The following is a 115,343-nucleotide window of genomic DNA, read 5'->3' on the forward strand; positions in this document are numbered from 1 at the left end:
CATGGCGAGCAATCGCGAAGCGCTGCTGAGCAGACTTAACGACAAGGCGCGGCACATCCGACGCAGCAGCTGGCGGGCGCTGCACGCCGCCGGCTCGGGACATGTAGGCGGCGCCCTATCGGCGGCCGAGCTGCTGGCGGGGCTCTACTTCCATCACCTGCGCCTGCGCCCGAACGAGCCGGATTGGCCGGATCGGGATAGATTTGTGCTTTCCAAGGGCCACGGAAATGCAGCGTTGGCAGCGGTTCTGGCCGAGATAGGGTTTATCGACGAGGCCTTGCTCGACCGCTTCTATGGTTTCGAATCGCCGCTTGGAATGCACCCCGACATCAAGGTCGCGGGGATCGAGATGAGCACTGGGGGGCTCGGCCACGGGCTCTCCATCGGACTCGGCATGGCGCTCGGCGCGCGCCTCCAAGGCAAGAACTTCCGCACCGTCGTGATGCTTGGCGACGGCGAACTGCAGGAAGGCTCAAACTGGGAGGCGGCGATGGCCGCGGCGCACCATGACGTCAGCTCGCTGACTGCCATCCTCGATTACAACAAGCTGCAGCAGAGCGGGCATGTGGATGCCATGTTGTCGCTGGAGCCCATGGCCGAGCGCTGGCGCACCTTCGGTTGGACGGTGAAGGAGATCGACGGGCATGACATCGCGGCAGTGATCGATGCGCTCGACGCCCTGCCCTATTCGCCAGACGCCCCGTCCGTACTAATCGCACACACAATCAAGGGCAAGGGCGCAAGCTTCGCCGAGGACAGCCATTTGTGGCATAACAATGTGGTCGACGATGAGGTCTATGCAAAGGCCCTAGCCGAGCTGGAGAAGGCCGAATGAACGCGCTTCCCGATTGGTCCGCCATGGCCAACCAGTCGCGCCTCGCCTTCGGGCAGGCCGTCACGGCGATGGCACAGGAAGACGAAAGCGTCGTTGCTGTTTCTGCCGACACTCTCGACCTGGTCGGCTTGCGCACCATGATGGCGGCTTCGCCCGAGCGAGTCATCGAGGCCGGCATCGCCGAGCAGAATGCCATGGGGATCGCCTCGGGCCTCGCGACTACTGGCATGCGGCCGTTCCTTTGTGGATACGCGCCTTTCATCACCGCACGCTCCATGGAGCAACTGCGCAACGACGTCGCCTACGCCAATCAACGGGTGGTGATCGGCGCCGCGGCGAGCGGCGTCTCGCTGGGAGTCGCCGGCGGCACCCACCACGCGCTCGAAGACCTGGCACTGCTACGCTGTCTACCCAACACGACCGTGGTTGTGCCGGCGGACGCTCACCAGGCATGGCACGCGACGCTGGCCAGCGAGAACATCGATGGCCCGCTCTATGTCCGCCTCGGTGGCCGCGTGGAGGAACCGCCGGTGACAGCCAAGGACGCATCTTTCGCACTTGGAAAGGCCGATGTGCTGTGGAGCGGTAACGACATCGCCGTCATTACCTGCGGCGCGCTAGTCGGCCCGGCCCTGGAAGCAGCCGAGACTTTGGCCGGGAGCGGTGTCTCCGCCCGCGTCATCAACATGCACACTATCAAGCCCCTCGACGAGGCGGCGGTGTTGGTGGCGGCGGAATGCGGTACGGTGGTCACGGCTGAGGAACACCACCTGACGGGCGGCCTCGGCGGCGCCGTTGCCGAGTTGCTGGCGCGAGAGCGCCCAACGCCCATGCGCATGATCGGCATGCCCGACACATATGCCGTCGTCGGTCCCACCGACAAGGTCCGCGCCAAATACGGCATGAGCGCGGCGGCTATCGTGGAGGCGTGTCAGGGCCTATTGGGCTAAAATCGTAGATCAACCCGCTGGTTCTCCAGGGCCAACTACATCTTGCTATGACATGAGCTTGAACCAGGACGCACACACTTTGTAGCGGCGCGGGAACTTCCCTTGCCCTTCAAGCCGGCCAGCGTGTCGTCTTTCGCCCTGCGGCTGTAATGCCCTACCTAACCGTGGCATACTATCCCTATCATCAATCCAGAGGAGAATGCGGGATGATCGGCTCACAGGCGATATTAAGAGGTGCCTGCCCCGCGCCGCTTGCTTTCCTGCTTTTTGTGGGCACGTTCAGTTTCTCGTCGCTGGTGTGTGCTCAGGAAGCCTCCCCCGGCGGAAGAGTATCGACCAGAACGAGTTGGGCGCCGGGCCGCCGCCGCCGCCGGCGCACGAGGGTGTTGGTCGAGGGCGGACGTCCCCACCTTGTGAAACTGTCGATAAGTGGCTTTCTATCGAGGGTACCGGTGAGGGTCGGTGACCCGGGCAAAGTCTCGTCATTCACCCGGCCTTCATCACCTACTCCCCCAGCTCAGTGCCGAGGAGCAGGAGGTCACCAGCGTGACTGACGGCTATGTGCGGCTGTCGATCGGTATCAAGCATATCGACGATATCATTGCCGATCTCGACCAAGCTTTCGGCGCGATTTGAAAACGGATGCCAGCTTCCACTAGCAAGACCCGCGACCGTCATCGCCACCCCGGCGGTGGCGACCGTGGCCGTTATCAGCCCAAAGGGCGGCAGGTCGAGGACTCGGCGCGGCGCGAGGTTGCCGCCCTGTTGTCTGGCGTCGAGCTACGTCGCGACATGCTTATCGAGTATCTGCACCGTATCCAGGATCACTGCGGTCAGCTTTCCGCGGCCCATCTGGCGGCGCTGGCCGAGGCTATGCGCCTGTCCCAAGCAGAGGTATATGAGGTCGCCAGCTTCTACGCCCATTTCGACGTGGTTCGGGAAGAAGAGGCGCCGCCAGCACCGCGCACCGTCCGCGTGTGCGACGGCATCGCCTGCGAGATGGCAGGGGCTAAGGCTTTGCAGACTATGCTGGCGGACGCCCTGGATCCTACCAATGTGCGCGTGGTCACCGCGCCCTGTATGGGCGGCTGCGATTGCGCTCCGGTGGCTGCGGTCGAGCACAATCAAATCCTGTCCGCCACAGTGGAAGCGGTGGATGATGCCCTAAAAGGCGTGGCAGCAGTATTGCCAGACATGCAAGGCTATGCTGCCTATCGCGAAGCTGGCGGCTATGCGCTGCTCGAAGCCTGCCGAGCAGGTAAGCATACGCCCGAAACTATCATCGAAGCACTCGGCGCCGGAAATCTCCGCGGCTTGGGCGGTGCCGGCTTCCCGGCCGGGCGCAAATGGGAGTTTGTACGTGCCGAGCCTGCACCGCGGCTGCTGGCTGTTAATGCGGACGAGGGCGAGCCCGGCACCTTCAAGGACCGCTGGCTGCTCGGGCGCGAGCCCCATCGCGTGCTAGAGGGAATGCTAATCGCCGCCTGGGCCGTGGGAGCGAGTGATATTTATTTTTATATTAGAGATGAATATACCGCCATAAGGATAAGATTAGAAAAGGAATTCCGTGAATTAATGATGGCCGGTCTGTGTGATGGCACTGGCCTTTATCTCCGGCGCGGCGCCGGCGCCTATATTTGCGGTGAGGAGTCGGCGATGCTGGAGAGCATCGAGGGCAAGCGCGGCCTGCCGCGGCACAAACCGCCGTTTCCCGCCCGGCGCGGCCTGTTCGGTCGGCCGACCCTGATCCACAATGTCGAGACGCTGTACTGGATCCGCGAGACCGTTGAAACCGGCGGGCGGGGCTTACGCGCGTATTCGGTTTCGGGTCGCGTTTGCAAGCCCGGCGTCAAGTTTGCGCCCTCTGGAATCACCGTGCGCAAGTTGATCGACGAGCATTGCGGCGGCATGGCTGAGGGCCATGTCTTCAAGGCCTATCTGCCGGGTGGTGCTTCGGGCGGCATTTTGCCTGCTTCGAAAGCAGACCTACCGCTCGATTTTGGCATGCTTGATGACCAAGGCTGCTTTGTCGGCTCGGCTGCCATCGTGGTGCTGAGCGAGAGCGACTCGATCGCCGCTGCGGTGCGCAACCTGATGCGCTTTTTCGCCGAGGAGAGCTGTGGCCAATGCACGCCCTGCCGCATCGGCACGGAAAAGGCCGTGGCGCTGATCGAGCAACCCGACTGGGACGGCGCCTTGTTGGAAGAGCTTTGTGAGGTGATGGCGGAGGCCTCTATCTGCGGTCTCGGTAAGGCTGCACCCAATCCCCTGCGCTGTGCACTGAAATTCTTTCCTGACGAGGTGCTGCCGTGACCGGCTTCACTGTTGACGGACAGACAATCACGGCCGAGCCCGACGAGAGCATTTGGCAGGCCGCGCGCCGCGCCGGCATCGCCATCCCCCATCTTTGCGCGACGCCGCAGCCTGGCTATCGCGCCGACGGCAATTGCCGCGTCTGCATAGTCGAGATCGAGGGCGAGCGCGATCTCGTCGCCTCCTGTCTGCGCGAGCCCGCGGACGGCATGGTGGTGACCAGCAGCGCGCGCGCAACCAAGGCCCGCGAAATGATCATGGAACTGTTGCTCACCGACCAGCCATCCGAAGCGGCTTGCGAGCTAACCAGATGGGCCGACATCATGGGTGTCATGGAAAGCCGCTTTCCGGTCCGCGACGCAGCGGCGGCCGACAACAGCCACCCGGCCATAGCAGTCAATCTCGACGCCTGTATTCACTGCACCCGCTGTGTGCGCGCCTGCCGCGAGGTTCAAGTCAACGACGTCATCGGCATGGCGGGACGCGGTGCCGGCGCCCGCATCGTCTTCGACATGGCCGATGCCATGGGGGACTCGACTTGCGTCGCCTGTGGCGAATGCGTTCAAGCCTGTCCGACAGGCGCGCTGTTGCCGGCGCAGGCGGCGAGTGAGGGAAAAAAGGTTCACAGCATCTGCCCCTATTGCGGTATTGGCTGCCAGGTGACCTACACCGTCGCAGGTGGGCGCATCAGCCGCGTCGAGGGCCGTGATGGTCCCGCCAACAAAGGCCGGCTTTGCGTCAAAGGCCGCTTCGGCCTCGACTATATCAACCACTCCAACCGTCTCACGGTTCCACTAATCCGCAAGGACGGCGTCGCCAAGACCCTCGACGGCGTCGATCCTGCTGACCCGTCTAGCCACTTCCGCGACGCCACCTGGGAGGAAGCGCTGGACGTCGCGGCGTCCGGCCTCAAGCGCATCCGCAATCGAGACGGTGGCGCGGCACTGGCGGGATTCGGCTCGGCCAAGGGCTCCAATGAGGAAGCCTATCTAGTGCAGAAGCTGGTGCGCACCGGCTTTGGCACCAACAATGTTGACCATTGCACGCGGCTCTGCCACGCGAGTTCGGTGGCAGCGCTGATGGAGACCATCGGCTCTGGCGCCGTCACCGCGCCGTTCGCGGAAGCCGCTAACGCTGAGACCATCATCGTCATCGGCGCCAACCCAACCGAGAACCACCCCGTCGCCGCCACTTTCATCAAGAATGCGGCCCAGCGGGGCGCCACGTTGATCGTTATGGACCCGCGCGGCCAGGCGCTCAAACGCCATGCCGACATCTTCGTGCAGCAACGCCCCAGCTCCGACGTCGCCATGCTCAATGCGGTGATGCATGTCATCGTCGACGAAGAGCTCTACGACAAGCAATATATCGAGGCTCATACTGAGGGCTTCGACGCACTTGTCGAGCATCTGAAGGCGTTCTCGCCCGAGGCTATGGCCGAACATTGCGGCGTGCCAGCCGAGACCCTGCGGGCCGTCGCGCGCGCCTATGGAGAGGCAAAGCGGGCACTGATTTTCTGGGGCATGGGCGTCGCCCAACACGTCCACGGCACCGACAATGCGCGCTGCCTAATATCACTGGCACTGATGTGCGGCCAAGTCGGGCGCGCCGGCAGCGGCCTGCATCCTCTGCGCGGCCAGAACAATGTTCAGGGCGCCTCTGATGTCGGGCTGATCCCGATGTTCTATCCGAACTATCGCCCCGTGGGCAGCGAAGACGCGCGCAAGCTGTTCGAAGACTTATGGGGCACGCCGCTCGATCCCGAACCCGGCCTTACTGTGGTCGAGATCGCCGAGGCGGCCTATCAGGGGGACATCAAGGGTATCTACGTCATGGGCGAGAACCTGGCCATGTCCGATCCCAACGCCGGGCATGTGCGCGAAGCGCTGTGCCGCCTCGAGCATCTCGTGGTGCAGGACATCTTCCTTACCGAGACCGCCGCCTTTGCCGACGTGATTTTACCGGCGACCGCACACCCCGAGAAGACTGGCACCTTCACCAACACCGACCGCCGCGTGCAAATGGGCCGCCAGGCCGTCGAACCTCCCGGAGACGCCCGCCAGGATTGGTGGATCGTGCAAGAAATCGCACGCCGCATTGACCTTGACTGGAATTACACCGGCCCGGCCGATGTCTATACCGAGATGCGCGGCTGCATGCCCTCAATCAAAGGCATAACCTGGCAGCGGCTGGAGCGTGAGGACGCGGTCACCTATCCCTGCAACGCCGAGGACAAGCCCGGCCACGAGGTACTCTTTGGCGATAGCTTTCCCACCGCGGACGGCCGCGGGCTTTTCGTGCCTGCCGGCCTGGTGCCGCCCGATGAGACCCCAGACGAGGCCTATCCCTTCGTGCTGACGACGGGACGTCAGCTGGAGCACTGGCACACCGGCCAGATGACCCGCCGCGCGACGGTACTCAACGCGCTGGAGCCCGAGGCCGTCTGCGAGTTGGCACCCACAGACGCCACCGACCTCGGCATCGCTGCCGGCGAGAAGGTACGGCTAACCACACGCCGTGGCGCCATCACCCTCGCCGCGCGGTTCGCGGATCGTATTCCCAAAGGCACCGTCTTTGTGCCCTTTTGCTATGCTGAGGCAGCGGCGAATTTACTCACCAACCCTGCGCTAGATCCCTTCGGCAAGATCCCCGAGCTGAAATACTGTGCCGTGCGCGTAGAGAAGATATGAACCGACCGGTCGCCAGACTAAGACGCACAAAGGAAGGCTACCATGACAGTAGCCTCCAGGTGATCACTAGGGCTACCTCGCAAGAGGCGGCCCTTTCTTTTTCGGTAACGGGTATACTTCGACGCTGAGATCACTGACACGGCGGCAGAGCATGGCCAAAGAAAAACACATAAACGGGCATAAGCCCGAAGCGTTGATGCAGACCCTGGACCCGGCGGGTGGGGTCGGAGTGCCGGAGCTTCCGGAGCGCGCAGAAGCGGCGGTCATGGCAGTCACCGGCTTTCGGACCGAGGTTCCGGACGAGGCGCAGACCGCGGCGATCCTGGGCACCGAACGCGAGGGCAATGCGGTCATCATCGATGACAGCGGTCTGGTGCTGACCATCGGCTATCTGATGCTTGAATGCAGTGCTATCGAAATCGCCGATATCGAGGGCCGCTGGGTGGAGGCGGATTTCGTCGGCTACGATTTTGAGACCGGATTTGGCCTGGCCCGCGCCGGTGCTCCGCTCGGTATCGCACAAGCGCCGCTAGGCACCACGGCGGCGCTCAGACAGGGCAAGCAAGCATTGGTGGCCGGGCGCGGCGGTCGCGAACAGGCGATGCCAGTCACCGTCGCCTCGCGCAGACCCTTCTCGGGTTATTGGGAGTACTACCTCGACGACGCCATTTTCACCACGCCCGCCTATCCCAACTGGAGCGGCTCAGCCCTGATCGGCAGTGATGGCAAGGTCGGCGGTCTAGGCTCTCTGCTGGTGGAGGATGCGGGCGAACAGCAGCCGAGTCAGGGCAACATGTTCATACCGACAGAGCTGTTGCTGCCCATCCTCGATCAATTGCTTGCCGACGGACGTGTGCAACGGCCGTCACGGCCTTGGCTCGGTATCTTCACCATGGACACACAAGGCACCCTGCTGGTGACCCATGTCGCCGACAACAGCCCGGCTGCCCGCGGCGGCGTAGTAGCCGGCGATGTGGTGCTCCGGGTGGCCAAACATCCGGTCGCGGATCTCGCCGACTTCTACGAGCGGCTTTGGAGCCTTGGGGAGGCCGGGGCGACCGTGCCGCTGACCATAGTCCGCGAGGGCGCAGCGGTGGAATTTCTGCTGCGCTCCGAAGATCGCTACAAGGTCTTCAAGACGCCATATGCTTAATCGTCCCAGTGGACGTCGTCTTCGCTAACCAGATCGCCGCGCATCGACGGGCCGTCAGTATGCACACGGTCGCGGCCGCCGCAGATCAGATGGTGCCAGTCTGGCAGGTCATAGCCTTGCGCGACTAGGCGATAGGCGCAGGTCTGGGGCAGCCAGTTTAGCTTCATCACGTTCTCGGGCCTGACCTTGACGCAGTCGGCGACACGGGCGCGACGGTTAGCATAATCGCTGCAATTGTGAGTCTCCAGATCGAGTAGCTGGCAAGCTGCATCGGACAGCGCGATCTCGCCCGTACCTTCATCCTCGATGCGCAACTGACAGCATAACCCGCAGCCATCACAGAGCATCTCCCACTCCGCGGGTGTCATCTCCGTCATCACCTTTTCGCGCCAGAACGCCATGACGCCCTGATATAAACCACAACATGGCCGACGACGCGCTCATTCTTGCCATCGACCAGGGCACCACCAGCAGCCGCGCCATCGTCTTCAACACCGCGGGCGAAGTGGTGGCCCTGTCGCAGGAAGAGTTCCCGCAGAAATTTCCTCATCCCGGCTGGGTCGAGCACGCTCCCGAGGATATTTGGCGCTCGACGCTGCAGGTCTCGCGCAGCGCCCTGGCGTCGGCGGAGAGAAGCGGGCGGCGAGTCGTCGCCATCGGCCTGACCAACCAGCGCGAGACGGCGCTGCTTTGGGACCGGCGCACGGGCGAAGCGATCCATAACGCTATCGTCTGGCAAGACAGGCGTACGGCCGAGACGTGTGCCAACTTGCGCGCCGACGGGTTGGAGGAGGTCGTAACGGCACGCACAGGCCTGCTGCTCGACCCGTACTTCTCGGCTACCAAGATTGCCTGGATGCTCGACCATGTGGCGGCTGCTCGCGACCGAGCCGAGAGCGGCGAGATCGCTTTCGGTACGGTGGATTCGTTCCTGCTCTGGCGCTTGACCGGAGGTCAGGCGCATTTGACCGAAGCGACCAATGCCAGCCGCACCAGCCTGTTCGACATTCACACGCAGGCCTGGGATGACGAACTGCTGTCAGCCTTTCGCGTACCGCGCACGTGCCTGCCTGAGGTGCGCGACAGCGCCGCTGCCTTCGGTGAAAGCGAACCCTCGCTGTTCGGCCGGCCCATCCCCATCCTCGGCATGGCCGGCGACCAGCAAGCCGCCGCCATCGGCCAAGGTTGCTTTTCACCCGGCGCGGTGAAAAGCACTTACGGCACAGGCGCCTTCCTTCTGCTCAATACCGGCGCACAGGCCATCACCTCGCAACACCGCCTACTGACCACGGTCGCCTACCGCCTGGCCGGCAAGCCGACCTACGCCATCGAAGGTTCAATCTTCGTCGCCGGCGCTGCCGTGCAGTGGCTACGCGACGGCCTCGGCATCATCGCCAACGCGCCCGAGACCGAAGTTCTGGCGCGCGGCATCGCCGACAGCGGCGGTGTCATGCTGGTGCCAGCCTTCACCGGCCTCGGCGCACCCCATTGGGACGCAGATGCGCGCGGCGCACTCTACGGCATCACGCGCGCCACGGGCAGGGCGGAGCTAGCCCGCGCGGCGCTCGAATCCGTCTGTCTCCAGACCCACGATCTGCTCGCCGCCATGGCCGCCGACGGCGCCGCACCATCAGCGCTGCGTATCGACGGTGGAATGGTGGCTAATGACTGGCTTGCTCAATGCCTTGCTGACATCCTCGACCTACCGGTGGACCGCCCGGCCGTGATGGAAACTACAGCCCTTGGCGCCGCCTATCTTGCCGGCCTGCAAGCCGGCCTCTTTACATCCCTGGATGACATCGCAAACCGCTGGCACCGCGAGCGTCGCTTTGAGCCGAATATGGACGCGGAATACCGCGCAAATCTACTGGCATCTTGGCGAACAGCAGTTACCAGAACTAAGGGTATCTAATTTATTGCTAGGCTATCCTGTTCAAAGTATAATCATATACCATAAATATACTTTGTTATCCACCACCAGGTCGTCGGCGATGCGATCGCCCGCAATGGCACGTGCCTGCACGAGGGCTTTGTCAACCCAAACAATTTCGGGCCCGAGTGGATGGCAAACTTTTCGCCGACCGGGCACTCGGAACAAAAGCGATCGAATGTTGCCATCGCCTTAACCGGCGGCAGGCCAGGACCATCGCCATCGACGTTGATGGCAAAAAGACGATTAATTCACTTTCGCCATTTCGAGCCACGCCTGCTTGATAGCCTCGGCATCGGCGCCCGGCGCCTGCGCCGCCTTTAGTACCACCGCTTCGCGCCGCCTCATCAGATCAGCCGCCTTTAGCACCTCTGCCGCCTTACCACGCGGCAAAACTGTTGCACCATGCTTGTCGGCATGCACCAGGTCGCCCGAATTCACCGTCATGCCGGAGATTGCAACGGTGTCGCCGAAACCGACTACATGGACAAAACCGTGGCTGGGAGTGATGCTGCCAGCCAAAGCTTGAAAGCCTGGCGCCAAGTCGTCGAGATCGCGGATGCTGCCGTTGGTCACTAGGCTCGGACAGCCGAGCGCCATGTGGATGGCGCTATTGACCTCGCCGAAGAAGCAACCGAAACCCGCGTCGCCGTCATCGAGATCCTGGGCGACGCAGATTGCCGGCAGGACCGCGGATTCGACATAGTCCAGATAGCCGAAACGCGTTGTCCGTATGGTATCCGCGTTCATCGTCGATGGCCGACTGGCGCGCACCATCACCGTGCGAGCAACGCCCACCATAACACCGAGTTCGGGCCGGATGGGCTGCAGCATCTTAGTGGTGAAGCCAAAAGCGCGACGCCCTTCCTCGACCAATTCTATGGCGTTACAGACAGTAGGCGTGTCGAGCTTGGCCAGCGCGTCAAGCTGCGCTTGCGTCGCGGTATCGTCGATCATCGTGTCTCCCTTTCCAGTGGAAATCTCAGGCGGAGTGTTCGTCACTCCAGGTGTTTTCGAGAACAGTGCCAACGGCGTCAAGACTGAACCAGCGCAGGCTCTCCGCCACGACATCTACGGCAATTTTCGCGGCCTCATCGAGCACCGCATGATCCAAGCCGAGCTCCCGCAGCCTCTCAGGCGCACCAATACGGCTGAAAAACCGTAGAGACAGCCACCGACCGCCACAGCCGCCCTACGATTGGTGGATAGAATCATCCATGGCTTCCCTCCGAGGATCGATCATACTGTGTCCAAACGTGAGGCAAAGAGGCAGTTGCATGAACGAAAAACACGAACATTCCGTCCGCCGCGTGATGGTCGTGGGATACGGCACCATGGGCCGAGGCATCGCGCTGTCCTTTGCGCGTGCCGGCTTCGAGACGATCGTGCTTAGCCGAAATCCGGCCCGCCATGGCACCCTGCCCCATTGTATGACGGCTGTGTCTGAACCACCGACCGAGGCGCCGGACCTTATCATCGAATCGGTGCCAGAGGAGATCTCCCTTAAGCACGCTCTGTTTGCTCAGCTCGAAGCCTGCTACGGCACTGGCGCGCAAGACATCATCCTCGGCACCAACACCTCTGGCCTGCCGATCGAGAAAATTGCCGCACCCCTATCCCAAGGTAACCGGAAGCACTTTCTCGCCACCCATTACATGCAGCCGGCGGACACCCTGCCCATGGTCGAATGCGCCATGCTGGAGGAGACCCTTCCCGAGGTGGCAGACCGTGCGCGGACGGCGCTGGAGCAAAGCGGCAAACAGGTCATCATGCTTCGCAAACCGGTTATCGGCTTTCTCATCAATCGGCTGCAGCATGCGGTGCTGCATGAGGCCTATCATCTGATCGAGGAAGGTGTCGTGACGGTCGAAGACGTCGATGCCTTCGCCCGCACCCTGTTCGGACCACGCATGTGCATCACGGGGCTGATCGAGCAAAAGGATCTCAGTGGACTCGGCGTCCACGCGCTTGCCCAGCAAAGCATCGTGCCGGCGCTGCATCATTCGGCCGAGCCCAATCCAATGGTCCAGGCCATGATTGCCGGCGGCGATACTGGTGCCGCATCGGGCAAGGGCTTCTACGATTGGCAGAACCGGGATGCCATCGCCCGCGCTGACGAAGCCAAGGCACAAATGGCACAACTGATAGATTTTCTTGCGCGGCTAAAAAAGGATAACGATGGCCAAGCCGCCCCAGGCTCCGCCGGTTAGCGACAAGCTGGCGCTCAGGGGCGGTGCGGAAATCGATAGCCATCATGGCGATGCCCCTGTTTGCTAAGACCAATTTGGCAAGCGTTTCTCGCGATATGCGATCATTGCCTCCGAAAAATCGTCTGAGCTTGTGGCACGGAGCTGACGTTCTTTATAGAGTGAAAAAAATGTTTCGAAATCAAGGTCATAGCAGCTATTTAACATTTGCTTGGAGAGCCGGCAGCCTTTTGAATTGACCGCGCTGACGCGGGCGATGATTTCCTCGAATTCCGCTTCGGCTCTGTCCTCAGAGACGAGATAATCGACCATGCCGATACGTTCGCCCTCGGTGCCATCGATCATTTCGCCGGTGATAATCAGGCGCTTAGCCCTGCCAAGGCCGATATAGCGCGCCAGGCGAAGCGTGCCGAGACCCGGTATTAGGCCTTCCTTGATGGCCGGCAGGCCGAGCTTGGCAGACGGCGTGCAAACGCGGATGTCCGAAGCTAGAGCGAGCTGCAAGCCACCTCCAAGCGCATAGCCATGGATAAGGCAGAGCACCAACTTGTCCATGGTCTCGAAGCGCCTGAGTGCGCGGTCCCAAAGATCAAAATAACTATTATCTATCAACCCGGCGGCGAGATCCTTGAGATCGATTCCGGTAGAAAATGCCCGCCCAGTGCCGTTGATGCTAACGATACGAATCTCTTCATCTTCGGCAATTCGAGCTGCCAACGCATCAACCTCGTACGCACCGGTCATGGCGACGGCGTTGAGGATATCTGGCCGATTAAATGTGATGCGAGCGCGCGCGCCCTGTTTTTGGTACCTTAATGTCTCATAGTTATCTGCCATAGCCTGCACTCCTAAATTTATTGTTATTGCTGCTGAAGCGAGATTCTAAAACACCATCCTTGACCTGAGCCCCGGAACCTCCCTCTCCTGATAGGAGAGTCCTGGTTCTGCATAACGCATTGTCGAAGGGTTGGCACGCGCGCCGCAGGCCCGTAACGACACATGGTATGAACGTATCGCCGTGCATCGAACAATTCCGGAGACATCCCCAAACTAGAGCTCTGCGGTTGCCGACCTCTTGTCCGGTATGGCGCCCTACGACCGCCTAATCGGCGACGTCGGCGCCGAGCTGACGCCTGTTTGGGTGACGGGCCCTCCAAGCCTTGATATTCCCCGCGCCTTCATCGCCGAAGGCCGGGACGACGACATAGGCTTCAACTCTTTGATCGAAGGTGACGACGACGGCACCCTGGCGATCGCCGACAAATATGCTACCTTGCCAAGGAATAATAATGTGCCGCAAGCTGCGGTCGCCTGCTGGGGAGGTACAGAGCGAATCATGACAGATACCGTGAAATACACACTGCCTGAGGATCGGATTCCGAAGGCCTGGTACAACATTAACGCTGACTTGCCGGAGCCCTTGGCGCCAGTGCTGCATCCCGGCACCGGACAGCCCATTGGTCCCGACGATCTGGCACCGCTTTTCCCGATGGCGCTGATCGGCCAGGAAGTCTCGGCCGAGCGCGAGATCGAGATCCCCGAGCCAGTGCGTGAAATCTATCGTCAATGGCGCCCGAGCCCTCTCCATCGCGCCCGCCAATTGGAGCGTGCGCTCGATACTCCAGCCAAGATCTACTACAAGTACGAAGGTGTCAGTCCAACCGGCAGCCACAAACCCAACACGGCCGTGGCCCAGGCCTTCTACAACAAGGAAGCCGGAACCAAGAAGATCACCACTGAGACAGGCGCCGGCCAGTGGGGCTCCTCGCTGGCTTTTGCCGGCAACCTGTTCGGCCTCGAGATCGATGTCTACATGGTGAAGGTCAGCTTCGAGCAGAAGCCCTATCGCAAGGCTTTGATGGAAACCTTCGGCGCCCGCTGCGTCGCCAGCCCCTCGGAAGAGACTCAGTCGGGCCGCGCCGTTCTCGCCGAGCATCCGGATTCTACGGGCAGCCTCGGTATCGCCATTTCGGAGGCGGTTGAGATGGCGGCCCAGAACGACGACACAAAATATGCCCTCGGCAGCGTGCTCAACCACGTGCTATTGCACCAGACTGTGGTCGGCCAAGAAGCCATCGAGCAGATGAACATGGCCGGTAACTATCCTGACATCATCGTTGGCTGCACTGGCGGCGGTAGCAACTTTGCCGGCCTCGTCAATCCGTTTCTCGGCGAGCAGCTGCGCGGCGGGCCTCATGTCCGCGTGATTGCCGTGGAGCCCGCGGCCTGCCCCTCGTTGACCCGCGGCAAATTTGCGTACGACTTCGGCGATACGGGTCATCTGACACCGCTGGTCAAAATGCATACCCTGGGCTCGACCTTCGTGCCGCCTGGCTTCCACGCTGGTGGCTTGCGCTATCACGGCATGGGCCCGTTAGTCAGCCACCTGCATGAGCTCGGCCTGATTGAGGCGCGCGCCTATCAGCAACTCGAATGCTTTGAAGCCGGCGTTCAGTTCGCCCGCGCCGAAGGTATCGTGCCGGCGCCGGAGGCAACGCATGCGGTCAAGGGCGCCATTGATGAGGCGCTCAAGTGCAAGGAGGCGGGCACGGGTCGGACAATCCTGTTCAACCTCTGCGGCCACGGCCACTTCGACATGCAGGCCTACACCGACTACTTCGCCGGCGATCTGACCGACCAGTCCTATGACGAGTCGGAGCTTGCGATGGCGCTGGCTGGCCTACCCTCGGTCGCGACGGCAGCGGAATAAACGGCTGTGAGGGCGGCCGCATGACAGCGATGGCCGCCCTCAATTGCACACTGGAATCGACCCCGAGGCTCTGCTATAGGGGCGCCACTGTTCCCCGGTAGCTCAGTTGGTAGAGCGGGTGGCTGTTAACCACCATGTCGCTGGTTCGAGTCCGGCCCGGGGAGCCAATTCACAGAAAGGCCGTTGGAGACCGCTCCAGCGGCCTTTTTCTGTGCGTCGATAATCGCTGTTTCGGACCCGTGTCCGCTAGGCGATCCGGAACCAAAGTCGCCCATTATGCGCCTCCGTTATTATCGAAATCATCTGAGGAATCTGGCGTGTAAGGGTTGAGCAGGAGGTCACGCCCGGAAGCCAGTCCATTTATGGACACTCAACAAGGCTCTAAACGACCACGGGGCACTCCAGGCCGCTTGAACGCAGCACGAATTCGGCGACTGCATTGACGCCCTTCTCGTCCTTGATGCAGGTGAAGACGAAGGGACGCTCGCCGCGCATGCGCCGGCTGTCGCAGTCCATAACGTCCAGGCTGGCACCGACGAAGGGCGCCAGGTCTGTCTTGTTGATCACTAGCAGGTCCGATCGCGTGATGCCGGGTCCGCCCTTGCGTGGAATCTTATCGCCGGCCGAGACGTCGATGACGTAGATGGTAATATCGGCGAGCTCGGGGCTGAAGGTCGCCGCTAGGTTATCGCCGCCAGACTCGATGAGCAGCAGGTCCAGGGTAGGAAAGCGTGTCACGAGACCATCGATTGCGGCAAGATTGATCGAGGCGTCCTCGCGGATCGCCGTGTGCGGGCACCCTCCCGTCTCGACCCCAACGATGCGTTCTGGCTCCAACGCACCGGAGCGGGTAAGGAACTCGGCATCTTCCTTGGTATAGATATCATTAGTCACCACTGCAATATCGAAACGGTTACGCAGTAATTTACAAAGCACATTGGTCAGCGCCGTCTTGCCAGAGCCGACGGGGCCGCCGATGCCAATGCGGGCGGGGCCGTGCGGGGAGCGGATCATGAGCGAAACAACCTCACATATTGGGTTTCGTGGGTAATCGACAGCCAGTCGACCATGGGCGTTGCGCTGCCGATCTCGTCGAGCGCAACGCCGGGTGCGCGGGCAGCGGTTTGGCTCACCGTAACGGCAAGGTCGGCGATGGCGGCTTGGCCATCGCTTTGGCCGAGCGGAACGAGCCGCATGCCGGCAGAGGCTAGATTGGCAATGAAAGCATGTAGATAGGCGATGAGACTAACCTGCCGTGGCAAGTCGTGCGCCGCACAGGTCACAGCGACAGCGACAGAGTACGGGGCTGGATGGAGCAGCCTGTCGAGCCAAGCATGAGGCCAAGCGTGTGCCGTGGCCGAAAGAAACGCCTCACCCTGGGCCTCGGATTCGAGCGCTATCTCAGGTGTCGATCGTTGTGCCTGAGCCCGGACGGTAATGTCCGTAAGCCCAGACCAATCCTCGGCCGACGCAGCATCGTAGGCATGACAGAAGAAGCACGCATCAATCCAACCGTCGCCCCGCGCAACGAGCATATCGAGCCAATCGCACAAGCTCTCGCGATCGTGCACTAGGCCCGCCTCAACGGCCGCCTCTAGGGCGTGGCTATAGCTGTAAGCGCCGACTGGGTAGCCGGGCGACAGCCAGGCCATAAGCTGGTAGAGTGATCGCTCATCCATGGCTGTGGCCTTTGTGGGTGTAAGCGCCGGGCTCAGGTTGGAAAGGCGCCTCGAGCGCGACTGGCCTGGCGCCAAGGCCCTTGACCATGTCGACGATCACCGGGTCATAGCGAAAGCGGATGGTGCCGGCGTAAACCTCTGTGGGGACGTGACGGTTACCGAGATGCCAGGCGAGGCGCACAAGGCCTTCCGGATCCGCGCATGGCACCTCGATCAATGGCTCGGGCGCAGCGCGAACGCCAATCCAGCGGCCATCGTCTAGCTTCAGGCCATCGCCGTCGCGAAGCCGCACCACGGCGGGCAAGTCGAGCAGAAAGACGAAACCGGACTCGCAGCGTAGACGGATACGTCGCCGTGCCCGGTCCTCGTAATCGAGCGCGGCCGTCTCGGCTGCCGCATCAGCCGGCCAGGTACCGGCCGCCGCGCTATGCACAGCCCTTTGCATCAGAACAAGAAGTAACGTTGAGCCATGGACAGCTCTGCCGCCGGCTCGCAGGTCAACAACTCGCCGTCGGCACGCACCTCGTAGGTCTCGGGATCTACCTCGATGGCGGGCATCGCAGCATTGTGGATCATGCTCTGCTTGCCGATGACGCTGCGCGTGTCGCCGACCGCAACAAGCTCGCGCGACAGTCCATCGAAACCAGCATCGAGAGAGGCCGCGCTGACAAAGCTTATGGCGCTTTCGACGCAAGAGCTCCCATAGCTTGCGAACATCGGCCGGTAGTGCACCGGCTGTGGTGTCGGAATCGAGGCGTTGGGGTCCCCCATCGGTGCCGTGGCAATGCTGCCGCCCTTGATCACGATAGCCGGCTTAACGCCGAAGAAGGCCGGGTGCCAGAGCACGAGATCGGCCAACTTGCCTTGCTCGACCGAGCCCACATGCTCAGCAATACCATGGGTAATAGCGGGATTAATGGTGTATTTAGCAACATAGCGCTTGGCGCGAAAATTGTCGTTGTCACCACCTTCCTCGGCTAGGCGCCCACGTTGCTTGCGCATTTTGTCAGCTGTCTGCCAAGTGCGGATGATAACCTCGCCGACGCGGCCCATCGCCTGGCTGTCTGAAGCGATGATCGAGAAGGCACCGAGGTCGTGCAGAATATCCTCGGCGGCAATGGTCTCGCGGCGAATACGGCTCTCGGCAAAGGCAATATCCTCGGCTATCTTCGGGTCGAGGTGATGGCATACCATTAGCATATCAAGATGCTCGTCTATGGTATTTTTTGTGAAGGGGCGCGTCGGGTTTGTCGAGGATGGCAACACGTTCGCTTCGCCGCAGAGCTTGATAATGTCCGGCGCATGTCCACCGCCTGCGCCTTCGGTGTGAAAAGCATGGATAGTGCGCCCGGCGAAGGCCTTAATGGTGTTCTCTACGAAGCCCGACTCGTTCAGCGTGTCGGTGTGGATGAGTACCTGGATATCGTAGTCGTCGGCGACGCTCAGGCAACAATCGATAGCGCCTGGCGTGGTGCCCCAGTCCTCATGCAGCTTGAGACCGCAGGCACCGGCGAGGACCTGTTCGCGTAAAGCCTTGGGCGTGCTGGCATTGCCCTTACCGAAAAAACCAAGGTTCATGGGGAAGACTTCTGCCGCCTGCAGCATGCGCCGAATGTGCCAGGGACCTGGCGTACAGGTGGTGGCATTAGTGCCGGCGGCCGGTCCGGTGCCGCCGCCGAGCATTGTCGTCACGCCGCTGATCAGCGCCTCCTCAATCAGTTGCGGACAGATGAAATGGATGTGCGAGTCGATGCCGCCCGCCGTGCAGATCAGGCCTTCGCCGGCGATCGCCTCGGTGCCGGGTCCGACGATGATATCGACACCGGGCTGGGTGTCTGGGTTGCCCGCCTTGCCAATGCCGGCGATACAGCCGTTAGAGAGGCCGATATCGGCCTTGACGATACCCCAGTGGTCGAGGATCAGGGCGTTGGTAATGACAGTATCGACGGCACCGTCAGCATGCGAGACCTGGGACTGGCCCATACCGTCTCTGATCACCTTACCGCCGCCGAACTTGACCTCCTCGCCATAGGTCGTGTGGTCGCGCTCGACCTCGATAACGAGATCGGTGTCGGCCAGGCGCACCTTATCGCCGGTCGTGGGACCAAACATGTCCGCATAGGCGCGCCGACTCAGCGTACTCGCCATGACTCAACCCTCCCCGCCATCGAGGCGGCCCATGACCGCCTGGTTGAAGCCGAAGACGCGACGCAGGCCCGCAAAGGGAATCAGCGTTACATCTCGCGTCTGGCCTGGCTCGAAGCGGACCGCCGTGCCCGCAGCAATATCGAGCCGGTGGCCACGTGCCGTCTCACGGTCAAAGGAGAGCTCGCTATTAGTCTCGGAGAAATGGTAGTGACTGCCAACCTGAACGGGCCTGTCACCAGTATTAACTACGCTAATGGTTACCGTATCCCGTCCACCATTTAGTGTGATATCGCCTTCCAGAGTGATGATTTCACCAGGGATCATCGTACCCTCCTTAGCGGATTGGATCGTGCACGGTGACCAGCTTTGTCCCGTCGGGAAAGGTCGCCTCGACCTGCACGTCGTGGACCATCTCGGCAATGCCCTCCATAACCTGGCCGCGGGCGATAACGCTCGCGCCGGACTGCATGAGCTCGGCGACTGTCTTGCCGTCGCGTGCGCCTTCGACCACGTGGTCGGTGATTAGGGCAATCGCTTCTGGATGATTGAGCTTCACGCCGCGCGTCAGGCGCTGACGCGCCACCATCGCTGCCATCGAGATCAGCAGCTTATCCTTTTCCCTCGGTGTCAGGTTCACGAATTCCTCCCCCTCAGTGATGCCAGAGAACCGGCAGATTGGGCTTGCGACCCAGGGTTGCAGCGCGAAACTGGCACCAGAAGTGGCCTACGGCCTCACGTAAAAAATGCGGCTCCTTGCCCAGCCAGCGACAGATCAGCACGTTGCCGACAACCGTTGCGCCAACCCTGAGATCCGTCGTCGATTCGCCTAGCATGGCGCGAGCTTCATCGAGCCGTGCCGCTGCATCATCGGCGACATAGAGCACCGTCGCCAACGTGCGGGCGCCGTTAAGCCCGGCGGCGACCGCACCCAGGTGTGCTATATCGCCATCGAGATGCAGGGCATCGAGCCAGGCGAGCCTGCCGCAGTCCTCGATGCGCCAGCGATCGAATAGGGCGCCGGTCTGTACGGTCTCCGCCATGCCGATGCGCCCGAGCACAAGAATCTCGCCGGCCAGGATGCGCGCACTCTTGGCACGGCGAAGCGTCGTCTGGCGGGTCAAGCGCGCAGCATCAAATAGAATGGTGCCCTGGGGCAACCACTCAAGGCGAGCGCCGTTATTCGCCGTGAGCTGGACCTCGATCGTCGCTGTTGGCCCGCTCGTGCGATAGACCTTCTCCGCCGCCTGCCCGACTAGCAGCGCATCGCCCTTGGCCACGCAGTCGATCTCGATGCGATGCCGATCCCCACCGACGATACCACCGGCGGTGTTGACGAGAATGCCGGTCTGGGGCTCGCCGGCATCGACGCGCGGGCGCAGCAGCCTGAGAGGTTGGCGCTGGTAGATGTCGCCGAAGGGGCCACCCGCGCCGACGCTCGCGCGCACCTCGCCGTCGGCGGCCGGCAGCTCAGACAGTGAGGTGACTGCGGACATCATCATCGACCAGGCTCTCAGCCGTTCCTTGGGCAACAATCTCGCCCCGGTTCAGCACCACATAGCGGTCAGCCAAGCGCTGGGCGAACTCGAAATACTGCTCGACCAGCAGGATCGTCATTTCGCCTTCCTCTCGGAGGATACGGATAACCGCTTCGATATCTTTGATGATCGAGGGCTGGATGCCCTCGGTCGGTTCGTCGAGCACGAGCAGGCGTGGGCGCATGACCAGCGCACGGGCGATGGCGAGCTGCTGTTGCTGTCCACCAGAAAGGTCGCCGCCGCGCCGCCGCAGCATGGACTTCAGCACTGGGAAAAGCTCGAACACGCGTTCAGGCACCGAGCGCAGCGCGCGCGGCACGGCAGCAAAGCCCGTGCGCAGGTTCTCCTCGACCGTGAGCAGGGGAAAGATCTCCCGCCCTTGCGGCACATAGGCGATGCCGGCCGCGGCGCGGCGGTGCGCCGGCTGGCTCGTGATGTCCGTTTCCTCCCAACGAATATGACCACCACTGACCTTATGCTGGCCGACTATGGCGCGCAGCAGACTGGTCTTGCCCACACCGTTGCGCCCCAACACGCAGGTCACTTCGCCCACTGGCGCCTCGAGCGAGACCCCGCGCAGGGCCTGGCTGGCGCCATAGTACAGATCGATGGCTTGGACTTGCAACATCGGTCAGCGTCCCAGATATATCTCGATTACGCGCTCATCGTTCTGAACAGTGTCGAGTGAGCCCTGAGCAATGACGGAGCCTTCGTGGAGGACACTCACGCGGGTGTCGAGCGCCCGCACGAAATCCATGTCATGCTCTACCACCATAACCGAATGGGTCTCCGCGATGCGGCGCAATAGCTGGGCTGTGTCCTCAGTCTCCGCATCCGTCATGCCAGCCACGGGCTCATCGACCATGAGCAGCTCCGGGTCTTGCATGAGCAGCATGCCGATTTCGAGCCACTGCTTCTGGCCGTGTGACAGGTCGCCGGCACGGCGGTGTGTGTGTGCCACGAGCGAGATGATGCCGAGCACCTCGTCGATCCGCACGCGCTCATCCGCCGAGAGCCGCTTGAAGACAGCGTGAAAGACCCCGCGATGCCCCTTCAGGGCGAGCTCCAGATTGTCGAACACGGTGTGATTCTCGAATACGGTGGGCTTCTGGAATTTGCGCCCGATGCCGAGATTAGCGATCGCCGCCTCGTCGAGCTTGGCCAGGTCCACGTCGCCACGGAAAATCAGCCGCCCCTGATCGGGCTTGGTCTTACCGCTGATAACATCCATCATCGTCGTTTTGCCAGCGCCGTTAGGCCCGATCATCGCTTCCATCTGCCGAGCCGAAGCGTAGAAGTTGAGATCGTTGAGCGCCTTGAAGCCGTCGAAGCTGACGCTCACCCCCTCGACGTAGAGCAGGGCATCGCCGGGCTCGGGCGCGCTCGCCGCGACTTCCTCTGGCGCCAGCAACTTGTGGGAAATTTCACTCACTGGCCATCATCTCCATGGATTTCCGCGCAGCGTGCTGGCGCGTCACAATCATACGCAGGCTTGAGACAGCACCGACGATGCCTTTGGGCAGGAAGATCGTTACGCTGATAAATAGTCCGCCAAGCACGAAGAGCCAAAGTTCTGGCAGGGCGCCAGTGAAATAGCTCTTAGCGTAGTTCACAAGGATGGCGCCGAGCACAGCACCAAACAGAGTTCCGCGACCGCCGATAGCAACCCATATGACGATCTCAATGGAATTGGCTGGCGAAAACTCGCCGGGATTGATGATGCCTACCTGTGGCACGTAGAGAGCGCCGGCGATACCGGCGAGGATAGCCGAAAGCACGAAGACGAAGAGCTTGTAGTACTCGACGCGATAGCCGAGGAAGCGTGTGCGGCTCTCCGCATCACGCACGGCGACGAGCACGCGACCGAAGCGAGAAGTAACGAGGTAGCGCGACAGGAGAAAGCCGAGCGCCAGAGCGATTGCTGATGCGACGTAGAGCGCTAGGCGCGTACCGTCCGCCTGTAGATCGAAGCCGAGTAAATCCTTGAAGTCGGTCAGCCCGTTATTGCCGCCAAAGCCCATGTCATTGCGGAAGAAAGCGAGCAGCAGCGCAAACGTCATCGCCTGGGTCATGATGGACAAGTAGACACCGGTGACGCGTGAGCGGAAAGCGAGCCAGCCGAAGAGGAAGGCGAGCGTGCCAGGCACCAGCAAAACCATGAGCGCGGCAAAGGCGAAGCTGTCGAAGCCGTGCCAGTACCAGGGCAACTCCGCCCAATCTAGGAAGACCATAAAGTCTGGCAATTCCGGATTTCCATAGACGCCACGGTCGCCAATCTGGCGCATCAGGTGCATGCCCATGGCATAGCCGCCCAGCGCAAAAAAAGCGCCATGGCCGAGGCTCAAAATGCCGCAATAACCCCAAATCAAATCAACACTTAGGGCCAGCAGAGCGAAGCAAAGATACTTGCCGAACAAGCTGACCATGTAAGTTGGCACATGAAAAGGCGATGTTGCCGGCAGCACCTGGTTGAACAGTGGCACCAGGACGGCTGCGAGCACCAGAAGCACCAGGAAGATGCTACCGCCGAGACCCAGGCGTCCGAGGAGGGCAGATACCACAGTTCAGCTCTCCACAGCGCGGCCTTTGAGTGCGAACATGCCGCGCGGACGCTTCTGGATAAACAGAATGATGGCGACGAGCACCAGGATCTTGCCGAGCACGGCGCCGGCAAAGGGCTCGAGGAACTTGTTCACAACGCCGAGCGTTGCCGCGCCGACCAGCGTACCCCAAAGATTTCCAACGCCGCCGAAGACGACGACCATGAAGGAATCAACAATGTAACCGCGGCCCAGATTGGGCCCGACATTATCGACCTGGCTCAGCGCCACGCCGGCAATGCCTGCGACGCCGCAGCCGAGCCCGAAGGTCAGTGCATCGACGGCGCCGGTGCGGATACCCATAGCGCTTGCCATGGCACGGTTCTGTGTGACCGCCCGCATGCGCAGACCCAGAGAAGTGCGCCCCAGAAGAGCAATCAGGCCAGCGAAGACGATGAGGCTGAAGAGGATGATCCAAAGCCGGTTATAGGTTAGCGAGACGCCGCCGGCGAGATCGATAGCGCCTGTCATCCAACTCGGATTTCCCACCTCGCGGTTGGTCGGCCCGAAGATGGTACGTACCGATTGCTGCAGAATCAAACTCAATCCCCAGGTCGCGAGCAGTGTCTCGAGCGGCCGACCGTAGAGGAAACGGATGATGCCTCGCTCGATGGCGATGCCAAGCGCGCCGACCACGATGAAAGCGGCCGGTATAGCAACAGCGATTGAATAGTCGAACGATTCGGGGAAGTGATTACGGAATATTTCCTGCACCACAAAGGTGGTATAGGCGCCAAGCATGACCATCTCGCCATGGGCCATGTTGATAACACCCATGACGCCGAAAGTGATGGCAAGACCGATTGCCGCCAGCAGCAGCACCGAGCCGAGGCTGAGGCCCTGAAACAGGTTTCCAACCAGAGTCCAGCGTGCGATGCTGGCTTCAATCTTCTCCAGCGCAACACTGGCCGCGGCCCGCACGGCGGCATCCACCTCGACAAAGCCGTCGTCTGTTTCGATGAGCAATCCGCCGACCAGAGCGCGAACATCGGAATCCGTGAAAGTTCCGAGCCGCTGCACTGCCGCTTGCCGTATGTCTGAATTCTGCGAGATGGCAATTTGTGCTGCGGCAAGGGCGCGCTCCAGACGACTGCGCACGTCGTCGTCTGCTTCGCTCTCTACGGCCTGCTCCAGTACGGAAACCATCGCCGCGCTGGGTGTCTTGAAAATGGCATCCGCCGCGGCTTTGCGCACATTGGCATCCGGGTTGAGAAGGGACATGCCGCCGATCACGCCACGCAGCTTGCCGCGCAATTTGTTGTTTGCTTTGACCTTTTTGACCTCGCGCTTGCCAACCTCGCCGAGAACCTCACCCGTCAACGCATCGATAATGGAAAAGCCGCCCTCAATCTTGTCAGCAAAGACGGTACGGTCGTCGACCTTCACACGATAGAGGCGCCCATCCAACATCGCCTGCAGGATGTCGCGAGCGCGCTCATCGCCGCTTCCGGAAAGCGCCTCGACGGCGATTATCTTATCTGCCAAACTTTTCGCGGCGAGGCCGTGGATGCTCTCTTCTATCGTGGCTCCATAGGCTGTACCCATGAGAAAGAGAGCCAGAAAACCCGTTAGGATACGTCTAACGAATAGCATTACATTCATATGTCAGAAAGAACGCGGCGGAGCCAGATAAGCCCCGCCGGTCCAATGCCACTCTACTCTGCAACCGCGTAACTCGGGTGCTCGCAATTTCCACACACCCAGGGGTAGGTCCAATCCGCCACCAGCTTGGCGCTTTCGGGGATGTAGTCGCTCCATGCATCGCCCACGACCACACCGTCGGTCCGCCAGACGATGTCGAACTGGCCGTCGTCCTGGATTTCACCGATCATGACCGGCTTGGAGAGATGGTGGTTGACGTTCATGGTGACGTCATAGCCGCTCAGAGAATACACGACTTGACCGTACATGGCCTGCCGCACGGCATCCACATCAGTGCTGCCGGCCTGACGCACTGCCTGGGCCCACATCTGAAAGCCGATGTAGTGAGCCTCCATGGGATCGTTGACAACACGCTCGTCGCTGCCAATGTAATCCTGCCAAGCGTCAATGAAGGCGTCGTTGCCCCCGTTGTCGACGCTCATGAAGTAGTTCCACGCGGCTAGGTGACCGACCAATGGCTTAGTGTCGAGGCCGGAAAGTTCCTCCTCGCCGACCGAGAAGGCCACGACCGGGATGTCCTCGGCACTGATGCCCTGGTTGCCCAGTTCCTTGTAAAAGGGAACATTGGCATCGCCATTAATGGTCGAGACCACGGCGGTCGGCTTGCCGGTAGAGGCGAAGGTCTTCACCTCGGTAACGATGGTCTGCCAGTCGGAATGACCGAACGGCGTATAGGACTCTAGGATGTCCTCGTCGGTGACCCCCTTCGAATGCAGGAAGGCACGCAGGATCTTGTTGGTCGTGCGCGGATAGACGTAGTCTGTGCCAAGCAGCACCCAGCGCTGGGCACCACCGCCGTCCTCGCTCATGAGATATTCGACGGCCGGGATCGCCTGTTGGTTCGGCGCGGCACCAGTATAGAAGACGTTGCGCGAGCTTTCCTCGCCTTCGTACTGCACCGGGTAAAAGAGGAGACCGTTGAGTTCCTCGAAGACCGGCAGGACAGACTTGCGCGAGACCGAGGTCCAGCAGCCGAAGGTCGCCGCGACTTGCTCCTTCTCGATCAACTCGCGTGCCTTCTCTGCGAATAGCGGCCAGTCTGACGCCGGGTCGACGACGACCGCCTCGACCTGCTTGCCAAGTAGGCCGCCGTCTGCATTGAGGTCATCGACCATCATCAGAACGGTATCCTTCAGCGTGGTCTCGCTGATCGCCATCGTGCCTGACAGCGAATGCAGCACGCCGACCTTGATGGTATCAGCCGCTTGCACCGACATCGCCGACATGAGGCCGGCTGTCAGGCCAAGGGCAGCTAGGGAACGGCTCCTCAGTTTCATAGAATGTCTCCCAAATAAGATTGTCTTACACCGCTCCCTCCGTAGCAAACATCGTGCCATTCCCTTACTGTTTCTCATTGTTGCAGGTCCCATGAGGGATTCTGCAGGTTTGAAGAGGGATGGCACGGTGGCAAACGATATCAAAAGCGCAGGACGCGCTGGATAGGGATGCATAAAATTTAATAAAGCATATAAATTTTGTGCAAAAAAAATCTAAATGCCATAAAAATAGGCAAAATCTGATCCTCTAATACGCTAGTTGGAAGTACTCGTGGGTCAGCGTCTGGCACGATTCTCCGCTCTGATTTTCCGGCTAGATACGCCATCGTCTTCGGGCTTATCCGGCCCTGGGTAAGGAAATTTGTAGCATGACCAGCAAGACGCTCGACATCTACATCGACTTCAAGAGTCCTTACGCCTACCTCGCTATCGAGCCGGCCCAGACCTTTGAGCGCGACTTCAACGTGGCGCTCAACTGGCTACCCTTCACGCTCGACATCGCCAGCTATCGGGGCTCGGCGGAGGTCGACGATGCACGCCAGGTCCTGCACCAAGAGCGCACCGCCTACCAATGGCGCCGCGTCCGCTACACCTATATGGACGTGCGCCGCCATGCCAACCTGCGCGGTCTGACCATTCTCGGTACGCAGAAGATCTGGGATTCTGCTCTCGCCGGCATCGGTATGCTCTATGCGAAGCAACAGCATGTCTTCCGCGCCTATACAGATATCGTCTTCGAGCGGTTCTGGCGCCGGGCGCTGGACATCGAGGATCGCACCGTGATCCAAGCCGTACTTGGCGAAGCCGGCGCCGACCCCTCGGCGTTTGCCGCTTACGCCGCCGATGAGGGCCACGCCGCGCTTGAGGCAATACACGCTGACGCCGATACGGCTGGTGTCTTCGGCGTGCCCACCATCGTGCTCGACGGTGAAGTCTTCTGGGGCCGCGAGCAGTTTCCCATGGTACGCCTGCGCCTCAACAAGCTAGGCTTGGCCCGCGGCAATCGCGAAGCTCCCGTCGATATAGCCTATCCCTGGCGTTCTGGGGGCGCTGGCGTGAAAGGGTGAGCATAGGACAAGGAGACACCCAGCGAGTCAGACCCGAAATTTGATGACTTTCGTCTTGTTAACAAGCAGCCACTAAAGTCCGTATGATCCAAGAAAATTAGATTTGTAAATTTTCGCTATCAATCGCCTACTATTTACTTTTCCCCTACCCCTCCATCACCCCCGCGACGGTGAAACCGCCGTCGGCAGCGTAGGTGTGACCGGTGGTAAAGGTACAGTCGTCGGAGGCAAGGAAGGCGGCAACGGCGGCGATCTCGCTGGGATGGCCAAAGCGCTTGAGAGGCATGCGCTGGGCGGCGCTGGCCATCAGCTCGCCTTGCAGCTCGGGGTGCGTTTTCGTCGGACCCGGCGCCACAGCATTGACCAATATATCGTGCTCGGCGAGTTCGATGGCCATGCATTGTGTGAGGTTGATCAACCCGGCCTTGCTGGTGCCGTAGGCTGCGCGCCCACGGCCGCCGAAGATGCCAGAGTTCGAGGCTACGTTGACGATGCGACCGCCCGCCCCTTGTGCCACCATCCGGCGTGCCGCCACCTGGCCGCAAAGAAAGGCGCCGTAGAGGTTGATGCCGAGCACTGTGCGCCAGTGCTCGTCCGTAGTCTCGAGGAAGGGCATGCGGTCCATCACCCCGGCATTGGCGACCAGCACGTCAAGGCCGTCCCACAGCGCCACCGCTTTCGCCACAGCACCCTCAACAGCGCAACGCTCACGCACGTCGATAACATGCGCCGCAACATCGTGGCCGATGCTGTCGGCCGCCGCCTCAGCCCGCGCCTCGTGGCGGTCGCAGATCAGGACCTGCGCGCCCTCCTCCGCCAGGCGCTGGGCGATGGCAAGGCCGATGCCGTGACCGGCGCCGGTGACCATGGCACGCTTGCCCACAAACCTCATGTTTCCTCTCCTTCTGACGGCAAGGCGTCATGCAGAAAACTACCGAAGACGATCATCTCCGGACTGGTAACGCGGTAGATGTGGATGCTGCCGACGGGGAGCCATCAAAGCTGCGCCAGCAGCGGCGCAATAACCTTGCCTTTAAGATCGATACCGATGCCGCATTTGCAACCGGGGCAGTCGACGCAAGCGTCAAGCCCGAGCTCTCGCGCGGTCTCGAGCGCACCCACGCGATCGCTTTCGCTGGCCAGCGGATCGAGGCGCAGGCGTTGCAACTTCAGCAGTGAGAACGGATTGCCCCAGCGATAGGCGTCACCGTCATCGCGCTGCTCTTCACCATCTCTGAAGTTGCGCGCGTGCATAGGACAGTCATGCAGACAGGCATAACAGTCGATACAGGCGGTCAGGGCGTGAAAGTCGTCGCCCGCCGCCACATTGAGATCGTTCGCGAGTATGGCGTTGGGCAGATGGCCGCGCAATTGCCGGGCGATGCCGTCGCGGCGGCCGATCATGTCGCGCAACACCGGCAGGGTGCCTTGGGCGCTGATGCTATCGCCTTCCTTTACCCGCGCCCGGCAAGACAAGCGTGGGCGGCCGTTGACGTCGACGGTGCATAGGCCGCAAGCGCGGTTGCGGCAGCCATAGCGATAGGAGAGATCGAGAATCTCGCTGGTCTGTGCCTGCAAAAGCAAGTCCAGCACCATCGGGCGCTCGCCCTCTTCGCGTGGCTGATATTCGTAGGTCACCGGACGGTCTTCGCCATCGCGGTGCAGAACGATCTCTACCTTCATGCTTCCGCGACCTGAGCTTCGGCGACCTTCTCATCACCACTCTTGAGAGGGCCCATGGTGGCGCGATAGCGCCCCTCTATGACAGCATCTCGCCAGCGCAGCGGCAGCGACCGTAACAACCTGAGAGCCACCTTGCGCTTGCGATCTCGGTACAGGTAGGCCAGCAGTTGCAAGAACGGCGTGCCCTTGCGCGGTGCCTTCACCACCCCCCAGCCATCCGCCGCATCACGACGAACAACCGCCGACCACGGCCGCGACCACAGCAGCGAGGTCTGGCCACCATCGAGGCGGACATGCGCACCCAGACTGTCCTCGCGCGTCAATGCCGCTCGTGCCACAGCTTCCGCCGTGTCCAGCATGCTAGCAAGTTCGACGCGGTCTATGAAAGACTGGTTCCACACACCCTCGCAACTCACAGTGGCCTCGCTGCAGCGGCGGCGCAGCTCGGCAATCTTCGTCAACATGGTCTCGAGCCCCGACCTGGTACGGGCCGGGCCGATATGTTCCCAACAGGCTTCCTGCAGCTCCCTTACGAGACACGCCGGCGCGTCGGCACTGCCCTGTCCGAACAGGCCGCGATAGCCATCAAGCAGCGGTGTAAAAACGGCATCGTCAGCGGGTTTGCTCGCCTTGGCGACGGCAGCCGCGCCATGGCCGGCACGAATGCCGAAGACCGCGTTTTCCGACAGCGCCGTCGAGCCCAATCGGTTGGCACCGAACACACCGCCCATCGCCTGGCCGGCGGAAAATAATCCACGCACGGCTGCACGATCCTCATCGGTCTTGGCCGCGGCATCAGGTCCGACACGCACTCCGCCCATGCAATAGTGCGCACTCGGGCGCACCTCCCACCATTCCTGGCACTTTGTCGCCTTGCGCCCCATGGCCTGGCGCACCGTGCCCATGACCTTGGATAAAGTAGTGTTCAGAAAAACCTCGAAATAGGGTCCGGAGCGCGGTGCCGCAACATTAGCGGTGAGATCGAGATAGCAGCCGCCCCGCTCAGTGCCGCGTCCTTCATTAACCGCGCGTACCATGGCGGCAGCACACTCAGCGCGAGTGCGCAGCATCAGCCCATCGAGCAAGAGCTTGCCCTCGGCATCACGCAGCACCCCGAGATAACCCGCCACACCGGGCTCTGAAGCGATCAGCCCCTCGTAGGACGGCGGATAGGTGATACAGAAGGGCAGGAACTGCACCTGCTCCATATCTACCAGATCGGCGCCCGCGCGCAGAGCAAGCGCATAAGAATCGCCGGTATTGCCGCGCATGGTGTCAGTCTTGGGAAAATACATCGTGCCTAGCCCGCCGGAAGCGATCACCACCGATGGTGCACGGATCGCCAGCAACTCGCCGCGCCCAGCGTCGTAGACCACAGCGCCCGCAACGCAGGGATCGCCATCGTCAACCGTCACCAAATCCAATACCCAGGCGTCTTCGAGATGGTCGATCCCGGCGCCCTGGACGACCGCATTCCAGTGGGCATGGCTAAACGCCACGCCGCTATTGCGATGGACGACGGAGCGCCGATGGGTGTGTCCGCCAAATGCGACCGGTACCGTTTGCGGGCCGCCGCGCTCCTCGTCGATGTCGGGGCGCAGACCTTGCCGGCGAATCCAGTCATAAGCGTCACGGCTGTCAGCCGCGAAGGCATCAGTAATTTCGGGATCGGGCAGATCAGCACCCGCCACGCGTAAATTATCGGAGAGCACCTGACGAGTATCGGCATCCTCTGCGCTGCCACGAAGCGTAATAATACCTTCGGAAATCTTGGTGTCTGAGCAGCCGATCGGATCCTTCGATACCACCAGCACCCGCGCGCCGCTCTCCGCGGCAGCGTGCGCGGCCGCGCTTCCGGCACCGCCGGAGCCAATTACTACAACGTCATAGTCGTGCCACTGCGTCTCTATCGCCATTCCGTGTCTCCCTCTTCCTCAAGTCGCGGCATTCAAGCATGAAACGGCAAGCGAGGCACCCATCCTGGGCGCGGATCAGAGCTGCAACCACAACATGAAAAGATCAAGGACCGGGATTGGCGCCATACGACAACATCACCCGGCGTTTGCCATCTAGCGTCTCCGCTATGTCGAATACGCTGAGAAAGCTCTCCCGCATATCGGGGTCTTGAAACCGCATCTGCAGGTATTCGGCGAAGCGCGCCCGCAAGGTTGCAATCTCGCCGTTCCTATCGGCTAGCACCGACTCATCCAACGGCACCACGCCCTTCGCAGGTTGGCCGAGGCAGGCATGAAGAACAGGCGCACAATAGCCCCGGCAAATCCGCTTCAGGCCGTCGACACGGTTGCAACTGCAATCGCATGGCAACTCGATGGTAAAGCCGCCGCTACTACCAAAAGTGGCCTGCTCACGGGTCATAGCAGCGGCTACCATCTCTTGCAGGGACTCGCCGCTGAGCGCCGGAAACATCTCTATGGCATCCTGGAAGACATCGTCGGCGATATCGTCCGAAGACAGCATCGCGGCTCGTCGATCGCCTTCCCAAGGCGCCGCGATGGCGAAGCGCCCCGCGACGCTCGCGTGGTGCGACAACACTGGATTTTTGATTGTCCAATCGATCAGCCGAAAGTCGATTAGGTCGGCCGAAAAGCTGCCGCGCATGACGAACGGCGTGTATTCCTCGATCGTCACCTGGCCGGTCAGCGGATATCGCCGCACCTGCGCAGAATAGATGCCGACAGCCCGGTATGCCCCGCCGTCCTCGGCCGAGACCGACATCTGCGCATTGGCGAAACTGCCGCTGAAGCCGTAGTCAATAAGTGGGATTGTGATCTGTACCGAAGAGCCTTCGGTGGCGTCCAACACCGCGGCCATACGAGCCATCTCCTCGTCCAGATCCAACACGCCCGCTTCGCCAGAACCAGCAGCCATGTTCACGACCTGACCGCTAAAAGCACCGGTCCCCGTGGTGTGGCTATTGCTGCCGAGCAGACCCGGATTCAATTCCAGCAAAATCGTGGTAACGGGCCCGCAGGCCATGTACCTGAACGCCTCATAACAGGGGGTCTCTGTCTCCTGGCGCCCCATTTGCGCACTCGTCCCCTCATAGGTGCTCAAAATTGACGCACCGCCGTCGAGTTCCTCGGCAGTGTGCGCAACAGCGGAATCGCCTCCCAAAGCTGCCGGCTGTGGTTGGCTTCCAGGTGGACTTGCCTCCGGCTGCCCCTGCGTCCGCGACCCAACCATCGAACTTTCCCAGCCACTGATGGAAAAATGCAGCAACGGATGCTGAGCTAAGGTCGTCGCTGGATTGCGCGCGACATTGGCGATAATGAGGTATTGGGGAGTATCGGTTGCGAGGTGAAACCGCCAATGCGCAATGTGCTCCTCGGACTTGGCGGGGTTCTGAACGATAGTCGGGCGGCCCACTTGCTTGGCGCCGCTCACACCGACGACAAGTGAGCGTAGCCGGGCTATGTCCTCACCACTGGTTTGCACGGAGATATCGACCCCATCTGGCACACCGATAACGAGCTTGACACAGCGGGTCGCGACCTTCGACAAATTCAACGTTACTTTTGCTTGAGGTCTATCATTAGACAGAAAGAGCGGTGGACAGCCGCCGAAAACAGCCCTGTGCCAGCGGCGCCGGACCCCCTCCTCCGATTGGGTGACCTGCGCCCGTCTTGGCACATAGTCGGAAAACGTAACAACAAAATTAGCATAAAGCCGAGCCAGCCCCAGTCCCGTCTCGCGACGCAGGCCGGTATCGAGCCATGTCATCTCATCCGGCAAACCGGGGGAGCCGTCCAGCGGGGTGCTGAAGAAGGAATCCAAGTAGTGATAGTCGGGCGCAATCGGCTCGATCGTTGCCAACCCATTCGATACTTTGGCGCTCATATATTCGCCGATATACCGCCACAGGGAAGCGCTCCAATAGCCATCGTTCTTGCGCCGCAAATCATTATCCGAAACGTAAAGCGTACTGCTGTACCTGCGGCCACCCCAGCGCTGGACTGGGCGACGTCGCGAAGGCTCTACACCTCGCAGAGCGAAGGCGGTATCAATGCCCATCGCCTCTGCCGTTCCCTCGACAATCCAATTACCTAAGGTACAATTCTCCGGAAATAGGTCGTAGCCGTATTGAACCGCATGAAACAGCTCGTGCGCTAAATTCTCCATCGTCCGCGCACGTAGTACCCCCCCCTGAAAGGCGCGCGACAGATCGATCTTGATATAGGGAGTCGTGCCCATGCCACGACAACGAACGCTATAGCCCGCGGGTGCGGTGCTGGAAAGCCGGATGCGCTCGTGCTCGTTCAGCTGGGTGAAGGCCTCGTCATCGACATAGGCGCCAGTCATGTCGCGCCAATCGGGATAATCGTAGAGATAGATGCGGTAGGCCTGCCTGCCGTCGTCGCCGGTCACCACGGGCTCGAGCATCGGTTGGCGAAACCCGAGCAACTCGTAATGCCGCGCGACCTCGCGAAGATAGCTCTCGAGTACAGCGATATGCCCCGGCGGAACATCGGCTACATCGTTCAACCCCAGCAGATTGGTCACATCGGTCACCGCCTCGACGTTCTCGGGCGCGCCAATCCAGATGTCGAAATCCTTTATCTGCCAAGCCGCGCTTACCGGATCGTGCACAGCCAACAGAGCCAACAACCCCACGAATCCCGCCGTAATCCGACCTGCCACTCTCCATCCCCCACAACACTCCGCCGCGGCGTTGCGCGGTGTGGAAACATTCAAGCATGAAACGGCCAGCACGGTGGCCAGAAAGATGTCTTATGGCGCCAACGTTCGCAGCGGGACCAGAGAGACGCCGCGGACCTCAGCCCAGGCGTGCCCGAGCCTTGCCAATTCCCCCTCGCTCAACATTTCGTCAGCCAAAGGAAACAGAAACTCCTCCTCTTTCCGAAAATGTTCGCGGGCGAATCCGATGCAATAGTGAATCCAATCCACGGCATCTTGGAGATCCTGAGCGTCCTCCACCTTCTCCAGGGATTGTTCCATTCTCGTGTGCTCATCGCGCATTGCCGTGACAAGCCGGTCATCCTCCAGATGAGGCCGCAGCGCAGGAATGAGCAGCGTTTCCTCAAGCTTGCCGTGGGAGACAATCTCGGCATTCAATGCGATCGTGGCATTTTGAATTTGTGAAATAATTTCAACTTCATCAACCAGAGAATTAACCTGATCAAATAGTCCGCAATACGCACCATGCTCACCGCGCAGGGCGTCCGTTATTCGCATGCCACCTCCTGCCACTTCCGCAGGCCAGCCAAGTATCGGGGCGGGCAGCCGAAACTGTTTTGCCAAGTCTGCCCAGCAGGCCCACCCTGGCATGATGTCTTGCGTTTTCCTAATCGACGACCCCCCATAACCAACTCGAAAGTAGCGCTTTGAGCCAAGCTATACCTTTATCGAGATCAATTTTCCGGCGAGCAGGGTAAAAGCGTTGTCCCGTTCTTCATCAGGCGCCTTAGCGGTTTCGCACCTTGGTAAGTTTTGCAGTGCCACGGTAGAACATGTTGCTCGAACTCTCGGTATAGACCGAAATACCGATGACAAACGCGATACTCTCCTCGGCCGCCACGGCGTAGCAGCAGCGCAAGCCAAATCGCTATTCCCGGACGCCTCGGGTTGCTCGGCTCAGATAGCTGTGGCCGACACGGCGCGTGAGACAACCCGGATGCGCCTCAAAGGCGGAAGCCGTCCATGCCGTCCCAATCAAACTCGACCCCGTGACCTGGACGCTCCGGCGCCGTGGCAAAACCCTCGACGATGGTGAGCGGTTCGGCGATGTATTTCTCGAGTCCAAAGCCGTGAACCTCAAGGTACGACTTGTTGGGTACGGCCGCGAGCAAATGGACGTGCAGGTCGTGCACCCCGTGCGAAGTGACAGGCAGATTGTTAGCCTCTGCCAAATGCGCAATCTTCATCCAGCCAGTAATGCCGCCGCAATTGGATACATCCGGCTCGGGGAAAGCGACACCGCCCGCGGCGATGAGGTGCTGGAACTCGTGCACCGTGCGCAGATTCTCGCCGGCAGCGATTGGCACCGGACCATCGCGCGCGATACGGCCATGGCCGGTATAATCGTCTGGTATCGTCGGCTCCTCGAGCCAGAAGACGTCGTGCTCAGCGAAGGCTCGCGAGGCGCGGATCGCCACTTCTGGGCTCCACCGCATATTAGCGTCAACCATCAGCGGAAAGTCATCGCCCAGCATCTTGCGCATTTTGCCGACCCGTGCGACGTCCTCGCTAAGCCTATCGCGCCCCACCTTCATCTTAATGGCGCGAAAGCCTTTGTCGAGATTATCCTGGGTCTGGTCCAGCAACTGCTCGATGGGGAAATAGAGATCGATGCCGCCGGCATAGGCGCGCACCTTCGAGTCATGCCCACCGAGCAGGCGCCAAAGGGGAACCCCGGCCTTCTTTGCTTTCAGATCCCACAAGGCGATATCCACGGCGGAGATAGCGAAGACCACCATGCCGCCGCGGCCGCTATAATGCACCGACCACCACATATCCTGCCAATGCTGCTCGATGCGGTCGGTCTCCTTGCCTTGCAGCAAGGGCTTGTAGGCTTCGCTAATGACCGCCTGGATTCCCGCCGCGCTGGCGCTTGCCGTATAGGTATAGCCGACCCCCTCCAGGCCATCGACGTCACGGATACGCACCGTGATCAAATCGAATGTGGTCATCTCACCGTGCGTCGAATCGGACAGCGGAATCGGCAGCGGGATGCGATAATGGCCGGAGCGAAGATCGGCGATGGTCATGGGTGCCCCCTTGGCGGACGGTGGCGGAGAACAATTACCTACACCGGAAAACCGGGCCACGCCATAGCCTCGCTTGATGCCACCAGCCGGCGCTGTTACATCGGCCCTACGCTAGTGATTTTCCCAACTCCCGGCCCACCATGTCGATGAGCGAACTCGAAGCTGCACCGCCGCGCCCCGATCGCCCCCTGGGCTTGCGCCAGCTACTGGCGTTCTTCGGCATGGCCGTAGGCATGTTCCTCTCGGTTCTCAGTATCCAGATCGTCGGCAGCTCGTTCTCCGAGATCCGCGCCGGTCTCAGTGCCGGCCCCGACGAGGTAAGCTGGGTGCTGACCGCAGCCCTGATCGCCGAAGTGATCATGATCCCGCTGTCGGGCTGGCTGTCGCAGCTGTTCTCCACACGCTGGCTATTCACCATCTGTTCGATCGGGTTCATGTTGGCCAGCGTCGCCTGCGCCTCGGCCTGGAGCATTGAATCGATGATCGTTTTCCGCGCCTTCCAAGGCTTCTGCGGTGGCGCCATCGCGCCGATGGTTTTCGCCACCATCTTTTCAGCCTTTCCGGCCCGCTATCAGAACGTGCTCAGCGCCATCGTCTCCCTGCTCGGCACTGGCGCAGTGGCGCTCGGCCCTAGCCTGGGAGGCTGGATCAGCGAGACCCTGTCCTGGGAATGGTTGTTCCTGTTCAACGTGCCGTTCAGCGTCTTGGCAACGGTCCTGGTGGGCTCTCTGGTAGATTTCGACAAGCCACAATGGCACCTGTTCAAGCGCATCGATATCGTCGGAATTCTCTTGCTGGCGACATTTTTCATCAGCCTCCTGATCGTGCTCGAGGAAGGCCGCCGGGAAGATTGGTTCGCCTCGGACATGATCGTTGCCTTCTCGGTTGTTACCGTAGTGACCGGCATCTGCCTGTTCTGGCACGAGCTAACTTGTGCTCATCCTGTAGTCGACTTGCGCCTATTCAAGCAACGCAACTTCGCCATGGGCACGTTCTACATTGCCGTTTTCGGCGCCGGCCTGTTCGTGCCGCTTTATCTCTTGCCCTTGTTCCTGGGACGCGTTCTCGGCCTCAGCACTTTGCAAATCGGTACTTGGATTTTCGTGCTCGGCATATCCATGATGATTGCCGGCTTCTTCGTTCCGCTATTGGTCAAGTATTTCCGCCTTCGCACCATCGCCCTTGTCGGCTTCTCGCTGCTAGCGGTGGGAACCTATTTCCAAGCTAATCTCAACGTTAATACGAGCTTTGCCAGCTTAATGCTGCCGCAAGTCTTGCGCGGCTTCGCGACCCAACTATGCTTCCTCTCGATGGTTCGTCTGGCACTCGGCCTGCTACCCGTCGATCAGGTAAAGAACGGCACATCATTGTTCCAGCTCACTATGCGCCTCGGTGCCGCTATTGCCGTGGCCATTGCCAACAGCTTTCTGATCGTTCGCTCGGAGATCCATTACCAGCAGTTCCGCGAAACAATCGGACAGGGCCATCATTACGCCAGCGATGTCTTCGATCTCTTCAGCAGCCGTCTAGGACCAGGACTTGGCGGCTCACCCGACACGGCCACGGCCAGTCTGCAATTGCTCATCGAGATGAGTCGTCGCGATGCCTTGATCCGGGCTTTCAACGAGATAACCATCGTCATCTCTATCTGTATTGCAATCGCAATTATCCTAATGCCACTGATCCAGAGCGTGCGTGATCGCGCTGTCCAGACAGCTCGGAAAGAAACGGCCGAGAAGTAGGAAAAATCAGAAACATGAGAGCAAAACTACCCGCTACGTCGATCAAGGAAAGCTGGCTTGCCCAACACCGAGAGCCCATCCTCGAACCCGATCTGCCGATCATAGATCCCCACCACCATCTGTGGGATCGCGATGGACACAAATACATGCTCGACGATTTGTTGCAAGACACAGGATCTGGCCACAACATTGTCGCGACCGTTTTCGTAGAATGCCGATCGATGTATCGCGAGGTGGGGTTAGAACATTTGATGCCCGTCGGCGAGACCGAGTTCGTCAACGGCATTGCGGCGCAAAGCGCGAGCGGTGAGTTCGGTCCGACGCGCGTCTGCGAAGGCATCGTCGGTTTCGCCGACCTGACCTTGGGCGACACGGTCGACCAGGTCCTGGAAGCCCATATCGCAGCAGCCCCCACACGCTTTCGCGGTATCCGCCACGCTTCCGGCTGGGACGCCAGCGACGCCGTGCGCAACTCCCACACCAACCCGCCGCAAGGCCTACTTGCGGATTCCACCTTCCGCAAGGGCTTGGCCCGCTTACCCGCACACGGGCTTAGCTACGAGTCCTGGCTCTATCACCCGCAAATCCCTGAACTGACGGATTTAGCCCGCGGCCATCCCGAGGTGACCATCGTCTTCGATCACTTCGGCGGCCCGCTCGGTATTGGGCCCTATGCCGGCCTAGGCGAGGAGGTGCTAACTCGGTGGCGCAAGGATGTCGCTGATCTCGCCGCGTGTGAGAACGTCTACGCCAAGCTCGGTGGCAACAACATGCCGATCAACGGCCATGGCTGGCACAAACGCGAGATGCCGGCGAGTTCCGAGGAACTGATTGCCGCGGGCGGCGATTACTACCGCCACGCCATCGACGTGTTTGGTCCTGAGCGTTGCATGTTCGAGAGCAATTTTCCCGTCGACAAGCTATCCTGCTCCTATGCGGTGGTATGGAACTTCTTCAAGCGCCTCGCCAGCGGCTTCAGCGCCACGGAAAAAGCTGCTCTGTTCCACGACACCGCGCAGCGTATCTACCGCTTGTCATAGGATGACATCATGAAAGCCGCCGTCTTCTCAGAACCAGGTGTCCCGCTAACTATTGAGACCGTGCCGGACCCGGAACCCGGTCCGGGAGACCTGATCCTCAAGGTCCATGCTTGCGGCATCTGTGGCACGGACCTGCACTGGTCCGACAATGCCGATCCCACCGTGGGCTGGCGCCACCTCGAGCGCGGCGCCGTGATGGGTCACGAGTTCTCCGGCGAGGTGGTCGCGGTGGACAAGAATTCGCGCGGAACCTGGAATGTCGGCGACCGGGTAACGGCCCAGCCGTTCAACGGCTGTGGTTATTGTCCGGCCTGCCTTTCCGGCCGCGCCTATCGCTGCCAGAGCGTGACCAACCGGGCCAGTCTGGCCCAGCCCGGCGCCTATGCCGAATATACCCGCGTGGGTGCCAATGCCAGCTTCCGCCTACCCGAGGCCGCGAGCTTCGACGACGGCGCCTTGGTAGAACCGCTCGCGGTCGGGCTCAACGCGGTGGAAAGGGCCAGGTTACAGGCCGGCGACACCGTGCTGATCGTCGGCGCCGGCCCAGTTGGGCTTGCAGTCTCGATCTGGTGCCGCTTTTTCGGTGCGCGGCACATCATCATCAGCGATCTCGTGGCAGCCCGAGCCGAGCAGGCAACGCGCTTCGGAGCCACTGCCGCCATCAATGCCAGCCGCGAGGATGTGCGCAGCACCGTTGAGGCGATCAGCGGCACCCAACCACGGGTGATCTTCGATTGCGTTGGCGTACCGGGAAGCCTACAAACGGTGATCGACCAGGCGCCATTCGACGCACATATCGTCGTGGTCGGACTGTGCATGGCCTCCGACACGTTCTTCCCGACCAAGGCACTCACCAAGGAGTTATCGCTCGATTTCGCCTTCGTCTATCGCTACGAGCACTTTGCCATGGTGCTCGACATGATAGGTGCCGGCCGCATTGATACCACCAGCCTGGTCACCAGCCATACCAATCTGGCTCACTTCCCCGAGGCATTCCAGGCGCTCAAAACTCCATCCCAGGACATCAAGGTGATGCTGTCACCGGATGCTGTCTAGAGCATGTCTCGGTTAATTGGAGTCAGTGTGACCGGTCTCAGAGACGTCGTCCAAGGGCGCTGCATAGACTTTAAGGTCAGCGTCGGCCCGGCCCCGCAAAAGGTCGTCGACAGATCCATCTGACAGCGTGCGCAGACGCGTGATTCCTGTTCCGGGCGGTTTGGAAGACTAAGCATTCCACACCGAATGTGGCCATCGAGGAATTAATCCTCTATGCGCACACAGACTGCGATTTCCGTGCTGGGTACGATCAGATCACAGATGACTAGATCATCGCCGTTGCGCTCGACACTGACTGGGGCCAATATCGCGTCGTCGGTCGGCAAGTACGTGGCGCCGCACCCGAACAACGTCACCGTATCAATACAAATGTATTGCAGTGCATGGAGGAGCAGGAAAATGGGTCGCTACGTCGTCATCGCCGACTTTCAAGTAAAGCCGGGCAGACTCGAGGAATTCGTCGAGACCGCCAAGGTCGATGCAGCGGCCTCGGTGACGAACGAGCCGGGCTGCCATAGGTTCGACGTCAACACGCCGCGCGATGGCAGTGACCGGGTCATCCTCTACGAGATCTATGAAAACGAGTCGGCCTTCAACGCCCATCTCGAGACATCGCACCTGAAAGCGTTTCGCGAGGGCATCGCAACGCTTGTGGCCGACCGCAACATCACCCCTTGCCATGTTACCGAAAACAGTGACGGTTGAGTGATCATGGCAGATAAACCAAAGAAGCTGGCCATCCAGGACATCCAGGCGACTGTCGCCAAGGGCGAGCCAGTCTTCCAGATTACCGCAGTCGACTATCCGACGGCGCTTGCGGTTGACCGCGCCGGGATCGAGTTCATCCTGGTGGGGGATTCACTTGGCATGACAGCGCTTGGCCTCGACGGTACCGTGAGCGTGACCATGGATATGATGATCCACCACGCCAAAGCCGTCAGCCGTGCGGCGAACCGGGCCATTGTCATCGGTGACCTGCCCTTCGGCGCCTATCACGCCAGCACCGCCCAGGCTGTTGACAACGCCGTGCGGCTTATGAAGGAGGGCGCCTGCGACGTGGTCAAGCTCGAAGGCGGCGAGGACTTCACCGACAAGATCCAGGCCATCGTGCGCGCCGGCATCCCCGTAATGGGGCATATCGGGCTGACGCCTCAGACCGTCTCCAAGCTGGGTGGCTTCAAGGTCCAGGGTAAGGATGTGGCCACCAGCCTACAATTGATCCGCGATGCTAAGGCGCTGGAGAAGGCGGGCGCATGCGCCATGGTTTTAGAGGCTATTCCCGACCGCATCGCCAAGCTGATTACGGAGACCGTATCGATCCCCACCATGGGCATAGGTGCCGGGCCCGATTGCGACGGCCAGGTGCTAGTGCTGGCCGACATGATCGGCATGTTCGACCGCTTCACGCCGCGCTTCGTCAAGCAATACTGCAAGGTCGGCGAGCAGATCACAAATGCCATGACCAGCTTTATGGAAGACGTGCGCACGAGCCAGTTCCCGCTGGCCGAGCACTGCTTCACCATCAAAGACGAGCAATACGAGGCCGTGCTCGAAGCGCTCAAGAAGACGTGAACCAGCGCGGCTAGCCGAGCTACAAAGCGGGGAAGATACCGAAGTACTGGCAGTCATCGAGGAGGGCCCCCGCAAGACGGTGAAAGGCGTCACCGAGATCGCCAAAGGCCAACGCGAGACACTAGCCGCCCTGACCAATCTCGGTGAAGGCCTGCGCACCCCTTCCAATATCGGCGGCTTGATCGCCGAGTCGAGGCATGACCGACGTCTTTCGGCATGCCGACGCAGACGAAGGTCCGTCCTATGCGCCGCGGTAAGTCTGGCTGGCCTTGCAGCGCCGGCAGATGCGGTTGTGGGCGCCTTCGGAGTCGAAGCTGTCGCCACACATCAGGCAGGCGCGCGCCTTGTGTTCACTGGGCGCGGCTCGCTCGCCCTCGCGGCCAGTAATCTCACTGGCGCTCCGGCGTGGGTCTTCCCACATTCCGGATTTTATTTGATTTCCCATGCACTTAGATTGACAGGAAAAGATGGCAACAAAAAGGCGAAGGCGTAGAATTGTCGGGGTATCGCCTTGCCGCAGCGATCACGTTAGGGTGAGCGCTTTCCAACCTTGAAAACGTGGAGCCGCCATGTCCGACAACCTCACCCGCCTTTCGGCGACAGATCTGATCGAGGTCTACCGTTCCCGGAAGGTCTCTCCGGTGGACGTCTGCGAGGCGGTTCTGGGGCGCATCGCCGAGACCCAGGACAGCCTCAACGCTTTCGTGACCGTTGACGGTGAAGGCGCGCTGGCCGCAGCGAGAAATTCGGAGGCGCGCTGGCGGGCTGGCGAGCCCCGTGGCCTAATTGATGGCGTGCCAACCTCAATCAAGGATTTACTGCTAGCCAAGGGCATGCCAACCCTGCGGGGGTCTCTCAGTGTCGATCGCGAGCAGTCCTGGAACGAGGATTCGCCTGCCGCAGCGCGGTTGCGCGAGCATGGTGCGGTCATCCTCGGCAAGACCACGACGCCAGAATTCGGCCACAAGGCCGTGACCGACAGTCCCCTGAGCGGGATTACGCGAAATCCCTGGGATCCCGATAAGACACCCGGTGGCTCGAGCGGCGGCGCCGCGGCGGCTGTAGCGGCTGGCATGGGCCCGCTGGCGGTCGGGACCGATGGCGGCGGTTCGATCCGCATCCCGTCCTCCTTCAGCGGCATCTTCGGCATCAAGGCGACCTTCGGACGCGTGCCTTCCTATCCGGGGACGCCCAACAGCAGCGTCTCCCATGTTGGGCCGATGACACGCACCGTGGCCGACGCGGCGCTGATGCTGACAGTGCTCTCTGAGCCCGACTGGCGCGACTGGTATGCCCTGCCCCACGACGGCACCGATTATCGCGCCAACCTGGAAGAGCCGTTGAGTGGCGTGCGCGTCGCCTATTCGCCGACCCTCGGCATGGGTGACGTGGCTATCGATGCGGAGGTGCGAGCCTCAACCTATGAGGCGGCGAAGACCTTTGAGGACTTGGGTGCCACTGTCGAGGAGGCGAACCCGTTCTGGCCGCACGAACCCGGTGAGGTCTTCGGTGTCCACTGGGCAATGGGTGCTGCCGCGTTGGTCGCGAGCATGCCGGCCGAGAAACAGGTGTTGTTGGAAGAGAGCCTGCTCAGGTCTGCCGAAGCCGGACGCGGCCTTGACGGGCTGACAGTCAAGCGCGCCGAGATGGCGCGCGTCGCCGACGGCCTGGCGCTGGCGGAATTCTTCGAGCACCATGATCTCATCTTGTCCCCCACCTTACCGGTACCCGCATTCAAGGCTGGCCAACAGATTCCGTCCGAGGCCTATGCCGAAAATCCACTCAGCTGGATTCCCTACACCTTTCCTATCAATCTGACGCGCAATCCGGCCGCCTCGGTGCCCTGCGGTTTCACCGCCACCGGGCTGCCGATCGGCCTGCAAGTGATCGGCCCGCTGTTCGGCGAAACCATGGTGCTACGTGCCTGCCGCACTTACGAAGAAGCCAATCCTTGCCATCAAAGCTGGCCGAAGCTGTGAAATGAGCAAGGCCGCAAACCGGCTGTGCATCGACGGCGGCCGGCTCTGGCAGTCGTTGATGACGATGGCGGAGATCGGCGCAACGGCGAAAGGCGGCGTCTGCCGCTTGGCGTTGAGCGAGACCGACCGCGACGGGCGCCGGCTCTTCGCCGAATGGGCCGAGGCGGCCGGCTGCCGACTCAGCATTGACGGCATCGGCAACATGTTTGCTCACTGTGCGGGCCGCGACGACAGCCTCGCCCCAGTGCTTGTCGGCAGCCATCTCGACAGCCAACCGACTGGTGGAAAGTTCGACGGCGCCTATGGTGTGCTTTCTGGGCTCGAAGTGGTGCGTGCCCTGCAGGATGCCGGTATCGAGACCCTACGACCTATCGAGATCGTCAACTGGACCAACGAGGAAGGCTCACGCTTTGCACCAGCCATGATGGGCTCGGGCACATATAGCGGCGCCCTTGCCCTTGAGGAAGTTCTGGCACAAGAGGAATCCGGCGGTGGCCAGACGGTAGCGGAGGCTCTAACTGAGCATGGCTTGGCCGGCGATGCGCCGGTTGGCGAGAGAACCCCCCACGCCTATTTCGAGGCCCATATCGAGCAAGGCCCAATCCTCGAGGCCGAAGGACACACCATCGGGATCGTTACCGCTATCCAGGGACTTCGCTGGTTCGACTGCCGCGTCGAAGGCATGGAGGCACATGCCGGCCCGATGCCGATGCCGGCGCGCAAGGATGCGCTACTGGCGGCCTCAAGGCTGGTCGAGCGCGTCAACGCCATTGCGCTCGAGCATGCCCCTGACGGGCGCGGCACGGTGGGCGAGTTCCGCATCTCGCCAGATTCCCGCAACGTCATCCCAGGCTCAGTCCATCTCGGCATCGACATGCGCCACCCGGATGCGGATGCCCTGGCCGCAATGGCAGCTGCTTTGCGCGTGGCCTATGACGACCTAGAGGGCTACGGCGGCACATTGAACGAGATTTGGTATTCGCCGCCTACCCTGTTTGACCCTACCTGCGTGGCGGCCGTCCGCAACGCCGCAGATGCGCTCGGTGCCTCTTACCGGGAGATCACCAGCGGAGCCGGCCACGATGCGAAATACATGGCCGACATCTGCCCTTCAGCAATGGTTTTCATCCCATGCCGCGATGGCATCAGCCATAACGAAATCGAATCCGCCGAACCGGAACACGCCACCGTCGGTGTCGATGTGCTTTTGTTAGCAGTGCTGGAAAAGGCTCAAGAGCCCGGGTAGTCCTATCCACGAGAGGGGACAGAACCGGCGTCACAGTGAACTGCATGAAGAGAAAAAAGCCCCAGAAAGATACCATCATTGCACGGTCACCGCAGTGAGACGCTTCACAGCCGACAGACGATATGCACGAGGGAGTCTGAAATGATCATCAAGCAGCTTTATACCGATAATGCCTACCGCAATTTCAACTACCTGATCGCCTGCTCCAACAGCGGCGAAGCGCTTGCCGTCGACCCACTTGATCATCAGCGCTGCCTAGCCGCCGCCAAGAATGCAGGGTGGGAGATCACCCAGGTCCTCAACACCCATGAGCATGGCGACCATACCGGTGGGAACAAGGCCGTGATCGCCGCAACGGGTGCAAAGCTGCTCGCCCATCGCGACGCCAAAGACAAGATTCCGGGACTTGACCGGGGCCTGTCAGCGGGCGATGTGATAACAGTCGGCAAGCGCGTCGAACTCGAAGTTCTCGATACGCCGGGCCATACCATGAGCCACGTCTGCGTGATGGGCCACGCCGACCAACCGGCCCTGATCTGTGGCGATACCCTATTCAATGCCGGCGCCGGCAACTGCCACAACGGCGGCCACCCACCGGAGCTATACGAAACCTTTGCCGGACAGCTGGCGGCATTGCCCGAGGATACCTTGATCTATCCCGGACACGACTACATCGAGAGCAATCTCGAGTTCACTTTGGATCGGGAGCCGGACAACGCCCGCGCAACGGCCCTGCTGGACGAGCTCAGGGACCAGGATCCGCATCATGCGAGGGTCACCACGCTAGCGCTGGAGAAAGAGGTCAACACCTTCTTCCGTCTGCACAGACCGAGCATCATTGCGGCCTTGCGCGAGCATTTTCCCGATCTCCCCGACACACCCTCGAAAAAGGACGTGTTTCTGCGCCTGCGCGAGCTTCGCAACAGCTGGTAGGGAGAAAATTAGACCTTTGTGACAAGTCAGGCTCTGAGGTCGAAGCGAGGAGAGCGCCATGTATTACGGTGACGGTGATCGCGGGGCAGCATGGTTTCGCGAGTGAACGTCCAAGGCCCAGACACTTGGTCTGACCATGGCCATCGGCACCGTGTTCGGCTATGTCACGCGCACGGTTGCGGCGACGCCGGGTAATCGCAGTTGGGTCGCTGTTACAGCCTTCCTGGCAGCCGCCACCGTCCACAATACGTTTCTGGTGGTAGCCCGCGGCCACTATCGCGTTAATCCCGGCATTGAGGCGGTAAATTTAACTCTCGGTGCAGTGGCTATCAATATCGATCAAGAAGCCTGATCGCCCGACGAAGCTATCACGCGACGCGTTCCGCTTGCGTTTGCCGGCGCGAACTCTATGATTGTACGATTGGTTTCAAAGACCCTAGTGACAGTGACGCGCGGCTCCGCCCTCGCTACCGGCTATCCTGGGCATCCTCGAAGCTGATACCCGCCACGGCGAGTCGCGTCTGGCGGGCCTTAGAACTACCGAAGGAACGAACATGACTACTGGAACCGTCAAGTGGTTCGATCGCACCCGCGGTTACGGCTTTATTGAGCCCGAGAATGGCTCGAAAGATGCCTTTGTCCATATCTCCGCCGTAGAGCGTGCCGGCCTTTCCGATCTTCGTGAAGGCCAAAAGGTGGAGTTCGAACTGGAGCCCCAACAGAACGGTCGCGAGGCCGCAGAGAACCTGAAGGTCATCGAATAGATCTTGCGCATACGTACGACAAGGGCCCGTCCGCTCAGGACGGGCCTTTTGTATTCACGGATCCCGTCGCATTTCCCAGTACAGAGAACGCCGGCGAATTTCCGCCAACTCCGCCCCGTAGGTTCCTGGGTGACGCCGGGCATGCTCCGCATAGTCGTCGGCAATCGCTAGCAATTCACGCCCCCTGCTCGCCGCATCGCGCTCGAACAAGTCAAAATATTCACGCAAAGCCACCTGCTCTGCTGCGTCGGGGACTTCGGCAAGTGCCTTGTCCATCTGACGTCGCAAGGGCTCGTCAAGCGCCGCTGCCGCGGCGGCAACGACGCGGCTCAGATTCCACGCCAAATATAACCGCTGCCCCGCATGTTCCGTTCGCGCCAAGTCGGACAGGCGGTTTTCCACATACCAGCGATAGGCATCAGGCGACACCGGCGCATCGTTCAGCACCGCTGCCAGCACCCAATCCAGGGCCCGGCCGAAGACAGCCGGCGGAGCCCAAGCATGCTGCCCATCCCAAATTTCGACCATATGGCGCACACTGGGCGGTAAGCCGCGACGGATGCGTCGAGCGTGGCTGAGGTTGAAATCGAATGCACCAAATGTGCCGTAAACCGCAGCCCCGGCATTTGCCTCTTCCTCATAGACGCGCGGGCCCCACGGCCCAGCCGCCTGCAGAACCACACCGCGAAAGCCGGGGCGCAGGCCAGGGTAGACGCTACACACCTTGGCGGCACCGGAGAGACCAGTGCAAAAGCGCATGGTCTCATCTGCCCGCACGCGCCGCAAGACATCGTCATGGGCAGCGACGAAGTTCGCCTGCCAGGCGTTAGAGCCATTTCGGGATTCGACCAACATGGCAACAACCCAGCGCTCACGCATCAGGCGATCAGCCATTTCTCCCATCTCGACATTACCGATCGGGCCGGCGATGAACATCACAGGGTAGAGCCGAGTGACGCTCGTCGCGTAGTCCTCGGGCAGCCACAGCCGATAGTGAAACAGCAATGCCCCTTCAGCGCCCGGTGGCGCAGCGGCAATGAGATGAGTCTCGCCGGGTGCCAAGAGCGCATCAAGAGGTGTCAGGTCCTCTGCAAAGGCCGCAGCGGAAAGCAGGCAAACGGCGCCTACAAAAAGATGCCGATGCAAGCGCATCACGGGGCGACAGGCCGGACTTGATGGTCAATGCTCACCTCAACACCCTTTGTCAGGCTTTGGTAAACGACGCAATATCTCTCTGTCAGCTCTAACACCTTCGCCAGGATCGCCGGTTCAGCATCGGATTCCAAATTGAAGGCAAGGCGGATGGACTCGAATCCCACAGGCGCCTCGCGATCGATGCCGAGCGTGCCGCGCATATCGACCTCACCTTCGGCAAGCACTTCGCCGGAGATCAGCTCAACATTGAGTGCCGTGGCCACGGCTTTGAGCGTCACACCGGCGCAGGCGACGAGGGCCTGCAACAGCATATCGCCGGAACAAGCATGTAATCCGTTACCACCGGTCGCGGGGTGCAAGCCGGCCTCGACAATCTCGCGGCCGACATCGACCGAACATGCCACACCCTCAGGATCTAGCGAACCTGTCGCCCGCAGCATAATCAACGCCGCCTCCGGTTCCGACCGGCAGCGCTCCTTAAATGACGTCTGAATCTCTCGTAGCGTGTGGGCCTTCATATCTTTCTCCTGATGGTGGCTCTGGGCGCCCCATTATTAATCGCTCTCCCATACCCTCAAATTTCTCGATCACGCGTCAGACGAGAATGGTTCTCTGCACAAGCCAGTAGAGGCCGAGACCAACGATCAGTAACGAAGAAACACGCACCAAGACAGGGCTCCGCTCACCGGCATTCAGCAGTCGGTCGATAACCAGAAGTGTCGGCACGGTTAGCGCGACAATCGTAACTTGGCCTATCTCTACCCCGATGTTGAAGGCAGCTAGCGCAACCCCGAGCGCGTCGCTCGGCAAGCCGAACTCACGCAAGACACCGGCAAAGCCGAAGCCGTGCACAAGGCCAAGCGTGAAGGTGATGCGCCAGCGCCCCTCAATACGCTGTCCCAGCAGATTTTCCGCAGCAACCCATATGATGCTCGCGGCGATCAGCGGTTCGACGATAGCGGATGGCAAGTTGACTATGTCGAGCACAGCAAGCGCCAGTGTGATCGAATGGGCGACGGTAAACGCCGTGACAACTTTGACCATCGGCCAAGCGCGTCGGGCCCAAAGCAGCAGCGCTATGAGAAACGCGATGTGGTCATACCCGACAGAGATATGGCTAATGCCCGAGTAGACATAACGCAGGAACACCTGCCAAAGGCCCGGAGGCGGCACCGCCGTGACCGCGAGATCGGTATATTTGCTAGTCAGCACGTCCTGGATTTGTGTCTCGCCTCGATACAAAAGGATATTCTGTATGGCGAGAGGATTTGCATCGTGGAACAGAGTATTGCGGTAGACAATCGGATCCGCATCGGTACCACAGTCCCAGATCACCCAGAACAGCACGCCATCCTGGTCGGCTTCCGGCGGCTCGGGCCCAGCATTGCAAGGGACGCCATCTCCACGGAGCATAATGACATGGCGAAGCAGCGCCGCAACTACAGCATCGGCATTAGCCTCCAGGGCATCCACGAGGACGATATCCTGCGCCGTATCGACCAGCACAACGCCGAGCAAGGTTTCCAGATCGCTGCCTTTGACCACAACCTCGCCTTCGACCGCTTGGTCGTTGGCGAAAAGAGTGACGCTGCTCACGCCGATGCGGTGGGCATCGGCGGGCTCTATCCACAGTGCTGCACCCAGAAGGGCCAGCATCGCCCAAACCAAGCAACGGCGTGATATGGCACAAGACCTCTGCATCAGCCCTGTATGCCACGAAGCAAAAGGGCTGCAAAGCAACGCGAAATTTGATTTGATCGTGCCATGCAGGATCCAGCCGCAGCCCATGCTTTCTCGACATTCGTCCGCGCCGTGGCGCGTGGCGAGACGCTGTCGCGACCGCTGACGGAAGCGGAGGCCGAGACCGCCATGGCACAAGTCCTCACCGGCAAGGTCGAGCCGGTCCAGCTCGGCGCCTTTCTTGCCGTTCTGCGCTACCGCAAGGAAACTACCGCCGAGCTTGTCGGCTTCGTAAAGGCCGCGCGTCGACACCTGCGCATTGGCAATGGCATTGCGGTAGATCTCGACTGGCCGTCCTATGCGGACCGGCACAAGCAACTCCCATACTTCGTCCTGGCCGCTTTGTTGCTGGCACATAACGGCGTTCGTATCGCCATGCATGGCATCTCTGGCAGCGGACCCGTTACCACACCAGCGGTGCTCGAAGCTCTCGGCATCGTACCTGCAACGACGCCGGAGGCGACCGCCACGGCACTCGACCGAAAAGGCTTAGCATATCTGCCCATATCAGACCTGTGCCCCCCAATGGCGGAGCTCTTTGCGCTACGGCCCCTGCTCGGCGTTCGCTCGGCAGTGAACAGTTTCGCGCGCGCCCTCAACCCACTTGACGCCACGGCGCAGATACTGGGCGTATTCCACCCGACCTATATGCCCACCCATGTGGAAATGGCGTTGCGACTGGGACAGGAGCGCTCGGTAATCTTCAAAGGCGGCGGCGGCGAGGCGCAGCGCAATCCAGAGAAGGCCTGCCGGCTTACCCTCGCCGAATCCGGCACGCGAAGTGAGGAAACCTGGCAGGCGCTGTCGTACGGATCACGCTTCCCATGGCGAGAGGAAACGCTCGACGCAAAAGGGGTAGTCGCGCTTTGGTACGGCGAGCGTCGGGAAGCGGCGGCCGAGGCCGCCGTCGTAGGTACGGTCGCGATTGCCTTGCGTGCCCTTGGTCGCGTGACGGATTGGCGCAATGCCCATGACCAGGCAGAAAAGTTATGGCACTCACGAAAACTATAACCCGCTACTTGTGACCCACAAATGATTGAACGCCGCTATTCTGGCTCCGTTCTCTACAATTCCCATCGTCAACCGGCCCGCGATTTCTATATGTTTATAGGAGTAGCAAAGAGGCTGCGCTGCTGAATATCAGAAAATGGCGCGTAGCATGCCAAAACATCCGGCGAAAATCTGGAATTGACGCATCCATCCTTGTACATCACGGCCCAGAGCCGCGAGATGTCGCGCGTCCTCGCCAACTAGAAGCGGCGCCAACTCGTCCTCCATCAGGGCGCAAAATGCGAGGCAGGCACCAGCGCCACCGCCACCGATTGCCGTCTTGGCCCCCCCCAAAGCCGACGATCTCGCCTTCGATCTCGACCCACACCAAGGAAAAATCGAAGAAATCGACGTGGCCGAAATTGCCAGTATGCTGCTTGGCCTCGTCAATGGAAACATAAATCTAATTATACTTTATATTCTTTATTTTCCTTTTCTTACTCCAATTACCTCATACACCAAGCCAAGTATGACGAACATCATCGGCGGTGGCGAATACGCTGGACCTGCCCTGCCATCGCAGCCTCCCCTTGCCCAGTACCAGCACCTCATCCGCCAGCCTCGACGCTGCCAGTAAGTTCTGTTCAACGAGCAGGATGGTTTGGCCTTGAGATTTCAGTTCGCCGAGCAAGCGTTCGATCTCGCGTACCATAGATGGTGCCAGACCCTCAGTGGGCTCATCAAGGAGCAACACGCTGCCGTTGGTGAGCAGCGCCCTGGCGATGGCAAGCATTTGCTGTTCGCCGCCCGACAAGGCGCCGCCACTGGTACGCTGGCGTTCGGCGAGCTTAGGAAAAAGGGCAAACACGCGCTCCAACGTCCAGGAACCCGGACGCATGGCAACGGTGAGGTTCTCCAGCACCGTCAGTGAGGGAAAGATGCCGCGCGTCTCCGGCACGTAGGCAAGCCCGGCTCTCGCCCGCTGGTGCGGCACGATGCCGTCGAGATTGCGACCGCACAGGCGCACAAAGCCGCCGCTGCGCGCGACCAAACCCATGCAGGCCTTGAGCAGCGTCGTCTTGCCAGCACCGTTGCGACCCAGCAAACTCGTCACCGCACCCTCTTGTACGCTGAACGTCACGCCCTGCAGCACATGGCTCGACCCGTACCAGGCATTGAGATCGTCGAGTTCGAAGAGCGACATACTCAAGCCTCGCCGAGATAGCGGGCGCGCACCTCGGCCGAACCCCGCACCTCTTCCGGCGTGCCCTCGAAAAGGATGCTGCCCGCATCGAGCACCGTGATGTGGTCAGCGATATCGAAGACCACATCCATGTCGTGCTCAATCACCAGCACCGTCAAGCTGCGCGGCAGGCCTGCAATGAGCGCTTTCATGGCAACGGTTTCTTCAGGGCTCATGCCGGCGGTGGGCTCGTCGAGCAGCAGGGCAACCGGGTCGAGGGCCAGGGCCAGGCCGACCTCAAGCTGACGCTGAAACCCGTAAGGCAACGCCTCAACCCCGACATCCATGGCATCTCCTAGGCCCACGGCATTGGCAATCTCCTCTGCCTTGGCCCGCAAGCGAGTATAGCGCACGAGGGGCTTCCAGAAGACCTTGCCAATACCAGAGGCCAATGCGGCCGCTGTCACCAGATTCTCGGCCACACTCATGCCCGCGAACAAGCTGTTGCGCTGGAACGAGCGCCCCAGCCCCGCGCGTGCCCGCGCATCGGGTGTGTCCGCCGTGATATCGCGGGAATTAAAGTCGATGCGCCCTGCATCTACGCGCTGCTCGCCGGTGAGCAGATCGAAGAGCGTCGTCTTGCCCGCCCCGTTGGGCCCTATCAACGCGCGTCGCTCGCCCGGCTCGAGCGCAAAGCTTACATTGCGGGTGACCACGAGCGCGCCAAAGCGCTTCTGCAGACCATCAGCACACAACACGGCGGAGCCTCCGGCGCAAGGCTGCGAGCGAGGCGTAAAGTCCGTTGGGCGCCAGCACGACCACAGCGATAAAGGCAAGGCCCATGCACAGCATCCAGAACTCGGTCGCGCCGCTCACCCAGTACTTTGCCAGCACGATCACCGCCGCGCCCGCTGCCGGCCCAACTAAGCTGCCCATGCCGCCGACGATAACCACGATCAGCGCCTCGCCCGAAACCGTCCAGGCCAGCAGCTCGGGCGAGATAAAGCGCGTGTGTTGCGCCGTCAGCGTGCCCGCCAAGCCGGCGAACGCGCCGGCCAACGTAAAGGCGCCAAGCTTGACCCGTTCGACGCGGCAGCCAAGGGCGCGCGCGCGGCGCTCGTTCTGATGAATGGCAACGAGCAGACACCCGAATGGCGAGCGCACCACCGTCTCGAGGATTGCGTACGACAGCCCAGTTGCGATTAGCGCAAAAGCGGCAAAGGCACGCGGATCGGCAAGATCTATCCCGATAGCGCCGAGGTCGAGCTGGCTCACGCCGGCCAGGCCGTCGTCACCGCCGAAGGCACGCGCATTGAACAGATAGGCGTGCACCGCTTCGCCGATGGCAAGCGTCACCATGATGAAGAAGACCCCGCCGAGACGCACCGCGAAAGCGCCTACAATCCCTGCCACAGCAGCCGATGCCGCGACCGCCAGTGCCATGGCGGGAAACGCCGACCAGCCGAGCATGGTAGTGCAGGCCGCAATGGCGTAAGCGCCGATACCGTAAAAGGCCGCATGCCCCAGCGAAACCATGCCGGCAAAGCCAACCAAAAGATCAAGGCTCATGGCGAAGATCGCCAGGATAGCGATTTCCGTGATCAGCTCGTAACCGAAATAGCCGACCGATAGCCAGGCCGCAAAAGCAATCACCGCCAACAGCGCCGCGCCGGCGCTGCGCCCACGCGCGCCGCTCACGCCCGCACCACGCGGCGCACCGGCACCAAGCCGCCGGGACGCAGGATCAACACCAGCGCCATCAGAGCGTAGAGCAGCATGCTGGCATAGGCGGGTGCCAGCACCTGGCCGAAGGTCTCAACGAAGCCAACCAGCAAGGAGCCCAGCACCGCGCCGCGCAGGCTGCCCGGCCCGCCGACCACGACGACGATGAGGGTCAGCACGAGAATAGACATGTCCATGCCCGGATGGATCGACAACACCGGCGCCGCCACGACGCCGGCAAGCCCGGCAAGCGCGCAGCCCAGGCAGAAGACTCCAAAGAAGGCCAGATCTATGTTGAGGCCGATGGCGGATGCGGTCTCGCGATCATCCACGCCAGCACGTACCACGGCGCCGAGCCGCGTGCGCTCCAGGACTAGGGCGAGTGCCACAAGCACGATAACGCCGATGCCGATCACCAGCAGGCGATAGGCGGGATAAGTCTCGCCAAGAATCCGCACGCTGCCAGCAAATGCCACCGGGGGCTCTATGCCGTGGCTGTAATTGCCCCAAAGCATGCGCACCAAGTCTAACCCGACATAGATCAGCCCGAAAGTCACCAAAACCTGGCGCATAGGGCTGGCGCGCTGCATGTAGCGCAGCAGGACGACGTGGAGCGCGGCACCGACCAGCGCCACGCCCAATGGCGCGAGCGCAAGCGCCAGCCAGAACGAGCCCGTTTCACGCACCGCCACGAGGCCCAGATAGGCCCCCACCATGTAAAATGTGCCATGGGCCAAATTGATGAAATTCATCAGCCCGAATACCACCGACAGCCCCACCGACAGCAGGAACAGGAGGCTCCCAAGTTGCAACGCGTTCAACGCCTGTATCGCCAGAAATGTCGGATCGAGCAGCACCCGCGCCCCTTTCGCCCTCGCACGCACCTCTCTACCCCATGGGCGCAGGGCGGGTCGAGGGCTTCGCCGTGTCAGCAAGGCAATGCTACGTTGAAACCTGGCAGGAACAGGCGGCAGCGGCAAGGCCGGCTGGTGCGACACACCGATCCTCGGCCGCGGCGACCTGGTATCCGATGTCGCCGGGCCGGCCATCGTTGAAGAGTACGACGCGACCTGCGTCATTCTGCCGGGCTAGTCGGGGCGCCTCGACGCCCAAGGTAGCATTATCCTGTTGCGGGCCTAGAACGCGCAGCCGTTCGTCGGGTCCTGCATTGCAGGCAGACTCTCAATGACTTTCAGTTCCATGCCTTCCACACCCAGCCGGGTCTCGAAGATATGGATATCCTGGATGATGTTGTTAGTGGCAGGATCGATGCGTAACGTGCCGCGCGGCCCAGTGAACGAAACCGCGTGCATCGCCGAGACGAGCGCAGCGCGGTCTTCCGTATCGCCACCGCGCGCCCTCAGAGCCTCGACGATCAGTCGCGCCGTGTCGTAGCCCTGCACGGCAAACTCGGACGCGGTGCGGCCGTAAGCCTCGCGATAGGCCACCTGGAAGGCCGCGTTCTCTTCCGACTTGATGCCAGGCACATAATTGAGGATGCCTAGGATGCCCGCCGCGGCCTCGCCCTGCACATCCACGTAGAGCGGCGAGGTTAACCAGCCGGCACCAGAAAGCTGGATCGTCTTGTTGAGGCCAAACTCGTGATATTGCTTGACGAACTGTATCGCCTGGCCGCCGGCAAAGAAGGCAAAGACGGCGCTCGGGCCCGCCGCCTTGATTTGAGCCAGAAAGGGCCCAAAATCCTTGGTGCCTCGCAGCGGAGGAAAGGATTCGCCGACCACCGTGCCGCCGGCCGCCACATAGGTCTCGCGGAAGGCGTCCATCATTTGATGTCCGGCCGCATAATCGGCAGCGATGAGATAGATGCTGTCATAGCCACGCGCGACCATCCACGGCCCCATGCCGCGGGTGACCTGAGCGTTAGAGAACGAGGTCCTCAGCACCCAGGGGCTGCAGCGTTCTCCGGTAAGCACGTTGTTGCCCGCATTGGGGATGATCAGCGGCACCTCACGGCCGTGGACAAAGTCGCGCAAAGCATTAGCGACATTTGAGGCCACGGGACCGACGAGCAGGTTCACGTTGTCCTGAAACACGAGCTTCTTGGCCTTGGCGAGACCGGTATTTGGCTTGACTTCGGAGTCCTCGGTCACGAGCTCGATCGGCCGTCCCGCGACTTCCAAACCGAAGGTGGCGAAGCCCAACTCCATGCCCTGGGTGATCTCGCTACCGAGGCTCGCATAGACGCCAGAATAGGGCAGGATGACGCCGATCCTGATGGGCTCCTCGGCCACTGCCGTCGCGGATACGCCCATCGCAGCTGCTGCCAGAAGACACATAATCCGCTTCATGGTCACTCTCCTCTACACGCGCACCCGCAGATGCTGCGGGCCAAGCTCGGCGAGCTTGCTAACTCCGACCAAGGTCATATTACGACGAATCTCATCCCTGAAAATCTGGAAAACGCGATCGGCGCCCGCTGGTCCCCCACCCGCCAGACCGAAAAGGAACGGCCGGCCCGTCATGCAGGCCTTGGCACCGAGGGCGACGGCCTTGAGGATATCAGTGCCACGGCGCACACCGCCGTCGAGAATGACCTCGGCCCGCCCGTCCACGGCCTCGACGATCTCCGGCAGCACGTCGATCGGCGCCGGCGCCTGATCGAGCTGGCGCCCACCGTGGTTCGAGACGATGATGGCGCTGAAGCCGAGGTCGACGGCGCGACGCGCATCCTCGGCGCAAAGCACGCCCTTAATCGCAAACGGGCCACCCCACTCCTCGATCATCCACGCCGCGTCATCCCATGACACCGACGGATCGAACTGGGAATCGATAAACCTGCTCATGGTCGTCAGGTCGTTGCTAACGGCTGAGTTCTCAATATTGGGAATAGAGACTTTTGGCGCCGTCAGATAATCGCGCCAGAACCAGGCGGGGTGGCGCAGAACGTCGAAAACAAGTTGCGGGCTCACCTTCAGCGGCAAGCCGAACTGATTGCGAAAATCGCGCTCGCGCTTACCGAGAACCGGCACGTCGACGGTCAGGCAGAGCGCCTTATAGCCGGCTTCGCGGCAGCGGCAGATATATTCGCCAGTGAGCGAGCGATCGCGCCAAACGTAGATCTGGAACCACATGGCGCCATCGGGACCAGCTGCGACCGCCGCATCCTCAATGCTGGTTGAAGCGCCGGTCGAGAGCGTGTAGATCGAGCCAGCCCGCGCCGCGGCAGCGGCCAACGCACCCTCCCCTTCGCGCCGGAACAAGGCCACGATACCAGTCGGCGAGACGATCAGCGGCAAGTCGATGCGCCGGCCCATCACCTCCGCGCCGATATCAACGGAATCCAGCCCAGCAAGCATTCGCGGCACCAGGTCGTAGCGTCCGAAGCCAGAGCTGTTGTGGCGCAGCGATATCTCGTCCTCGGCTGCGCCATCGGCAAAATCGAATATGGCCCGCGGCAGGCGACGCTTGGCGAGCGCGCGCAGGTCCGATACCGCAGGGCAGTTATCTACGGGATTGGATATGGTACCGGTCTCCGGGTGGCGCGGCCTGGCCGCGAAAGCGCGCGACTTTAGCCCAGTCGTCGTCCCCCAATCAAGCGACGATGATTGGTGTCATACCGCTTTCTTGACCGTGGAATGGTGATATGATTTCCCTAAATTTTCGGATATTTAGGAAATGTTAGATGAAATTATCCGCAGCACTTTTGCTATTCTACTTTTCTGTCCAGACTGCGATGGCGCAAGTGCCTCCCTTGGTAGGATACGCCTTGGTTTGTTTGCATCCGGATGCAAAGACCAGTTTTGAAATAGAGTCTGTCCCTCATGAGTATGTTTCAAAGAACGGTGAATTTCTTGGGCAAATATATAAATTCTATATTGATCATGTCGAAGGGTTTCGGGATTGGGAAAGGGGCTGGGAGATATTAGGGAAAAAAACTCACTACAAAGAAATGAAAAATCAATGGGTTTGGTCGTTAACTTATTTAGGAGGGATGGGGGGATATTATGAGGAGCACTGGTTAAGTAAAGATACGCAGAAACTTACAACTTACGTCGGCTCCTATCCGCCTACTGATCTAACAGAAGAACCTTCCAAATATTGTCAACTTGCAAGTTTTAATGGGGTTGACGAAATTTTGAGAAATTTATCTCGGTGACTTCTGTAATTTAGATGCTCCCTAAAATTCTTGGTGGAAAGGATTTCGGGAATCCCTAAATGGAGCTACCGAAGCAAGAGGAATGGTCATGGGTCTCTATCGCCGTGATGGGATAGGGACGGTGTCCGGGTGACCTGAGCTGACCTGGGCCCCTTGTAATAAAGAGTAAAGGCAGTCGTCACATTCGAGCCCGCCTGAACAACTCCAAGACAAGAGACTTAAATCCCGAGATAAACCCCTCTCTCTAGCCGCTTGTTGAATCACTCAAGCACGGTTTCGGCATCTGTCCCGGTAAGATCACTGCAGCGAGGACCTTTCGCGTCGTCTGCATCGACTCGCCGACCCCTGACGATATGGATGCCGCTATCGCTATCGCGATCGTGGCCACGGCTCTCGGGGAAATCGGCGTCTCAGCACCCTAATTAAGACTGCTTTGTGACAGCCGTCACTCCTCCATCACGCCCTTCGGGATATCTGCAATCCCAACTTTTAGGAGATTCGGGATGGACGAGTTTCATATGGGTATCAACCTCGGGCATGATCGCTCCGTGGCCGTGGTCAGAAATGGCGAGATTCTAGTCGCAATCGAGCAGGAACGTCTCGACCGCGTCAAACACAGCGTGGGTTTTCTGATGCAGACCCCACATGCACTGGAGCAAATCCAGGTTCCCGGTGAGTGCATTCGCTACTGCCTGGACACCCTGGGGGTGCCCCTGGCTGAGATGGCAACCATCACCGCCAACATGCCAGGGATCGACCACGGTCCTGCCATCCTCCAGGGAAAATTTTCCAGGGACATCTCCGGGCAAGTCCGGACCGTCCCCAGTCACCATCTTGCCCACGCCTATTCGGCCTACTGGCCCTCTGGATTCGAGGACGCCCTGGTGCTCGTGGCCGATGGCAGCGGCTCCTCCTTCCGCTCCGATGAAGGACGGTTATGCACCGAGGCCACGAGCCTGTATGTGGCCCGAAGAGGACGTCTCGAGCCGCTTCACCTTGAGTGAGTTCAAGCCCACCTAGCTGACCTGTCAACTCTTGGTTTTGTGTTTGAGCACGTCGCCCGCAAGGCGGGCTTGGTCACCACCGCCGGGCCGAACGTCCGCTTCGCGGAAGCAGGAAAGCTGATGGGTCTGGCGGCCTACGGTGGCCCCCAGACAAACTGGATGCGTTGGTTCCAGCCGGTGGACGGTGCGCCCCGAGTGACCGTATCAGCCTACGACATCTTCCTGGAAATAGCTGCCCTCGAGAAGCGCTACGACAACGGTGAGGGCAAGGCCTACTTCCGACCGTGGCTGGTGGACCTTGCCCACAAAGTCCAGCAGGAGCTCGAGGACGCCCTGGTACATATCGTCGATGTCGCCCTTGAGCAGACCGGCCTCCGGCACCTCTGCATGGCTGGGGGGATCGCGCTCAACTCCGTCGCTAATTACCACATCCTCCGGAGTTGCCCACTCGATGACATCTTCACCTTCCCCGCCGCGGGTGATAACGGCATTGCTGCAGGGTGTGCCCTGTGGGCCTACAGCAACCTCGAGGGAGGGACCCAGCGCTCGCGTCTACGCACCGCAACGCTCGGGAGAGCTCCTGCCGAGGAGGAGAGCGCCGAGGCCATCAAAGGCTACGAGGATCTACTGGTCGTGGAGAAACTCGAGCCGGAAGGGATGATAGACACCGTTGCTGCCGCCCTGGCCCAGGGGAGCATTGTTGCGCGGTTTGAGGGCGGTTGCGAATTTGGCCCAAGGGCCCTCGGCCACCGCTCCATTCTCGCTGATCCCATCTTCCCCCGGATGAAGGATGTCATCAACGCGCGAGTAAAATTTCGGGAGGCCTTCCGTCCCTTCGCCCCGGTTATCCCCCTGGAGAGGGCTAATGAGGTGTTCGTCCTGGACACCGAGAGCCCTTTCATGTTGTTGGTGGCGGAGATCCGCCACGAATTCCGCACCGTTCTGCCGGCCATTACTCACGCCGATGGAACAGGTCGAGTTCAGACTTGTACCCGGGAGGACAACCCATTCTTCGCGACATTGTGCGAAGCCCTCTCTGAACGACGAGGGGGGCCGCCGGTGCTACTCAACACAAGCTTCAACGTGGCCGGTCAGCCCATCGTCGAGACACCCGCAGAGGCCATTGCGACCTTCCTTCAGACTGACATCGACTACCTTTCACTGGGCGACCGATGGATTCGCCGTCGCCATACTCCGGTCAAAGGCTACGCGGCCCACGAGGCAACGCTAGTGGACGAAGTTCTGCCCCAGGGGCTGCCGTCCGGACAACCATCGGTACTCTCCCTGATGGAAGCGCTCGATCGGGCGCTTTTCCATGGAGTTCAGACACCACACTGGAGCACTGAGGAGCTGGTCACCCTCGCCGCAGAAGGCGGGCGCTTCAAGGAGACCAGCCGCCTATTCCCTGATACTGGCTTCGTGGCACCGCTGCAGACCGAGCTTGGACCTAACGCAGTGCTGATTGCGGATCCCATCGGCGCCTCCTCCCTGGTCGATCCTACCGACCGACTGCCGCCCGTGCGTTTGAACCGCGACCAACTGGAGCTGCTGCTTGCCGCGCGATACGACCCCGCCAAGTTTGGCGAGCAGCTGAGGATCGCGCTTGGTTATGGGCCGCGGGAACTCGACGATGCGTTCCAGGCATTACAGCAGGAGACCGTCCACTTCGGTGTAACCATCGACGAACGCTGGCTGGCAGGCGCGCAATCCGACGATAAGCCCATCCTCACGCCGGTTGACCGGACCCTGGCCCCCTTCGCCAACCCGGACTTCCGGCTCGATGGTGTACTGACTACCTTGGCCCTGGCCCTTCGTGGCCATGACTATACCGAGTCTACCATTACCAGGCTGCTGGGTGTGGAATCGCTGCAACGGATTGAGCCCACCCACCTGCGCTACTACGACGCCCACCACTTGACCCAGACCCCACTCGCGGATCTCATCCGCCTGTTTTTGCTGAGGGGGCAGCTGCCGGCAGAGCGAGTTTCCGCCATCCTTGGCGCACAAGTCTCCACCCGCCTTGTCGATCTGCATGTGCTCAGGGTGATCGACGGACACGTCTGGTCCGATGTCGACCTGTATTGCTCCGGCGGCATGGTCTTTGCGACAGACCATAGGTACATGCTCCTCGACGGTGACCAGCTGGACGAAGACCCGGTGATGTATATCGGGATGGACAGCCACGGTCTCGTGCAGACGGCCCCCCGCACACCGTGTAACCGTCTGCTCGACCTCTGTTGCGGGTCCGGCATCCAGGGCATCGTCGCCAGCCGATACGCCGCCAATGTCGTGGCGGTAGATCTGAACCCGCGCGCGGTGCGCTTCGCTCGATTCAACGCCCAACTCAATGGACTCCGCGCCTACGAAGTCCGGCTCGGCAATCTCTACGAGCCAGTCGCGGGCGAAAGGTTCGATGTTGTCCTAGCCAATCCTCCTTTTGTTCCCAGTCCCGAGATGGGCCTGCGTTTTCGAGATGGAGGTGCCAGCGGGGAGTCCCTATTGCGCCAGATCGTCGCCGGTGCAACCGAGCATCTCAAGGCTCGGGGCCGTATCTGCATCGTCACCGACCTCGTCGACGTTGATTCCTACGAGGACAAGCTTCGTGCCTGGTGGGGTCCGGAGTCGCACGAGGCGCTAGTGCTCAAGACCGCGGATCGGGATGAGATTCTTTTCTCGGTTCCTCATTGCCACGCGCCCTTTGCTCAGACCTTCGAAGATTACAACCATGCGCTCGATAGGTGGGTCAGCAACTTCCGGAGCACAGAGCTTCGAAAAGTCAACTTCGGTTACCTGTTTCTCTGGCGTATGGCCGCCGGACCCGACAGCGCCATCACTGTCCGCACTATCCACAATCCTGCGCGGCCCATGCACATGGAGATTTCCCACTGGTACTACTAGCAGCAGCGCTGGCACGCCCAAGATGCAGCCAAAGCCCATGTCTGTTTGCACCCAGATGCTCGGCTTCAGCACACCCATGGGCCAGATGGATCAAACCCGGCCTATGCCCTTTCTGTTCCGGGCAACGATTTCTACACCACCTACACGCTCACTCCCCGCACCTACGAAGAACTTTGCCATATCGCCCGGGTATCCCCGCGTCGCGGTGAGGCTCATCTTGCAGAGTCCCGATGGCTCCATCGGCTTCATCGCCGGGGCCTGGTGCGCTTGGAGAACCGCGCTTCAGGCCCAAGGGTGTCGGCGGTGCCGATGGCACCAGCCGACGAAATTGACATCGTCGAGCATGCGACGAAGACGACGCCAACCTGTCTAACGTCCTACCTAACATGAGTTCTGGAGAACTCGCCACCCACACCTTTCTCCCCTCTGCTAAGGCTTGGTGGTGAATCTAGAGTAAACACTCATTTATCTACATAACTAATACTGTAGCATGCGTTAATTTTATCCACGGCTGTGACCCGGCGAACGGCATCTATAGCCGCGCCAAGATGGAGTTTCACTGGCTCTATCTGCAGCAATAGTGCGCTCGCCTGCAAGCGCTCTGGTTCGAGCCGGCGTTCACAAGTTTTAGATCACACAGAAAATTTTTCGAGGTCGTGTGAGTTAGACCCTCGTCTCGATTAACATCGCCGAAACTGCCGAGAATCGGAGATTAGGTCGTGGAAAAGATGGCCATGAGAAGGTGGGGCACGACCAAAATCTCGATACCGTCCTCGACCGGCGACCAGCTGAGGACGGTGTTACAGCCCAACCACCAGACATTGTGAGGCCTCGCCTAAAGCCTATCGAGCAAAGTATCCGTAATGGCGCTGTTTTTGATCCTATCCATAGGCCCATGTTACGCATCTATGGTCCACCTGGGAAAGTCTTCTGCCCATCACCCTACCACTTGCAATTGCCGGTCCGTATTAGGCAGTGTAGGGCGTTTCAGCGAGACGGAGGGCCCATATGGGGTCGCAGCTACCACGCATCGTCTATTTTGACCGCATGATGCATGAGGACGGACGGCGTGTCCTGGCAGAGTCGCCCGAGGTCGCGCTGGTTCGCCTCGAGCGGGAAGCGCCTGAGGACGAGATCTGGCCGGTCATGGCCAGCATCCAGGGTTACCAGATTGGCTCAGCGCGTCAGGAGTTGCCACGCCACCTCCATACCGACGCTGCTTTGCTCGTGCGCTGCCCAGCGCTACTCGTGGTCTCGGCCGACGGCGCCGGCGCCGACACGGTCGACATCCCAGCTTGCACGGATGCTGGCGTACTCGTGGTTAACCAGGCCGGCGGCAATCGCGAGGCTGTCGCCGAGCATGGCCTGGCGCTGATGCTGAGCGTTGCCAAGCGCATCGGCGAGACTGACCAAGCGCTGCGCCGTGACCGCAACTGGCACCGCAACGAATTCATCGGCCACGAATTGCAGGGCATGACGGCCGGTATCATCGGCCTCGGCCACACCGGCTCCCGTCTTGCTGAGCTATGTGGCGGCGCATTAGGAATGCGCATTCTCGCCTACGACCCCTATATCGAGGCCGAGTGTTTTGCTCGACATGGCGCAGAGGCTGTATCGCTCGACACATTGCTTGGCGAGTCGGACGTGGTCTCACTCAACTGCCCCCTGAGTGATGAGACACGGAAAATGATTGACGCCGCAGCGCTCGCGCGGATGCGGCGCGGCAGCATTCTCGTCTCCACCGCACGCGGCGGCATTCACGACGAGAACGCCCTCTATGACGCATTGCGCGACGGCCACCTGTACGGCGCCGGGCTCGACGTCTGGGAAGACGAGCCGCCCGCTCTGAACCATCCCCTGCTGAGCTTGCCGAACGTCATCGCAAGTCCTCATACAGCGGGTGTCACGGTCGAATCGCGCCGCCGCATCTCCTTGATATGTGCCGAGCAGTGGCTGACCATCTGGCGCGGCGAAAAACCGCCACGGCTACTCAATCCCGAGGCCTGGCCAACCTACGAGGCTCGCCGCCTGGCCCGCGCGCAGCCATGAACGCGGCTGACAGCATCCTGGCCGCTGGCAAAGACGACGCGCCAGCGCTGATATGCAACGGCGAGACCGTCAGCCGCGGCGGCTTGCGGGCCATGAGCGCACGCTTCGGCAATGGCTTGCGCGACGCAGGTGTTGCGCGCGGCGACCGAGTGCTGTTGTCGCTCGACGACAGCCCAATACTGTATGCCGCCTACCTCGGCTGCCTGCGTATTGGAGCCGTGGCCGTCGCCATAAATCCGCGCTGGAAGAAGTCCGAACGCAATGCCGTGCTGGTGGATAGCGCCGCCAAGCTGATGCTGGTCGAGCCGGGCCAGCCGCGCGATGACGATCGCTTTTTGGTGGCCGGGAGCGAGCTGTTCGCCGAGCAATCGGCTACACTCCAAAGCATAGACATGTCCGGCGACGATCCCGCCTTCTGGATCTACACCTCGGGCACCACGGGAACGCCGAAGGCCGCCGTGCACTGCCACCGGGCGGCCAATGCTGCAACGTCGGGGGTCGCAGGCGTGTCGGGCCTCGGACCGGATGACAGGGTTCTGGTGACCTCCAAGACCTTTTTCGCCTTTGCCCTGGCCCATGGCCTGTTCGGCGCCTTGACCCTTGGCGCCACAGTGATCTTACACCGCCCCTGGCCGCGCCCGGACGATGTTCTGACTCTTGCTGAACAAACCAGACCGACCGCCGTCTACAGCGTGCCCACGCTCTATCGTGACATGCTGAAAAGCGGTGGTGATCTGGGCAACGCTTTCGCCGACACGCGACGCTTCGTCTCAGCCGGCGAGCCATTGCCGCCAGTCCTTTTCGAGCGCTGGCGCGAAGCGACCGGACGGCCCATCGCCGAAGGCATCGGCACTTCCGAGACTATATTTCTCGTAATCGCCAATCCACCCAACGCGGCGCGCCCTGGCAGTGTCGGCCGGCCAGTGCCAGGCATGCAGGTCGAGCTTCGCGACGAGGCCGGAAAGCGTATCGACAAGGCGGATCACGTGGGTGATCTTTGGGTATCCTCGGATTCCGTCGCTGACGGCTTTTGGCAGCGTCCCGAACTCAGCGCCAAGCTGTTCGTCGACGGCTGGTTTCGCACGGGAGACCGCTTTCGGCTCGATGCGGACGGCTACTGGTATCACCAAGGCCGGCGTGACGACATGCTCAAAATTTCCGGGCAATGGGTCAACCCGGGGGAGATCGAGAACTGCGTCACCAGCGCCAAGCTCTGCGGCGAGGCAGCGCTGGTTACCGCACCTGATAGTGACGGTCTCGACCGCCCGATCCTCTTCGTCGCCGCTGTGACGCCCGAGCGCGAGGCATCGATCGCCGACGCCGTGCGTAACACCGTGGCACGCGAACTCAGCCCCAACAAATGCCCTGCCGAAGTGCGCAGTATCGAGGCCCTACCACGCACCGCAACGGGCAAAGTACAACGTTTCCGCCTGCGCAAGATGGCGCAGGCACCCAAACGGGAGACATGACCATGCCGCTCACCCTCGCCAGCACCAGCTTTGCCGACGGCGACTATCTCGCCCGGGACCATATCTTGTCAGAGGCGTACGGCTTCGGCTGCGCCGGCGGCAATACCTCGCCGGAAATGCATTGGTCCGGCACACCGGAGGGCACCAAGAGCTTCGCGTTGACCTGCTATGACCCCGACGCGCCAACGGGGAGTGGCTTCTGGCATTGGCTGGTGGTCAATCTCCCGCCCGAAACGACCTCACTGGCACTTGGCGCCGGGGACCCAGCGGCTGGGACCCTGCCCACCGGAGCCTTGCAAACGCGCACGGACTTCGGTGCGCCGGGCTATGGCGGTCCCTGCCCGCCCCAAGGCGACCACCCGCACCGCTACCTGTTCACGCTGTTTGCCGTGAAGGAAACAGCCCTGTCAGTCGAAGTCGACACCATGCCTGCCGTGGTTGGCTTCATGCTCAACTTCAACACCATTGAGAAGACGAGCCTGATGGGCCTCTACAAGCGCGGTTGAGAGAGCCCATGGCTTTCGTCACCGAGCATGTCATCGAGTGGGGCGAATGCGACCCTCTCGGCATTATCTTCTATCCCAATTTCTATCGCTGGATGGACAATGCCTCGTGGCAGATGTTTCACGCTGCGGGCCTGACACTAGCAAGCTTCGAAGAGCGCTTCGGCATCATCGGCACACCGTTGGTCGAGGCCAACTGCCAGTTCAGGTTACCGGGCCGCCCCGGCGACAGGCTGTCCGTCGAGACCACCATTCCAGAGTGGCGCGAGCGCGCCTTCCGCGTCACCCACCGCTTCACATGCACCGATCGCCTCGTGGCCGAAGGCTTCGAAGTGCGCGTTCCTATCCGCGCCGACGACAACCCCTCAGGCATCGCCGCCTGTGGTGTGCCAGAAGAGGTGCGTCGAGCTCTGGAGAACGTGCTTTAGGCGGCACTGCCAATCAGGACCCAACAATGACCGCTTATCTGATCGTTCGTGCGCAAGTCCACCCGTCTATCAAAGAAACCTTGAATATATGGTACCAGGCCGAGCAACTACCCGAAGCTGACAAGACTTTTAAGTCCGTCTTCTTAAAGCGCATCTGGAACGCGCTCAACTTCTCATCAATTCCACTATCCGTTATCAGACTATTTTTTACTGGTTCTGTTGCGCCATGACTATTACAATTCGGAATCTTACGGATGCTGACAGGAATTCCTGGAAGTCTCTCTGGCAAGACTATCTCACTTTCTATGAGACCAAGCTTCCGGAGGAGGTCACCGACCATACTTGGTCTCGCCTGATGCTCTCTGGCCAGGATCCGAACGGTCTCTGTGCAGTGACGAAGGACGGAAATACGGTCGGCATCGTCCACTATCTCTTCCACCGTACCACCTGGGCGGTAGGCGACTACTGTTATCTACAGGACCTGTTCGTCGCCGCCGAGGCGCGTGGGACTGGTACCGGGCGCGCCTTAATCGAGGCGGTCTACGCGGCAGCAGCGGTCGTCGGTGCTAGCCAGGTTTACTGGCTCACTCAGCACTTCAACAAAACCGCCCGTCAGCTCTACGACCGCATCGGCACCGAGACCTCATTCATGAAGTATACGCACAAACTCAGGTGAGGCTGCGGGCAATTCCGCGCGGTCGCTAAGATAGTCCTTGTCTGAGACATGGTAGCTATAGACTGGCGTGTCCGCCGTGCCGTGGCACACGGGGCCGGGCCGCAAGGGCACAGCGGTGCAGAAATCTCAAACGCGGTCATTACAACAACTTCGGTAGGGTCAACGTGATGGCTGGAAAGGCCACGAGTAGCACCACGCGCACGATGTCGGAAGCGAGAAACGGTAGCACGCCACGATAGGTCTCGGTAATCGGGATGTCGGGCGCCAGACCGTTGATGATGAATACATTGAGCCCCACCGGCGGGGTGATCAACCCTACCTCCACCACGATCAATGCCAGAACACCGAACCAGATCGCCGTCTCCTCGGGACCCATACCAAAATCGAGGGTAGAGATAACGGGGAAAAAGATTGGGATGGTGAGCAGGATCATGGACAGCGAATCCATGACGCAACCGAAGACCAGATAGAGCAGCAGCATGACCGCAAGTACCATCAGCGGCGACCAACCGGAAGCAGCCACCGCGGCAGCGGCCTCCTGCGGCATGCGCGAGAGCGCCAGCGCCGCATTGAAAACTTCGGCGCCAAAGAGAATGAGGAAGATCATGGCGCTTTGTTGAGCCGCCCCCAGCAGGCATTCGACGAGGCCTTTCGCGCGCATGCGGCCGGCGGTAAAGGCCATCACGGCAGTAAGAAAGGCGCCCACGGCCGCGCCCTCGGTGGGCGTGAAGCGTCCGGTGTAGATACCGCCAATGACCAGCACGAAGATCGCGCCCACGGCCAGCGCGTTGAGCAAACTAGCCGTCGAGAGATTTTGCCTGGGCGCGGCCGGACCAGCTTCCGGATGCCGGCGTACATAAATGGCAATAGCCAGCATGTAGCCGAGTGTCGCCAACACGCCTGGGACGACGGCCGCGACGAACATGGTACCGATGCTTTGCTCGGTGAGGATGGCATATATTACTAGCACCACCGAAGGTGGAATCAAGATGCCGAGGGTGCCGCCGGCCGCCAGCGAGCCCGTGGCAAGCGCGCCCGAATAGTGGTAGCGGCGCATCTCTGGCAGCGCCACCTGCCCCATCGTCGCCGCCGTCGCTAGGCTGGAACCGCATATCGCTCCGAATGCGGCGCAGCCACCCACCGCCGCCATGGCGACGCCGCCACGCATATGGCCTAGGAAGTGGTTCGCGGTCTCGAACAAAGCGCGGCTCAGGCCCGCCTTGGTGGCAAACTGCCCCATCAGCAGAAACAGCGGAATCACCGATAGTTCGTAGGTCGAAAAGCGATAATAGGGCGCTGTCTTGAGATAGTTGATCAGTGGATACCAGCCATTGAGCGTGGCATAGCCAATCATGCCGGCGATCAGCATGCCCAAACCCACCGGCACACGCAGCGCAATCAGGGAAAGCATCAGGATGAACAGACCGATACCGACCTCGACGCCGCTCACGCCCGCGCCTTCCACAAACTCATCGCAGTGGTATAGAGGCAAACGATGCTGAGCAAGACAAGTGAGGGGACGATCGGCAGGAAGACCGGCCAGACCGGCATGCCGAGCACCATGGTCGTCTCGCCGTAGCCGTGCAGGTCTAGCCCGCCGAGGGTGAGGCGCCAAGCAAGCAAGGCCGCAATGCTGGCATAGGCCATCTGGGCTAGTGCATCGAGCCACAAGCGCAGCCAGAGCGGCGCCCAGGCCATAGCAAACTCAACGAAGACGTTGCCACCGATGAGCTGGCAATAGGGCAGGAACGCGAAGACCGCAACGGCGCAGCCGATCTCCACCAGCTCATAATCGCCGGGTACCGGTTGTCCCGTCAACTCCCGCAACGCGATGCTGACCATGGTGAGGCCAACGATAGCGAGAAGCACAGCGCCGCCGGCCAACGCCAGCCCCCGGCAGGCCTGTGTCAGTGCGTGACCGAACATGCTTTGGAGCTCAGTCGGCGTATTGCGCCACCAGCGCCCGTGCCTCGGCGAGCAGTGCCCGCCCCCCGGCACCACGCTGGGCGACCCAATCCTCGATGACCGGCTGCGCCGCCGCTTTCCAGCGTTCGACCTCGGCCACATCGAGCTCCACGAAGCGATCGCCGAGTGCCTCGGCCGCCGCTATGCCTGGCGTCTCTGCCTGATCCCAGACCCGACCGATATGGGCTGCAAGCGGCATGCCAGAATTGGCGTCAAGCACCGCCTTCAGATCATCGGGCAAGGAATCGTAGCGGCGCTGATTAATCGCCAGCAACAACACCACGGTGTAGAGACCGCGATCAGTAAAGATTTTGGTATGGGTATCGGTGATCTCATGGATGCGCAGCGGCGAAGTTATCTCATACGGAAATACCGTACCATCAACTACACCGCGGGCAATGGCTTGCGGCACCTGCGGTGCCGGCATGCCGACCGGCACCGCACCGTAAGCCTCCAGGGTCTGGGTTATCGAGCGCGTCGGCGTGCGCAGTTTAACGCCCTGCAAGTCCTCGAGCACGGTGATCGGGCGCCCGCGCGTGTGAATACTGCCCGGCGCATGGACATGGAACAGGATAGGCTTAATGCCGGCGAAGCTGTCGTCGAGATTGGCTTGCGAATAGGCCATCACCGCCTGGCTCGTCGCCTCGGCGCTGGCGGCCATGAAGGGAAGCTCGAAGACTTCCATATTGGGAAAGCGCCCCGGCGTGTAGCTTGGCACGGTCCAGACCATATCGACCACGCCGTCGCGCACTTGGTCGATGAGCTGCGGCGGCTTGCCACCGAGTTGCATGGCCGGATAGATGTCGATGCGGATGCGCTCGTCGGAATCAGCCATCACCTTTGCAGCCCAAGGTTCCAGAAATTGAGCTTGGGCGACCGCCGGCGCCGGCAGAAAATGGTGCAGACGTAGCACCACATCTTCGGCCAGCGCGTTGCCTACGATTGTCATGACTGCAGCCGCGGCAAAGAGTCGCAGTTTCATATCCAGATTCCTTCCTGAACGCTCCGGGTTGATTTCTCCCCGCCCCACAGTACGTTGCCCAGGGACAGATGAAAACCGATGGAGCGCCGAAGGTGCCCTACAAGATCAAAATACGGAATGTCGGCCGGACCGTGGAGGCCGATGACGACGACAATGTGATGAGCGCCGCGATTCTAGCCGGCATCGACTATCCCAGCGGTTGCCAATCGGGCAATTGCGGCAGCTGCAAATCGGAGCTGCTGTCGGGATCGGTGAAGATGAGCAACTATTCCCGCATCGCCCTGAAGCGCGAAGAGCGGACACAGGGTCTCATTCTGGCCTGCCGGGCAGTGCCGAAGAGTGATTGCGACATCGCCTGGCTGGAGCCGGACGAGTATGTCGAGCATCCGCGTAATGAGCATGACTGCCGCGTTGCCGCCATCGAGGCGCCGACCCATGACGTGCGCATCGTCAGGCTCGACATCGGGGATGGTGGCGCCCTCGCCTTTTCCGCCGGGCAGTTCGCCACCCTGCGCTTCGGCGATTTACCGGGGCGCGACTATTCCATGGCCAACCCGCCGAGCACGGAGCAACTGGAATTCCATATCCGCGCCTTGCCCGACGGCCTAGTGAGCGAGCACGTGGCACAGAGGCTCAGGGTCGGCGATGCGGTGCGCGTAGTTGGACCCTCTGGTACGGCACACCTACGGCAAAAGCACTGCAGACCCATCGTGGCGATTGCCGGCTCGACTGGGCTGGCGCCACTCCTGTCAATCATCCAGACCGCGATCGAGGCCAACATGCCGCAGCCGATCCAGCTCTACTTCGGCGTGCGCCAGGAACGAGATCTTTACGCGATGGACAGGTTGACCGCATTGGCCAAGTGCCACGCCCCTCTCACGGTGATCCCGGTAATCTCGGAGCCCAAGACCAACTGCCCATATCGCACGGGCCTAGTCACCGATGCGGTTGCCGAGGATCACGCCAACCTGGATGGCGCCAAAGCCTATATCGCCGGCCCACCGGCCATGGTCGAGGCCGCGCTGGATATCCTGCAAGCCCGGCGCATGCGCGGCCAGGACTGCCACGCCGATGCCTTCTTCACGGAAGCTGAGAAAGCGGCGCTTCCTTAGAGACACAGAAAGGACACGCCATGCCTTATGCCAGTTCCGACGGGGTGAAACTCTATTACGTAGACGCATGCGGCGATGCTGCAGGCAACGACGCCACACCGATTATCTTCGTGCACGAGTTCGCTGGAGATCACCGCAGCTGGGAGCCGCAAATTCGTTATTTCTCACGCTTACGCCGGACCATTGCTTACAACGCACGCGGATATCCGCCATCCGACGTGCCAGCATCGATCAACGACTACAGCCAAGAGATCGTGGCCGATGACATCGCCCGTGTACTCAACCATTTGGATATCGCCCGCGCCCATGTGGTGGGTCTGTCCATGGGAGGCTTCGCGACGTTACATTTTGGCCTGCGGCATGGTGACCGCGCCGTCTCCCTGACGGTAGCCGGTTGCGGCTATGGTGCCGAGAAAAAGGGCCGCGAAGGTTTTCTCGCCGATGTCGAGACCGTGGCCAGAGAATACGACAACAAGGGTGCAGCAGCGGTTGCGGACACCTATGCCTTGTCGGGCACGCGGGTCCAATTCCAGAACAAGGATCCGCGCGGCTGGGCCGAGTTCCGCGACCAGCTCACCGAGCACTCAGCGCTGGGCTGCGCGCACACGCTGCGGGGCTACATGGCCACGCGTCCCTCGCTCTATGATATCGAGGACCAGCTCAAAACCCTGACAGTTCCGACTCTGATCATCACAGGAGACGAAGACGAGCCCTGTCTCGAGCCCGATATCTATCTTAAACGGACAATCCCGACAGCTGGATTGCTGGTGGTGCCGCTCTCGGGCCATACCATCAATCTCGAAGAGCCTGAGGTCTTCAATGCCGCAGTGGCTGATTTCATCGCCCGCGCCGAAGCAGGCTCCTGGCCGCAACGCGATCCCCGCTCTCTTGCAGGAGCCATGATCGGGGAAAAATAGCTCGTTGGTTTTATTAAACGACCGTTAATTAATGTGCTTGGCCTTGCGGTCCAAGTAGATCAGCAAGGTCGGCAGGAACAGGAAGTCCGCGATCAACGCCACCATGATAGTGATAGAACTGAGCCAACCCACGTGCGAGCTGGGCCGGTAGCCCGAGGTGCCGAGCACGCAGAAACCAAGCACCAGTACCACGGTCGTGATCAGCAAAGCCGAGCCAACTGTATTGAACGAGTAACGCACCGCCTCCGGCGCATCCATACCGTGCTCACGCCGGGCCCGTAGATACTTGCTGAGAAAATGAACCGTGTCGTCTACGACGATACCGAGGGTCATAGCCACCACCGTCGCAATGGCAAGCCCAACCTCGGACACCAGTACCCCCCAGATACCGAAGGCCATGGCCACCGGAAAAAGATTAGGTGCGAGACTAATGAGCCCGATCTTGACGCTACGTAGGGCAAAAATGAGAATCATAGAGATCAGAACCAATGCCAAGATGCTACCGAACAACATGGAATTAATGTTGCGCTCTGACAGCCCCGCCACGACTATGGCGATACCACTTCCGGGCACCTCGAGGTCGGGCGCGTTCTGCGCGAGCCAAGCCTGTGCCTTGCGGTCGATCTCCTGAAGTCCCCTTGAGGTTTGATCGCGCAAAACGACAATGAAACGGGTAGCAGACCTTCCAACATTGATCTGATTATTCAAATCTAGACCGTAAGGCAAAGACAGTTCGTAGAGCAATAGATACTGCGCTGCGAGCTTGCGATTTTCCGGTACACGGTACCATTCTGGCTCGTCGCCATGCATATTTTTGTTGAGTCTCTTGAAGACCTCACTGATGCTGTTGACGTTGACTACTGTCGGCTGCTGACGATACCACTGGGTGAAAGCATCGAGCTTGGCTAGATAGTCGGGCCTGCTGATGCCGCCTTCCTCGCCGGCGGAAAGCGAATATTCTATCACGTTCAAACCGGTCAGGTTCTCCTGCACGAAATCCGCGTTGCGGCGGAATTCGTAGCGGTGATCAAAATACTCGATGAAATTGTCGTCGAGTTCAATGCGCATCATGCCTGACGAAACGACGACGATGACAACAGACATACCCCAGAAGATCGAAGCCTTATTGCCGATGACGAAGCTTGCAAAGCGGTCCATCAAAGGTAGATGTGTGGAGTTGCGTTGGCGAACCCGCACAGGAAGGACCGCCATCATCGCCGGCACGAAGGTCACGGAATAGGCAAAGGCTGCGATCATGCCGAAGGCGACGATATTGCCAAGCTCGCGAAAGGGCGGTGCGTCCGAGAAGTTCAGAGCTAGGAAGCCGATTGCGGTCGTCAAGCTGGTGATGGCCACCGGCTGCATATTTATGCGTAAGGATTCAATAACCGCATCCCGGCGCGAGCGCCCACGTTGCATTTCCTGATACAACGTCACAAGAATATGTACGCTGTGAGCCACCGCGAGCGACAACAGCAATACAGGAGCCTTGATGGTGGTGGGGTTGAGCGGCATACCGATCCAGCCGGTGGCACCAACTGCTACGATGGCGGTCATGAAGATACCAAGCATGGCAAGCACGGTGCCAAACACGGCGCGCAAACTAATGCCCAGAACGATGAAGATGACCAAAAAAGCCATAGGCCAGAGACTCTCGAATTCCTGGAATGCGGCAATGCCGAATGCCATGTCGGTGGGAATGCTGCCCGCTGTGTAGATATCGATCTCCGGATGATCCTTCTCGAGTTGGGCCAGAGTCTGGTGAACGTGGCGCATCACATTGCCGACCACGCCTGTGGCGCCACGCTTGAGAATGGTGATATTGACCGAGGCCACATGCCCCCGGTCGGACACCAGACCGTTGACCAGCAATGGCTCGGACATCGCTACCTCACGGATGCGAACGAGGTCTTCGTCGCTCAACTCGGCGGCATTCTCGACCAGATCTGTGACGGTCAAGTCGTCGCCGTTGGCTCGGCTCCACTGGTAATTGGCAATCGAATCGACCCGCAACGAGTGCGGCATCTGCCACGAATCCTCGGTTAGCTTCTCAAGTACGGCTAGGGTCTCGCGCGTAAATACATTGCCGTCCTTCGGCGCCAACACGTAAAGCATGTTGTCGTTGCGGACATAGGTGTTCTCTATCGCCTCGTAGATATTGTATTGGGGATTGTCGTCGGCGAAGTAGATACGCAGGTCGCGTGAGATGTTGACTTGGCTCAAGCCATAGCCGATGGCCGCCACACTGAGCAGGCTAGCCAGGATTACCCACCAGCGATTTCGCACGACCCATTCGCCGTAGGCATAAGGTTTGCGTTTCGACAATTGTGCGCCGGCAGTGCTATCGCTCACGATTTGTTCCCTCCAGCGTCAGAAGTAATAGCCAAGTTCGAGTTGAATCATGTCGTCGTCACGGAAGCTGTTGACGATGTCGGCCGCATCAACGTCAGTGAATAAGCGCCCCTCCAGGGTCAGCTTGAAGCTCTCGCCGATGCGGCGGCTGGCCTCGAGACCGAAGACGCGCGTGCGGTTGCTCAGATCGATGATCACGCTAGCCAGAAGATTCGTGTCCTGGGCATCATTCAACGCCAGGCGGGCACCGACGAATATGTCGTTCTGGGAGCCGCTGCTCGATTTGTTGAGACGGCTATCGCGGGCGTATTCCGCCAGCAGGCCAAGATCTGCATTGCTGTCGAGCAGGCCATAGAGCGAATATTCAAAACCACCAACCATGGCGTAGTAGTTCTGCTCTCGCCCGAGTCCGTTCTTCTGTCCCAGACGGTGGAGCGCCTCTAGCTTCCACAGCCAGGCGCCTGTGGTGTACTGGATGTCGCTGCCGAGTTGATTGATGATTTCGTAGGTCGGGACCTGCACCAGCTCGAATTGATCGTTGAAGCCCAGCGCCAGGGTCGGCTCGCGGCTGGTGCCATGAAAGGCGTAGGCACCCACGTCCCAATCACCGATGGAATTGGACCAGCGCAGGGCAAAGTCAGGATGCCAGCGCCCGGCACCGGACTCATAGCTGGTTTGCGCATCATCGACGAGGAATTGCCCGCGCATCCTGCCGCGCCGGCCGACAAATGTGCGGTCGCGGAAATATGGCATATAGATGGCATCGAGATAGCCCCAATTACGGATCAGGGTGAGGTTGAGCATCGGCTGGCCGAGTTTGTCCTCCATGTCAATATTCTCGACGGCATCAGTCTGGTTGACGACATCTACCAAATGCAGAAACTCGGTGACGCCCCAGAAGACTTTGCCGATGCCGAGCCCCAGCTCCCAGTCGTCGCGCACAATCTGCATATAGGCCTCGCGCAGGTCGAAGTGGCTGCGGCTGCCGTCGGTGTTGTCAAGGCGCGCAAAAGGCTCGATGGTCAGGCTCGTATAGTCGTCCCATTCCATGTAGAACTCGGGCTGCAAGGCTAGGGTGGCGGCGTGCCGGTCCTGTCCATGCCAACGCGGTGGATTGAGGAAGAAACGACCCTCCAGAACGACACTTCCCGATGCCTCCTCGACTACCGGTTGGCCCCAAAGCCAATCGCTGTCATCGGCCTCCTCTTCGGCGCACGCGGCAGCTGGAATGACGCAGACCGCCAACGCCAGGACAGTGCGGATGGCGGCCGGAACGAAGGGCGAGGACATGGCGGAGGGTCTCCAGCAACGAATTGGATTGGTGGGGTTGTATAGGATGTCCATTAATTGGCCAAGCTGAGCGAAGATAATGGGGAGAACGGCGCCGCAGAAAGGCCGCTCGATGCGCGCACCTGGATCGGTTTTGCCGTGCTCGTCTTCGGCACCTTTCTGACTCTGGTCAATATCCAGATTGTCGGCTCGTCCTATCGGGAGATTCAGGGCGGCCTGGCTGCAGGGCCAGCCCAAATCAGCTGGGTGTTGACCGCCTCGCTGACGGCCGAGGTCATCATGATTCCGCTTTCTGCCTGGCTGTCGCGACTGATGTCGACGCGCTGGCTGTTCACCTGGTGCCTCGCCGGCTTCTCGCTCGCCTCCTTCGCCTGCGCCATGGCGACAAGCATCGAGTCGATGATTGTCGCACGCGCAGCTCAAGGGTTTTGCGGCGGTGCCATGATGCCGATGGCGATCGCCATCTGCTACCTCGCCTTCCCGCAGCGCCTGCAGCCGGTCATCATCATGGCGATCTCCGTCTTCGGCGTCTCCTCCATCGCTGTCGGCCCGGCGCTCGGCGGCTGGATCACCGACGTCCTCGGTTGGCGTTGGTTGTTCTGGATCAGCCTGCCGTTCTCGCTGCCGCTGATGCTGATAGGCAATTGGGCCATGCGTTTCGACAAGGCGGAATGGCGTCTGGCCCGACGCATTGACCTTTCCGGTATCGCTCTGGCGATCGTCGCACTAGCCACGCTGCTTGTCGTTCTTGAGGAAGGCCACCGCCGTGATTGGCTGGAATCTGACCTGATCGTCGGACTGTCCGTCGTCGCCCTCATATCGAGTTATCTTTTCGTTTGGCGACAGGTCACGGCCAGCGATCCGCTCACAGATCTGCGACTGTTTGCCAACCGGAATTTCTCTATCGCCTGTGTCGGCATCGGCGCCTATGGTGCGCTTTTCTACCTCTCTATATTTATCCTGCCGCTTTATCTCTCCACGGTGCGCGGTGCCGATACTGTATTCATCGGCGTGATCACAGCAATCCTCGGTGTCACCATGGTCCTTTCAGGCGGCATCGCGGGCGTGTTCTTGCGCTTTCTGCCGCCCCGCATCGTTGCTGCCGCCGGCCTCGGCGGCTTTTGCCTCGGCACTTGGCTGCAAGGCTCGCTAACCGCCGAATGGGGCCTTGCTGAGCTCTGGCTGCCGCAGGCGCTGCGCGGTTTCTTTAGCCAGCTTTGCTGGCTTGCACTCGTCACTATGGCGCTCGGAACCCTGCCGCCCGACCGTGTCAAGAACGGCAGTGCGCTTTTCGCCCTTGTCATGCGGCTCGGCGGCGCTGTCGGCGTCGCCGTCATCAACTTTGCCGTCATCATACGCACGCGTGTGCACTACGCGGAGCTCGCCGCCGCAACCCGTGCGGGCCGCGACGCTGGAGCCCACGCCCTACCGACGGCAGAAAGCCTATTCCATTCCCTGCATGGCGTGTCGCCGGAGGCCTCGCGCGCGGGCATCGTGTTGATTTCCGAGATCGCCCAGCGCGAGGCTCTGATCCGTGCCTATAACGATGTTACCTTGATGGCCGCGGTCATCGGCGGAGCGACGATCCTGTTGCTGCCCTTCGTGCGCACGCCAGTTCCAGGCCGCACACATTCCGTATGATCACCTCCGTCAACATGGTGATGACGGCATTGTCCTCGATTAGCGAGGACCTTCTTCATGTACCCGTCCGCAGCTCCAAGGCCAATGCCTCGCCGGCCGGATCGGCCAGCGCTGCCTCACGCACCTGACGCAAACGTGCTGCAGCATCAGGCAGGGTTCCGGCCAAGGCGGGTACGGTGATGCGAACGCGTATCTCGTCGTAGCGTGCCAGCCCGCGCCGGTAGGTATCGCCGTAGCCCTTGAGCAAGCGGCCGCAGGCGGCAATCTCGAAAGCCAGATCGGAATCTTTCGCCGCGGCAACATCGGCAAGCCACGCATCAATCCAATCCTGCTCTTCCACCCAGCGATAGCCGAGTGGTCGCAAAGGCCTGAGTGCCGCTAAGGCGCGCAGCAGAAGATAACCCCCTATCGAAGTGCTGCGTAGGCGCAAACCCACATGCATCCGCTCTCTTAACCCACGACGATCCACCCAGCGCAGCAATGCCCGGGCAAGGCCACCGGGGAGCAGGGCACAGACCTCCTCGATTCCTGGCTTGAGATAGTCGTGCACATGAAACGGCTTACCTACGGCGCCAACCTCCGCGCGCAGACGGGCCAGGCGCTCGGGCCGAACCTTGAGTTGGGCAACGCGGATCACGTCGTCATAGGCCATGCGCAGAGCTAGCACTTCCGCCACTTCCTGCGCAGCGCGCTCACCGACCGCCAGTACACGTTCGAGCCGCATACGGTATCGCCTGGCATAGGCAGTATTCTGATAGTCCTGCATCCGCCGTGCGCCTTCGGTCGCAACATGGCGCAGCGCCTCGGGCAGATCGGCGAAGACAGCATAGTCGCGAGGCACATCAATCTGCTCCGGCTCCGGCGCCGACGCGTCCTGCTCGCCCTGACCAATGGCAAGCCCGGCAGCAAACCCAGCCAGATTGGCTTCCACGGCAAGGCCAGAGTCGCGGATGGCATCGCGAAAGAACTCTTCCGAAATCGGCAGCTCTCCAGTCGCCGACATAGCGCCGAGGATCACCGCATTGACTGCCGCGCCACTCGCCGCGAAGTCTCTGAGAACAGCCCGGCGCGACAGCGTACGTGAAGCGTCCAACACGCGACCTGCTTCAAATCGGCCGTCGCCCATGGCGCCACGCTCAGCGATGGTATAGACGCGGTGGGTAGCGGCGATAAGCGTGGTGCGCTCGGGCGAGACATAGCCCGCCGCAATGGCGCGCCCCGCCTCGATGAGTTCGCTCGCCACCATCATGTCGACCTCGCCCGGCGTCGGATAGAGCGCGAATAGCGGCTCCGGCGCATCCGAGCTTAACGGCTCAGGCCAGACCTCGACATAATAGGTAGTGGCACCAGTGCGTTGCGCAACACCGGGGATCGAAGTTGCCTGCACGTTCAGGCCTGCCGTCGTCGCCGCATTCACAAGCCAGCCCGAGAGCACGCCACCACCCTCACCACCCATAGCGGCGATGAGTATGCTAATCGGTTTCTGTGGCCTATCGCTCATCCCACCACCAGACGTCTGACCCTATCGAGGAAGCGATCGAGGAACCCAGGGTTCTCCACCACCTGCGTGCGGTAGAACGAAGGACAGAGGACGGCCGCAAGCGCCATCTCGCCACACAGCCCGCAACCGACGCAGCTCTCTGCTACCTTGGTCACTGGGTGATCGCGAAAGCCGTCCGGATTGTCGGCTACGCTGAGCGAGGGGCAGCCCGATAGGCGGATACAGGCGTGATCGCCCGTACAGGTCTCGGCATCGACACCGAAGCGCGTACGTACCACGCGCTTGCCCGCCTCAAGTTGCTCGCGAACCTGCGGCCTGATGCGGCGCTGGCGCGCCAGCTGGCATTCACCATCGGCGACAATGACCTTGAGCCCCTGGGCCTTGGTGGTTAGCGCCTCGCGCAGGCTGGCGATCATCTTGGCCACGTCATAGGTATGGATGGTCTTGATCCAGCGTACGCCCAGACCGCGCAGAGCCTCCTGGATACCCATGCTCGGCGCCGAACTTTTGCTCGACGGAATTGGCTGCCAGCCGGTCGCCGATGTGTAACCGTTCTTGAAGATCACCAGTACGCCATCATCCCTATTGAACTGCGTACTAGCCACCCCTGTAGTTAAGCCGTTATGCCAGAAGCCACCGTCACCCATGACGCTGATGACGCGCTTGCCAAAAGCTGGCGCAACGCCGGTCGAGCTGGCCAGGCCAAGCCCATATCCCAACACCGTGTTGCCGATGTTGAAAGGCGGCAGGGTGGAGAAGGTGTGGCAGCCGATATCAGCAGCGACATGCGTGGGCCCCAGCTCGCGCTCGACCATCTTCATAGCGCTAAACACGGGGCGCTCGGGGCATCCTGTGCAAAAGCTCGGTGGGCGCGCCGGAATCTCGCCGCCCAGCGCCTCGGCCGCTTTGGTCTTGAGATCACCGACGGCCGCCATGCGGCCGGTGCCTGACGCTGCCGCGCGCGTGAGGAATTCCTCGACGCCCGCCAACATCACCTCACCGGTATATTCGCCGGCCTCAGGCAGCACGTCCTTGCCATGCACGCGCGTATTGATGTCCGCCTTGCGCAAGGCGACGTTGACCGCCTGCTCTAGGTAGTCGGGATTGCCTTCCTCGACCATCAGCACCGCCCGCTTGCCGACACAAAAGCGTGTGATCTCCTCAGGCAACACCGGATAGGTCGCGTTCATTACGTAAAGCGGCACGCGGCTATTGCCGAAGGCATCTGCCATGCCGGTTAGTGACAAAGCCCTGAGTACACTATTTGTCAACCCGCCCTGAGTGATGATGCCGATATCGGACATGTCACCATCGAAGAACTCATTCAGCTCTTGTTCGGCGATGAAGCGGCGCGCAGCAGGTAGGCGCTGATCTATCTTCTGCTTCTCCTGGGCATAGGTCGCAGGGGGCAGGCATATGCGTGAATAGTCAAAGTCCGGGTTTTTCAGCACATGCCGGCGCGAGATGGGCGGTGCCACATTGTCTTTGGCCTTGAAGCGCCCGTGCACGTGGCAGGCACGGATACGCAATTCCAACATGGCCGGCAGGCTCGACACCTCGGACAGTGCGAAGCCTTGCTCGACCATGCGCACGATGGTCGGCAGATGCGGGCGCGGGTCGAGCAGGCACAACGAGGACTTCATAGCGAACGCGTGGCTGCGCTCCTGAATGATGCTGGCGCCCTCGCCGTAATCTTCGCCGATGACGATCAGCGCGCCGCCCTTGACCCCGGCGGAGCAGAGGTTAGAGAGCGCGTCGGAGGCCACGTTGGTGCCGACGGTCGACTTCCACGTCACCGCGCCGCGCAGGGGATAATTGATTGAGGCGCCGAGCATCGCAGCGGTAGCGGCCTCGCCAGTCGGCGTCTCCAAATGCACGCCTAGCTCATCGAGAAGGTCAGAGGACTGGATCATGACATCGAGCAAATGCGAGATCGGCGAACCCTGATAGCCGCCGACGTAGGCGACGCCCGACTGCAACAGCGCTTTCGTCACGGCGAGAATACCCTCGCCGTGAAAAACCTCCCCATCGCCCAGCCTGAGCTGTGCCACCTCGCGTGCAAACGATCGTTCCATCGCCTTTCCCGACCCCACTCGCCCGCGTGACCATACACAAAGCCGTGCGCGAAGGCGATTTGTGGCGCACGCAAGTTAACGGTGTAATGCCCTATCAGGGGAGGTGAGATGAGCGACATCCGCACGTGACTGGAAGCACTGGACCTTGGCGAGTATGCCGGGGCCTTCAAAACCGAGAACACCCCCCCCCCCGGAGCTGGTCAGTGATCTCGACGACGGCAACCTCAAGGATCTCGGCCTATCCATGGACCACCGTAAGTTTGTGCTGAAGGCCGCCACCTCGCTTGCGCGCCATTGGCAATTCCAGGGCAAGACCCGGGAAGCCCGTGACCTGCTCGCCCAGGTCTACGGTTGGTTCACCGAGGGCTTCGACACGCCCGACCTGGTCAACGCCAAGCCCCTCCTTCACGAACTCGCGACCGCCTAGGCGCGCCTTCGCCCGCCTGCTATAAGGCGCCTCTTACAAAAGAGCGGGAGTGCGCCGTGATCGATTTGTATTTCTGGCCAACGCCGAACGGGTGGAAGATCACCATCATGCTGGAGGAGTTAGGGCTACCCTACAAGGTCATCCCCGTCGAGATCGGCAAGGGTGACCAGTTCAAGCCGGAGTTCCTGGCCATTAGCCCGAATAACAAAATGCCTGCCATCGTCGATCTAGACGGCCCGGACGGCGAGCCGATCTCTATCTTCGAATCCGGCGCCATCATGATCTACCTGGCGGAGAAGACCGGCAAGTTGATGCCAGCGGATCCGCGCGGGCGCATCCGCGTACTCGAATGGCTGATGTTCCAGATGGGCACGGTTGGACCGATGCTGGGCCAGGCGCATCACTTTCGCAACTATGCGCCAGAGCAGATCGATTATGCCGTGAATCGATATACGCGCGAAGCAAGTCGCATCTACCAGGTCATCGACACGCGCTTAGCAGACAACACCTATCTCGCCGGCGACGAGTATTCAATCGCCGACATCGCGGTATGGCCATGGCTTTTGCCCCATCGCCAGGGTCAGGACCTCGCCGACCTCCCCAATCTCAAGCGTTGGCGTGACAACGTAAAAAACCGTCCCGCCGTCATAAAGGGCCGTGAGGTGATGAAGGACACGCTACCCGTCGGCGACGTCAAGGACGACAAGGAGCGCTTCTCGATTCTGTTCGGCGACAAGCAGTACACCACTCATTGAGAGACGCCGACGCACCGTCCGGTCGTTCCGGCCGGGGCCTCGCCCTGATGTTCGCCGCCACTATCGGCTTCAGTCTGATGCATGCCGCCATCCGGCATTTGTCGGGTCAGCTGCATCCCTTCGAGATGGCGTTCTTCCGTAACGTCTTCGGCCTGCTGGTGATGGGACCAATCCTGCTACGCTATGGATTAGCGCCCCTGCGCACAGCCCGTTTTCCCCTACACAGCCTGCGCGCCATCCTCAATCTTGTGGCCATGCTGTGCTTTTTCTATGCACTCAGCATCACGCCGCTGGCGGACGTCGCAGCGCTGTCGTTCATGGCGCCGCTTTTCGCCACCGTGCTTGCGGTCTTGGTACTTGGCGAAATCGTTCGTATCCACCGCTGGAGCGCCATTCTTTTCGGCTTTGCGGGCGCCTTCGTCGCCATCCGCCCCGGCTTTGAGGACGTCGGCCTCGGGCCCGTGCTACTGCTCGCCCAAGCGGCCGTGTGGGGCGCCACACTGATCGTCATCAAGATCCTGTGCCGCACGGAATCGAGTGTCACCATCGCCGCCTATACGGTACTGCTGATGATCCCGCTCTCGGCCGGCCCGGCGCTGATGCATTGGCAGACGCCAACGCTGGAGCAGCTCGCCTGGCTGGCACTGATAGGCGTGCTTGGCACCATCGCCCAGATGCTCATGACCCAGGCGCTCAAGGAGACCGAGGCGACGCTGGTACTCTCGCTCGACTTTTTCAAGCTCGTTTGGGCCACCATGCTCGGCTACTGGCTATTCGGCGAAGTGCCGGACGAGTTCACCTGGATCGGCGGCGTCATGATATTCGCATCCGCCACCTATATCGCCTATCGTGAAGCCCGCTTGCGCAAGATGGGATAAGCCTTATGGGACAACATACGACGGCAATGCTGATGATCGTAGCCATGCAGATGTGATTGGTCTCGGCCGTGTCCATCCAGGTGCTGGCGCATGCCGATCACGACGATGCCCTGTTCGCGCGTCTCGCCATCTCCCTGCTCGGTAGTGAATGGCTGAGCGGGTACGATTTCCTGACGCCCGTCAAGGAGCCAGTCTATCCGATGTGGCTCGCCGCGGTCTCCTCGGGGCCAAGCGCATGGCCTATCTCGCCCAATCGCCGCCACCACGGAATCAGACTTAACCGCTCACATTTTCCAAACCTTGGACTGACCCCCGGTGCAGTTACTCGTGATTTGTAGGGTAACTGGCACCAGTATCTGATACAGGCTAACGCATGAAGTAGCATGCAAATCTAAAAGGCTCGTTTCCGAACAACTAAGCGACTTCCAAAACCTGTCGTCAGCTCAATGAATGCCGAGATATTCTACAAGCCTTCAAGCTTCACCCGCTACCTCAGACGTCAGTCGATTGTGATGATTCCGGAGAACGTGAACTTGCCGGCTCTCCCAGTCGACAATGACTCGAAGACCATGTCTCCATTCCCTGATGCATTGGCGTATTTTCCGCTTCCTCCGCTGGCAATCCATTTCACCTGTTCGCCCGGGTGACGGACATATCCCAGTATCAGGTAGTCTGCCTCGGCATCGGAAATAATCATTGCTCCGTAGGCGCCGGTACGCTGTATGTAGCCGCAAGGATTCCCCCAATCTCCCTCTCCTTTTGACGAGTGATAAACGGCGTCAAGATCGATAACTGCGTGCAAGGCCGGGTTTGTTCTGTCCTTCGGCAAGTAGACGCCCTTTCCCTCCGCGACGCCTTTGGCATGAAAATCGGTTTCCTCGTTCTGGAGATCGGTAAAGGTGAGGTATGCAACACCTGCCATGTCGATATCTGCAGCGTTTGTAGGCACTGTTAGTACAGCAGCAAACACCACTGCCATCAGCACGGATATAATCGATAGTATTTTTTTCATGGTCCCCTCCCATAACGTTTGTCTTCGCGGCATATGGGTGCAAAGTAGCGTTGTGAACCGCCATTTTCCAGATGCCACTCATACTCGTAAAAACTATACCACAAATCCAGCGCCAAGAGTCCAAAACGGACTGGCGAAAATGCCGTGCATCACCCCAGAATGGCACCCGCTTCGGCGGATGTTTCTTTTTAATTCCGAATCAGTAGCACCCCTCACCCGTTCGGCAGACGCCACCCAGGATCATTGGTGAAGGTCTTGCGCAGGCTCGGCCCATCGCGCTCGGGCCGCCAGGCAGCGTCAAGAGCGTTTAGCACCAGACCCTGGATCTCGGCCGGCGTGAAATTGTGTACGTCGTGCAGAAGCACGTATTCCTCGACCAGGGTGTTGTGAAACATGCCGGGGTCGTCGGTGTTGATGGTCACAGGAATGCCGGCGTCGTGGTAGCGGCGCACGGGATGTGCGGCAATATCGGCAACCACGCCCGTCGCCAAATTGGATAGCGGACAAACTTCCAGCGGGATGCCACGCTCAACCAAAAGCGCAACCAGGCTGGGGTCCTCCTCGGACCGTGTGCCATGGCCAATTCTATCTACCTGCAAGGCCTCGACAACGCGGCGCACGCTGTCAGCGCCAGCCGCCTCACCGGCATGGGCGCCGGTCCTGAAGCCGCGGCGGCGGGCATCTTCATATAGCTCGGCATAGGGCTGGGGCGGAAAGCGGTGCTCCGAGCCGCCCATGCCGATGCCGACGATACCAAACTCGCGCGCCTCATCTGCTTCGGCGACGGTTCTGGCGCCGCTTTCCGGTCCCAGATCACGAACCAGGTCAGCGATCAGCCAGACTTCGACCCCGTCGACCCGGTCGAGACCGCGGCGAATGGCTTGCGCCAGTCCCGTAACACTGAGCTTATTACCGCTGAAACGCGCCGGAGAGAAAAAGATTTCGGCATAGTGGATATTGTGGCGCACCAGATCAGTCGCAGCCGCCTCAGCGATGAAAGCAAAATCGTCGTATTCCCGCAAAAAATTATTTTTCCACAACCAGGTTTCTATAAACTCAGAAAAATCGTTATATATCAATCTATCTTGTAAATGTTTTAATGTTTTAATTGAATCGTCACCATTGTATTTCTTAATCAGTTGAAACAAGGTGTCGAGCGGAATTGCCCCTTCCAAGTGCAGATGCACCTCGGCCTTAGGTAAGGCCTGTAGCCAAGCCTGAAGATCGAATTTGCTCATTGGGACTCTCGTTGGACCCGCGCACGCAAGCTCTTGAGCACAGAGCGTCGGCGTTTTATCTCGAGACGACGTTTGCGAGCCCCGACAGGCACACCGCGCCGACGGCGGGGCTTGGGCGGATCCGCCGCCTCGCGCACCAAGGCCACCAGCCTGTCAAGTGCATCGCGGCGATTGCGAGCCTGGGTGCGAAAGCGCCGTGCATCTATGGTCAGGACGCCACTGGCGTCAGCGCGCCGGCCGGCCAGCACCAGTAGACGCTCGCTGACCGCCTCGCTCAGCGAAAGCGATCCCGCGGCATCGAAGCGCAGCTGTACCGCGCTACTGGTCTTGTTGACCTTCTGCCCGCCCGGCCCCGAGGCACGTACGAAGCGCCAGACAAGTTCGTTCTCGTCCAGGCTGATGTGTTCGGTCACAACTATGGGCTCTGACATGATGCCCACTATATCGTCCTTAACGGGTGGCACCACGATCGCAATCCGTCCGTCCGGACGCTACCCTAGGGATAGAATGGAAGTACCAGCGCGCACAAAGAAGAGCGCAACCATAGACAACTCGAGGCGAGCCTTCCCATCGGCCGAATAGAACGAGGTGGAATGTCGGCTCGAGTCGTGTCGCGATAGGCGCCAGTAGCGTGTCACTCGACCAAGTATGAGCTTCCTAGGGGTTGTCGAATTCTCTTTTCGGTCCAAGGTAGTACCACCAGTTCAGAACCAGACAGACAAGGTAAAAAACCGCAAACCCATAAAGAGCGTATTGCGGCGTAGCCGCTTTTATCTGCTCACTGAACACCTGGGGTATGATAAAGGCGCCGTAGGCCGCTACCGCCGAAGTCCAGCCCAAGGCCGGTCCCGCTTGCTCCTTTGGAAAGATCATGGCAATGGTTCGGAAGGTCGAGCCGTTACCTATCCCGGAGCCGGCAAATAGCAGCAGAAAAAGCAGGAAGAACGGCACGAAGTAGTCTTCCGGCGTCGCAGATTGATAAGCAGCCTGCATGAAATAAGCCACGCCAAAGGCGCTCACGATCATCAGGACGGTGATGACCTGAGTGACCTTGGCCCCGCCGACCTTATCCGAGATCCAGCCACCGATGGGACGTATCAGAGCTCCGATGAAGGGGCCAAGCCAAGCGAACATCAGGGCGCTCGGGCCATTCGGATTGAGGGTGTCGTGCGTCAGGACGCCATCGACCTCAAGGTGCTGGTATCCGAAGATGACCTTTATGGCGAGTGGAAAAGCAGCTGAATAGCCAATGAAGGAACCGAAGGTCATGGTGTATATGACACTCATGACCCAGGTATGCTTATTCTTGAAAATTCCGTACTGGCGCCGAAGATTGTCTTTGACGAAAAAGCACACGTAGTAAAGCAGGAGGACCGTCGCGGCGATAACGCCGAGGAGTACGAACCACTTAGACCATATTGGCCAGCCCAAGCCGATCGGCGCCGGAAGAATCAAGAAGAGACCGCTGGCAGCAGTGACGAACCCTACCAAGAGCATCGCTGTGATACGGGAGAACGCACCCAGCGGACCGCCGGCTACTACCGGTGTCACATCCTGCGTTCGGATGTTGTTCATACCAAACCAACCGGCGAAGGCCAGCGGCACGAGAAGGATCAGCCAGACAAAGCCGGCGTTTTGAATCCAGGTTTGCGAGCCGGCCGGAATCTTGCCAACCAACGTGCCGGAGGTGCTTTGCAAGGTCATGGGATCGCCCGTCAGCGATCCAAAAACACCAAAAGTCATCACCAGCGGCACCAATATTTGCATGGTCGTCACACCGGCATTGCCGAGTCCCGCGTTCAGGCCGAGCGCCAGGCCTTGTACGCGCTTGGGAAAGAAAAAGCTGATGTTGGACATCGACGAGGCAAAATTGCCTCCGCCGAATCCCGATAGCAAGGCCAGCACTTGGAAAACCCATAGCGGCGTTTCCATGTCCTGCAGCGCGATGCCCGTCCCGACGGCTGGAATCATCAGTAGAGCGGTGGTGAAAAAGATGGTATTTCGACCGCCAGCGATGCGGATGAAAAACGTGCTCGGAATGCGGAGCGTAGCACCGCAGAACCCAGCGATCGCAGAGAGCATGAACAACTCGGACTTGGCAAAGGGAAAGCCAAGATTGAGCATTTGTACCGTTATGATGCCCCAGTACAGCCAAACCGCGAATCCGCAAAGCAAGCTGGGGATCGATATCCAAAGGTTGCGTCTAGCGATGCGCTTCCCGGTCGAACTCCAGAATGCATCATCCTCGACGTCCCATTTTTCGATATTAGTCATTTTACTTTCCCATTGCTTTGCTTGGCGTGACTGACCGTGCCTGTTCGAGCTCGCATCAGTCGCACCTGACCTCGGCTCCCTGACGCCTGTACCACCACCAGGTAACAAACAAACAAGCCAGGTAGAACGCTATGAAGAAGAATAGGGCCGACCGCGGGCTGCCTGTGTTCTCGATAGACACGGCAACCATTGCCGGAATGATGAACATCGCCAGCGCCCCGATCGAGGCGGTAAAGCCTAGCGCCACGGATGCTTCGATCTCTCCGGTCGATATGGAAGTATCTCGCGCGACCTCAGATTGGCTCACCGCTCGGCCCTCGTGAAGCTTGCGAAATACGGCCGGTACGAGATGGAAGACCGATCCGTTGCCGACGCCAGCGGTGAAGAACAGCGCCACGAAAACCAGGAAAAAACTGTTCGCGTCACCGCCGGACCCGGCCGGCAGACTCAGCAACAGACCAACCGCCGCCAGCGCCATGCCCGCAAAGCTCCAGACCGTCACTTTGGCCCCGCCGATGCGATCTGCCAGCCAACCCCCGAGCGGCCGAACCATGGCCCCCAGCAGTGGCCCGACGAAGACCCACCGAACCATCTCCGACTGTGGAAACAGGGCATAGATAAGGATGGGAAAGGCGACAGAAAAGCCGATGAAAGAGCCGAAAGTACCGGTATAGAGGCAGGCCAGAACCCAGGCGTGTTTGCGGCGAAAGATCACGGCCTGTTCCGCAAACGTCGCCCGCGCCTCGCGAATGTTGTCCTGGCCCAAGGCAGCGGCAAAGGTGGCGCCGAGTATAAACGGCACCCAGGCGAAGCCAGCATTCTGCAACCAAACCTTGCTCACCGCATCGCCGTCGACACGGGTCTGGGGCTCGCCGCCCAGGATGGTGAAGGCGCCGGCATAGATCACCAGAGGCACCACCGCCTGCACCAGACCGATGCCAAGATTTCCGATTCCAGCGCTCCAGCCCAGAGCGGCACCTTGCATGCGCTGGGGAAAGAATAAGCTGATATTGGCCATACTGCTGGAGAAATTACCGCCACCAAACCCACATAGTATAGCAATGATAAAAAATATGACGTAATCAGTGCTTGGATCCTGAACTGCCAAGGCCATCCACATGGTCGGGATCAGCAACGATGCGGTGCTGAACACGGTCCAGTTCCTGCCCCCGAAAACGGGCACGAAGAAGGAATAGAGCAGGCGCAACGCGGCGCCCGAAAGACCTGGTGCAGCTGCCAGCCAGAAAAGCTGACTTGTCGTGAACTCGAAGCCGACACGCGGCAATTCGACAACCACCACGCTCCAGACCGTCCACACTGCGAGAGACAACAGCAACGGCGGCATGGAAAAGATCATGTTACGCAGGGCAATAGCCCGCCCGGTCTTTTCCCAGAAGGCCCTGTCTTCTGGGCGCCAGTATCTCAGCCAGCTGCCGCGACGCTGCGCCGCTGCCTCCACCTCATCGCGGATCACCTGTTCCCGAAATTCGGTGTTATTTCGCAGCATTTCTAGGCGCTCTTGCCTAGCGGCAGCCCAGGTCCAGATCATCACCCCTGCAAGAACAGCATACATCACCATGAAGGTACTGCTGCGCACACCCGAGGCGTCCGCTGCGATTCCGAATATGATTGGCAAAGTGAAACCGCCGAGGCCACCAATCACACCGACCAGCCCACCTACCGCACCCATATTGCCAGGATATCCGTCGGCCAGACTGCGATAGACGCTGGCCCCGCCTATGCCCATGGCGATGCCAACAATAAAGATTAGGAAGGTGAAGAAAATTACGCTAACGGCAAGATTGAATGTAATATCGCCAGATATTCCATGAACGGTGAAGGTAGTTGCCGGGTAGGAGAGAAAAAACAGACAAATTATCGAAACCCAAAATACCCACCAAGTAACGTTATCACCGCCCCATTTATCCGAGAACCAACCACCCAGGGCCCGGATCACGCCAGCTGGCAGCGTAAATGCCAATGCGATATACGACGCCTGCATCAAGCTCAGCTCGTATTCCTGCATGTAGTATTTTGGCAACCACAGGGCCAACGCCACGAATCCGCCGAACACGGAGTAATAGGCAAGACCGTATCGCCACACTCTCTGATCCCGCAGAGGCACGAGTTGGTCGACAAGCCGCGGCAGATTTCCCTCTCGTCGACGCTCCTCCAGCAGCGGATCGGGATAGGTGAACAGCCAAAAAAGGATAGCCATCACCAGCATTACTACCGAGTAAATTTCCGGTACTGTGCGCCAGCCAAAGGTCACTACTATCAGCGGAGCAACTAAGTTCGTCACGGCCGCACCGGCGTTGCCGGCGCCGAATATTCCCATCGCCGTGCCTTGCTGCCGTTTGCTGAACCAAGCCGAGGTATAGGCGATGCCGATGGCGAAGGAGCCGCCGGCAAGGCCCACAAACAGGCCGATGATGAGGTATTGCCAATACTGATCCGCGAAAGCCAAGCCATAAGTCGACGCGGCAACCAGGAGCATCTGTATAAAGTAGACGATACGCCCGCCGAAACGGTCGGTTAGAAGGCCAAGTGGCAAACGCACCAAAGAGCCGGTAAGTATAGGTGTTGCAACCAAAAGCCCAAACTCGGTCTCGTTCAGATCGAGCTCACCCTTGATCTTGATGCCAATGATTGAAAACATCGTCCAAACCATGAAGTTGACCGTAAAGGCCACCGTACTCATGGTTAGGACGGTGTATTGTTTCCTTTTCTCGTAGTGAAAGCTATCGCTGGGCATCTGCGCCGAGCTCTTTAGTAAATTTTCATCAGCCTCTTATTTTTTTAGTGCAACGTATCGTCTCATAGAAATAAATGGCCTCGTAAAGTATGCGAATGGATAGCTGAATATATGCACCAGCTTGGTGAAAGGTAGATAGCTGAAAAAGATCAATGCAACAATTACATGCAGCTGGTTCACCAACGGAGCACCCGCAATCATGGAAGCATCGGGCTGCAGCTTGAAAATGCTGCCGAGCCATGGTCCAACCGAATAGGATATTCCGAAAAGCCTTTCGACGGCAGACTGATAAAGCCCGAGACCACTGATTAAGATCAAGAACAGTAGGATGATATAATCATCCAGCTTGCTCATGGCCCTCACTTGCGGAATGGCCATTCTCCGTAGGAAAGCCCAAACAATTCCATAGAAAAACAGAACGCCGCCACCAAGTCCCGCCCATTGGAAAAAGTTGACCCAGGACGCCAGGTTGTAAGCACCACCGATAAAGCCGATGATGTGCGCGAAAAACAGGATGATTATGCCCCAGTGCAGGCACAAGGACGCTGGGCCAATCGATGCCCTACCGAAGAATCCGGTGGAGCGGGTAGTCCATAGGTAGTCACCGCGGACGGACAGATCCCACTTGCCGCGATAGCTGCTCATCATGCCGCTACAGCCGCGATATATCGTGCCACCAACCAAAAACAAGATGGCGATGTACGGCAGTCCAATGAAAAAGAAGTTCTCCCACATAGCTATTCACCCTGTGTTTAGTTTATTCCCACGTGGGTTGCGCTCTTTTCAATACTTATGACATTTGCTAACGCATCGAGCAGGTGTAGATACGGCGTCTCCAGCTCCTCCAGACGGTGGCGCAGCGGAGGCAGAAACGGCAGGAAATACTCGTTGATGAGCTTATCTCGTATCGGGTCCTCCATGGACTCGGTGCTCAGTGCAAGAAAATCCACCATCATTGGCAGGTAGTCAGGCAACTCTATTCCATTCGGCTGCCGACCAAAGTGCTTGTAGATACCGACCAGGTCGATCATGTAGCCGTTCCTGTCGGAAATGGCAGCACTGGCACAGGTCTTGGGCTCGTCGTATGTGTGACTCCCCAGATACAGAGAACACTGAGGATCCAACTCGAACAGCTCGATATACTCTTCCTCCGAGATATCGTTCTCACCGAGAAACGTGGAGAGCAGCGTGGCGCTCGGCGCGTCGATGGCCCGCAACCTCTCAATAACCTCTGCAGCGATCTTTCTGCCTTCATCACGCTCCGCATCCGAATCGGGCGGGCTGCACCACAATTCCGCTATGAGAGCGTAAACCTCTCCCAGGGTCTCGGTTTCAGCCATATTATTCATAGTCTTTCGATTCTGTGTGATACGACTTGAAATAACTCTTTCTGCGCTTCAACGGCGACCATGGTGTCATCTGGTCGAACCCAGCGACGCCACGCTCCGTATAGGGACTGATGTCCGCGGATTCGCGCTTGGTCGTCGGCACCACGAAGCGCTCATCGTAGAATGCCAGGGACAGCGCCCGCACAATTCCATTGGCGTCCTCTTCGCTCAGACCGACCTTGTCGAGCACTTCCTTATTCGGCGTGCCATCGACCCTTATGCTTCGCTGGTAGTGCCGTATCGCGAGTTGTCGCAGCAGCGCAGTCTTCACCACGTCCTCGTTTCCGGCGCCGAACATGCTGGCGAGATATTGTAACGGCACCCGAAGCTTCTCGAGCTCGTCGAGCGAAAGCAGCGGGCCGTCCGACGGCTTCTCCATGTCGAAGACATCCTCGCCGCTTGGTGAATCCTTTCCGGCGCTGGTTATCATCGGCGCCAACGGCGGTATGTAGAACAGGCTCGGCATGGTCCGGAACTCGGGGTGCAGCGGCAGCGCCAACTTCCACTTCTTAATGATCTTGTAGACCGGTGAGCGTTGCGCGGCGTCGATCCAATCATCGCTGATGCCGCTTTCCTTGGCTGCCGCGATCACGGTCTCGTCGAAGGGATCGAGGATCACCTCCCTTTGGGCCTCGACCAGATCCTTGTCATCGGCCATTGCGGCTTCCTCTACCCGATCTAAGTCGTAGAGCAGAACACCGAAAGAGCGAATCTTGCCGACACAGGAATGGAAGCAAACCGGAGGCAGACCCGACTCGATCCTCGGATAACAGAGAATACATTTCTCCATCTTGCCGCTAGACCAATTGTAATACGGCTTCTTGTAGGGGCAGGCCGAAACGCAATAACGCCAGTTTCGGCACCTGTTTTGATCGATGAGAACGACACCGTCTTCCTCCCTCTTGTAGGCGGCCCCCGATGGGCAGGAACCAACACAAGCCGGATTGAGGCAGTGATTGCATATGCGCGGAAGATAAAAATAAAAGACGTCTCTGAACTTTAGTACCGCCTCCTTTTCGCGCTCGCTCATCTCGTCAAAGTTCACGTCGTGCTTACCGGTGATGTGGGCACCGCCGGCATTGTCTTCCCAATTCACACCCCAGTTGATGGGGATATCCTCCTCCTCGGTGACCATGGATTTCGGCCTGCCGACAGGTTGCTGCGTCGATTGCTCGGAGGAGTGGAGGTCATCATAGGTGAAGGTATAAACGTCGCCGTCCCCATAGTAGTCGGCCATCTCCGGCGTGTGGGGGTTCATAAAGAGATTGGAGAGCATGTAGGCCTTACTGCCATAGCGCAGTTTCAGCTTGTTGCCATTCCGCACCCATCCTCCCTTCCATACATCCTGGTTTTCCCATTGCTTGGGATAGCCGATACCTGGCTTGGTCTCGACGTTGTTCCACCACATGTATTCGGCGCCTTCCCGGTTCGTCCACACATTCTTGCAGGCGACCGTGCAAGTGTTGCAGCCGATACACTTCTCCAGGTTGAACGTCATACCGATTTGAGCTTTGACTTTCATGGTCTTCACCACTCATTCACTTGGCAACTTATGGAGTTCGCTTTCCTGATAGATCGGTCTGTTCTCAGACCCCAAGGGCATTTTTCGAATTATCACCCCATGGTCGCGTTCGGACGGACTCGTTCCCCAATAGTTTATGTAATAGGAGAATTGGGCATAACCGCCGATCATCGTCGCCGGATTCATCAGGATTCTCGTGGTGGCATTGTTGTTTCCGCCGCGCAGGTCCGAGGCGCCGTGCTTCTTGGCAAGCGGCGACAGCGGAACGTTCACATGGCGTTCTACCTGATGGTAGGTGATAGCCATGTTGCGCGGCACCTGATGGCTTACGACCGCTCTTACAACTTCGATGCCGTTCTCGCAGAACATCTCGACCCAGTCGTTATCGCGCACCTCTATTTCTGTCGCATCGTCGGGATTCAACCATACCGTAGGCCCGCCCCGCGACATGTGCATCATGGGCCAATGGTCTCGGAACGAGCTGTGTATCTGCCATTTCCCATGCGGCGTGATGAAGCGGAATATCTTCGACTTTGGTCCGGCTTTGGCCAAATCGATATCGCCGATCGCGACCATGTCCAACGGCGGCTTATTCGTCGGCAGCGCCTCTCCGAGTTCCCTGATGCCCTCGTGGTCGTAATAGATCTCCTGGCGTCCGGAAAGCGTGTGCCACGGCTTCAGCCGTTCCACGTTCATGGTCCAGGGGCCAAAGGTTCGCTGCTTGCCGTCCGAGTCGTGCAACAACGCGCTCCATTGTGGCGTGATATGGATTCTGCGCGGCTGGGAAATGATATCCTTGTAGTGGACTTTCCGGTTCTTGACCGACTCGACCATATCGGCCATCGGCAAACCGACCTTCTTTTCCATTTCCTTGAAAAAGAGGTGCGACAGACGGCCGTTAAGCTCAGGAGATATCTGCAGAATTAGCTCGCACGCCTGCTCAGGTTTTTCGAAATAGACGCGGTCGTTCTTCACGTCTAGCGCCTGGTTGTGCTTGAGCTCCTCCTCGACGATAGGCGTCAAATCGGCGTATTGGCCTTTCGAGCCATAGCCCTTGGGCTTGCTGACCAACGGGCCGAGCGAGACCATTTTTTCGTAAACCTTAGTATAGTCTCTTTCGACGATAGCGATGTTCGGGAAGGTCTTGCCCGGGACCAGCTCGGTATCGCCGTTTTTCCAGTCCCTGACCTCGCCCAATGGCTGAGCGAGCTGGTCTGGACTGTCCATCCACAAGGCGTTGAAGACGATATCCTTGACCGGCTCAGGAAAATGCTTCTCAGCCATTTTCGAGAATTTTTTGGCAATGATCCTGAACGCATCCCAGTCGTGCTTAGCCTCCCACGGCGGCTGCGTTGCCGGCGTCAGGGGATGCACGAATGTGTGCATGTCGCCAAAGGTGACATCGTATTTCTCGTACCAGAAGGCGGCCGGCAGAACGACATCAGAATAGTTAGCCGTCGAATCCATTCGAATATTGAGGTTCACCAGAAAATCAAGCTTGCCGACCGGCGAATCCTCATGCCACTCGATTTCCTTGACCAAATCTTTTGCCGGCTCCTCGTCCCAGAGCACATTGTTGTGCGTGCCGAGCCAGTGCTTCAGCGCCAATTCATGCCCCCGCATGCTGGTGCCGATCAGGTTGCCGCGGTAAACGGTAACCATTTTTAGGCGGTTCTCGGGCGCATCCACGTCATTGATCGCGAAATTCAGCTTGCCGCTCCTGAACTGCCCGGCGACCCAATCCTTCACCTCTTGGTCGGAATTGCAGCCCGCCTTGACGGCATCCTTGTAGAGTTCCATCGGGTTGGTCTTGTCGACCTGCGGGAAGAACGGCAGCCATCCCAGTCTCACGGCGAGGGAGTTCATGTCGGCGGCGTGGTTGAACTCGGGAAGCTTCTTCGCCCCCGTGGACCACTGGGTGTCGAGCGACATGTTGTCGTAGCGCCATTGCCCGGTATGGAAATACCATAAGGAGGTGGTGTTCATCAGGCGCGGTGGCCGCGACCAGTCGAGAGCGCCGCTGAGATTGACGAAGGCCGCGTTTAGGCGCGTGTGCTGAGTGCCGACATAATGGTTGAAATTTCCGCCATTGACACCGTTGCAGCCGCAAAGCGCGAGCATCACCGCCTCGTTGCGATAATACAAAGAGGCACCGTGATAGAAGTGCTGAATTCCCGGGCCCGTTATGAACAGGGACTTGCCCTTTGTCTTTTCGGCATTGTCGGCGAATTCCCTGCCCACCTGGATGGCGAGGTCGCGGCTGACGCCGGTCTGTGCCTCCTGCCAGGCCGGGGTATACGGTTTGGGGTCGTTGTAGTCTTCGGGATAATCGCCGCCCAGCTCGCCTCTTGCCACGCCGGCTTGTGCCATCAAAAGATCGAAGGCGGTGGTTACGACCAATTCTTTACCATCGTTCGTCCTGATGGTCTTGGCCGGAACCTCGCGCAAGAACTCTACGGCTTTCTGGCCTTTACCTTCGGTCTTACCCATGTCGATATTGAAGGTATCGGTGAAGTTACTGAACGAGACCATGGCATTCCGGTCTTCGTTACCGAGGAGTGTCAGGAGCGGATCGAACTCCTCTTGGGTAACCGCGTTCTTCAGCTGAAGATTCCAGTTGCCGGTCGGCTCTTTCTCCCACCTGAAACCGACCGAGCCCGTGGGAAGGTGCAACTTTCCCTCGCCGTCGGTCATGATTAGCTTCCAATCGGCGTTTTCCTCACCAGCATATTCGGCAATGTCGGAGGCCCGCACAAAGCGCCCCATCTGATATTTGTCACCGTCCTTATCGAGCACGACGAGGAATGGCTGGTTGGTATATTGCTTCACGTAATCCGTGAAATAGGGCGTTTCCTTATCGACGTAGAACTCCTTGAGGATGACGTGGATGCAGGCCATGAGATAGGCGCCGTCGCTCCCGGGCACAAGCGGCACCCAGGTGTCGGCATATTTCGTCACGTCGGAATAGTTGGGCGAGAGAACCACAATCTTGGAGCCACGGTATTTCGCTTCGGAAAGGAAATGCGCGTCCGCGGTGCGGGTCATATTTATGTTCGAGCCGGCGACAACCCAGTAGGTGCCGAGATACCAGTCAGAGCTTTCGCAATTTTCCGTCTGATCTCCGAACATCGAGGAAGAAACATGTGGAAGGTCGTGGTACCACTCATAGTAGCTGCAATAAATACCGCCAAGCAAATTATTGTACCTGTGACCAGATATAAAGCTTAGCAGACTCATGGCGGGAATGGGAGAGAAGTTGGCCATGTGGTCTGGGCCATGCTTCTTGATGGTGTGGATTTGAGCCGCCGCGATAAGCTCCGTCGATTCGTCCCAGCTGACCCTCTTCCAGCCCGCTTTTCCTCTCGCGGCCTTGTACTTCTTCGAGCGCTCCTCGTCTTCGACGATGCTGGCATAGGCCTCGACTGGATCCTTGCCGCTCTTGCGCTCTTCGGCATAGAAATCCCACAACACCTTACGTACGTACGGAAATTTCGGCCGCAAGGGGCTGTAGGGATACCAGGAAGCCGTGACGCCTCTTTGGCAGCCCCTAGGCTCTACGTTCGGAATATCAGGATCAATCTGTGGATAGTCCGTTTTTTGCAGCTCCCAGCATATTAGGCCGTCCTTTACGAAGACTTCCCAGCTGCAGGCCATCGAGCAGTTCACACCATGACCCGAGCGCACGCTGTAGTCATAACTCCATCGTTTTCTGTAAAACTCCTCCCACGATCGAGAAGCCTCACTAACACTAAACCACTTGCTGCTATCTCTCATGACAGACCTTTTGATTCACTTTCGGTTTTTCTGACTCTTTAAATTATCTTACGTCTACTTTCTTTTTCTTACTTACTATAAACCCTACAAAAGTTAGTCCGAGCAATAGCGCTATGCTTATGGCCAGTGTAGGAACATATTGATGGGGAAGGCCAACCGTCACTACAGTTTGCTGTTCCGTGCTCTTTAAATAAGTGATGACTGCGGCCACTTGCTCATCTGTTAGCGGAAGCTGTGGCATCGGCATATCGTCAGCTTCCTGCAACAACTGCATCGCGATCGGGTCGTTTTCAGCGATCAGCGCCTCAGGGTCCTTGATCTGTCGCTCGAGCCAAGCAGCTTCCCGGCGTGACGTCACGCCTTTCAGATCAGGTCCTATCAATTTACCTTCGCCAATCGTGTGGCACATTGTGCAAAATTCGGCGAAAACTTCCTCGCCGTCCTCTGCCGCCTCGCCATGATTGATCGACCCCGCCCAAGCGGCAATCATCAGGATGCCTAACGTAGGAATCCACCATCTGCCTGATAATCCAACACTCATTTTCGCCAACATTTCAATTCGCCGAGTCGATCGGCTCTGTTTTTGCCAAACCCACATTCCCCGGACCGACAACGCCGCTCACCCGCTCTAGGAACTCGTTCAATTCCACCAGATGCTGGAAATAGGCCTCCTGCCCCCCCTGAACGTGGCGGATGTGTCCCCGCCATATCGGTTCGCCGTTGGTTTCGCGTTCAAGGCGAATCCGAGCCACAAAAGAAATCTGTCCTCGTTGTTTAGGCATTCAGAACCGACTCACACAGATTACAGTGGAGTGCGTAACATCCCCCGGTAACACACCAGTAACAGCCAGCTGATGCGCGGCCCGAAACAGTGCCCGCCAATAGCTGGCAACGGCCATGGCCTGAAATACTGGAACGTGATGACGCGTTCGCCGGGGTCGGCCCTATTGGGCTACCTAGCCAGGCTTGGTCGCTGAGACAGAGCCCTTTCCGGCAATGATCTGGCGGTAGAGCTTCTGCGTCTCAGGCATCGGCTCAACACCAAGCTCAGTGGCCAGAATCTGCCGGCAGTGGTGGTATTGGGCACGTGCCGAATCGATGTGGCCGAGAAAAGCGAGATATTCCATGAGCGCGCGATGAATGCCTTCGCGACACGGATCGACCACCAGGATAGCGCGGCACACGCCCACCGCCTCGGCGTATTGGCCAAGCTTGACGTGGCATTCCGCCATGTCGGCCGACATTTCCAAGTGAACCTCTCGGAAACGTTCACGCTCCTCGGCACACCAGTCGGCATGAATATCCTCTTCCATGTAGTCGCCGCGATAGAGGCGTTGCGCCTCGCTGAAATGATTTAGCGCCATTTCCCAGCGCTGCCGGTCTCGACAGCCGACACCCTTGGTAATACATGCTTCATAGGCCTGGGAATCGAGCCAGATGGCCTCGCGACGAAGCAAATACGCCTTGCCTGTGGTCTCCACGATTTCCTCGTGGATGCCGGCGGCTCGCAACTCGCGTCGCAAGGAATATACGGTGACTTTGAGGCGCTTCCAGCCGGTGCCCTCGTCGGTTTCAGGCCACAGCACATCGATTAGAATCTCGCGTGGCAGCGCTCGACCCGCGTTAGCAACCAGGAGCTTCAGGAGGGTCAGAGCCTGTTTGCGCTGCCAATCCTCCACTTTGAGACCGCGGGCTCCGGTGCTGAGGCGGAACCGGCCGAAGGTGAAAATCTGCAACCGGGTGTCAGCCAACGGCCGTTCGCTCTTATCCTTGCCGTTGTGCAAGAATATGGTTGCAATCCCTGTGAGTTCATCGTCGCTTCGTACCCGCCTCGCCGTGACCACCGAGGTAATGTCCAATGGTACCCAATGATGGTCCTTATGACGCGCCCGGCAGGACACCGCCTCGAACGGCTGAAATTGCCTGAAGCAACGGAGCCCCTCACAATCGGGGACGCAGAGTGGCTCGCCATCGGGCAAAACGGCTCGCAGCACATCGGAGCAAGGCTTGCCAATGACTTCACGACGCGTGTGGCCCAAAAGCCGCCGCACCCGGAAATTCCAGGCCACAATCCTCTGATTACCGTCAATGGCAAAGGCGCCATCTGACGCACTATCGACCAAGTAACGAGCATCCATCACGATGATGCCCCCAACCACCAACCAACTACGCGCGCAAACCCAATCGAGCCAAACTAGCGCGAACAGACCCCACGGCGTTCGAAGCAGCATACGCAACTCGCCGCTTTAGTCTTTGATCGAGATTAGTCTTGCGGTCACGGACCACGTCACCGCCAATCGATTTCCTGTAGCGATTGTTGGCGCCACGCTTGGCGCACCCATGGACGCGGGATGCGGTCCAAGCTTCCAATTATTACGCCGAAGCCGGAACGGACTGCTAATAACGATATGACAATATGCAGTTTTGACATGCTTTGGTTGCACTCGATCAAGGCGCGAACCCTACTGGGAAACCTGACTTTCAGAAAGGCTCCACAAGGTCTCGATGCTCGGTATACTGCCTTTATATATTTACAATTTCGTGCGATATTTTTTTTGGACAACTCGCGGAAAACTAGCTGTGTTTGTGCTGCGGGTTCACCGGTGTTAGGAGGTTCGGCGTGAACTTGATTGACGCACTTCTAGGCGAACATGGCGCGTTCAGCGTGTTGTTCGATACTATCGAGAAGGTGGCCAAAACAGACGGGGAATTAGCACAAATCGAGAGTGCGACAACGATTTTGACAGCCGAGTTGCTGTCGCATGCCAAATTTGAGGAAAAATCGCTTTTCCCTGCCCTCAATCCACACTTGGCAGATGGCAATATAATTACTGATTTATACGCAGAACACCAAGCGATTCGGGATGGGCTGGAACAGATACAAGACGCGCTAGACCTCCGCGGAGCGGTGGATGCCACGCAGCAAACCTTACTGATCGCGCGCAAGCACTTTCGAAAAGAGGAAGAAATTCTTTACGTCACAGCCCGTCGGGTTCTGGACGATGATGCACAATCCCGTCTCGCCGAGACATGGGCGGCCGCTCGGTCTGTGAACATCAGCTAATACCAAATTTGGATCCATTCAAAAATCTATTTTCGTACCCATAATGATGAGCGAATTTAGAGCATGCTTTTTGAAAAGACGATTCTCAAGCGACGACTCGGCGACGAGTTCCTTCATGTCGCGCATCTCCCAACGGACAAGCAAGCGCAAGACAGAGTTCGCCTATTGCCGCGACCTCGAAGGCCACAAGCCTGTCTTTTTTTACATGTCCAGATGAGGCTCTATAGCACGTCCTTGTTGATGACGTTGGCAGGGTCCAGCGCGCCGTCGAAGCAGTCGGCGACATTCTTGGCGGCCCAATAACCCATGCGGTAGATAGACTCTTCCGAGACGCCTGCCGAATGGGGACTGACTAGGATGTTGGGGGCGTGAAAGAGTGGATTGTCGGGCGTTGCCGGCTCGACCACGAAAGGATCGATGCCAGCGCCGGCGATGGTTCCGGCCTCGAGCGCCTCTACCAACGCCGCCTCATCGATGATGCCGCCGCGCGCCGTATTGACCGCATAGGCGGTCTTCTTCATAGCGCGAAGTTCAAGGCCTGAGACCATGCCCGTGGTCTCCTCGTTCTTGGGGCAGTTGACGGAGAGAAAATCCACATCTGGCAGCGCCGCATGCCAGTCCTCGACGGGGATGGCGCCGGCGGTGGCGATGGCATCCTGGATGACATAGGGGTCGTGCACCAGCACCCGCATATCCATGCCCAAACAGCGCTTGACCAGGCGTCGGCCGATGCGCCCGAAGCCGAGGATCAGCACCGTACGCTCGGCTAGGTCTATCGGTGGTGCGTCGAAACGGATGCCCCAGTTGCCCTCACGCACCTCGCGGTCGTAGGCCACCGTGTGCTTGGCCAACGCCAGCATGAACATCAAGGCATGCTCGGCAACAGTGACCGAATTGGCGGTGCCGGCGATAGCCAACGGAATGCCGGCGCGACTCAGCGCCTCGACATCTACCGCGTCATAGCCGACGCCGAAGCGCGAGACGATCTTGAGCTTTGATGTCGCCTCGACGATGCGCGCGCTGAACGGAGCGATGCCGAGAATAGCACCATCGTAATTGCCGATATGCTGCACCAAATTGTCTTCAGACAGTTCTGTAAACACGTCACATTCGATATCGTCACGCCCCGCAAACACCGCCTCGATCCCTGCTGAGACCCGCATCTGCACCATCACCCGCTTCATCATTCCCGTCGCTCCTATAAGGCTGAAAGTCGAGCCTAAAACCTAGTGCATGTCAGGCGATACGCGAACCCTTTCTCAGTCCGGTGACTTCCTCTAAGCAATTGGTCCTCCCCCACTGAGTTATTCCATGTCTTATCATTAGGAATTGGAGAGGAATCAATCATGAGGCCGTATATTTTGTGACCCCAGACGTAAGTTCACTCACCTTATTTCCCGATTGTCTTCACGAAAAAATAGGCCCCGCAAACAAGCGGGGCCAAAACGGTATGTTGTTTGAATGACGCAATTCACCCTCTGCACCAAAGGGCCATGAGTAGAGCGCCACCTTTGTGTGCGTCTAGTCGGGTCAGTACTCGCCTTCATCCACGCACTCGTTGTAGTTGGCAATCGGATCGGACCGACAGGACGAACTTTCGACCGCCGGCGGGGGCACCCTTGGCAGCCTCGCTGAGCCTCACACGCGATGTCGGCGTGGCCGTGTTTCTACCCCGCTAGAACAGCGAGGCCGTGCAGTGACAGCTCGATGAGATCGCCTCCCAGGTCAGCCAAGGCGCGTTCGCCGTGGTCCTTCTCGATCAGCCCTCGATCATCATGTCCATCAGCACCAACAAATGGGCTCATAGGTCTGGCCAATGCAAAATAGGCATTAGAGAGTAAATATTAGAGAGCATCGCCCAAAGCCAGCGCCTGTGCTATCTCCTGATACATTCGGATGGGTGGCCGAGTGGTTGAAGGCACCGGTCTTGAAAACCGGCAGACGTGCAAGCGTCTCGTGGGTTCGAATCCCACCCCATCCGCCAGCCTTTCTTTTAACATGATAATTTAGCTATAATACTTTGAAACAAATGATATTTCGTACTTTTATAATGCAAAGCTATTATGCCTACAGATGATGGGATCAAACGGTAGACAGAATTATTTTTATAGATTTTAGTCAATTATTTAGGGCCGAGACCTTACTCGTTGCCTGACACAAACTCTCTCTGTCACCCACCGTCGTTGACATTCAACTTTCTCTGTGACACGCAACTAGCCTAAGAGGTGGTGTTAACTGTTGGGAGGAATCCAATGAAGGTTTCTACAAATTTTAAGGGAGGTCGACTTGGCGTCCCAGGCTTAGCGTTGGCGGTTGCTGTATCGCTTGCGGCTTCTTCCGCGCACGCGGGAGCCGGCAAGGAATGGACGGTGTTCGGCGGCGACTCGGCAAATACTCGGTACAGTACCTTGGATCAGGTCAACACCGGGAATGTCACTAATTTGAAAGTTGCGTGGATGCATTCCATGGGAAGCGTGCTTTCCCAGGAAACGGCACCCTTGATCATCGATGGTGTCATGTATCTCAGCACGTCTTCGGGACCGGCCTACGTCTTCGCGATAGATGCCGCGACGGGCGACACTCTTTGGGCGCATCAGCCCGATATGCCATCCGACTATCATTCCGTCGTCTGCTGCGGTGAGGCCAACCGCGGTGTGGCCTACGCGAACGGACGCATCTTCTTCGGCCGTCTCGACGCCATGCTGGTTGCCCTAGACGCCAAAACCGGCGAGCAACAATGGCAGACTGAGGTCCGTCCCTATGCAGACGGTTTCTCGCTGACTTCTCCGCCCATCATCGTCGGAGACAAAGTGATCACCGGCCATTCCGGTGGCGAGTATGGCGTGCGCGGTTCGATCCAGGCCTATGACCAGGCCACGGGCGAACTGATCTGGCGCACTTACACCATTCCCGGTCCGGGCGAGCCTGGTAACGACACCTGGAAGGGTGACTCGTGGCAGACTGGCGGCGGCACGGCTTGGTTGTATGGCTCCTACGACGCCGATCTCAACCTGATTTACTTCGGCACCTCCAATGCTGCCCCTTGGGGCGGTCAAAACCGTGGTAACGACTCGTCTGACATCGGGCAATACACCAACGAGGGCAGCGCGTCACAGCTGGCGCTCGATCCCGACACCGGCAAACTCGTTTGGGCCTATCAGATGACCCCGCATGACGTGTGGGATTATGACGGCGTGAACGAAGCGGTTCTAGTGGACCTTAATATTGGCGGCGGCAACGTTCCTGCGTTGCTCAAAGCTGATCGCAACGGGTTCTTTTACGTTATGAATCGCGCGAATGGTGATCTGGTTTCGGCCGAGCCGCTCTCGTACATCAACTGGGCATCGAAGGTCGACAAAGAAACCGGACGGCCGGTGGAGAACCCGACAATGGAATTCCGGCCTCAGCTCGACAAATGGGCGCGCGGCATTTGCCCCAACCTTATCGGTGGCAAGAACTGGATGCCCATGTCCTACAGCGAGCAAACCGGACTAGTGTACGTGCCGACCTTTAATCTGTGCATGGACATGGTCAATCGCGAGCAAGAGTTCGTCAAAGGTTCCTTCTACTTGGCCCAGGAGTTCGATCTTGCGATCGCAACACCTGGCATGGAAAACGCGTTGGGCGAGTACAAGGCTTGGGATCCGGTGAACCAAAAGCTGGTGTGGAGCATCAAGGAAGAGCTTCCTTTCCTTGGCGGCGCTTTGACCACCGCCGGTGGGTTGCTGTTCTATGGCAATCAGGCTGGTATCCTAAAGGCCGTCGATGCCTCCAGCGGAAACATACTTTGGAGCTTCAAAGCTGACTCTGGTATCAGCGCCCCACCGGTCACCTACGAGTTGGGTGGCAAGCAGTATGTTTCGATTGTCACAGGCCGCCTTGTGGGTCCGCCGTCGTTCTTTGGCGATCTGGGTCAGCGCGTGATTGACGCATCACCTCCAGGTGGCACTCTGATCACCTTTGAGCTTGGTGGCTGATCAGCGTAATCCTGAGTTTGGTAGCTAATCGGCATAGTCCGGCGCGCATCGCGCGCGCCGGACGCTGACCGGCCCGCTACCGCATATAATCGCGGGGGTCCGGACCAATCCGGTTCGGCTCCCGCTTTTGCTTTTGCAATGAGCCTTGGTGCCTTATGCTCTCGGGCGACCGATATCCACAAGCCAACAAACGCCAAAGACATGAAGACATTATCAAAATTTGCTACAGCGCTAGCCGTGACTCTTTGCCTTACCGGAGCGGCAATGGCGGATGCCGAAACGCCTCCGGTCAACCCCTTCTCGGGGGATGAGAAAATCATTTCCGAGGGGAGGACACTGTTCAACATTCATTGTTCCCATTGCCATGGCCCCAATGCGGCACAAGGCGAGCGTCCGCGTGATCTTCGGCGCCTTACCTTGCGCTACAGAGAGAATATTACTCAGATTTTTCTGACTACGGCCATGAATGGCAGACCCGATAAGGGCATGCCGCCATGGAAAGAGATCCTCGAAGAGGAGGCCTTGTGGAAGGTTTTCACCTTTCTCGAAACCGTTCAGAAATAACACTGTCGGCGACAATACGCGGGTCAGGATCACTCAAACGTGATGGATCAGGAAACGAGCCACGAGGGAGGTGTGCACCCTAGCGAGCAGCAGCAAACCTTTGCCACGCTTCGAAAGTATCTTGAGGGCGGCATGGTCGGGCAATCACGAACAGTGCTTAACCTAATGATTGCACTGCTTTCCGACGGTCACGTTTTGCTTGAGGGCGCACCAGGACTCGCGAAGACGCGCGTGGCGAGACTACTCGCCAACTCGGTCGAAGGAATTTTCCACCGCATTCAGTTTACCCCCGACTTACTTCCATCCGACCTCACCGGGTCGATGATCTATGATCAGCGGGAGCACCGTTTCAATTTTCAGACCGGTCCGCTTTTCGGAAACTTTATCCTTGCCGACGAAATCAACCGTGCGCCCGCGAAGGTTCAATCTGCGTTGCTAGAAGCGATGGAGGAACGGCAGATAACCACTGGCAAGACAAGTCACCTCCTTGAGCAACCTTTCTTCGTTATCGCCACCCAGAATCCCATCGAGCATGAAGGCACCTGGGAGTTGCCCCAGGCGCAGCTTGACCGGTTTCTTCTGCATGTAGTGGTGGACTATCCCTTGAGCGACACTGAGCGGAACATTCTCGATCTTGCTATGCGTGAGGCTGCGACGGACGGCTTCCCGGCGCCCGAGCGCTTGATTGCCAAGAGCGAACTCGCCGAGGCGCGGAGCGAGGTTCTTGCGGTTCACGTTTCCGAGCCGGTGCGGGATTATGTGGTGCGCCTGGTCGCCGGCACGCGCGGTGACCCCGAACCATTGGAAGGCGTGGGTGAGCATTTGTCGCATCCGGTAAGCCCGCGTGGTTCTATTTGCCTTGTGCGCGCGTCGCAAGCACGGGCCTGGCTGGTTGGGCGTGATTATGTTGTGCCCGAGGACGTTGTTGACCTCGCGCCCGACGTATTGCGCCACCGTATCGGTTTGAGCTACCGCGCCGAGGCAGAAGGGGTGGAGCCCGGCGAGATTATCGACGCGCTGCTCGAACGCGTCCCCGTCGTCTAAACGGCTCGAACGGTGATAAGCCGGGCGCGATCACAACACCGAACCAATCCCTCCGCCTTGACGCTTGGCGAGCTTATCCCGGCGCAGGGGCGCCGCCATCGCGGACACCTGGCGCCGGGGCAACGGTTTCCCTCCGGGATGCGCCCTAGTCGACGCCGCGCGCAAGGTGTCGACTTAGATAGCATTGGCCCTTACGTGATTGGCGACGACCTTCGCTTCATGGATTGGCGCGCTACCGCGCGCACGGGACGCGCGCAAATGAAGCGGTTTGTTGCAGAATCTCACCTCGCAAGAATTCTGGTGGTTGATTTTCGACCGCCAATGGGGTTTGCAACGGACACCCACCCCATGGCAAAGACCGCTGCCCTCGTTGCCGCCGAACTCGCTTGGGAGGCGTTCAACCTCCAAGAGCCAATCGGCCTTTCAGTCGTGCCAGAGCGAGAGACGATCGAGCCTCGCCGCGGACGCGGTCAAGTCATTCGCGTACTCGATCACTTAGTGGCGCGCTACGCCACCATGAGCGCTGATGACCAAGACTCCGCCATGCCGGACAATGACGCCCTTGCCGCCGCGATCGATCGCGCCGCGGCGGTACTTCGCAAGGGGGACGAAATCACCGTGATCAGTGATTTCGGTGGGCCGCTCGACACAATCAAGTCCGTCGCGCGTCAGCTTGCAGGGAGCCGCACGATCCGCGCCGTGATCGTCGAAGACCCCATATATGACAACCCGATTTCTGCCGGGCGCTATCCCATACGCGTTGCCAGCGATGACGCTCGCGCCAGCGTAGTGGTGCCGCGTTCTGGCATCTCCCGGCAACACGACGTGGCGGAAACGCTGCGCACCGACCTCCGGCGTTCCCTGCGCCAGTCCGGCATCCACATCGTTGAGATTATCGGTGCCACGCTCTTATCGGAGGGGAACGGGCGATGACTCGCGACGAAATCATCACCCAGCTCCGTGACGTTCACCTACCACCGGGGGCAGGGTTCGAATTTGGATTTGCGATCGCCTCGTGGCCCCTGCTGACATACGCGCTAATTTGCGCAGTGATGTTCGTGGTCGCGCTGTGGCGCCGTGGCGCCTGGCGCCGCGAGGCCCGCTCACGGTTACGCGAGATCGAGGCGTTAGATAATACGGACCGGCGTTGGCGGCGCTTGCTTGATCTCGCGCTCGCCGTGACGCGCGCCAGCGGCTACCGCGATCCCCTGCCCGACGCGGCGTATCGCGCACCGGAAACCGTAGCCGACGAGGACGTTTCCATTCTCTCCGAGCATGTAAGACGAACGAGCCGGCGATGATCGAGTTCGTGCGCCCCTGGATCATTCTGCTTTTGCCGTTGCCGCTCTTGGCTTGGCGGTTCCTGCCACCAGTACCGGCGCGAGCCGTGCTTTTGGTACCCGAGGGGGTGCGCGCATTGCTCTTTGGACTCACCGCCGACGGGCGCGGCGCAGTTAGCGAATCTGGTCTGATACACTGGCTACGTGCGCTTGGCTGGGTCGCTGTTTTAGCTGCCTTCGCCGGCCCCTTCACCCGTGGCGCCATTTTGGAGCGCCCAACCGGACGGGACCTGGTCATCGCTATCGATCTCTCGTCGAGTATGGACGAAAGTGACATGTTGATCGAGGGACAACCCATGCCACGCTATCAGGTGGTTCGGGATTTGATAGGAAGATTTATCGCTGATCGGCGTGGAGACAGAGTGGGCTTGATGGCGTTCGGCCATGAGGCATTCATGATCGCACCTCTCACCTTCGACACAGAGGCGGTGGCGGAGCTGCTCGACGAGTTAATTATCGGCCTTCCCGGTCATCGAACTGATCTTGGCCGCGTGGTCGGGTTAACGGTTCAAATGCTTCGTGACCAGAAAAGCGCGACCCGCGTGTTGGTGATCCTATCCGACGGGGAAGACAATACCGGTGACCTCACAGGTCTCGATGCTGCGCGTCTCGCGGCATCTCACAACCTCCGCATCCACACCATCGGTATGTCTGCGAAGCTCGACGCCGATGGCGCTGCGATCCTCCGCACCATGGCAGATGTAACCGGCGGCACCTTCTACGTCGCAAGCTCCGCGACCGCCCTTGCCGAAATCACCGCTGAAATCGATACCGTGGAACCCTCCGCATTCGAGGGTGATACCGAACACTATATCCATGACTGGACCATAGTTCCGGTCGGGGTCGCATTACTTATTCTTACCGGACTATCGTTTTTAGGAATGCGTGAGGCATGATTCTAATTCACCCCCTCGCGCTGCTTTTGCTGCTTCCCGCCGTGGCCATGGTGACTTGGCACACGCGGCGCGGCGCGAGCAGGTTTTCCCGACTTCCTGGGGATTGGGAACGGCTGGTAACGCCACTGCTGCGCGGCATTGTGGCCCGTGGTGCATCGGAGGGAAAGGCGCCGCACCGTTTTGTGCTACTGGCACTTTGGACCCTGCTTGTCATCGCGATCGCGCGACCCGCCTGGCAAGTGGAGGCCGGAGGTGAATTCGCCAACATCGCCGGCAGGGTCATTGCCATCGACCTGGGCGGTGACGCGGATATTTACAGCCAACGGTTTGCCGCTAACACTTTGATTGAAGCCTTGCCGGATGTGCCCACTGCCATTGTGGTCGGAAGCGGTGACGCCTTCAACGTCGTGCCGCTCACAACCGATCGTTATTTTCTTAACCGCTATCTCAACGTGATTGCGCCCGACGTGATGCCGCTTGAAGGGCGGGCGCTGCCGGTGATCATGGCCCATGCTGAAGGAGTACTCACCCGCGCTGGAGTTTCAGCAGGTCAGGTGGTCTTGCTCACGGGCGGCGAGCCCCCAGCTCGAGGCGCATACATGCCGGTTCGTTGGTCGCGGGTGGTGGTCACTGATGATGACGCGCGCGACGACTGGTATGCCTATTCGCAATATCTCGCAGCTCAACTTGTAACCTATGACAGGCTCGGTCCTGCGACTGAGGATTTAGCGCGGCAAATCGATCGTGCGCGCCGCGACGGCGACCGCGCAGCGATCCACGATCTCACACCCTATGTGCTTGGATTGTCGGTCTTGCTTTGGCTCGCCCAGTTCCGTAGGAGGCGGTCGCAATGACCGCGCGGATTTTTCTGTTTCTCGCCGGCTTGGTGATCTCGGCGGGTCTGGCGTGGCTCTGGCCACGCATTCAAGACCCGCCCACCCCTCACGAAATAGCGCGCGGGCTTCTCGAAGACGGCCATCCCGAGGATGCCCTGATTCTTTTTGAGAACCGCACCTGGCGGGGCATCGCCGAATATCACGCTGGTCGCTTCGACCGTGCGATCGGCGAGTTCTTTCCGCCCGAATCTATTCTCGAACTCTACAACATGGGTACCGCGTTTGCGCAGCTTGAGAATTGGAATGCCGCGATTTCTAGTTTCGAACGTGTGTTGCGGCTCGATCCGGAGCATGCCGACGCGCGGCATAATCTGAACCTGGTCTCGCTTGCCGCCAAACTGACGGCGGACGAGGCGGTGCCCCCGAACGAGGATTCTCCGCTTCTTCAGGGCAAGGGGGATAATAACCAGCAGGACAGCGGAGCCCAATTGTCTGACCAGGCGGAACAGAAACCAAGCAGGTCAAACGATAGGAACGGACCCGGCCAGGCAAGCGATTCCTCCCTTGATGGAACCAGTGACGAGCCGGGCGACCTTGGCGAGTTAGCGGAAAGCCGACACACCGGGACCACGAATGCGGTAGGTGATCCTGGCGAGGACATGCAGGGGGCACTGCGCCAAGGTTCCGGCTCAGGGGAACTGAAGGCGCGTGAAAGTGCGCAAGCGGCCGAAATTCTTCTTCGCGAGATCACCGACGACCCTGACAAGGTTTTGCGGGTCCGTCTCTTCACAGCCCACGAGCGGCGCCAGGCGGGAAATCCGTGATGTTTCCAAGGGTTGGCATCATCGGTCTGACCGCGCTTTTTATTGTTGTTGCGGGGACGACGCGCGCGCAGCAAGTGGCAATTCCCGTCGTGCCACAACTTCGGGTCATTGTCGAGCCCAGTCACGTGCTCCAGGGCGGCGCCCACGTGCAGGGTCAAATTCGGCTTCGAGTACTGCTAGCATCTCCCGATCCGTTTGCCTCGATAGATTTTGTGATGCCAGAGATCACCGGGGCGAAGGTTGTCGATCTGTTCCCGCCAAAGACGCGCACCATCAATGTTTACGAGAAGGTGGGCTATGCCTATGAAACCCACCTCGCATTGTTTGCAGAATCCAGTGGTATACTAACCATACCTAAGATTTCCATATCCATTACCGTGACGACGCCAGAGGGAGAGCATCAACAGTTCGAGCTTTCGAACCCGGCGTTTGATATTCCGATTCATCCCATCGACCCGACGCTACAATCAAGCTGGTGGATGGTGGCGGATAAGGTTGAGATCAGCGAAAGCTGGACCCCGGAACCGGAGGCGTTCCGCGCTGGTGAAACCATCAAGCGCCATGTGTCGATCATTGCGCACGGGGTGAGCGTTGCCCAACTGCCGCATATCGAGCAAATTGCAAACCAAGGCTATGCCGTCGTCGGTGCGTCCCAAGACACCAAAACCTGGATTACCAAGGAGGGTCTGGTGGCGGAGGTTTCGCAAACTTGGGAAATGTGGCTTCAGGCGGAGGATGTGCTTTACATCAGCCCGATCTTGATTCGCTACTGGGACGCGGCAACGGACGTTCCTGCTGTCGCGCGGCTTCCGAGCAAGCGGGTCGAGCCCCTGCCGCGCGATCCTGAAGCATCGCGCCGCGCCTTGCTCGAAGAGGCCATGGCCGCGCATCGTGGGCGACGTCTCGGTGCGTTGGTGCTAATTGCCATACCTACTGTTGCTGGTTTTGTCCTGTTAACCATGCTTGCCTACGCGGCGCGGCGAACCCGGGCAGACAGCCAACTTTTATCAGAATGCCGAAACGAATTGTCCGTGGGCGAGAGCCTTGCGGCCATCCTGCGCTGGTCAGAATCAAGTTTCGGAGAACGCGGCGGGCACGCGATAACGGCCTTGGAAAAATATCTGGGTGGTTCGGTGACACAAGCGCTTGCAGACGCTCAGGCGACGGCGTTTGGCGCAGAAGAGCGGGGAATCGATTCACGTGAGGTATCACACATTCTGGTGCGCGCCGCGCGTGTTTCTCGAATATCGCAGGTTTGGGCTAAGCTCGCTGCGCCCTTTGTAACTATGTTCGCAGCGTCCCGTCTTGCCGCGCGTACTGAGTAATAGAATTAAGACCAAACATAGGCTTTTCAGTTCGGCGAAGCATTTCCCGCAGCCTTGCGTCTTCCCTAGGGTATGCATAGCCACATCCGAGGTTGGCGAGCGCGTCGGCAGCCTCAAGATAACGCTATCCGTGCATCGGCTAGCATGGGCTGGGCTGAGCTTCTGCGATCTCTGACGTGAACACGATGGAAAAACGTTTTAAACGCCGACGCCATAGACCCTATCCGCAGGGCGCAGAAAATTTCAGGTCCAATGGAGAAGCTGTAAAACTTCGCCATTGGCGGCCATGCTTTCGTGCCGGCGCCCATAGAGTTCGGCGAGTTAGGCGTACTATCGACGCCCACGCATATTTTTAGAGAATGAACTGTCATGGAGAAAGCCTAACCCGATGCGCCATCGTGGTTGTCATTGTGGAAATGCCGGGTTAGAGCTTTTCTGGACCGCTAACTTGGGAGCAAACACCATGGTCGATCCCATGCGCATGATCGGAGTCCTTCCGCCGGTCCTAGCCCTGTTCGACACCGGCCTCGCAGCGAACCTGAAGCGATTTGCAGACCATGTTTCCCGTCAGAAATACCAGCCGGTTGAGCGTGTCACGGGCGGCGAGGCAGCACCCGCCATCTTCAAGGTGATGGATCTTGTGGTGATTGCCAACGATAACAACGTGATACGGGACACGGGCCTGGAACAGGCGGCGGAGTAGGACTGGCGCGATGCAAGCAGACTACATTATCGTCGGCGCTGGCTCGGCCGGCGCAGCTCTAGCTTATCGTCTCTCTGAAGATCCTGGCACCACTGTCCTGCTCGTCGAGGCAGGTAAGCCCGAACACCCCTACGCCCGCATGCCGGCAAGCTTCGGGCTGTTCATCGATCGGCCCGGCGTCAACTGGTGCTATCGCTCAGAGCCTGAGCCGGGCACCGCCGACCGCGCCATACCGGTACCGCGTGGCAAAATGCTGGGCGGCTCCAGCTCGCTCAACGGCCTGCTTTACGTGCGCGGACAAACGCTCGACTACGATACCTGGGCTCAACTCGGCAATCGCGGCTGGAGCTGGCAGGACGTGGCCAAGATATTCCGCCGGATGGAGGGCTACGACCGAAGCGATAGCGAGGCGCGCGGCAGCGCCGGGCCCCTCGGTATCACCGAGGTTCCGGGCCACATTCCGCTTTATGACGGTCTGTTTGCCGCCGCGGAATCGGTTGGTCTACACCGCAATCTCGACTACAACGGCCCTAACCAGGACGGTATCGCCAAGGTTCAGGCGACCATAAAGAGTGGCCGGCGAATGAGCACCGCAGCGTGTTATCTGCGCCCGGCCAAACGTCGCCCTAATCTTCGCATCGTGACCGAGGCTATGACGCAGAGCCTGCTGTTGGACGGCAAGCGTTGCATGGGCATCGCCTATAAAAAGGGAGGCAGCACCGTCGAAGCACGCTGTGCCAAGGAAGTTATCCTTTCGGCTGGTGCCATCGGTTCGCCACAAATCCTGGAGCTGTCAGGCATCGGCCGCCCCGAGCTATTGCAAGGGCACGGAATCGCAGTCAACCACGAGTTATCCGGCGTCGGTGAAAACTTTCAGGACCATATGCTCTCGCGTGCGCAATGGAAGATTACGGATCCCGAGGCTTCGTATAACGGCACGGCACGCGGCCTGAGAATGCTCGGGCAGATACTCAGATATGCCACGACGGGCGGAGGCTTCCTCAGCCTACCAGCCGCCTGCATGGCGGCCTGGGCAAAGACCAGACCTGAGCTCGAAACGCCCGACGTACAGATGCAGTTCGTTCCCTACTCTGTCGGTGACCTCAAGCGGCGCAAGGTGCATCCTTTTCCCGGCATGGCCGCCGCCTGTTTTCAACTGCGCCCGCAAAGCGTCGGCACCATCCATATCCGCTCGTCCGATGCGCAAGAGCAGCCCGCTATTCGCTTCAATTTTCTCGATGCTGCCGTGGACCGGCAGACTATGGTTGACGGCTTCAAGATCATGCGGAGCATTGTCGAGGCGGAACCCATGGACCCCTACCGCGGCGAGGAACTGATACCCGGCGAGTCTATTCGCAGCGACGACGAGATTGAGAGCTTCATCCGCCAAAAGGCAGAGACCGGCTTCCACCCCGTAAGCACCTGCCGCATGGGCCACGGAGCGGAGGCGGTGGTCGACGACCAACTCCGGGTTCACGGCATGATGAGCCTGCGCGTCGCCGACGCCTCCATCTTCCCGACCATGCCCTCCGGCAATACCAACGCGCCGAGCATTATGGTCGGCGAAAAGGCGGCAGACTTGATCAAGGGCACAGGCTGAGTCTGGTGTTCCACTCGTCTGGCCACCCCAAGTCCTCCCACACGCGCCATCTGCCTCGAGAACAGCGTCTGCTTAGCCTTGGCCCGCGATGGCCGGCACACCTTACATATTGGTCCCGTCATGGCACGCGATGAGGCCTCTGTTGTAGCCCTTGTCGCAGCAACACCCTCCAGCGCGACTCAGCCGATCTCTATCGATGTGCCAGCGCAATACACTGAATTCAAGGCTTTGCTGGCCAACATAGGCTTTGCGCTGCTTTGGAAATTTACCCACATGCACACGGCCATTGCCGATTTTGGCAATCCGCAACGGTGTTTTGCCGTTGCCAGTTCAGAATTTCGCTGACGACGATGACCAAGCACAAGTATCAGCGCATCGCGCGCCTCTACGACCTACTCGACTTGCCATTCGAACGTAGCCGCTATCAGCCCCTGCGCCACCACCTATTCGAGGGCCTCAGTGGCAGGATCCTGGATGCTGGCGTGGGTACGGGCCGTAATATTCCCTTCTATCCCGCCGGTAGCCGCGTCACCGGCATCGACCAAAGCCCCGCCATGCTTGAGCGTGCCGCCCGCCGCCTGGCGCGTATCGGCGGCGATGTGGAACTTCGCGAGACAAACGTCCTCGATACAGGCTTCTCCGACGACACGTTCAATGCCGTGGTCGCCACCTTTCTCTTCTGCGCGCTCGACGAGACTTTGCAGCTGCCGGCCTTGCATGAGCTAGCGCGCATCTGCAAACCTAGCGGCGAGATCCGCATCCTCGAATACCGCTATTCTGACAACCCGCGGAAGCGCTTCATCATGCGCCTGTGGGCGCCCTGGGTACGCTGGGCCTATGGCGCCGGCTTCGACCGCAACACCGAACACCATATGCCGGAGGCAGGATTGGAGATCGTCGAGACCCGATTCTTGCATGAGGACATCATCAAGATAATCACAGCCCGGCCTATCCAAGGTCAATCGTGATGTCCCACAAGGCTTATGTTTTCTTAAGAAATAATATACTGCTATTACAATAACTAATTGTTTTAATATAAAAATATTTACTTTATTAAGTTCACCCACTAGCCTTGATTCGCTACTATCTCGATGCTGTTTGCTAGGCCTATCCATTGCTTACCAACGAGACGCCTTCGTTGCCGCCCACCCCAACCCCTATCATCGTGCCAGCAGCACGGTGCCCCTGACCATTCGTGACGGGGATATTGCGTTCGGCTCGTTGGTCGGTACAAGGTTTGCCACAGACGCCGAGCCCAACTGGTCGGAAATGAAAAGCATGGGAGAATAAGCGATGGCGCTGCTCGGCAATGGCATGATGGTCTTCTGGCACGACTTCGAGGGAGACGAGACCGACTTTCTACACTGGCACTCATACGAGCACATGCCCGAACGCGTTGGCATTGCCGGCTTTCGTCGCGGGAAGCGCTTTGCCGCTGTTGCGGGTGCGCCGAAATATCTGACCTATTATGAGACCGAGTCGGTCGACACGCTGACCTCCGAAGCCTATCTCGCGCGCCTCAACGACCCGACGCCCTGGACCAAGCGCAATTTGGCCGGTTTTCGCAATAGCAACCGAACACTTTGCGCGATCGTCGCGAGCTTTGGCCACGGCCAAGGTGCCGCCATGCTAACCATTCGGCTATCTCCTGAAGCTGGGAAAGAGAGCAATCTGGCACGTTGGTTGACGGATAAAATATTCCCAAATCTGGTCTCCCAGCCTGGTTTTATGGGCGCACACTTGTTGCGTGGCGACGAGGCCGCCAGCCGCACCGAGACCGACGAAAAAGCCTTGCGAGACACCGAAGACGAGGTAGCGGATTGGGCCTTGATGATCGAAGCGATCACGCCGGCTGCTCTGGTGGCCTTACGCGATAGAGCGTTATCCGATTCAGCCCTGGCCGATCACGGCGGACGAAACATAGTGGCAGGCATATACCTGCTGCAATGCAACGTGGCCGAGTTTGATTTGGCGTAGCAACGTTACCCCAACACTCTGTATAGACCGGTCATATCTGCGGCGATGTGGTCGTTGACGTGACAGACAAATATCCAGAAACAGAAATTATCTGGCACACCGGGCGCGACTACGGCACGTCCCCGGGAAAGGTCTCGGCGAGAAACGCCTCAGAGACGGAAGATAAACCTCCTCCGCGTGCGCACTGGCCGTCGTCAGCGCCGAGAGCACGGCGGCAGCGACGGCCAGGCAGGCCGGTTTTTGGGGAGGACCGGCGCATCAGAACTGGTAGTTGATACCCAGATTTAATCTATTGTCATCCTTGCGGAGGTTAGGTGGATTGCGGGCCAAGCTGCCGCTCATTTCTTACTCACAAATGTCCCTTACTTCTAATGCGAATGTGTCGCATTCGCGAATAAGAGTCAAGCGATAACTCGGTAGACTTTCGAGGCGTGAGTAAGGTAGCGCTAAAGCCGGGGTAGTAGCAGACCGCCGTCGACGTGGATAGCTTCACCGACAGTGAAGGGCAGCAGGCCTTGCGCCAGGGTGGCGACCGCCGCAGCCACGTCCTCGGGCTGACCCCAGCGGCGAATTGGCGACAAACCTTCGGCAATCGCCTTATCGTAGGATTCCTTGGCCGGCGCCGTCATATCGGTTTCTATGACCCCCGGACGAACCTGGTAGACACCTACGCCACACTCGGCAAGCCGCAGGGCGAAAAGGCGCGAGACCATGCTCAGGCCCGCCTTGGAGACGCAATATTCACCACGATTGAGAGAGGCCGCTTCAGCATTGACAGAAGTGATGAAAACGATCGAGCGATGCACCCCCACCTCTGCCGCCGGCATGGCAACCAGACGTTTAGCAAAGGCTTGGGTCAGAAAGAACGGCCCCCGCGTATTCACAGACAGGCAGCGGTCGTAGCTTTCCGGCGAGACATCGAGAAGGTCAGCGCGGGCGAGAACTGAGACCCCAGCATTGTTGACTAGGCAATCGAGCCGGCCGAAATGCTCGCTGATACGGTTCAGTAGCCCCTCATGAGCCCTCAAATCCGCGATGTCGGTGGTGAAAGGCGCTGCCCGTCCGCCAGCCGCTTCAACTGCACCGACCGTCCCCGCCAAGTCCTCGCTATAGTCGAGGTCGTTAGCGGCGATATCAAAGCCCGCCGTCGCCAGTGCCACGGCGGTGGCACGGCCGATCCCCCTCTGACTGCCTGTGACCAGCGCTACCGGTCTGCTATCACCGTTCGCCATTGTCTTATCCCCTGAGAAGTTCGCGCGCGATGATGCTACGCTGGATTTGGTTGGTGCCTTCGTAGATTTGCGTAATCTTGGCGTCGCGGTAAAGGCGTTCAACCTCAAAGCCGCGGATATAGCCGCTGCCACCGAAAATCTGCACAGCGTTGGCAGTGTGCTGGACCGCCGCATCACCGGCGAAACACTTGGCCATGGAGCAGGCCATTGTGACACCGTCACCGCTTTCGAGTCGGGCCGCGGCATCGTGAGTAAGCAGCCGTGCGGCGGCGATGTCCTTGGCCATGTCCGCCAGCATCCATTGCAAACCCTGGAAATCCGCGATCGGCTGGCCAAACTGCTTGCGAGTCGGCATGTAGCCGAGCACCGCCTCAAGCGCCGCCTGGGCAATGCCCACGGCAAGGGCGGCAATGCCGACGCGGCCTTTGTCGAGCACGCTCATCATGATGTGAAAGCCCCTACCCTCTTCGCCAAGCAAGGCATCACCTGGCAAGGCTACCGAGTCGAAATGTAGCGCGCCCACCTGGGACGCGCGTTGGCCCATCTTGTGCTCCTTCACGCCCCTGCTCACGCCCTCCTCTGCCAGGTCGACAATGAAGATGCTCATGCCGCGCTTACCTGCCTCGGGATCGGTGCGCGCCAGCACGAAGCC

At 59.6% G+C, this 115,343-nt stretch carries 104 protein-coding genes, 2 tRNA genes and 1 pseudogene (1 of these 107 running past the window's edge); 53 read left to right on the forward strand and 54 right to left on the reverse strand.

The window, feature by feature from the left end:
• The 6 genes and pseudogenes from QF629_01250 to QF629_01275 all read left to right on the forward strand — a co-directional run.
• Positions 1-835 (forward strand): transketolase (locus QF629_01250; protein MDP6012162.1); only part of this gene is annotated, 835 nt, incomplete at its 5' end.
• The gene (locus QF629_01255) at positions 832-1,785 is read left to right on the forward strand and encodes a transketolase C-terminal domain-containing protein (GenBank protein ID MDP6012163.1); all 954 of its coding nucleotides are present in this window, start codon (positions 832-834) and stop codon (positions 1,783-1,785) included. The genes QF629_01250 and QF629_01255, both read left to right, overlap by 4 nt.
• 475 nt (positions 1,786-2,260) lie before the next feature.
• Positions 2,261-2,421 (forward strand): annotated as a pseudogene (locus QF629_01260) (PLP-dependent transferase).
• A gap of 6 nt (positions 2,422-2,427) precedes the next feature.
• Complete coding sequence (locus QF629_01265; protein ID MDP6012164.1) at positions 2,428-4,098, forward strand: NAD(P)H-dependent oxidoreductase subunit E; 1,671 nt, start codon at positions 2,428-2,430, stop codon at positions 4,096-4,098.
• A complete protein-coding gene (gene fdhF, locus QF629_01270; protein ID MDP6012165.1) occupies positions 4,095-6,788 on the forward strand; it encodes a formate dehydrogenase subunit alpha in 2,694 nt (897 codons plus the stop codon). The genes QF629_01265 and fdhF overlap by 4 nt, the downstream gene beginning before the upstream one ends.
• Before the next feature lie 151 nt (positions 6,789-6,939).
• Positions 6,940-7,941 (forward strand): S1C family serine protease, encoded by a 1,002-nt coding sequence (locus tag QF629_01275; GenBank protein ID MDP6012166.1) that lies wholly within the window; start codon positions 6,940-6,942, stop codon positions 7,939-7,941.
• Here QF629_01275 and QF629_01280 read toward each other — a convergent pair.
• Entirely contained in the window at positions 7,938-8,342 is a 405-nt protein-coding gene (locus tag QF629_01280; protein ID MDP6012167.1) for a YcgN family cysteine cluster protein, read from the reverse strand. The two genes, QF629_01275 and QF629_01280, sit on opposite strands and share 4 nt — an antisense overlap.
• A 23-nt stretch (positions 8,343-8,365) precedes the next feature.
• Between QF629_01280 and glpK the strand changes: the two genes are divergently transcribed.
• A complete protein-coding gene (glpK, locus tag QF629_01285; protein MDP6012168.1) occupies positions 8,366-9,853 on the forward strand; it encodes a glycerol kinase GlpK in 1,488 nt (495 codons plus the stop codon).
• A 264-nt stretch (positions 9,854-10,117) separates the two neighbouring features.
• On the opposite strand, the gene QF629_01290 is transcribed toward glpK, so the two are convergent.
• Positions 10,118-10,828: an RraA family protein gene (locus QF629_01290; GenBank protein MDP6012169.1), complete on the reverse strand. Its 711-nt coding sequence runs from the start codon at positions 10,826-10,828 to the stop codon at positions 10,118-10,120.
• A 25-nt stretch (positions 10,829-10,853) separates the two neighbouring features.
• The gene (locus tag QF629_01295; protein ID MDP6012170.1) at positions 10,854-10,985 is read right to left on the reverse strand and encodes a hypothetical protein; all 132 of its coding nucleotides are present in this window, start codon (positions 10,983-10,985) and stop codon (positions 10,854-10,856) included.
• A gap of 163 nt (positions 10,986-11,148) precedes the next feature.
• Here QF629_01295 and QF629_01300 point away from each other — a divergent pair, with 163 nt between their 5' ends.
• The gene (locus QF629_01300; GenBank protein MDP6012171.1) at positions 11,149-12,081 is read left to right on the forward strand and encodes a 3-hydroxyacyl-CoA dehydrogenase NAD-binding domain-containing protein; all 933 of its coding nucleotides are present in this window, start codon (positions 11,149-11,151) and stop codon (positions 12,079-12,081) included.
• A 63-nt stretch (positions 12,082-12,144) separates the two neighbouring features.
• Here the strand turns inward: QF629_01300 and QF629_01305 are convergent, their stop codons facing one another.
• Positions 12,145-12,915: an enoyl-CoA hydratase/isomerase family protein gene (locus tag QF629_01305; GenBank protein ID MDP6012172.1), complete on the reverse strand. Its 771-nt coding sequence runs from the start codon at positions 12,913-12,915 to the stop codon at positions 12,145-12,147.
• A 499-nt stretch (positions 12,916-13,414) separates the two neighbouring features.
• On the opposite strand from QF629_01305, the gene QF629_01310 reads away from it, so the two are divergent.
• Complete coding sequence (locus QF629_01310) at positions 13,415-14,788, forward strand: TrpB-like pyridoxal phosphate-dependent enzyme (GenBank protein MDP6012173.1); 1,374 nt, start codon at positions 13,415-13,417, stop codon at positions 14,786-14,788.
• Positions 14,789-14,879: 91 nt separating this feature from the next.
• Positions 14,880-14,955, forward strand: a tRNA-Asn gene (locus tag QF629_01315).
• Between the two features lie 214 nt (positions 14,956-15,169).
• Here QF629_01315 and ureG read toward each other — a convergent pair.
• From ureG to urtA, 12 genes are read right to left on the reverse strand one after another with little or no spacing between them, the layout of a single operon-like run.
• Complete coding sequence (gene ureG / locus QF629_01320; GenBank protein ID MDP6012174.1) at positions 15,170-15,802, reverse strand: urease accessory protein UreG; 633 nt, start codon at positions 15,800-15,802, stop codon at positions 15,170-15,172.
• On the reverse strand, positions 15,799-16,467 hold the full coding sequence (locus QF629_01325) for an urease accessory protein UreF (protein MDP6012175.1): 669 nt from the start codon (positions 16,465-16,467) through the stop codon (positions 15,799-15,801). The genes ureG and QF629_01325 overlap by 4 nt, the downstream gene beginning before the upstream one ends.
• The gene (locus QF629_01330; GenBank protein ID MDP6012176.1) at positions 16,460-16,900 is read right to left on the reverse strand and encodes an urease accessory protein UreE; all 441 of its coding nucleotides are present in this window, start codon (positions 16,898-16,900) and stop codon (positions 16,460-16,462) included. Before QF629_01330 ends, QF629_01325 begins: the two co-directional genes overlap by 8 nt.
• A gap of 11 nt (positions 16,901-16,911) precedes the next feature.
• A complete protein-coding gene (gene ureC, locus QF629_01335; protein ID MDP6012177.1) occupies positions 16,912-18,615 on the reverse strand; it encodes an urease subunit alpha in 1,704 nt (567 codons plus the stop codon).
• Between the two features lie 3 nt (positions 18,616-18,618).
• The gene (locus QF629_01340; protein ID MDP6012178.1) at positions 18,619-18,939 is read right to left on the reverse strand and encodes an urease subunit beta; all 321 of its coding nucleotides are present in this window, start codon (positions 18,937-18,939) and stop codon (positions 18,619-18,621) included.
• 10 nt (positions 18,940-18,949) lie between these two features.
• On the reverse strand, positions 18,950-19,252 hold the full coding sequence (locus QF629_01345; protein ID MDP6012179.1) for an urease subunit gamma: 303 nt from the start codon (positions 19,250-19,252) through the stop codon (positions 18,950-18,952).
• 13 nt (positions 19,253-19,265) lie between these two features.
• Entirely contained in the window at positions 19,266-20,114 is an 849-nt protein-coding gene (locus QF629_01350; GenBank protein ID MDP6012180.1) for an urease accessory protein UreD, read from the reverse strand.
• A complete protein-coding gene (gene urtE / locus QF629_01355; GenBank protein ID MDP6012181.1) occupies positions 20,083-20,778 on the reverse strand; it encodes an urea ABC transporter ATP-binding subunit UrtE in 696 nt (231 codons plus the stop codon). The genes QF629_01350 and urtE overlap by 32 nt, the downstream gene beginning before the upstream one ends.
• Before the next feature lie 3 nt (positions 20,779-20,781).
• A complete protein-coding gene (gene urtD, locus QF629_01360; protein MDP6012182.1) occupies positions 20,782-21,573 on the reverse strand; it encodes an urea ABC transporter ATP-binding protein UrtD in 792 nt (263 codons plus the stop codon).
• A 1-nt stretch (position 21,574) separates the two neighbouring features.
• On the reverse strand, positions 21,575-22,711 hold the full coding sequence (urtC, locus tag QF629_01365) for an urea ABC transporter permease subunit UrtC (protein ID MDP6012183.1): 1,137 nt from the start codon (positions 22,709-22,711) through the stop codon (positions 21,575-21,577).
• A gap of 3 nt (positions 22,712-22,714) precedes the next feature.
• Entirely contained in the window at positions 22,715-24,352 is a 1,638-nt protein-coding gene (gene urtB, locus QF629_01370) for an urea ABC transporter permease subunit UrtB (protein MDP6012184.1), read from the reverse strand.
• A 53-nt stretch (positions 24,353-24,405) separates the two neighbouring features.
• A complete protein-coding gene (gene urtA, locus QF629_01375; protein ID MDP6012185.1) occupies positions 24,406-25,689 on the reverse strand; it encodes an urea ABC transporter substrate-binding protein in 1,284 nt (427 codons plus the stop codon).
• A 368-nt stretch (positions 25,690-26,057) separates the two neighbouring features.
• Between urtA and QF629_01380 the strand changes: the two genes are divergently transcribed.
• Entirely contained in the window at positions 26,058-26,756 is a 699-nt protein-coding gene (locus tag QF629_01380; protein ID MDP6012186.1) for a DsbA family protein, read from the forward strand.
• A gap of 145 nt (positions 26,757-26,901) precedes the next feature.
• Here QF629_01380 and QF629_01385 read toward each other — a convergent pair whose 3' ends face one another.
• From QF629_01385 to QF629_01410, 6 genes are all read right to left on the reverse strand, one after another.
• A complete protein-coding gene (locus tag QF629_01385) occupies positions 26,902-27,648 on the reverse strand; it encodes an SDR family oxidoreductase (GenBank protein MDP6012187.1) in 747 nt (248 codons plus the stop codon).
• Positions 27,649-27,752: 104 nt separating this feature from the next.
• A complete protein-coding gene (locus QF629_01390) occupies positions 27,753-28,439 on the reverse strand; it encodes a 2Fe-2S iron-sulfur cluster-binding protein (protein MDP6012188.1) in 687 nt (228 codons plus the stop codon).
• Positions 28,436-30,355 carry an FAD-dependent oxidoreductase gene (locus QF629_01395; protein MDP6012189.1) on the reverse strand — a complete coding sequence of 640 codons (1,920 nt, stop codon included), beginning with the start codon at positions 30,353-30,355 and terminating at the stop codon, positions 28,436-28,438. The genes QF629_01390 and QF629_01395 overlap by 4 nt, the downstream gene beginning before the upstream one ends.
• Positions 30,356-30,458: 103 nt before the next feature.
• On the reverse strand, positions 30,459-33,098 hold the full coding sequence (locus tag QF629_01400) for a hypothetical protein (protein MDP6012190.1): 2,640 nt from the start codon (positions 33,096-33,098) through the stop codon (positions 30,459-30,461).
• Between the two features lie 90 nt (positions 33,099-33,188).
• On the reverse strand, positions 33,189-33,653 hold the full coding sequence (locus tag QF629_01405) for a hemerythrin domain-containing protein (GenBank protein MDP6012191.1): 465 nt from the start codon (positions 33,651-33,653) through the stop codon (positions 33,189-33,191).
• Positions 33,654-34,099: 446 nt separating this feature from the next.
• Positions 34,100-35,185, reverse strand: a complete 1,086-nt coding sequence (locus QF629_01410; protein ID MDP6012192.1) for a mandelate racemase/muconate lactonizing enzyme family protein — start codon at positions 35,183-35,185, stop codon at positions 34,100-34,102.
• A gap of 146 nt (positions 35,186-35,331) precedes the next feature.
• Here QF629_01410 and QF629_01415 point away from each other — a divergent pair, with 146 nt between their 5' ends.
• From QF629_01415 to QF629_01460, 10 genes are all read left to right on the forward strand, one after another.
• The gene (locus QF629_01415; GenBank protein ID MDP6012193.1) at positions 35,332-36,927 is read left to right on the forward strand and encodes a DHA2 family efflux MFS transporter permease subunit; all 1,596 of its coding nucleotides are present in this window, start codon (positions 35,332-35,334) and stop codon (positions 36,925-36,927) included.
• A 14-nt stretch (positions 36,928-36,941) separates the two neighbouring features.
• A complete protein-coding gene (locus QF629_01420) occupies positions 36,942-37,967 on the forward strand; it encodes an amidohydrolase family protein (protein ID MDP6012194.1) in 1,026 nt (341 codons plus the stop codon).
• A 9-nt stretch (positions 37,968-37,976) separates the two neighbouring features.
• Positions 37,977-39,023 (forward strand): alcohol dehydrogenase catalytic domain-containing protein, encoded by a 1,047-nt coding sequence (locus QF629_01425; protein ID MDP6012195.1) that lies wholly within the window; start codon positions 37,977-37,979, stop codon positions 39,021-39,023.
• 399 nt (positions 39,024-39,422) lie between these two features.
• Entirely contained in the window at positions 39,423-39,728 is a 306-nt protein-coding gene (locus tag QF629_01430) for a putative quinol monooxygenase (protein ID MDP6012196.1), read from the forward strand.
• 6 nt (positions 39,729-39,734) lie between these two features.
• Complete coding sequence (gene panB / locus QF629_01435; GenBank protein MDP6012197.1) at positions 39,735-40,595, forward strand: 3-methyl-2-oxobutanoate hydroxymethyltransferase; 861 nt, start codon at positions 39,735-39,737, stop codon at positions 40,593-40,595.
• 569 nt (positions 40,596-41,164) lie between these two features.
• Entirely contained in the window at positions 41,165-42,574 is a 1,410-nt protein-coding gene (locus QF629_01440) for an amidase (protein ID MDP6012198.1), read from the forward strand.
• 1 nt (position 42,575) lies between these two features.
• Positions 42,576-43,820: a Zn-dependent hydrolase gene (locus QF629_01445; GenBank protein ID MDP6012199.1), complete on the forward strand. Its 1,245-nt coding sequence runs from the start codon at positions 42,576-42,578 to the stop codon at positions 43,818-43,820.
• 141 nt (positions 43,821-43,961) lie between these two features.
• Positions 43,962-44,753: a hydroxyacylglutathione hydrolase gene (locus QF629_01450; protein MDP6012200.1), complete on the forward strand. Its 792-nt coding sequence runs from the start codon at positions 43,962-43,964 to the stop codon at positions 44,751-44,753.
• A gap of 136 nt (positions 44,754-44,889) precedes the next feature.
• Positions 44,890-45,105 carry a hypothetical protein gene (locus tag QF629_01455; GenBank protein MDP6012201.1) on the forward strand — a complete coding sequence of 72 codons (216 nt, stop codon included), beginning with the start codon at positions 44,890-44,892 and terminating at the stop codon, positions 45,103-45,105.
• Between the two features lie 202 nt (positions 45,106-45,307).
• Entirely contained in the window at positions 45,308-45,517 is a 210-nt protein-coding gene (locus tag QF629_01460) for a cold-shock protein (GenBank protein ID MDP6012202.1), read from the forward strand.
• 54 nt (positions 45,518-45,571) lie between these two features.
• On the opposite strand, the gene QF629_01465 is transcribed toward QF629_01460, so the two are convergent.
• From QF629_01465 to QF629_01475, 3 genes are all read right to left on the reverse strand, one after another.
• Positions 45,572-46,672 (reverse strand): hypothetical protein, encoded by a 1,101-nt coding sequence (locus tag QF629_01465; protein MDP6012203.1) that lies wholly within the window; start codon positions 46,670-46,672, stop codon positions 45,572-45,574.
• Positions 46,669-47,190: an OsmC family protein gene (locus tag QF629_01470; GenBank protein MDP6012204.1), complete on the reverse strand. Its 522-nt coding sequence runs from the start codon at positions 47,188-47,190 to the stop codon at positions 46,669-46,671. Before QF629_01470 ends, QF629_01465 begins: the two co-directional genes overlap by 4 nt.
• A 76-nt stretch (positions 47,191-47,266) precedes the next feature.
• Positions 47,267-48,328 (reverse strand): HupE/UreJ family protein, encoded by a 1,062-nt coding sequence (locus QF629_01475; GenBank protein MDP6012205.1) that lies wholly within the window; start codon positions 48,326-48,328, stop codon positions 47,267-47,269.
• Between the two features lie 108 nt (positions 48,329-48,436).
• Between QF629_01475 and QF629_01480 the strand changes: the two genes are divergently transcribed.
• Positions 48,437-49,423 carry a glycosyl transferase family protein gene (locus QF629_01480; protein MDP6012206.1) on the forward strand — a complete coding sequence of 329 codons (987 nt, stop codon included), beginning with the start codon at positions 48,437-48,439 and terminating at the stop codon, positions 49,421-49,423.
• Between the two features lie 490 nt (positions 49,424-49,913).
• On the opposite strand, the gene QF629_01485 is transcribed toward QF629_01480, so the two are convergent.
• From QF629_01485 to QF629_01510, 6 genes are all read right to left on the reverse strand, one after another.
• Positions 49,914-50,606 carry an ABC transporter ATP-binding protein gene (locus QF629_01485; GenBank protein MDP6012207.1) on the reverse strand — a complete coding sequence of 231 codons (693 nt, stop codon included), beginning with the start codon at positions 50,604-50,606 and terminating at the stop codon, positions 49,914-49,916.
• 2 nt (positions 50,607-50,608) lie between these two features.
• Positions 50,609-51,343, reverse strand: a complete 735-nt coding sequence (locus QF629_01490; protein MDP6012208.1) for an ABC transporter ATP-binding protein — start codon at positions 51,341-51,343, stop codon at positions 50,609-50,611.
• Positions 51,330-52,283, reverse strand: a complete 954-nt coding sequence (locus QF629_01495) for a branched-chain amino acid ABC transporter permease (protein MDP6012209.1) — start codon at positions 52,281-52,283, stop codon at positions 51,330-51,332. The genes QF629_01490 and QF629_01495 overlap by 14 nt, the downstream gene beginning before the upstream one ends.
• Positions 52,280-53,191 carry a branched-chain amino acid ABC transporter permease gene (locus QF629_01500; GenBank protein ID MDP6012210.1) on the reverse strand — a complete coding sequence of 304 codons (912 nt, stop codon included), beginning with the start codon at positions 53,189-53,191 and terminating at the stop codon, positions 52,280-52,282. The genes QF629_01495 and QF629_01500 overlap by 4 nt, the downstream gene beginning before the upstream one ends.
• Before the next feature lie 252 nt (positions 53,192-53,443).
• A complete protein-coding gene (locus QF629_01505; protein ID MDP6012211.1) occupies positions 53,444-54,616 on the reverse strand; it encodes an ABC transporter substrate-binding protein in 1,173 nt (390 codons plus the stop codon).
• Between the two features lie 12 nt (positions 54,617-54,628).
• On the reverse strand, positions 54,629-55,750 hold the full coding sequence (locus QF629_01510) for an alpha-hydroxy acid oxidase (protein ID MDP6012212.1): 1,122 nt from the start codon (positions 55,748-55,750) through the stop codon (positions 54,629-54,631).
• 200 nt (positions 55,751-55,950) lie between these two features.
• Between QF629_01510 and QF629_01515 the strand changes: the two genes are divergently transcribed.
• From QF629_01515 to QF629_01550, 8 genes are all read left to right on the forward strand, one after another.
• Entirely contained in the window at positions 55,951-56,424 is a 474-nt protein-coding gene (locus QF629_01515) for a hypothetical protein (GenBank protein ID MDP6012213.1), read from the forward strand.
• 503 nt (positions 56,425-56,927) lie between these two features.
• Complete coding sequence (locus QF629_01520) at positions 56,928-57,428, forward strand: hypothetical protein (protein ID MDP6012214.1); 501 nt, start codon at positions 56,928-56,930, stop codon at positions 57,426-57,428.
• Between the two features lie 39 nt (positions 57,429-57,467).
• Positions 57,468-60,326 carry a carbamoyltransferase C-terminal domain-containing protein gene (locus QF629_01525; protein ID MDP6012215.1) on the forward strand — a complete coding sequence of 953 codons (2,859 nt, stop codon included), beginning with the start codon at positions 57,468-57,470 and terminating at the stop codon, positions 60,324-60,326.
• A gap of 1,008 nt (positions 60,327-61,334) precedes the next feature.
• Positions 61,335-62,375 (forward strand): hydroxyacid dehydrogenase, encoded by a 1,041-nt coding sequence (locus QF629_01530; GenBank protein ID MDP6012216.1) that lies wholly within the window; start codon positions 61,335-61,337, stop codon positions 62,373-62,375.
• Positions 62,372-63,844: an AMP-binding protein gene (locus QF629_01535; protein ID MDP6012217.1), complete on the forward strand. Its 1,473-nt coding sequence runs from the start codon at positions 62,372-62,374 to the stop codon at positions 63,842-63,844. The genes QF629_01530 and QF629_01535 overlap by 4 nt, the downstream gene beginning before the upstream one ends.
• Positions 63,845-63,846: 2 nt before the next feature.
• Entirely contained in the window at positions 63,847-64,350 is a 504-nt protein-coding gene (locus QF629_01540) for a YbhB/YbcL family Raf kinase inhibitor-like protein (protein MDP6012218.1), read from the forward strand.
• An 8-nt stretch (positions 64,351-64,358) separates the two neighbouring features.
• Positions 64,359-64,775, forward strand: coding sequence for an acyl-CoA thioesterase (locus QF629_01545; GenBank protein ID MDP6012219.1), 417 nt, complete (start codon positions 64,359-64,361; stop codon positions 64,773-64,775).
• Between the two features lie 226 nt (positions 64,776-65,001).
• Positions 65,002-65,451, forward strand: a complete 450-nt coding sequence (locus QF629_01550) for a GNAT family N-acetyltransferase (GenBank protein ID MDP6012220.1) — start codon at positions 65,002-65,004, stop codon at positions 65,449-65,451.
• Positions 65,452-65,590: 139 nt separating this feature from the next.
• Here the strand turns inward: QF629_01550 and QF629_01555 are convergent, their stop codons facing one another.
• The 3 genes from QF629_01555 to QF629_01565 are packed head-to-tail and all read right to left on the reverse strand — an operon-like array spanning position 65,591 to position 68,398.
• A complete protein-coding gene (locus tag QF629_01555; protein ID MDP6012221.1) occupies positions 65,591-66,901 on the reverse strand; it encodes a TRAP transporter large permease in 1,311 nt (436 codons plus the stop codon).
• A complete protein-coding gene (locus tag QF629_01560; protein MDP6012222.1) occupies positions 66,898-67,377 on the reverse strand; it encodes a TRAP transporter small permease in 480 nt (159 codons plus the stop codon). The genes QF629_01555 and QF629_01560 overlap by 4 nt, the downstream gene beginning before the upstream one ends.
• A 10-nt stretch (positions 67,378-67,387) precedes the next feature.
• The gene (locus tag QF629_01565) at positions 67,388-68,398 is read right to left on the reverse strand and encodes a TRAP transporter substrate-binding protein (GenBank protein ID MDP6012223.1); all 1,011 of its coding nucleotides are present in this window, start codon (positions 68,396-68,398) and stop codon (positions 67,388-67,390) included.
• A 92-nt stretch (positions 68,399-68,490) separates the two neighbouring features.
• Here QF629_01565 and QF629_01570 point away from each other — a divergent pair, with 92 nt between their 5' ends.
• Positions 68,491-69,510 (forward strand): 2Fe-2S iron-sulfur cluster-binding protein, encoded by a 1,020-nt coding sequence (locus tag QF629_01570; protein MDP6012224.1) that lies wholly within the window; start codon positions 68,491-68,493, stop codon positions 69,508-69,510.
• Between the two features lie 20 nt (positions 69,511-69,530).
• On the forward strand, positions 69,531-70,427 hold the full coding sequence (locus QF629_01575) for an alpha/beta hydrolase (GenBank protein MDP6012225.1): 897 nt from the start codon (positions 69,531-69,533) through the stop codon (positions 70,425-70,427).
• Between the two features lie 24 nt (positions 70,428-70,451).
• Here the strand turns inward: QF629_01575 and QF629_01580 are convergent, their stop codons facing one another.
• The gene (locus tag QF629_01580) at positions 70,452-72,779 is read right to left on the reverse strand and encodes an efflux RND transporter permease subunit (protein ID MDP6012226.1); all 2,328 of its coding nucleotides are present in this window, start codon (positions 72,777-72,779) and stop codon (positions 70,452-70,454) included.
• An 18-nt stretch (positions 72,780-72,797) separates the two neighbouring features.
• On the reverse strand, positions 72,798-74,069 hold the full coding sequence (locus QF629_01585) for a hypothetical protein (protein ID MDP6012227.1): 1,272 nt from the start codon (positions 74,067-74,069) through the stop codon (positions 72,798-72,800).
• Between the two features lie 57 nt (positions 74,070-74,126).
• Here QF629_01585 and QF629_01590 point away from each other — a divergent pair, with 57 nt between their 5' ends.
• Positions 74,127-75,710, forward strand: a complete 1,584-nt coding sequence (locus tag QF629_01590) for a DHA2 family efflux MFS transporter permease subunit (protein ID MDP6012228.1) — start codon at positions 74,127-74,129, stop codon at positions 75,708-75,710.
• Between the two features lie 55 nt (positions 75,711-75,765).
• Here the strand turns inward: QF629_01590 and QF629_01595 are convergent, their stop codons facing one another.
• Together QF629_01595 and QF629_01600 are read right to left on the reverse strand one after the other, a co-directional pair.
• A complete protein-coding gene (locus QF629_01595) occupies positions 75,766-77,211 on the reverse strand; it encodes an indolepyruvate oxidoreductase subunit beta family protein (protein MDP6012229.1) in 1,446 nt (481 codons plus the stop codon).
• On the reverse strand, positions 77,208-79,286 hold the full coding sequence (locus QF629_01600) for an indolepyruvate ferredoxin oxidoreductase subunit alpha (GenBank protein MDP6012230.1): 2,079 nt from the start codon (positions 79,284-79,286) through the stop codon (positions 77,208-77,210). Before QF629_01600 ends, QF629_01595 begins: the two co-directional genes overlap by 4 nt.
• A 154-nt stretch (positions 79,287-79,440) precedes the next feature.
• On the opposite strand from QF629_01600, the gene QF629_01605 reads away from it, so the two are divergent.
• The 4 genes from QF629_01605 to QF629_01620 are packed head-to-tail and all read left to right on the forward strand — an operon-like array spanning position 79,441 to position 81,684.
• Positions 79,441-79,713 carry a hypothetical protein gene (locus tag QF629_01605; GenBank protein MDP6012231.1) on the forward strand — a complete coding sequence of 91 codons (273 nt, stop codon included), beginning with the start codon at positions 79,441-79,443 and terminating at the stop codon, positions 79,711-79,713.
• Positions 79,714-79,769: 56 nt separating this feature from the next.
• The gene (locus tag QF629_01610; protein ID MDP6012232.1) at positions 79,770-80,468 is read left to right on the forward strand and encodes a glutathione S-transferase N-terminal domain-containing protein; all 699 of its coding nucleotides are present in this window, start codon (positions 79,770-79,772) and stop codon (positions 80,466-80,468) included.
• Entirely contained in the window at positions 80,465-81,346 is an 882-nt protein-coding gene (locus tag QF629_01615; GenBank protein ID MDP6012233.1) for a DMT family transporter, read from the forward strand. Before QF629_01610 ends, QF629_01615 begins: the two co-directional genes overlap by 4 nt.
• Positions 81,347-81,402: 56 nt before the next feature.
• Positions 81,403-81,684, forward strand: a complete 282-nt coding sequence (locus tag QF629_01620; GenBank protein ID MDP6012234.1) for a hypothetical protein — start codon at positions 81,403-81,405, stop codon at positions 81,682-81,684.
• Between the two features lie 161 nt (positions 81,685-81,845).
• Here QF629_01620 and QF629_01625 read toward each other — a convergent pair whose 3' ends face one another.
• The 12 genes from QF629_01625 to QF629_01680 all read right to left on the reverse strand — a co-directional run bounded on the left by QF629_01625 (position 81,846) and on the right by QF629_01680 (position 97,540).
• Positions 81,846-82,358: a hypothetical protein gene (locus QF629_01625; GenBank protein MDP6012235.1), complete on the reverse strand. Its 513-nt coding sequence runs from the start codon at positions 82,356-82,358 to the stop codon at positions 81,846-81,848.
• A 212-nt stretch (positions 82,359-82,570) separates the two neighbouring features.
• Positions 82,571-83,596: an adenosine deaminase gene (gene add, locus QF629_01630; protein ID MDP6012236.1), complete on the reverse strand. Its 1,026-nt coding sequence runs from the start codon at positions 83,594-83,596 to the stop codon at positions 82,571-82,573.
• Entirely contained in the window at positions 83,593-84,027 is a 435-nt protein-coding gene (gene arfB / locus QF629_01635; protein MDP6012237.1) for an alternative ribosome rescue aminoacyl-tRNA hydrolase ArfB, read from the reverse strand. The genes add and arfB overlap by 4 nt, the downstream gene beginning before the upstream one ends.
• Before the next feature lie 226 nt (positions 84,028-84,253).
• Positions 84,254-85,870: an antiporter gene (locus tag QF629_01640; GenBank protein MDP6012238.1), complete on the reverse strand. Its 1,617-nt coding sequence runs from the start codon at positions 85,868-85,870 to the stop codon at positions 84,254-84,256.
• 55 nt (positions 85,871-85,925) lie between these two features.
• Entirely contained in the window at positions 85,926-88,625 is a 2,700-nt protein-coding gene (locus tag QF629_01645; GenBank protein ID MDP6012239.1) for an MFS transporter, read from the reverse strand.
• A 36-nt stretch (positions 88,626-88,661) separates the two neighbouring features.
• Entirely contained in the window at positions 88,662-89,360 is a 699-nt protein-coding gene (locus QF629_01650) for a respiratory nitrate reductase subunit gamma (protein ID MDP6012240.1), read from the reverse strand.
• Positions 89,361-89,377: 17 nt separating this feature from the next.
• A complete protein-coding gene (locus QF629_01655; protein MDP6012241.1) occupies positions 89,378-89,965 on the reverse strand; it encodes a hypothetical protein in 588 nt (195 codons plus the stop codon).
• Between the two features lies 1 nt (position 89,966).
• Positions 89,967-91,535, reverse strand: coding sequence for a nitrate reductase subunit beta (gene narH / locus QF629_01660; protein MDP6012242.1), 1,569 nt, complete (start codon positions 91,533-91,535; stop codon positions 89,967-89,969).
• 12 nt (positions 91,536-91,547) lie between these two features.
• A complete protein-coding gene (locus tag QF629_01665; protein ID MDP6012243.1) occupies positions 91,548-95,309 on the reverse strand; it encodes a nitrate reductase subunit alpha in 3,762 nt (1,253 codons plus the stop codon).
• A gap of 43 nt (positions 95,310-95,352) precedes the next feature.
• The gene (locus tag QF629_01670; GenBank protein MDP6012244.1) at positions 95,353-95,862 is read right to left on the reverse strand and encodes a cytochrome c; all 510 of its coding nucleotides are present in this window, start codon (positions 95,860-95,862) and stop codon (positions 95,353-95,355) included.
• A 1-nt stretch (position 95,863) separates the two neighbouring features.
• Positions 95,864-96,091 (reverse strand): hypothetical protein, encoded by a 228-nt coding sequence (locus QF629_01675; protein ID MDP6012245.1) that lies wholly within the window; start codon positions 96,089-96,091, stop codon positions 95,864-95,866.
• A 174-nt stretch (positions 96,092-96,265) separates the two neighbouring features.
• Positions 96,266-97,540 (reverse strand): BTAD domain-containing putative transcriptional regulator, encoded by a 1,275-nt coding sequence (locus QF629_01680; GenBank protein MDP6012246.1) that lies wholly within the window; start codon positions 97,538-97,540, stop codon positions 96,266-96,268.
• 389 nt (positions 97,541-97,929) lie between these two features.
• Between QF629_01680 and QF629_01685 the strand changes: the two genes are divergently transcribed.
• On the forward strand, positions 97,930-98,373 hold the full coding sequence (locus QF629_01685; protein MDP6012247.1) for a hemerythrin domain-containing protein: 444 nt from the start codon (positions 97,930-97,932) through the stop codon (positions 98,371-98,373).
• A 221-nt stretch (positions 98,374-98,594) separates the two neighbouring features.
• Here the strand turns inward: QF629_01685 and QF629_01690 are convergent, their stop codons facing one another.
• Together QF629_01690 and QF629_01695 are read right to left on the reverse strand one after the other, a co-directional pair.
• A complete protein-coding gene (locus tag QF629_01690) occupies positions 98,595-99,560 on the reverse strand; it encodes a hydroxyacid dehydrogenase (protein MDP6012248.1) in 966 nt (321 codons plus the stop codon).
• A 480-nt stretch (positions 99,561-100,040) separates the two neighbouring features.
• Positions 100,041-100,178 (reverse strand): hypothetical protein, encoded by a 138-nt coding sequence (locus QF629_01695; GenBank protein ID MDP6012249.1) that lies wholly within the window; start codon positions 100,176-100,178, stop codon positions 100,041-100,043.
• Between the two features lie 89 nt (positions 100,179-100,267).
• Between QF629_01695 and QF629_01700 the strand changes: the two genes are divergently transcribed.
• The 15 genes from QF629_01700 (at position 100,268) to QF629_01770 (ending at position 113,459) form a co-directional block, all read left to right on the forward strand.
• Positions 100,268-100,357, forward strand: a tRNA-Ser gene (locus QF629_01700).
• 268 nt (positions 100,358-100,625) lie between these two features.
• A complete protein-coding gene (locus QF629_01705; GenBank protein ID MDP6012250.1) occupies positions 100,626-102,350 on the forward strand; it encodes a PQQ-dependent dehydrogenase, methanol/ethanol family in 1,725 nt (574 codons plus the stop codon).
• Positions 102,351-102,614: 264 nt separating this feature from the next.
• Complete coding sequence (locus QF629_01710; protein ID MDP6012251.1) at positions 102,615-102,914, forward strand: c-type cytochrome; 300 nt, start codon at positions 102,615-102,617, stop codon at positions 102,912-102,914.
• Between the two features lie 39 nt (positions 102,915-102,953).
• Entirely contained in the window at positions 102,954-103,958 is a 1,005-nt protein-coding gene (locus QF629_01715) for a MoxR family ATPase (GenBank protein MDP6012252.1), read from the forward strand.
• Positions 103,959-104,096: 138 nt separating this feature from the next.
• Positions 104,097-104,891 carry a DUF58 domain-containing protein gene (locus QF629_01720; protein MDP6012253.1) on the forward strand — a complete coding sequence of 265 codons (795 nt, stop codon included), beginning with the start codon at positions 104,097-104,099 and terminating at the stop codon, positions 104,889-104,891.
• On the forward strand, positions 104,888-105,259 hold the full coding sequence (locus QF629_01725; protein MDP6012254.1) for a DUF4381 family protein: 372 nt from the start codon (positions 104,888-104,890) through the stop codon (positions 105,257-105,259). The genes QF629_01720 and QF629_01725 overlap by 4 nt, the downstream gene beginning before the upstream one ends.
• Positions 105,256-106,194, forward strand: coding sequence for a VWA domain-containing protein (locus QF629_01730; protein MDP6012255.1), 939 nt, complete (start codon positions 105,256-105,258; stop codon positions 106,192-106,194). The genes QF629_01725 and QF629_01730 overlap by 4 nt, the downstream gene beginning before the upstream one ends.
• The gene (locus QF629_01735; protein MDP6012256.1) at positions 106,191-107,048 is read left to right on the forward strand and encodes a hypothetical protein; all 858 of its coding nucleotides are present in this window, start codon (positions 106,191-106,193) and stop codon (positions 107,046-107,048) included. The genes QF629_01730 and QF629_01735 overlap by 4 nt, the downstream gene beginning before the upstream one ends.
• Complete coding sequence (locus QF629_01740) at positions 107,045-107,854, forward strand: tetratricopeptide repeat protein (GenBank protein ID MDP6012257.1); 810 nt, start codon at positions 107,045-107,047, stop codon at positions 107,852-107,854. Before QF629_01735 ends, QF629_01740 begins: the two co-directional genes overlap by 4 nt.
• Entirely contained in the window at positions 107,854-109,179 is a 1,326-nt protein-coding gene (locus QF629_01745; protein MDP6012258.1) for a hypothetical protein, read from the forward strand. Before QF629_01740 ends, QF629_01745 begins: the two co-directional genes overlap by 1 nt.
• A gap of 463 nt (positions 109,180-109,642) precedes the next feature.
• On the forward strand, positions 109,643-109,882 hold the full coding sequence (locus tag QF629_01750) for a hypothetical protein (protein MDP6012259.1): 240 nt from the start codon (positions 109,643-109,645) through the stop codon (positions 109,880-109,882).
• A gap of 10 nt (positions 109,883-109,892) precedes the next feature.
• Entirely contained in the window at positions 109,893-111,482 is a 1,590-nt protein-coding gene (locus tag QF629_01755) for a GMC family oxidoreductase N-terminal domain-containing protein (GenBank protein ID MDP6012260.1), read from the forward strand.
• Between the two features lie 78 nt (positions 111,483-111,560).
• On the forward strand, positions 111,561-111,827 hold the full coding sequence (locus QF629_01760; protein MDP6012261.1) for a hypothetical protein: 267 nt from the start codon (positions 111,561-111,563) through the stop codon (positions 111,825-111,827).
• Positions 111,828-111,832: 5 nt separating this feature from the next.
• Entirely contained in the window at positions 111,833-112,450 is a 618-nt protein-coding gene (locus QF629_01765) for a class I SAM-dependent methyltransferase (protein ID MDP6012262.1), read from the forward strand.
• Positions 112,451-112,775: 325 nt separating this feature from the next.
• The gene (locus QF629_01770) at positions 112,776-113,459 is read left to right on the forward strand and encodes a hypothetical protein (GenBank protein ID MDP6012263.1); all 684 of its coding nucleotides are present in this window, start codon (positions 112,776-112,778) and stop codon (positions 113,457-113,459) included.
• A 446-nt stretch (positions 113,460-113,905) separates the two neighbouring features.
• Here the strand turns inward: QF629_01770 and QF629_01775 are convergent, their stop codons facing one another.
• Both QF629_01775 and QF629_01780 read right to left on the reverse strand, forming a co-directional pair.
• A complete protein-coding gene (locus tag QF629_01775) occupies positions 113,906-114,691 on the reverse strand; it encodes a 3-ketoacyl-ACP reductase (protein MDP6012264.1) in 786 nt (261 codons plus the stop codon).
• A 4-nt stretch (positions 114,692-114,695) separates the two neighbouring features.
• A protein-coding gene (locus tag QF629_01780; protein MDP6012265.1) for an acyl-CoA dehydrogenase family protein crosses the window boundary here: on the reverse strand, positions 114,696-115,343 show its 3' portion. 486 nt of this gene lie beyond the right edge of the window; 648 of the gene's 1,134 nt are visible here — the last part of the coding sequence; its start codon lies off the right edge, out of view; the stop codon is at positions 114,696-114,698.

This window comes from Alphaproteobacteria bacterium (assembly GCA_030739735.1).
GTDB lineage: Bacteria > Pseudomonadota > Alphaproteobacteria > UBA7887 > UBA7887 > UBA7887.

Bases quoted from the DNA above. Each gene is read 5' to 3' on its own strand.
- QF629_01725 (MDP6012254.1), top strand. From the start codon at position 104,888: ATGACTCGCGACGAAATCATCACCCAGCTCCGTGACGTTCACCTACCA.
- urtA (MDP6012185.1), bottom strand. From the start codon at position 25,689: ATGAAACTGAGGAGCCGTTCCCTAGCTGCCCTTGGCCTGACAGCCGGC.
- QF629_01445 (MDP6012199.1), top strand. From the start codon at position 42,576: ATGAGCAAGGCCGCAAACCGGCTGTGCATCGACGGCGGCCGGCTCTGG.
- QF629_01425 (MDP6012195.1), top strand. From the start codon at position 37,977: ATGAAAGCCGCCGTCTTCTCAGAACCAGGTGTCCCGCTAACTATTGAG.
- QF629_01420 (MDP6012194.1), top strand. From the start codon at position 36,942: ATGAGAGCAAAACTACCCGCTACGTCGATCAAGGAAAGCTGGCTTGCC.
- QF629_01755 (MDP6012260.1), top strand. From the start codon at position 109,893: ATGCAAGCAGACTACATTATCGTCGGCGCTGGCTCGGCCGGCGCAGCT.
- QF629_01310 (MDP6012173.1), top strand. From the start codon at position 13,415: ATGACAGATACCGTGAAATACACACTGCCTGAGGATCGGATTCCGAAG.
- QF629_01605 (MDP6012231.1), top strand. From the start codon at position 79,441: ATGCCGGGGCCTTCAAAACCGAGAACACCCCCCCCCCCGGAGCTGGTC.
- QF629_01680 (MDP6012246.1), bottom strand. From the start codon at position 97,540: ATGCTGCTTCGAACGCCGTGGGGTCTGTTCGCGCTAGTTTGGCTCGAT.
- QF629_01650 (MDP6012240.1), bottom strand. From the start codon at position 89,360: ATGTGGGAGAACTTCTTTTTCATTGGACTGCCGTACATCGCCATCTTG.
- QF629_01560 (MDP6012222.1), bottom strand. From the start codon at position 67,377: ATGTTCGGTCACGCACTGACACAGGCCTGCCGGGGGCTGGCGTTGGCC.
- QF629_01625 (MDP6012235.1), bottom strand. From the start codon at position 82,358: ATGAAAAAAATACTATCGATTATATCCGTGCTGATGGCAGTGGTGTTT.
- QF629_01545 (MDP6012219.1), top strand. From the start codon at position 64,359: ATGGCTTTCGTCACCGAGCATGTCATCGAGTGGGGCGAATGCGACCCT.
- QF629_01265 (MDP6012164.1), top strand. From the start codon at position 2,428: ATGCCAGCTTCCACTAGCAAGACCCGCGACCGTCATCGCCACCCCGGC.
- QF629_01290 (MDP6012169.1), bottom strand. From the start codon at position 10,828: ATGATCGACGATACCGCGACGCAAGCGCAGCTTGACGCGCTGGCCAAG.
- QF629_01515 (MDP6012213.1), top strand. From the start codon at position 55,951: ATGAAATTATCCGCAGCACTTTTGCTATTCTACTTTTCTGTCCAGACT.
- QF629_01430 (MDP6012196.1), top strand. From the start codon at position 39,423: ATGGGTCGCTACGTCGTCATCGCCGACTTTCAAGTAAAGCCGGGCAGA.
- QF629_01305 (MDP6012172.1), bottom strand. From the start codon at position 12,915: ATGGCAGATAACTATGAGACATTAAGGTACCAAAAACAGGGCGCGCGC.
- QF629_01300 (MDP6012171.1), top strand. From the start codon at position 11,149: ATGAACGAAAAACACGAACATTCCGTCCGCCGCGTGATGGTCGTGGGA.
- QF629_01690 (MDP6012248.1), bottom strand. From the start codon at position 99,560: ATGATGAAGCGGGTGATGGTGCAGATGCGGGTCTCAGCAGGGATCGAG.
- QF629_01340 (MDP6012178.1), bottom strand. From the start codon at position 18,939: ATGATCCCTGGTGAAATCATCACTCTGGAAGGCGATATCACACTAAAT.
- QF629_01485 (MDP6012207.1), bottom strand. From the start codon at position 50,606: ATGTCGCTCTTCGAACTCGACGATCTCAATGCCTGGTACGGGTCGAGC.
- QF629_01455 (MDP6012201.1), top strand. From the start codon at position 44,890: ATGGCCATCGGCACCGTGTTCGGCTATGTCACGCGCACGGTTGCGGCG.
- QF629_01275 (MDP6012166.1), top strand. From the start codon at position 6,940: ATGGCCAAAGAAAAACACATAAACGGGCATAAGCCCGAAGCGTTGATG.
- QF629_01460 (MDP6012202.1), top strand. From the start codon at position 45,308: ATGACTACTGGAACCGTCAAGTGGTTCGATCGCACCCGCGGTTACGGC.
- QF629_01595 (MDP6012229.1), bottom strand. From the start codon at position 77,211: ATGAGCGATAGGCCACAGAAACCGATTAGCATACTCATCGCCGCTATG.
- add (MDP6012236.1), bottom strand. From the start codon at position 83,596: ATGAGCAAATTCGATCTTCAGGCTTGGCTACAGGCCTTACCTAAGGCC.
- QF629_01750 (MDP6012259.1), top strand. From the start codon at position 109,643: ATGGTCGATCCCATGCGCATGATCGGAGTCCTTCCGCCGGTCCTAGCC.
- QF629_01440 (MDP6012198.1), top strand. From the start codon at position 41,165: ATGTCCGACAACCTCACCCGCCTTTCGGCGACAGATCTGATCGAGGTC.
- QF629_01505 (MDP6012211.1), bottom strand. From the start codon at position 54,616: ATGAAGCGGATTATGTGTCTTCTGGCAGCAGCTGCGATGGGCGTATCC.
- QF629_01730 (MDP6012255.1), top strand. From the start codon at position 105,256: ATGATCGAGTTCGTGCGCCCCTGGATCATTCTGCTTTTGCCGTTGCCG.
- ureC (MDP6012177.1), bottom strand. From the start codon at position 18,615: ATGGCGAGTACGCTGAGTCGGCGCGCCTATGCGGACATGTTTGGTCCC.
- QF629_01645 (MDP6012239.1), bottom strand. From the start codon at position 88,625: ATGCCCAGCGATAGCTTTCACTACGAGAAAAGGAAACAATACACCGTC.
- QF629_01770 (MDP6012263.1), top strand. From the start codon at position 112,776: ATGGCGCTGCTCGGCAATGGCATGATGGTCTTCTGGCACGACTTCGAG.
- QF629_01670 (MDP6012244.1), bottom strand. From the start codon at position 95,862: ATGTTGGCGAAAATGAGTGTTGGATTATCAGGCAGATGGTGGATTCCT.
- QF629_01665 (MDP6012243.1), bottom strand. From the start codon at position 95,309: ATGAGAGATAGCAGCAAGTGGTTTAGTGTTAGTGAGGCTTCTCGATCG.
- QF629_01410 (MDP6012192.1), bottom strand. From the start codon at position 35,185: ATGACCATCGCCGATCTTCGCTCCGGCCATTATCGCATCCCGCTGCCG.
- QF629_01655 (MDP6012241.1), bottom strand. From the start codon at position 89,965: ATGGCTGAAACCGAGACCCTGGGAGAGGTTTACGCTCTCATAGCGGAA.
- QF629_01565 (MDP6012223.1), bottom strand. From the start codon at position 68,398: ATGAAACTGCGACTCTTTGCCGCGGCTGCAGTCATGACAATCGTAGGC.
- QF629_01705 (MDP6012250.1), top strand. From the start codon at position 100,626: ATGAAGGTTTCTACAAATTTTAAGGGAGGTCGACTTGGCGTCCCAGGC.
- QF629_01405 (MDP6012191.1), bottom strand. From the start codon at position 33,653: ATGCGAATAACGGACGCCCTGCGCGGTGAGCATGGTGCGTATTGCGGA.
- QF629_01695 (MDP6012249.1), bottom strand. From the start codon at position 100,178: ATGAGCCCATTTGTTGGTGCTGATGGACATGATGATCGAGGGCTGATC.
- urtE (MDP6012181.1), bottom strand. From the start codon at position 20,778: ATGTTGCAAGTCCAAGCCATCGATCTGTACTATGGCGCCAGCCAGGCC.
- QF629_01415 (MDP6012193.1), top strand. From the start codon at position 35,332: ATGAGCGAACTCGAAGCTGCACCGCCGCGCCCCGATCGCCCCCTGGGC.
- QF629_01540 (MDP6012218.1), top strand. From the start codon at position 63,847: ATGCCGCTCACCCTCGCCAGCACCAGCTTTGCCGACGGCGACTATCTC.
- QF629_01255 (MDP6012163.1), top strand. From the start codon at position 832: ATGAACGCGCTTCCCGATTGGTCCGCCATGGCCAACCAGTCGCGCCTC.
- QF629_01775 (MDP6012264.1), bottom strand. From the start codon at position 114,691: ATGGCGAACGGTGATAGCAGACCGGTAGCGCTGGTCACAGGCAGTCAG.
- QF629_01640 (MDP6012238.1), bottom strand. From the start codon at position 85,870: ATGACTAATATCGAAAAATGGGACGTCGAGGATGATGCATTCTGGAGT.
- QF629_01675 (MDP6012245.1), bottom strand. From the start codon at position 96,091: ATGCCTAAACAACGAGGACAGATTTCTTTTGTGGCTCGGATTCGCCTT.
- QF629_01325 (MDP6012175.1), bottom strand. From the start codon at position 16,467: ATGGATGAGCGATCACTCTACCAGCTTATGGCCTGGCTGTCGCCCGGC.
- QF629_01585 (MDP6012227.1), bottom strand. From the start codon at position 74,069: ATGTCCTCGCCCTTCGTTCCGGCCGCCATCCGCACTGTCCTGGCGTTG.
- arfB (MDP6012237.1), bottom strand. From the start codon at position 84,027: ATGTCAGAGCCCATAGTTGTGACCGAACACATCAGCCTGGACGAGAAC.
- QF629_01475 (MDP6012205.1), bottom strand. From the start codon at position 48,328: ATGCTGGCCCTTCTGGGTGCAGCACTGTGGATAGAGCCCGCCGATGCC.
- panB (MDP6012197.1), top strand. From the start codon at position 39,735: ATGGCAGATAAACCAAAGAAGCTGGCCATCCAGGACATCCAGGCGACT.
- QF629_01765 (MDP6012262.1), top strand. From the start codon at position 111,833: ATGACCAAGCACAAGTATCAGCGCATCGCGCGCCTCTACGACCTACTC.
- QF629_01385 (MDP6012187.1), bottom strand. From the start codon at position 27,648: ATGAGGTTTGTGGGCAAGCGTGCCATGGTCACCGGCGCCGGTCACGGC.
- QF629_01530 (MDP6012216.1), top strand. From the start codon at position 61,335: ATGGGGTCGCAGCTACCACGCATCGTCTATTTTGACCGCATGATGCAT.
- QF629_01740 (MDP6012257.1), top strand. From the start codon at position 107,045: ATGACCGCGCGGATTTTTCTGTTTCTCGCCGGCTTGGTGATCTCGGCG.
- urtB (MDP6012184.1), bottom strand. From the start codon at position 24,352: ATGAATGTAATGCTATTCGTTAGACGTATCCTAACGGGTTTTCTGGCT.
- ureG (MDP6012174.1), bottom strand. From the start codon at position 15,802: ATGATCCGCTCCCCGCACGGCCCCGCCCGCATTGGCATCGGCGGCCCC.
- QF629_01575 (MDP6012225.1), top strand. From the start codon at position 69,531: ATGCCTTATGCCAGTTCCGACGGGGTGAAACTCTATTACGTAGACGCA.
- QF629_01470 (MDP6012204.1), bottom strand. From the start codon at position 47,190: ATGAAGGCCCACACGCTACGAGAGATTCAGACGTCATTTAAGGAGCGC.
- narH (MDP6012242.1), bottom strand. From the start codon at position 91,535: ATGAAAGTCAAAGCTCAAATCGGTATGACGTTCAACCTGGAGAAGTGT.
- QF629_01745 (MDP6012258.1), top strand. From the start codon at position 107,854: ATGTTTCCAAGGGTTGGCATCATCGGTCTGACCGCGCTTTTTATTGTT.
- QF629_01535 (MDP6012217.1), top strand. From the start codon at position 62,372: ATGAACGCGGCTGACAGCATCCTGGCCGCTGGCAAAGACGACGCGCCA.
- QF629_01735 (MDP6012256.1), top strand. From the start codon at position 106,191: ATGATTCTAATTCACCCCCTCGCGCTGCTTTTGCTGCTTCCCGCCGTG.
- QF629_01600 (MDP6012230.1), bottom strand. From the start codon at position 79,286: ATGGAACGATCGTTTGCACGCGAGGTGGCACAGCTCAGGCTGGGCGAT.
- QF629_01710 (MDP6012251.1), top strand. From the start codon at position 102,615: ATGGCGGATGCCGAAACGCCTCCGGTCAACCCCTTCTCGGGGGATGAG.
- glpK (MDP6012168.1), top strand. From the start codon at position 8,366: ATGGCCGACGACGCGCTCATTCTTGCCATCGACCAGGGCACCACCAGC.
- QF629_01720 (MDP6012253.1), top strand. From the start codon at position 104,097: ATGCGCCCTAGTCGACGCCGCGCGCAAGGTGTCGACTTAGATAGCATT.
- QF629_01520 (MDP6012214.1), top strand. From the start codon at position 56,928: ATGGACGAGTTTCATATGGGTATCAACCTCGGGCATGATCGCTCCGTG.
- QF629_01550 (MDP6012220.1), top strand. From the start codon at position 65,002: ATGACTATTACAATTCGGAATCTTACGGATGCTGACAGGAATTCCTGG.
- QF629_01380 (MDP6012186.1), top strand. From the start codon at position 26,058: ATGACCAGCAAGACGCTCGACATCTACATCGACTTCAAGAGTCCTTAC.
- QF629_01280 (MDP6012167.1), bottom strand. From the start codon at position 8,342: ATGGCGTTCTGGCGCGAAAAGGTGATGACGGAGATGACACCCGCGGAG.
- QF629_01390 (MDP6012188.1), bottom strand. From the start codon at position 28,439: ATGAAGGTAGAGATCGTTCTGCACCGCGATGGCGAAGACCGTCCGGTG.
- QF629_01480 (MDP6012206.1), top strand. From the start codon at position 48,437: ATGCAGGATCCAGCCGCAGCCCATGCTTTCTCGACATTCGTCCGCGCC.
- QF629_01450 (MDP6012200.1), top strand. From the start codon at position 43,962: ATGATCATCAAGCAGCTTTATACCGATAATGCCTACCGCAATTTCAAC.
- QF629_01395 (MDP6012189.1), bottom strand. From the start codon at position 30,355: ATGGCGATAGAGACGCAGTGGCACGACTATGACGTTGTAGTAATTGGC.
- QF629_01350 (MDP6012180.1), bottom strand. From the start codon at position 20,114: ATGATGATGTCCGCAGTCACCTCACTGTCTGAGCTGCCGGCCGCCGAC.